At 74.8% G+C, this 113,462-nt stretch carries 99 protein-coding genes and 1 pseudogene (1 of these 100 running past the window's edge); 54 read left to right on the top strand and 46 right to left on the bottom strand.

Going from position 1 to position 113,462, the window contains the following annotated elements; all coding sequences use genetic code 11:
- From OZ948_11870 to OZ948_11850, 5 genes are all read left to right on the top strand, one after another.
- A protein-coding gene (locus tag OZ948_11870; GenBank protein ID MEB2345428.1) for an ABC transporter ATP-binding protein crosses the window boundary here: on the top strand, positions 1 to 862 show its 3' portion. 245 nt of this gene lie to the left of the window's left edge; only the last 862 of its 1,107 coding nucleotides appear in the window; its start codon lies off the left edge, out of view; the stop codon is at positions 860 to 862.
- A gap of 64 nt (positions 863 to 926) precedes the next feature.
- Complete coding sequence (locus OZ948_11865) at positions 927 to 1,826, top strand: zf-TFIIB domain-containing protein (GenBank protein ID MEB2345427.1); 900 nt, start codon at positions 927 to 929, stop codon at positions 1,824 to 1,826.
- A gap of 35 nt (positions 1,827 to 1,861) precedes the next feature.
- Positions 1,862 to 2,950 (top strand): SPFH domain-containing protein, encoded by a 1,089-nt coding sequence (locus tag OZ948_11860; protein ID MEB2345426.1) that lies wholly within the window; start codon positions 1,862 to 1,864, stop codon positions 2,948 to 2,950.
- Positions 2,951 to 3,082: 132 nt separating this feature from the next.
- Complete coding sequence (locus OZ948_11855; protein ID MEB2345425.1) at positions 3,083 to 3,862, top strand: enoyl-CoA hydratase-related protein; 780 nt, start codon at positions 3,083 to 3,085, stop codon at positions 3,860 to 3,862.
- A 22-nt stretch (positions 3,863 to 3,884) separates the two neighbouring features.
- Positions 3,885 to 5,018, top strand: a complete 1,134-nt coding sequence (locus OZ948_11850; GenBank protein MEB2345424.1) for a nitronate monooxygenase family protein — start codon at positions 3,885 to 3,887, stop codon at positions 5,016 to 5,018.
- A 245-nt stretch (positions 5,019 to 5,263) separates the two neighbouring features.
- On the opposite strand, the gene OZ948_11845 is transcribed toward OZ948_11850, so the two are convergent.
- A complete protein-coding gene (locus tag OZ948_11845) occupies positions 5,264 to 7,579 on the bottom strand; it encodes an acetate--CoA ligase family protein (GenBank protein ID MEB2345423.1) in 2,316 nt (771 codons plus the stop codon).
- 118 nt (positions 7,580 to 7,697) lie between these two features.
- Complete coding sequence (locus OZ948_11840) at positions 7,698 to 8,729, bottom strand: SUMF1/EgtB/PvdO family nonheme iron enzyme (GenBank protein MEB2345422.1); 1,032 nt, start codon at positions 8,727 to 8,729, stop codon at positions 7,698 to 7,700.
- 341 nt (positions 8,730 to 9,070) lie between these two features.
- Between OZ948_11840 and OZ948_11835 the strand changes: the two genes are divergently transcribed.
- The 4 genes from OZ948_11835 to OZ948_11820 are packed head-to-tail and all read left to right on the top strand — an operon-like array spanning position 9,071 to position 14,155.
- Positions 9,071 to 9,958: a TIGR03620 family F420-dependent LLM class oxidoreductase gene (locus OZ948_11835; protein ID MEB2345421.1), complete on the top strand. Its 888-nt coding sequence runs from the start codon at positions 9,071 to 9,073 to the stop codon at positions 9,956 to 9,958.
- Entirely contained in the window at positions 9,955 to 11,592 is a 1,638-nt protein-coding gene (locus OZ948_11830) for an FAD-binding oxidoreductase (protein MEB2345420.1), read from the top strand. Before OZ948_11835 ends, OZ948_11830 begins: the two co-directional genes overlap by 4 nt.
- Positions 11,593 to 11,603: 11 nt before the next feature.
- Positions 11,604 to 12,872: an LL-diaminopimelate aminotransferase gene (locus OZ948_11825; GenBank protein MEB2345419.1), complete on the top strand. Its 1,269-nt coding sequence runs from the start codon at positions 11,604 to 11,606 to the stop codon at positions 12,870 to 12,872.
- Positions 12,873 to 12,880: 8 nt separating this feature from the next.
- Entirely contained in the window at positions 12,881 to 14,155 is a 1,275-nt protein-coding gene (locus tag OZ948_11820; GenBank protein MEB2345418.1) for an adenylate/guanylate cyclase domain-containing protein, read from the top strand.
- Between the two features lie 16 nt (positions 14,156 to 14,171).
- Here the strand turns inward: OZ948_11820 and OZ948_11815 are convergent.
- The 3 genes and pseudogenes from OZ948_11815 to OZ948_11805 form a co-directional block, all read right to left on the bottom strand.
- Positions 14,172 to 14,516: pseudogene (locus OZ948_11815) on the bottom strand (DUF488 family protein).
- Between the two features lie 10 nt (positions 14,517 to 14,526).
- Positions 14,527 to 14,940, bottom strand: coding sequence for an antibiotic biosynthesis monooxygenase (locus OZ948_11810; GenBank protein MEB2345417.1), 414 nt, complete (start codon positions 14,938 to 14,940; stop codon positions 14,527 to 14,529).
- A gap of 3 nt (positions 14,941 to 14,943) precedes the next feature.
- Positions 14,944 to 15,378, bottom strand: a complete 435-nt coding sequence (locus tag OZ948_11805; GenBank protein MEB2345416.1) for an Rrf2 family transcriptional regulator — start codon at positions 15,376 to 15,378, stop codon at positions 14,944 to 14,946.
- A gap of 127 nt (positions 15,379 to 15,505) precedes the next feature.
- Between OZ948_11805 and OZ948_11800 the strand changes: the two genes are divergently transcribed.
- Genes OZ948_11800 through OZ948_11790 form a run of 3 tightly spaced genes read left to right on the top strand, consistent with a single transcriptional unit; the run spans position 15,506 to position 17,664 of the window.
- Positions 15,506 to 15,895 (top strand): hypothetical protein, encoded by a 390-nt coding sequence (locus OZ948_11800; GenBank protein MEB2345415.1) that lies wholly within the window; start codon positions 15,506 to 15,508, stop codon positions 15,893 to 15,895.
- Between the two features lie 28 nt (positions 15,896 to 15,923).
- Complete coding sequence (locus tag OZ948_11795) at positions 15,924 to 16,385, top strand: hemerythrin domain-containing protein (GenBank protein ID MEB2345414.1); 462 nt, start codon at positions 15,924 to 15,926, stop codon at positions 16,383 to 16,385.
- Between the two features lie 31 nt (positions 16,386 to 16,416).
- Positions 16,417 to 17,664 carry a putative sulfate exporter family transporter gene (locus tag OZ948_11790; GenBank protein MEB2345413.1) on the top strand — a complete coding sequence of 416 codons (1,248 nt, stop codon included), beginning with the start codon at positions 16,417 to 16,419 and terminating at the stop codon, positions 17,662 to 17,664.
- 52 nt (positions 17,665 to 17,716) lie between these two features.
- Here the strand turns inward: OZ948_11790 and OZ948_11785 are convergent, their stop codons facing one another.
- Both OZ948_11785 and OZ948_11780 read right to left on the bottom strand, forming a co-directional pair.
- Positions 17,717 to 18,187, bottom strand: a complete 471-nt coding sequence (locus tag OZ948_11785; protein MEB2345412.1) for a YbaK/EbsC family protein — start codon at positions 18,185 to 18,187, stop codon at positions 17,717 to 17,719.
- Between the two features lie 265 nt (positions 18,188 to 18,452).
- Positions 18,453 to 18,953 carry a hypothetical protein gene (locus tag OZ948_11780; GenBank protein MEB2345411.1) on the bottom strand — a complete coding sequence of 167 codons (501 nt, stop codon included), beginning with the start codon at positions 18,951 to 18,953 and terminating at the stop codon, positions 18,453 to 18,455.
- A gap of 169 nt (positions 18,954 to 19,122) precedes the next feature.
- On the opposite strand from OZ948_11780, the gene OZ948_11775 reads away from it, so the two are divergent.
- On the top strand, positions 19,123 to 21,750 hold the full coding sequence (locus OZ948_11775; protein MEB2345410.1) for a hypothetical protein: 2,628 nt from the start codon (positions 19,123 to 19,125) through the stop codon (positions 21,748 to 21,750).
- A gap of 84 nt (positions 21,751 to 21,834) precedes the next feature.
- Here OZ948_11775 and OZ948_11770 read toward each other — a convergent pair whose 3' ends face one another.
- Positions 21,835 to 23,265: an aldehyde dehydrogenase family protein gene (locus tag OZ948_11770; protein MEB2345409.1), complete on the bottom strand. Its 1,431-nt coding sequence runs from the start codon at positions 23,263 to 23,265 to the stop codon at positions 21,835 to 21,837.
- Positions 23,266 to 23,502: 237 nt separating this feature from the next.
- On the opposite strand from OZ948_11770, the gene OZ948_11765 reads away from it, so the two are divergent.
- Positions 23,503 to 24,186 carry a PEP-CTERM sorting domain-containing protein gene (locus OZ948_11765; GenBank protein MEB2345408.1) on the top strand — a complete coding sequence of 228 codons (684 nt, stop codon included), beginning with the start codon at positions 23,503 to 23,505 and terminating at the stop codon, positions 24,184 to 24,186.
- Here OZ948_11765 and OZ948_11760 read toward each other — a convergent pair.
- The gene (locus tag OZ948_11760; protein ID MEB2345407.1) at positions 24,089 to 25,138 is read right to left on the bottom strand and encodes a helix-turn-helix transcriptional regulator; all 1,050 of its coding nucleotides are present in this window, start codon (positions 25,136 to 25,138) and stop codon (positions 24,089 to 24,091) included. The two genes, OZ948_11765 and OZ948_11760, sit on opposite strands and share 98 nt — an antisense overlap.
- Positions 25,139 to 25,272: 134 nt before the next feature.
- A complete protein-coding gene (locus tag OZ948_11755; protein ID MEB2345406.1) occupies positions 25,273 to 25,899 on the bottom strand; it encodes a hypothetical protein in 627 nt (208 codons plus the stop codon).
- A gap of 49 nt (positions 25,900 to 25,948) precedes the next feature.
- Between OZ948_11755 and OZ948_11750 the strand changes: the two genes are divergently transcribed.
- Entirely contained in the window at positions 25,949 to 27,691 is a 1,743-nt protein-coding gene (locus tag OZ948_11750) for an ATP-binding protein (GenBank protein MEB2345405.1), read from the top strand.
- 6 nt (positions 27,692 to 27,697) lie between these two features.
- Here the strand turns inward: OZ948_11750 and OZ948_11745 are convergent, their stop codons facing one another.
- Entirely contained in the window at positions 27,698 to 28,627 is a 930-nt protein-coding gene (locus tag OZ948_11745) for a DMT family transporter (protein ID MEB2345404.1), read from the bottom strand.
- Between the two features lie 108 nt (positions 28,628 to 28,735).
- Between OZ948_11745 and OZ948_11740 the strand changes: the two genes are divergently transcribed.
- From OZ948_11740 to OZ948_11720, 5 genes are read left to right on the top strand one after another with little or no spacing between them, the layout of a single operon-like run.
- On the top strand, positions 28,736 to 30,241 hold the full coding sequence (locus tag OZ948_11740) for a PLP-dependent aminotransferase family protein (GenBank protein MEB2345403.1): 1,506 nt from the start codon (positions 28,736 to 28,738) through the stop codon (positions 30,239 to 30,241).
- Complete coding sequence (locus tag OZ948_11735; protein ID MEB2345402.1) at positions 30,238 to 30,693, top strand: hypothetical protein; 456 nt, start codon at positions 30,238 to 30,240, stop codon at positions 30,691 to 30,693. The genes OZ948_11740 and OZ948_11735 overlap by 4 nt, the downstream gene beginning before the upstream one ends.
- Complete coding sequence (locus OZ948_11730) at positions 30,690 to 31,256, top strand: carboxymuconolactone decarboxylase family protein (GenBank protein ID MEB2345401.1); 567 nt, start codon at positions 30,690 to 30,692, stop codon at positions 31,254 to 31,256. The genes OZ948_11735 and OZ948_11730 overlap by 4 nt, the downstream gene beginning before the upstream one ends.
- Before the next feature lie 55 nt (positions 31,257 to 31,311).
- Positions 31,312 to 32,223, top strand: a complete 912-nt coding sequence (locus tag OZ948_11725; GenBank protein MEB2345400.1) for an alpha/beta hydrolase — start codon at positions 31,312 to 31,314, stop codon at positions 32,221 to 32,223.
- A complete protein-coding gene (locus OZ948_11720) occupies positions 32,220 to 32,891 on the top strand; it encodes an alpha/beta hydrolase (protein MEB2345399.1) in 672 nt (223 codons plus the stop codon). Before OZ948_11725 ends, OZ948_11720 begins: the two co-directional genes overlap by 4 nt.
- Before the next feature lie 7 nt (positions 32,892 to 32,898).
- Here the strand turns inward: OZ948_11720 and OZ948_11715 are convergent, their stop codons facing one another.
- From OZ948_11715 to OZ948_11695, 5 genes are all read right to left on the bottom strand, one after another.
- Positions 32,899 to 33,240 (bottom strand): hypothetical protein, encoded by a 342-nt coding sequence (locus OZ948_11715; GenBank protein MEB2345398.1) that lies wholly within the window; start codon positions 33,238 to 33,240, stop codon positions 32,899 to 32,901.
- A complete protein-coding gene (locus OZ948_11710; GenBank protein ID MEB2345397.1) occupies positions 33,240 to 34,751 on the bottom strand; it encodes a CSLREA domain-containing protein in 1,512 nt (503 codons plus the stop codon). Before OZ948_11710 ends, OZ948_11715 begins: the two co-directional genes overlap by 1 nt.
- A gap of 14 nt (positions 34,752 to 34,765) precedes the next feature.
- A complete protein-coding gene (locus tag OZ948_11705; GenBank protein ID MEB2345396.1) occupies positions 34,766 to 35,173 on the bottom strand; it encodes a GFA family protein in 408 nt (135 codons plus the stop codon).
- Between the two features lie 159 nt (positions 35,174 to 35,332).
- A complete protein-coding gene (locus tag OZ948_11700; GenBank protein MEB2345395.1) occupies positions 35,333 to 36,028 on the bottom strand; it encodes a haloacid dehalogenase-like hydrolase in 696 nt (231 codons plus the stop codon).
- An 87-nt stretch (positions 36,029 to 36,115) separates the two neighbouring features.
- Complete coding sequence (locus OZ948_11695) at positions 36,116 to 36,595, bottom strand: isoprenylcysteine carboxylmethyltransferase family protein (GenBank protein ID MEB2345394.1); 480 nt, start codon at positions 36,593 to 36,595, stop codon at positions 36,116 to 36,118.
- A gap of 114 nt (positions 36,596 to 36,709) precedes the next feature.
- On the opposite strand from OZ948_11695, the gene OZ948_11690 reads away from it, so the two are divergent.
- Positions 36,710 to 37,264: a hypothetical protein gene (locus OZ948_11690; GenBank protein ID MEB2345393.1), complete on the top strand. Its 555-nt coding sequence runs from the start codon at positions 36,710 to 36,712 to the stop codon at positions 37,262 to 37,264.
- Positions 37,265 to 37,270: 6 nt separating this feature from the next.
- Here the strand turns inward: OZ948_11690 and OZ948_11685 are convergent, their stop codons facing one another.
- Positions 37,271 to 38,419, bottom strand: coding sequence for an acyl-CoA dehydrogenase family protein (locus tag OZ948_11685; GenBank protein ID MEB2345392.1), 1,149 nt, complete (start codon positions 38,417 to 38,419; stop codon positions 37,271 to 37,273).
- Between the two features lie 108 nt (positions 38,420 to 38,527).
- On the opposite strand from OZ948_11685, the gene OZ948_11680 reads away from it, so the two are divergent.
- Together OZ948_11680 and OZ948_11675 are read left to right on the top strand one after the other, a co-directional pair.
- Positions 38,528 to 39,394, top strand: coding sequence for a hypothetical protein (locus tag OZ948_11680; protein ID MEB2345391.1), 867 nt, complete (start codon positions 38,528 to 38,530; stop codon positions 39,392 to 39,394).
- Between the two features lie 130 nt (positions 39,395 to 39,524).
- Positions 39,525 to 39,800, top strand: coding sequence for a hypothetical protein (locus tag OZ948_11675; protein ID MEB2345390.1), 276 nt, complete (start codon positions 39,525 to 39,527; stop codon positions 39,798 to 39,800).
- Between the two features lie 21 nt (positions 39,801 to 39,821).
- On the opposite strand, the gene OZ948_11670 is transcribed toward OZ948_11675, so the two are convergent.
- From OZ948_11670 to OZ948_11655, 4 genes are all read right to left on the bottom strand, one after another.
- Complete coding sequence (locus OZ948_11670) at positions 39,822 to 40,172, bottom strand: hypothetical protein (protein ID MEB2345389.1); 351 nt, start codon at positions 40,170 to 40,172, stop codon at positions 39,822 to 39,824.
- On the bottom strand, positions 40,169 to 40,693 hold the full coding sequence (locus OZ948_11665) for a peroxiredoxin (protein ID MEB2345388.1): 525 nt from the start codon (positions 40,691 to 40,693) through the stop codon (positions 40,169 to 40,171). Before OZ948_11665 ends, OZ948_11670 begins: the two co-directional genes overlap by 4 nt.
- 143 nt (positions 40,694 to 40,836) lie before the next feature.
- Positions 40,837 to 42,075, bottom strand: a complete 1,239-nt coding sequence (locus tag OZ948_11660; protein MEB2345387.1) for an ATP-binding protein — start codon at positions 42,073 to 42,075, stop codon at positions 40,837 to 40,839.
- A 97-nt stretch (positions 42,076 to 42,172) separates the two neighbouring features.
- Complete coding sequence (locus OZ948_11655; GenBank protein MEB2345386.1) at positions 42,173 to 44,122, bottom strand: AMP-binding protein; 1,950 nt, start codon at positions 44,120 to 44,122, stop codon at positions 42,173 to 42,175.
- Positions 44,123 to 44,228: 106 nt separating this feature from the next.
- On the opposite strand from OZ948_11655, the gene OZ948_11650 reads away from it, so the two are divergent.
- The gene (locus tag OZ948_11650) at positions 44,229 to 44,741 is read left to right on the top strand and encodes a DUF1043 family protein (protein MEB2345385.1); all 513 of its coding nucleotides are present in this window, start codon (positions 44,229 to 44,231) and stop codon (positions 44,739 to 44,741) included.
- Positions 44,742 to 44,800: 59 nt separating this feature from the next.
- Here the strand turns inward: OZ948_11650 and OZ948_11645 are convergent, their stop codons facing one another.
- Positions 44,801 to 46,306, bottom strand: coding sequence for an alpha/beta hydrolase (locus tag OZ948_11645; protein MEB2345384.1), 1,506 nt, complete (start codon positions 46,304 to 46,306; stop codon positions 44,801 to 44,803).
- 75 nt (positions 46,307 to 46,381) lie between these two features.
- On the opposite strand from OZ948_11645, the gene OZ948_11640 reads away from it, so the two are divergent.
- The 6 genes from OZ948_11640 (at position 46,382) to OZ948_11615 (ending at position 55,100) form a co-directional block, all read left to right on the top strand.
- Entirely contained in the window at positions 46,382 to 48,796 is a 2,415-nt protein-coding gene (locus tag OZ948_11640) for a glycerol-3-phosphate 1-O-acyltransferase (GenBank protein ID MEB2345383.1), read from the top strand.
- A gap of 134 nt (positions 48,797 to 48,930) precedes the next feature.
- Complete coding sequence (locus OZ948_11635; GenBank protein ID MEB2345382.1) at positions 48,931 to 49,668, top strand: ABC transporter ATP-binding protein; 738 nt, start codon at positions 48,931 to 48,933, stop codon at positions 49,666 to 49,668.
- On the top strand, positions 49,665 to 50,429 hold the full coding sequence (locus tag OZ948_11630) for an ABC transporter permease (GenBank protein MEB2345381.1): 765 nt from the start codon (positions 49,665 to 49,667) through the stop codon (positions 50,427 to 50,429). The genes OZ948_11635 and OZ948_11630 overlap by 4 nt, the downstream gene beginning before the upstream one ends.
- Positions 50,426 to 51,397, top strand: a complete 972-nt coding sequence (locus OZ948_11625) for an ABC transporter substrate-binding protein (GenBank protein ID MEB2345380.1) — start codon at positions 50,426 to 50,428, stop codon at positions 51,395 to 51,397. Before OZ948_11630 ends, OZ948_11625 begins: the two co-directional genes overlap by 4 nt.
- 40 nt (positions 51,398 to 51,437) lie before the next feature.
- The gene (locus OZ948_11620) at positions 51,438 to 54,071 is read left to right on the top strand and encodes a M1 family metallopeptidase (GenBank protein MEB2345379.1); all 2,634 of its coding nucleotides are present in this window, start codon (positions 51,438 to 51,440) and stop codon (positions 54,069 to 54,071) included.
- A gap of 6 nt (positions 54,072 to 54,077) precedes the next feature.
- Positions 54,078 to 55,100 carry a zinc-binding dehydrogenase gene (locus OZ948_11615; protein ID MEB2345378.1) on the top strand — a complete coding sequence of 341 codons (1,023 nt, stop codon included), beginning with the start codon at positions 54,078 to 54,080 and terminating at the stop codon, positions 55,098 to 55,100.
- Positions 55,101 to 55,143: 43 nt separating this feature from the next.
- Here the strand turns inward: OZ948_11615 and OZ948_11610 are convergent, their stop codons facing one another.
- The 7 genes from OZ948_11610 to OZ948_11580 all read right to left on the bottom strand — a co-directional run bounded on the left by OZ948_11610 (position 55,144) and on the right by OZ948_11580 (position 67,490).
- Positions 55,144 to 56,397, bottom strand: a complete 1,254-nt coding sequence (locus OZ948_11610) for a thioredoxin domain-containing protein (protein ID MEB2345377.1) — start codon at positions 56,395 to 56,397, stop codon at positions 55,144 to 55,146.
- 68 nt (positions 56,398 to 56,465) lie between these two features.
- On the bottom strand, positions 56,466 to 58,991 hold the full coding sequence (locus OZ948_11605; GenBank protein MEB2345376.1) for a glycogen/starch/alpha-glucan phosphorylase: 2,526 nt from the start codon (positions 58,989 to 58,991) through the stop codon (positions 56,466 to 56,468).
- An 8-nt stretch (positions 58,992 to 58,999) separates the two neighbouring features.
- Positions 59,000 to 61,159: a 4-alpha-glucanotransferase gene (gene malQ, locus OZ948_11600; GenBank protein ID MEB2345375.1), complete on the bottom strand. Its 2,160-nt coding sequence runs from the start codon at positions 61,157 to 61,159 to the stop codon at positions 59,000 to 59,002.
- Complete coding sequence (gene glgX, locus OZ948_11595) at positions 61,156 to 63,270, bottom strand: glycogen debranching protein GlgX (protein ID MEB2345374.1); 2,115 nt, start codon at positions 63,268 to 63,270, stop codon at positions 61,156 to 61,158. Before glgX ends, malQ begins: the two co-directional genes overlap by 4 nt.
- Before the next feature lie 4 nt (positions 63,271 to 63,274).
- Positions 63,275 to 64,732, bottom strand: coding sequence for a glycogen/starch synthase (locus OZ948_11590; GenBank protein MEB2345373.1), 1,458 nt, complete (start codon positions 64,730 to 64,732; stop codon positions 63,275 to 63,277).
- Positions 64,732 to 65,988 carry a glucose-1-phosphate adenylyltransferase gene (gene glgC, locus OZ948_11585; protein MEB2345372.1) on the bottom strand — a complete coding sequence of 419 codons (1,257 nt, stop codon included), beginning with the start codon at positions 65,986 to 65,988 and terminating at the stop codon, positions 64,732 to 64,734. The genes OZ948_11590 and glgC overlap by 1 nt, the downstream gene beginning before the upstream one ends.
- Positions 65,989 to 66,071: 83 nt before the next feature.
- Entirely contained in the window at positions 66,072 to 67,490 is a 1,419-nt protein-coding gene (locus OZ948_11580; GenBank protein ID MEB2345371.1) for a wax ester/triacylglycerol synthase family O-acyltransferase, read from the bottom strand.
- 164 nt (positions 67,491 to 67,654) lie between these two features.
- On the opposite strand from OZ948_11580, the gene OZ948_11575 reads away from it, so the two are divergent.
- The 3 genes from OZ948_11575 to OZ948_11565 all read left to right on the top strand — a co-directional run bounded on the left by OZ948_11575 (position 67,655) and on the right by OZ948_11565 (position 70,463).
- On the top strand, positions 67,655 to 68,218 hold the full coding sequence (locus OZ948_11575) for a carboxypeptidase-like regulatory domain-containing protein (protein ID MEB2345370.1): 564 nt from the start codon (positions 67,655 to 67,657) through the stop codon (positions 68,216 to 68,218).
- Between the two features lie 66 nt (positions 68,219 to 68,284).
- Positions 68,285 to 69,247, top strand: coding sequence for a hypothetical protein (locus tag OZ948_11570; GenBank protein MEB2345369.1), 963 nt, complete (start codon positions 68,285 to 68,287; stop codon positions 69,245 to 69,247).
- 4 nt (positions 69,248 to 69,251) lie between these two features.
- A complete protein-coding gene (locus tag OZ948_11565; protein MEB2345368.1) occupies positions 69,252 to 70,463 on the top strand; it encodes a hypothetical protein in 1,212 nt (403 codons plus the stop codon).
- Between the two features lie 73 nt (positions 70,464 to 70,536).
- Here the strand turns inward: OZ948_11565 and OZ948_11560 are convergent, their stop codons facing one another.
- The 3 genes from OZ948_11560 to OZ948_11550 all read right to left on the bottom strand — a co-directional run bounded on the left by OZ948_11560 (position 70,537) and on the right by OZ948_11550 (position 78,422).
- Positions 70,537 to 73,395 (bottom strand): 2-oxoglutarate dehydrogenase E1 component, encoded by a 2,859-nt coding sequence (locus OZ948_11560; protein MEB2345367.1) that lies wholly within the window; start codon positions 73,393 to 73,395, stop codon positions 70,537 to 70,539.
- A 142-nt stretch (positions 73,396 to 73,537) separates the two neighbouring features.
- Positions 73,538 to 78,046 carry a protein kinase gene (locus tag OZ948_11555; GenBank protein MEB2345366.1) on the bottom strand — a complete coding sequence of 1,503 codons (4,509 nt, stop codon included), beginning with the start codon at positions 78,044 to 78,046 and terminating at the stop codon, positions 73,538 to 73,540.
- A gap of 46 nt (positions 78,047 to 78,092) precedes the next feature.
- Positions 78,093 to 78,422 carry a cupin domain-containing protein gene (locus tag OZ948_11550; protein MEB2345365.1) on the bottom strand — a complete coding sequence of 110 codons (330 nt, stop codon included), beginning with the start codon at positions 78,420 to 78,422 and terminating at the stop codon, positions 78,093 to 78,095.
- Positions 78,423 to 78,442: 20 nt separating this feature from the next.
- On the opposite strand from OZ948_11550, the gene OZ948_11545 reads away from it, so the two are divergent.
- Positions 78,443 to 78,832, top strand: a complete 390-nt coding sequence (locus tag OZ948_11545) for a rhodanese-like domain-containing protein (protein MEB2345364.1) — start codon at positions 78,443 to 78,445, stop codon at positions 78,830 to 78,832.
- Between the two features lie 113 nt (positions 78,833 to 78,945).
- Here OZ948_11545 and OZ948_11540 read toward each other — a convergent pair whose 3' ends face one another.
- A complete protein-coding gene (locus OZ948_11540; GenBank protein ID MEB2345363.1) occupies positions 78,946 to 80,190 on the bottom strand; it encodes a cytochrome P450 in 1,245 nt (414 codons plus the stop codon).
- Between the two features lie 57 nt (positions 80,191 to 80,247).
- Here OZ948_11540 and OZ948_11535 point away from each other — a divergent pair, with 57 nt between their 5' ends.
- Positions 80,248 to 81,528: a M14 family metallopeptidase gene (locus OZ948_11535; GenBank protein MEB2345362.1), complete on the top strand. Its 1,281-nt coding sequence runs from the start codon at positions 80,248 to 80,250 to the stop codon at positions 81,526 to 81,528.
- Between the two features lie 254 nt (positions 81,529 to 81,782).
- Complete coding sequence (locus OZ948_11530) at positions 81,783 to 82,352, top strand: hypothetical protein (GenBank protein MEB2345361.1); 570 nt, start codon at positions 81,783 to 81,785, stop codon at positions 82,350 to 82,352.
- 93 nt (positions 82,353 to 82,445) lie between these two features.
- On the opposite strand, the gene OZ948_11525 is transcribed toward OZ948_11530, so the two are convergent.
- Positions 82,446 to 82,679: a hypothetical protein gene (locus OZ948_11525; protein ID MEB2345360.1), complete on the bottom strand. Its 234-nt coding sequence runs from the start codon at positions 82,677 to 82,679 to the stop codon at positions 82,446 to 82,448.
- Complete coding sequence (locus OZ948_11520) at positions 82,667 to 83,629, bottom strand: alpha/beta hydrolase (protein ID MEB2345359.1); 963 nt, start codon at positions 83,627 to 83,629, stop codon at positions 82,667 to 82,669. The genes OZ948_11525 and OZ948_11520 overlap by 13 nt, the downstream gene beginning before the upstream one ends.
- Before the next feature lie 73 nt (positions 83,630 to 83,702).
- Between OZ948_11520 and OZ948_11515 the strand changes: the two genes are divergently transcribed.
- The 4 genes from OZ948_11515 to OZ948_11500 all read left to right on the top strand — a co-directional run bounded on the left by OZ948_11515 (position 83,703) and on the right by OZ948_11500 (position 87,900).
- Positions 83,703 to 84,335, top strand: coding sequence for a CoA pyrophosphatase (locus tag OZ948_11515; GenBank protein ID MEB2345358.1), 633 nt, complete (start codon positions 83,703 to 83,705; stop codon positions 84,333 to 84,335).
- A complete protein-coding gene (locus tag OZ948_11510) occupies positions 84,332 to 85,837 on the top strand; it encodes an acetyl-CoA acetyltransferase (GenBank protein MEB2345357.1) in 1,506 nt (501 codons plus the stop codon). Before OZ948_11515 ends, OZ948_11510 begins: the two co-directional genes overlap by 4 nt.
- Before the next feature lie 111 nt (positions 85,838 to 85,948).
- The gene (locus tag OZ948_11505; GenBank protein MEB2345356.1) at positions 85,949 to 87,046 is read left to right on the top strand and encodes a zinc-binding dehydrogenase; all 1,098 of its coding nucleotides are present in this window, start codon (positions 85,949 to 85,951) and stop codon (positions 87,044 to 87,046) included.
- Positions 87,043 to 87,900: a hotdog fold thioesterase gene (locus OZ948_11500; protein MEB2345355.1), complete on the top strand. Its 858-nt coding sequence runs from the start codon at positions 87,043 to 87,045 to the stop codon at positions 87,898 to 87,900. The genes OZ948_11505 and OZ948_11500 overlap by 4 nt, the downstream gene beginning before the upstream one ends.
- Positions 87,901 to 87,915: 15 nt before the next feature.
- On the opposite strand, the gene OZ948_11495 is transcribed toward OZ948_11500, so the two are convergent.
- Positions 87,916 to 88,350, bottom strand: coding sequence for a hypothetical protein (locus OZ948_11495; protein MEB2345354.1), 435 nt, complete (start codon positions 88,348 to 88,350; stop codon positions 87,916 to 87,918).
- A gap of 175 nt (positions 88,351 to 88,525) precedes the next feature.
- Between OZ948_11495 and OZ948_11490 the strand changes: the two genes are divergently transcribed.
- The 5 genes from OZ948_11490 (at position 88,526) to OZ948_11470 (ending at position 94,058) form a co-directional block, all read left to right on the top strand.
- Positions 88,526 to 89,614 carry an acyl-CoA dehydrogenase gene (locus OZ948_11490; protein ID MEB2345353.1) on the top strand — a complete coding sequence of 363 codons (1,089 nt, stop codon included), beginning with the start codon at positions 88,526 to 88,528 and terminating at the stop codon, positions 89,612 to 89,614.
- Positions 89,611 to 90,846: an acyl-CoA dehydrogenase family protein gene (locus tag OZ948_11485; protein ID MEB2345352.1), complete on the top strand. Its 1,236-nt coding sequence runs from the start codon at positions 89,611 to 89,613 to the stop codon at positions 90,844 to 90,846. Before OZ948_11490 ends, OZ948_11485 begins: the two co-directional genes overlap by 4 nt.
- Before the next feature lie 40 nt (positions 90,847 to 90,886).
- Entirely contained in the window at positions 90,887 to 91,744 is an 858-nt protein-coding gene (locus OZ948_11480; GenBank protein ID MEB2345351.1) for a methyltransferase domain-containing protein, read from the top strand.
- Entirely contained in the window at positions 91,741 to 92,751 is a 1,011-nt protein-coding gene (locus OZ948_11475; GenBank protein ID MEB2345350.1) for a glycosyltransferase, read from the top strand. Before OZ948_11480 ends, OZ948_11475 begins: the two co-directional genes overlap by 4 nt.
- Before the next feature lie 89 nt (positions 92,752 to 92,840).
- Positions 92,841 to 94,058: a hypothetical protein gene (locus OZ948_11470; GenBank protein ID MEB2345349.1), complete on the top strand. Its 1,218-nt coding sequence runs from the start codon at positions 92,841 to 92,843 to the stop codon at positions 94,056 to 94,058.
- A 5-nt stretch (positions 94,059 to 94,063) separates the two neighbouring features.
- Here OZ948_11470 and OZ948_11465 read toward each other — a convergent pair whose 3' ends face one another.
- From OZ948_11465 to OZ948_11445, 5 genes are read right to left on the bottom strand one after another with little or no spacing between them, the layout of a single operon-like run.
- On the bottom strand, positions 94,064 to 94,939 hold the full coding sequence (locus OZ948_11465; GenBank protein ID MEB2345348.1) for a VOC family protein: 876 nt from the start codon (positions 94,937 to 94,939) through the stop codon (positions 94,064 to 94,066).
- Between the two features lie 10 nt (positions 94,940 to 94,949).
- Positions 94,950 to 96,131, bottom strand: coding sequence for a M20 family metallopeptidase (locus tag OZ948_11460; protein ID MEB2345347.1), 1,182 nt, complete (start codon positions 96,129 to 96,131; stop codon positions 94,950 to 94,952).
- A 12-nt stretch (positions 96,132 to 96,143) separates the two neighbouring features.
- Positions 96,144 to 97,184 (bottom strand): CBS domain-containing protein, encoded by a 1,041-nt coding sequence (locus tag OZ948_11455; protein ID MEB2345346.1) that lies wholly within the window; start codon positions 97,182 to 97,184, stop codon positions 96,144 to 96,146.
- A complete protein-coding gene (locus tag OZ948_11450) occupies positions 97,181 to 97,861 on the bottom strand; it encodes an SCO family protein (GenBank protein MEB2345345.1) in 681 nt (226 codons plus the stop codon). The genes OZ948_11455 and OZ948_11450 overlap by 4 nt, the downstream gene beginning before the upstream one ends.
- Positions 97,858 to 99,162, bottom strand: coding sequence for a selenium-binding protein (locus OZ948_11445; GenBank protein ID MEB2345344.1), 1,305 nt, complete (start codon positions 99,160 to 99,162; stop codon positions 97,858 to 97,860). The genes OZ948_11450 and OZ948_11445 overlap by 4 nt, the downstream gene beginning before the upstream one ends.
- A 47-nt stretch (positions 99,163 to 99,209) precedes the next feature.
- Here OZ948_11445 and OZ948_11440 point away from each other — a divergent pair, with 47 nt between their 5' ends.
- Together OZ948_11440 and OZ948_11435 are read left to right on the top strand one after the other, a co-directional pair.
- On the top strand, positions 99,210 to 100,010 hold the full coding sequence (locus OZ948_11440) for an enoyl-CoA hydratase/isomerase family protein (protein ID MEB2345343.1): 801 nt from the start codon (positions 99,210 to 99,212) through the stop codon (positions 100,008 to 100,010).
- A 21-nt stretch (positions 100,011 to 100,031) separates the two neighbouring features.
- Positions 100,032 to 101,042: an LLM class F420-dependent oxidoreductase gene (locus OZ948_11435; GenBank protein MEB2345342.1), complete on the top strand. Its 1,011-nt coding sequence runs from the start codon at positions 100,032 to 100,034 to the stop codon at positions 101,040 to 101,042.
- 135 nt (positions 101,043 to 101,177) lie between these two features.
- Here the strand turns inward: OZ948_11435 and OZ948_11430 are convergent, their stop codons facing one another.
- Both OZ948_11430 and OZ948_11425 read right to left on the bottom strand, forming a co-directional pair.
- The gene (locus OZ948_11430) at positions 101,178 to 102,623 is read right to left on the bottom strand and encodes an alpha-L-fucosidase (GenBank protein MEB2345341.1); all 1,446 of its coding nucleotides are present in this window, start codon (positions 102,621 to 102,623) and stop codon (positions 101,178 to 101,180) included.
- Positions 102,624 to 102,658: 35 nt separating this feature from the next.
- Complete coding sequence (locus OZ948_11425; GenBank protein MEB2345340.1) at positions 102,659 to 103,096, bottom strand: nuclear transport factor 2 family protein; 438 nt, start codon at positions 103,094 to 103,096, stop codon at positions 102,659 to 102,661.
- A gap of 43 nt (positions 103,097 to 103,139) precedes the next feature.
- Here OZ948_11425 and OZ948_11420 point away from each other — a divergent pair, with 43 nt between their 5' ends.
- Both OZ948_11420 and OZ948_11415 read left to right on the top strand, forming a co-directional pair.
- Positions 103,140 to 104,246 carry a DUF1214 domain-containing protein gene (locus OZ948_11420; protein ID MEB2345339.1) on the top strand — a complete coding sequence of 369 codons (1,107 nt, stop codon included), beginning with the start codon at positions 103,140 to 103,142 and terminating at the stop codon, positions 104,244 to 104,246.
- Positions 104,243 to 104,791 carry a hypothetical protein gene (locus tag OZ948_11415; protein ID MEB2345338.1) on the top strand — a complete coding sequence of 183 codons (549 nt, stop codon included), beginning with the start codon at positions 104,243 to 104,245 and terminating at the stop codon, positions 104,789 to 104,791. Before OZ948_11420 ends, OZ948_11415 begins: the two co-directional genes overlap by 4 nt.
- Here OZ948_11415 and OZ948_11410 read toward each other — a convergent pair.
- Both OZ948_11410 and OZ948_11405 read right to left on the bottom strand, forming a co-directional pair.
- Positions 104,788 to 106,044 (bottom strand): MFS transporter, encoded by a 1,257-nt coding sequence (locus OZ948_11410; GenBank protein MEB2345337.1) that lies wholly within the window; start codon positions 106,042 to 106,044, stop codon positions 104,788 to 104,790. The two genes, OZ948_11415 and OZ948_11410, sit on opposite strands and share 4 nt — an antisense overlap.
- An 11-nt stretch (positions 106,045 to 106,055) precedes the next feature.
- Positions 106,056 to 107,231, bottom strand: a complete 1,176-nt coding sequence (locus tag OZ948_11405) for a sulfotransferase (protein MEB2345336.1) — start codon at positions 107,229 to 107,231, stop codon at positions 106,056 to 106,058.
- Positions 107,232 to 107,292: 61 nt separating this feature from the next.
- On the opposite strand from OZ948_11405, the gene OZ948_11400 reads away from it, so the two are divergent.
- Positions 107,293 to 107,907: a TetR/AcrR family transcriptional regulator gene (locus OZ948_11400; protein MEB2345335.1), complete on the top strand. Its 615-nt coding sequence runs from the start codon at positions 107,293 to 107,295 to the stop codon at positions 107,905 to 107,907.
- Here OZ948_11400 and OZ948_11395 read toward each other — a convergent pair.
- A complete protein-coding gene (locus OZ948_11395) occupies positions 107,904 to 109,517 on the bottom strand; it encodes a FadD3 family acyl-CoA ligase (GenBank protein MEB2345334.1) in 1,614 nt (537 codons plus the stop codon). The two genes, OZ948_11400 and OZ948_11395, sit on opposite strands and share 4 nt — an antisense overlap.
- A 77-nt stretch (positions 109,518 to 109,594) precedes the next feature.
- Between OZ948_11395 and OZ948_11390 the strand changes: the two genes are divergently transcribed.
- The 4 genes from OZ948_11390 to OZ948_11375 all read left to right on the top strand — a co-directional run bounded on the left by OZ948_11390 (position 109,595) and on the right by OZ948_11375 (position 112,953).
- Entirely contained in the window at positions 109,595 to 110,773 is a 1,179-nt protein-coding gene (locus OZ948_11390) for an acyl-CoA dehydrogenase family protein (protein MEB2345333.1), read from the top strand.
- Positions 110,770 to 111,543: an SDR family oxidoreductase gene (locus OZ948_11385; protein MEB2345332.1), complete on the top strand. Its 774-nt coding sequence runs from the start codon at positions 110,770 to 110,772 to the stop codon at positions 111,541 to 111,543. Before OZ948_11390 ends, OZ948_11385 begins: the two co-directional genes overlap by 4 nt.
- A 10-nt stretch (positions 111,544 to 111,553) precedes the next feature.
- Entirely contained in the window at positions 111,554 to 112,012 is a 459-nt protein-coding gene (locus OZ948_11380; GenBank protein ID MEB2345331.1) for a MaoC family dehydratase, read from the top strand.
- Positions 112,013 to 112,083: 71 nt separating this feature from the next.
- The gene (locus tag OZ948_11375) at positions 112,084 to 112,953 is read left to right on the top strand and encodes a TIGR03619 family F420-dependent LLM class oxidoreductase (protein MEB2345330.1); all 870 of its coding nucleotides are present in this window, start codon (positions 112,084 to 112,086) and stop codon (positions 112,951 to 112,953) included.
- The last annotated feature ends 509 nt before the right edge of the window (positions 112,954 to 113,462 follow it).

The raw sequence follows: 113,462 nt of genomic DNA, 5'->3' as shown, positions 1-113,462 counted from the left end.
CCACGTGAACACGGTCTTCCAGAGCTACGCGCTCTTCCCGCACCTCTCGGTCTCCGACAACGTGGCCTTCGGGCTGCGGGTCCGCTCGGTGCCCCGCGCCGAGCGGGAGCGCCGGGTGCGCGAGATGCTGGAGGTGGTGCGTCTCGGCGACCTCGCGAGCCGCCGGCCGAGCCAGCTCTCGGGCGGCCAGCGCCAGCGGGTCGCGCTCGCCCGCGCGCTCGTGAACGACCCGAGCGCCCTGCTGCTCGACGAGCCGCTCTCGGCGCTCGACCGCGAGCTGCGCCGGCAGATGCAGGCGGAGCTGGCGCGCATCCAGCGCGCGCTCGGAATCGCCTTCGTGCTCGTGACGCACGACCAGGAGGAGGCGCTCGCGCTGTCCGACCGCCTCGCGGTGATGCGCGCGGGACGGCTCGAGCAGGTCGGGACCCCGGAGGAGCTCTACGAGGCGCCGGCCTCCGCCTTCGTCGCCGGCTTCCTCGGCGGGGCCAACCTGATCCGGGTGACGGTCGAGAAGCCGGGGAGCGAGCGCGCGACGATCGTGCTCCCGGGCGCCGGCCGCTGCGAGGCGGCGACGGGCGGCCGCCCCTTCGAAGCGGGCAACGGGGCGCTGCTGATGCTCCGGCCCGAGCGCCTCGAGCTGGCCGCGCACGCGCCCGCGCCGGGCTTGCCGGGCCTGGCCGTCACCTGCACGGGCGTGGTCTTCCAGGGGCCGGTGCGGCGCTGCACGCTGCGCGACCCTGCCGGTGGAGAGCTGGTCGCCCACCTGCCGGCGTCGCAGCCCGCGCCGCCCCTCGCGCCCGGCGCCGCGCTGTGGGTCGGCTGGCGGCCGGAAGCGGCGCGCCTGCTCGCCGACGAGCCGTGAGCCGGTCAAGCAGCGCCCTCGGCGTGCCGATCCTCCCCCCGAGCCCCCCGCGGCCGGGAGATCCGTGCGCCTCGTCGCCTGCAAGAGCTGCCACGCCCAGTACGACGTCAGCGCCGTCGAGGAGCCGGTGCTCGCGTGCCGCTGCGGGCAGGCGGTCCGCAACGAGGCGCTGCCGGGGCAGGACGCGCGCATCCAGCGCTGCGGCGCCTGCGGCGCGATCCTGGCCGACGGCGCCGAGACCTGCGAGTACTGCCAGGCCGCGGTCGTCCGCGACGCGCGCTCGCTCTCGCTGATCTGCCCGGAGTGCTACGCGCGCAACACCGAGACGGCGCGCTTCTGCACCGGCTGCGGCGTCGCCTTCCTGCCCGAGCCGCTGCCCGAGGAGCAGGAGGACCCACCCCACTGCCCCACCTGCGAAGGCCAGGAGCCGATGGCGGTGCGCGGGGTGGGCGGCGTCTGGGTGCGCGAGTGCAGCAAGTGCAACGGCCTCTGGGTGCCCGGCGAGCGCCTCGACGCGCTGATCGCGCGCGCCGTCGACGCCGCCCGCGAGCGCGCCGCGACCGGCGCCGCGCCGGCCGCCCGGCCGCGCCGGGTGGCGGTGCACTTCGCCTACCGCTCGTGCCCGCGCTGCGGCCATCGCATGCAGCGCAAGAACTTCGGCAAGCGCTCGGGCGTGATCGTCGACTGGTGTGGCGCGCACGGCACCTGGCTCGACAAGGACGAGCTCGAGCAGATCGCGAGCTTCATCGCCGGCGGGGGGCTGCGCGAGGCGGGCACCGGCGCCGGCCTCTCGAGCCACGGCACGATGAGCTACGAGCAGGCGCGCGCGCTGGTGGCGGTGGAGAACGAGCTCGAGCGCGAGCGCCAGAAGGCCGAGCAGCGCGGCGTCTGGACCGGGCAGGTCTCGACCGCCGGCGGCAGCGTGGAGCTGCTGCTCGGCGTGCTGGGCAAGCTCTTCAAGTAGCGCGCGGGCGCACCGCGCGCGGGGAAGGAGACGACATGGGACTCTTCGAGAAGCTGCGGGCGGAGCTGATCGACATCGTCGAGTGGGTGGACGACAGCCGCCACACGCTCGTGTGGCGCTTCCCGCGCTACCACAACCAGATCAAGTACGGCGCCCAGCTGATCGTACGCCCCGGCCAGCAGGCCGTGTTCGTGCACCAGGGCAAGGTGGCCGACGTGTTCGGCCCCGGGCAGTTCCGGCTCGAGACGAAGAACCTGCCGGTCCTCTCCACGCTGGCCGGCTGGAAGTACGGCTTCGATTCGCCGTTCAAGGCCGAGGTCTACTTCGTCAGCACCCGCCAGATCGCGGACTGCAAGTGGGGAACCCCCAACCCCGTCCCGATCCGCGACCCCGACTTCGGGCCGATCCGGGTGCGCGCCTTCGGCACCTACACGCTGCGCGCGTCGGACCCGAAGCGGCTCCTCGAGGAGCTGGTGGGCACCGACGCGATCGTGGAAGCCGAGGAGATCGCCGTCCTGCTGCGTTCGATCGTCACCAACGCCTTCGCGGACCTCGTGGCCAACGCCGACCTCTCGGTCGTGGACCTGGCCGCGAACTACCGCGAGCTCTCCGAGAAGCTGCGCACGATGGTGCTCGAGCGGGTCGACGACGAGTACGGGCTCGACATCCCGCAGCTCTGGATCGTGAACGTCTCGGTGCCCGAGGAGGTGGAGAAGGCGCTCGACTCGCGCAGCTCGATGCGCGTGCTCGAGGACCTGGCCGCCTACCAGGCCTACCAGATCGGCGCCTCGATGCCGGCCGCGGCCGCGAACCCGGCCGGCGGCCTGGCGGGTGCGGGCCTGGGCGCCGGCATGGGCATGGCGGTGGCCGGCCGCATGATGCCGGGCCTGGTCCCGGGCGTCCTGCCCCAGGCGCCCCCGCCCCCGCCCCCGCCGCCGGCCTGGCACCTGGTGCAAGCGGGGCAGGCGACGGGGCCCTTCACGATCGAGCAGCTCGCGCGCTTCGCGGAGGCGGGCGCACTGCGCGCCGACACGCTCGTGTGGACGGCGGGCATGGCGGGCTGGTCGGCGGCCTCGCAGGTGCCGCAGCTCCAGCCGCTGCTCGGCGCGCCAGCGGTGCGCTGAGCCCGCGGCGGGACGCCGGGCGCGCGGGGGCGTCCGCGACGGCGGGAGCGATTGACGAAGGCTCGGCATCCGGGGTAACGTGAGGCGATCCGTATTACCAGTGCCGGCGCCTCCCGGCGAGCGAGCCCCCCGTTGAGCGACATCCTGCTCGAGCGAAGCGCGAGCGGCGTGGTCACGATCACGCTGAACCGGCCCCAAAGGAAGAACGCCTTCGGGCGGGGGATGTGGGACGAGCTGCGGCGGCTGCTCCAGGAGGTGGCGCACACCGCGAGCGATCGGGTGCTGGTGATCACCGGCGCGGGCAACTCGTTCTGCGCGGGAGCGGACCTGGGCGGCGTGGCCGCTCCCGGGCAGCCGGCCCACCCGCTCCACGCCATGGTCCCGGTGAACGCCGCCGCGATCGCGCTCCACGAGCTCGGCAAGCCCAGCATCGCCAAGGTGAACGGCGACGCGGTGGGCGCCGGCATGAACCTGGCGCTCGGCTGCGACCTCGTGGTCGCGGGCGAGAGCGCACGCTTCTCCGAGATCTTCGCGCGCCGCGGCCTCTCGCTCGACTTCGGCGGGAGCTGGCTCCTGCCGCGCCTGGTCGGCATGCACAAGGCCAAGGAGCTCGCGTTCTTCGCCGACATCCTCTCCGCGCGCGAGGCGGAGCGCATCGGCCTCGTGAACCGGGTGGTTCCCGACGCCCTGCTCGACGCCTTCGTCGCGGACTGGGCCGAGCGGCTGGCGAGCAGCGCGCCGCTCGCGCTCCAGCTCTCCAAGAAGCTGCTCTCGAATGCCTTCGCGCTCGGGCTCTCGGAGGCGCTCGACGCCGAGGCGGCCGCGCAGAGCGTGAACCTCGTGAGCGAGGACACCCAGGAGGGCGTGCGCGCCTTCCTCGAGAAGCGCCAGCCCACCTTCCGCGGGCGCTGAGCCCTGGAGGAGCAAGACGCCGATGCGCACGAAGCTCGCTGCGGAGCTCGGCCTCGAGTTTCCCATCTTCGCCTTCACCCACTGCCGCGACGTGGTGGCCGCGGTCAGCAACGCCGGGGGCCTCGGCGTGCTCGGCGTGGCCGGGCGCTCGCTCGAGGAGCTCGCGATCGAGCTCGAGTGGATCGAGAAGCAGGTGGGCGACCGGCCCTACGGCGTCGACCTGCTCCTGCCGGTGAAGTTCGTCGGCAGCCAGGAGGGCGGCTTCGACGTCGCGCAGCTCGACGCGCGGATCCCCGAGGCGCACCGCCGCTTCCTCGACGGGCTGCTCGAGAAGCACGGCGTGCCGCCGCTCCCGCCGGGCACGCCGGTGGGAGGCGAGCTCGGCGTCGGCTTCGAGCGGCAGCGCGACGTGCTCGACCTGTGCTTCCGCCACCGGATCCGCCTGATCGCGAGCGCCCTCGGCCCGCCGCCCGCGGACATGATCGAGCAGGCGCGCGCCAAGGGCGTGAAGGTGGCCGCGCTGGCCGGCACCGTGGAGCACGCGATGCGCCACGTCGAGGCCGGCGTCGACCTCGTGGTCGCGCAGGGCTACGAGGCCGGCGGGCACACCGGCGAGATCTCCACCCTGGTGCTGGTGCCCGAGGTCGTCGACGCGGTCGCGCCGGTGCCGGTGCTCGCCGCGGGCGGGATCGCCAACGGGCGCCAGCTGACTGCGGCCCTCGCGCTCGGCGCGCAGGGCGTGTGGACCGGCTCGGTCTGGCTCACCACCGAGGAGGCCGAGACGCACCCGGTGGTGAAGGAGAAGTTCCTGCGCGCCTCCTCGCGCGACACCGTGCGCTCGCGCTCCGTCACCGGCAAGCCCGCGCGCCAGCTCCGCACCGCCTGGACCGAGGCCTGGGACGATCCCGCGAACCCGACGCCGCCGCTGCCCATGCCGCTCCAGCCCCGGCTCGTGCGCGAGGCGCAGCTGCGCATCGCCCGCAGCGCGCACAAGTCGCCCGGCGCCGAGCAGCTCATCAACTACTTCGTGGGCCAGGTCGTCGGATCGATGAAGCACATCCGTCCCGCCCGCCGCGTGATCGAGGAGATGGCGCAGGAGTACGCCGACACGATGGAGCGGCTCGACGCCTGGGCCGAGGGCTCCGGCGAGGACTGAGAGCCTGTGAGGAAATCGGCTCGGTCGCATCGCCTGCGGCGGCAGGCCCTCTGCTGCGTTGCTCCTCCTCGTCCGATCTCGATTGGACTCGTCGTCGCGCCTTGCATCTGGCCTACCGGCGACGGCGCGCTGCTCGGTCGCCGATTCCTTCACAGGCTCCGAGCCCTGCGCGCCGCTTGCCGGAAGCCGGCGGCGGCCGGGGAGCCCGGCGATCGGGCGCAGCTCGCGGAGCGGAGCGGAGGCCCTCAGGCCCCCCGCTCTTCGGGGCTCCCCGCGCGGGTCCGCGGCTCCCGGCCGAGCGGCGCGCTGCCGGGGCCCTCCTCCGCCCCGGCCTCCCGCGCCGCGCGCTCCCGGTGCTCGCCCCAGGCCACGAGCGCGCGCAGCGCCGCGACCGCGCGGTGGGCGCTCGGGTAGCAGACACGGCCGCTCTCGCGCACCGCGAGCGGGCCGGCGTTGCCGTAGGCGCGGTCGCAGTGGACGAGCTCGGTGGCGGAGAGGACGGGCTTGCCGTGCCGCTCGCTCGCGTCGCGCGCGGCCTCGGCGAAGCGCCGCTCCTGGCGCTCGTGGTACTCGGCGATCCGCGCGAGCCCGTGTTCGGGCCAGAAGGGGCCCTGGCGGAACAGGTTCGCCGTGGCGGCCTGGATCCCGAGGCCGAGGTGGATCACGGCGTCCACCTCCGGGTGTGCGCACAGGAGGTCGAGCACCTGCGGCACCGTGTCGCGCGTCTCGCCGCCCGCGAGGTCGATCGGGTTGCTGCGGCTCCAGCGCGCCGGGACCATGCCGTCGATGGCCCGCCGCAGGTCGTCGGGGAGCGCCACGAGCTCGAGCCCGGCCGCGGCGCAGGCATCGGCCGTGAGCACGCCCCAGCCGCCGACGGTCGTGAACACGACCGTGCGCCGGCCGCGCGGGACCGGCTGCGTCGCGAGCGTCGCCGCCCACTCGAAGCCCTCCTCGACGGTCGGCGCGCGCAGGACCCCGAGCTGGCGGCACAGGCCGTCGAAGACGCGGTCGTCGCTCGCGAGCGAGCCGGTGTGCGAGAGCGCGGCCCGCTGGCCCTCGGCGGCGGCGCCGCCCTTCAGCACCACCAGCGGCTTGCGCGCGCCGAGCCGGCGCACGGCGTCGGCGAGGCGGCGCCCGTCGCCGACGCCCTCGAGGTAGGCCAGCACCACCTTCGTCTCGGGGTCCGCCGCGAAGTACTCGAGGTAGTCGGCGAGCCCGGTCTGGGCCGAGTTGCCGGCCGAGATCGCCTTCGCGACGCCGACCCCGGTCTGCACCGCGTAGTCGAGGAAGGCGGAGAGCAGGTTGCCGCTCTGGCTCACCACCGAGATCCCGCCGGGCGGCGGATAGGGCGCCACGATCTGCGCGCACATCGAGACCGGCGTCGAGACGACGCCCTGCCCGTTCGGGCCGGCCAGCACGATTCCGAGCTCGTCGGCGGTCGCGACCAGCTCGTCCTCGAGCGCGCGTCCCTCCGCGCCCGTCTCGCGGTAGCCGCCGCTCGCCACGAAGGCCGCCCGCACGCCCACCTTCGCGCACGCGCGCAGGAGCGCCACGTTGGCCGCCGCGGGGGTGCACACGAAGACGAGGTCGGCGCGCCCGGCCGGCACCTCGGCGACGTCGCGCAGCGAGGGCTCGCCCAGGATCTCCGCGCCTTCGCGGTTCACCGGGAAGAGCTCGCCGCGGTAGCCGAAGGCGCGCAGGTTGTGGAGCGTCACGAAGCCGAACTTGCCCGGATGCGTCGAGGCGCCCGCCACGACGATCCCGCGCGGGTGGAAGAGCGGGCGGAAGCGCTCCAGGAGATCGGCGTCGGAGAGCGGCTCGGGGGCGCCGCGCCGCCGGTCCTCGAGGCCAGCGGCCCGGCGCGCTGGCCGAGCTTCGGAAGCCGGGGCGGCGTGGAGCTCGACGAGCGCGTCGACGGCGATGGGCTTGCCGTCCGCGCGCACGATCAGGGGGTTCACGTCCACCGACGCGACGTCCGGCCGTTCGGCGGCGAGCCGCCCGAGGCCCACCAGCACCTCGGCGAGCGCGTCGAGATCGGCGGCCGGCTCGCCGCGGAAAGGCTTCGTCAGGAGGTGGCTCGCGCGCAGGCCGCAGGCCATGCGCCGCGCCTCGGCGTGGGTGAGCGGCGCCAGCGCGAACACCACGTCGCGCAGCGCCTCGGTCAGGATCCCGCCGAGGCCGAGCACCACGCAGGGCCCGAACTGCGGGTCGCGCACCAGCCCCGCGATCAGCTCGCGCCGCCCGCGCACCATCTCGGCGACCAGCAGCGCCACCTCGCCGTCCCCGGCGCGCCGCTTCGCCCACAGCTCGCCGGCGGCGCGCTCGACGGCGCCGGCGGACACGAGGTCGAGGCGCACGAGGTCGCGCTCGGTCTTGTGCGCGATCCCGTCGCCGCACAGCTTCACGACGACCGGGAGGCCGAGCGCCTGGGCGGCCGGCACCGCCGCAGCGGGATCGGGGACCAGGCGCTCGCGGGCGAAGGGGAGGCCGAAGGCCGCGAGCAGCTCCTTCGAATCGTGCTCGGAGAGCGTGCGGCGAGCGAGGTCGCGGGCGTCGGCCATGGCGGGCGCAGAAGCTAACGGCCGCGCCGGACGGGCGCCGCACCGGTCGCCTCCCGCGCGTGGATCGCTCCCAGGCCATCCCACGCAAGACCACGCAGGCTCGTCGCGGCGGCCGCCTCTACGGCGCTCGGCGCCGCCTGCGTGCGGCGGCGCCCGCGCCGAGCGCGAGGAGCGCGGCGAGCGCGGCACTCGTGCTCCCCGGCTCGGGCACCGAGACCGCGACGCGGAAGCCGAGCTCGTCGTCCGCGCTGTCGGGCGCCTCGGCGAGGGTTCCTGCCGAGGCGGCCAGGTTCGTCACGGGGAAGCCCCAGCTCCCGCCGCGCGCGCGCCGGAAGCCACCCCCATCCACGATCGTCTCGGTCCACTCGACCGCGTTGCCCCCCTGGTCGAAGGTCCCGTACGGGCTGCTCGCGCTCGCGTAGGCGCCGGCGTCGGTCAGGTAGTCGAACGAATCCACGAACTGTGTCGAGCCGGTGACGGCATAGCCGCCCGTGAGGTCGAAGAAGTTCGCCGAGCCCGCACCACCCGGCGGCGGGTCGGAGGACGGCGCCGCGTCGGAGCCCGTCGGGAAGTCGAAGTAGACCCCGCCCGGGCTGTGGTAGGCCGCCTTGTACCACTCGTTCTCGTTCGGCACGACGACGCCGGTCCCGGGCTTGCGCGTGATCGAGTTGGCCGCGAGGCCCCCGGGCGTGATCGCGTACGAGCCGTCCTCGGTCGTGGCGGGGCCCTGCGCGCCGGACGGCTGGCCGTTGTCGAGCCAGTTGGCGAAGCGCATGGCGTCGGGGAAGGAGACGAAGACGACCGGCTTGTTGCCGGCCCCCGGGCGGATCGCGTAGCTGTAGCTGCCGTCGCTCCCGCTGCGCGTGATGCCGCCGCGGCCGCTGCTGCCCATCGCCGGGTCGTAGAGCCCGTTCGGGTCGGAGGCCGCCACCGCGTTCAGGAACTCGGCGTACTGGGCGTTCGTCACCTCGGTCCGGGAGATCACGAACGTGTAGGGGACCGAGCCGCAGTCCGCCGCGCCGTCGCAGTTCACGGCGGCGTCGGGCGCGTTGCCTGGGTTGCCTACTGCGACCCAGTCGATCGTGACCGCCGGCGCGGGAGCAGCGAACCCCAGGAGCGCAAGGGGGAGCCAGGACGTTCGCAGCGACATCAGGATGCTCCTTGCGGGTCCGTGCCGGGATCGAGGACCGCGATGCCGGGGATGGGATGGAAGGCGCGGACGGCGTGCTCGCGCATCGGGGCCCGATGGGGGCGTCGTGCAGGCGATCACGCCCTCTCGACCCGCTCCGACAGCGGTCCGCCCCTGGCGCGCGGCCTCCCGCGTCCGCCGCGTGGCCAGCCGCGCTTCGATCGGGAGGGTCGCCTTCACGCCGGCGCAGGATACCGCCCGGCCGCCGCTGCGGCGACGCGATCCGCCGCACCGGGAGGTGGATCGCCGGCCCTCCTCGCCGACGATACCCTGGGCCGGCGCCGCCCGGGGAGGAGAGCGCGATGAGCGTGCTGGGACGCGTGGGGGTCTGGACCTGGGTCGACATGCTGCCGGCCCCGCAGGCCGCCGCCTTCGCGCGCGACCTCGAGACCTGGGGCTACACGGCCCTGTGGCTGCCCGAGGCGGTCGGGCGCGACCCCTTCGTCACGATCACCTGGATGGCGGCGCACGCGAAGCAGCTCGTCTTCGCGACCGGGATCGCCAACCTCTACGCGCGCGACGCGATGACGATGAAGGCGCTGGCCCAGACCACCGGCGAGCTGAGCGGCGGCCGCTTCGTGCTCGGCATCGGGGTGAGCCACGCGCACCTGGTGACGAAGGTGCGCGGCCACGCGTACGGCAAGCCGGTCACCACGATGCGCGGCTACCTCGACGCGATGGACCAGGCGCTCTACCGCGCCGTCCCCCCGCCGGCACCGGTGCCGATCCTGCTGGCGGCGCTGCGCCCGAAGATGCTGGCGCTCGCGGCCGAGCGGGCCCAGGGCGCACATCCCTACTTCGTGACGCCCGAGCACACCGCCCGCGCGCGCGCGATCCTCGGCAAGGACAGGATCCTCGCCCCCGAGCAGAAGGTGCTCCTGTGCACGGACCCGGCGAAGGCGCGCGCCGTGGCGCGCGCCAACATGGCGATCTACGCGGGTCTGCCCAACTACCAGAACAACCTGAAGTGGCTGGGCTTCGGCGACGCCGACTTCGCCGGGGGCGGCAGCGACCGGCTGGTCGACGCGATCGTGGCCTGGGGCGACGAGGACGCGCTCCGCCGGCGCGTGCAGGAGCACTTCGAGGCCGGCGCGGACCACGTGTGCATCCAGCCCCTGCACCCCGACGGGAAGCCGGAGCCGCACCGCGCGGTGCTGGAGCTGCTCGCGCCGGCGAAGGGAGGCTGGTGACCTCCCCCGCGCGCCGCCGCAAGTTCTGGGGCTGGGGCTACGAGGACGGCGGCCCCACGCCCGACCAGGAGCGCGGCATCGCGCGCTCGCTCGCCGAGCGCTTCGGCGCGGGCGAGCTGCTCGCGCCGCCGCGCGTCGAGGAGATCGCGCTGCGTGCGCCGCGCGTGAGGGCGCCGGGGCCGCTCGCCGCGCTCGTCTCCGACGCGCCCTACGACCGGCTCGCCCACACCTACGGCAAGAGCTACCGGGACATCGTGCGCGCGCTGCGCCGCGACTTCGCGCCGGCGCCCGACCTGGTCGCCTTCCCGCGCGACGAGAGCGACGTCGCGGCGCTGCTCGACTGGGCGAGTGGAGCGCGGGTTGCCGTGATCCCCTACGGCGGCGGCTCCTCGGTGGTGGGCGGCGTCGAGCCCGCCGTCGGGCCCGGGTACACGGCGACGCTCTCGCTCGACCTCGGGCGCCTCGACCGCGTCCTCGAGATCGACCGCGTCTCGCGTGCGGCCCGGATCCAGGGCGGCGTGCTCGGCCCCGCGCTCGAGGACCAGCTCCGGCCCCACGGGCTGACCCTCCGCCACTACCCCCAGTCCTTCGAGTTCTCGTCGCTCGGGGGCTGGATCGCGACCCGCTCGGGCGGCCACTACGCGACCCTCTACACCCACGTCGACGAGTTCGTGGAGTCGCTGCGCGTGGTGACGCCGGACGGCGTCGTGGCGAGCCGGCGGCTGCCGGGCTCGGGGGCGGGGCCCGACCCGAACCGGCTCTTCATCGGCTCGGAAGGGGCGCTCGGCGTCGTCACCGAGGCCTGGATGCGGCTCCAGGACCGCCCGCGCTTCCGCGCCTCGGCGGCGGCGCGCTTCCCGGGCGAGGACGGCTTCGCGCGCGGCGCCGGCGCGGTGCGCGCGCTCGCGCAGGCGGGCCTCCATCCCGCGAACTGCCGGCTCCTCGACCCGCGCGAGGCGGCGACCTCGGGCGCCGGCGACGGCACGGTCGCGGTCCTGCTCGTCGCCTTCGAGTCGGCCGACCACCCGCTCGAGGCCTGGATGGCGCGCGCGGTGGAGCTCGTGCGCGACGCCGGTGGCGTCCTGCCCGAAGGCGAGCCGCGCTTCGCCGCAAGCGGGGCCGCGGGCGCGCGCGAGGGTGCCGCCGGCGCCTGGCGCAGCGCCTTCCTGAACGCGCCCTACCTGCGCGACCTGCTGGCGCGCGCCTCGGTCGTCTCGGAGACCTTCGAGACCGCGATCCCGTGGGACCGCTTCGCGGCCTTCGACGCGGGGGTGCGCGAGGCTGTCGGGCGCGCGCTCGACGAGGTCTGCGGCGGCGGCACGATCGCCTGCCGCTTCACGCACGCCTACCCGGACGGCCCGGCGCCCTACTACACCGTGCTGGCACCGGGCCGGCGCGGCAGCGAGCTCGAGCAGTGGGACGCGATCAAGACCGCGGCCGGTGACGCCATCTCCCGGCAGGGCGGCACGATCACCCATCACCACGCGGTGGGCCGCGATCACCGGCCCTGGTACGACCGCGAGCGTCCCGACGGCTTCGCCCGCGCGCTCGCGGCCGCCAAGCGGGCGCTCGACCCGGCGGGCGTGCTGAATCCCGGGGTCCTGCTGCCTCCGCAGCCAGCTTCGCCCCGCTAGAGTCTCCCGCCATGGCACGCATCAACGAGCACTACCGCAAGCTCGCTGCCGGCTACCTGTTCCCCGAGATCGGCCGGCGCGTGAAGGCCTTCACCGACGCGCACCCCGAGGCGGGCATCATCCGGCTCGGGATCGGCGACGTGACGCTGCCCCTGGTGCCGGCCGTCGTCGAGGCCGCGCGGCGGGCGATCGAGGAGATGGGCACGGCCGCCGGCGTGCACGGCTACGCGCCCGACCAGGGCTACGACTTCCTGCTCGACGCGATCCGCGAGGGCGACTACGCGCCGCGCGGGGTGACCCTCGCGCGCGACGAGCTCTTCGTCTCCGACGGCTCCAAGCAGGACAGCGCGAACCTCCAGGAGCTCTTCGGCCAGGACTGCCGCCTGCTCGTGACCGATCCGGTGTACCCCGTCTACGTCGACAGCAACGTGATGGCCGGCCGTACCGGCCCGGCCGACGAGCGCGGCTACTACGGCGGCATCCGCTACCTGGCGGCGACCGAGGCCAACGGCTTCGTGCCGGACCCGCCGGCCGAGCCGGCCGACGTCGCCTACCTGTGCTCGCCCAACAACCCGACCGGCGCGGTGGCGGGCCGCGAGCAGCTCGCGCGCTGGGTGGCCTGGGCGCGCGCCCACGACGCGGTGCTGGTCTTCGACGCCGCCTACGACGCCTACATCCAGGACCCGCGGCTGCCGCGCTCGATCTACGAGATCGAGGGCGCGCGCGCCTGCGCGATCGAGATGCGCAGCTACAGCAAGCGCGCGGGCTTCACCGGGCTGCGCTGCGCCTACACCGTCGTGCCGCACGAGTGCACCGGCACGACGGCGGAGGGCACGCGCGTCCCGCTGCGCGAGCTGTGGGCACGGCGCCAGAGCACGAAGTTCAACGGGGTGCCCTATCCCGTGCAGCGCGCCGCCGAAGCGGTGCACGCACCCGAGGGCCGCAAGCAGACCGCCGAGCAGGTGGCCTACTACATGGAGAACGCGCGCCGGCTGCGCGAGGGGCTCGGGGGAGCCGGCTTCCGCGTCTTCGGCGGCGAGCACGCGCCCTACGTCTGGATGCGCGTGCCGGCCGGGAGGACCTCGTGGGGGTTCTTCGACGAGCTGCTCGCCCGCGCCCACGTGGTGGGCACGCCCGGCGCCGGCTTCGGCCCCTCCGGCGAGGGCTACCTGCGCCTCTCCGCCTTCAACGACCGCGCCCGCGTCGACGAAGCCATCGCCCGCATCCGCCGCGCGTTCGGGGACAGTCCCGGCGATTCGGCGATTCCCGGCGAGGTGTGATGACCACGGTGGAGAATCGCCGAATCGCCGGGACTGTCCCCGAACGCGCGCTGCCGGCGTCGTGGTACGAGGACACGGGGCGGCTCACGGCGCGTACCTGGCGCTTCGGCTTCTCGCTGCTGGTGGCCGGCTACGTCGCGTTCGCGCTCGGCGAGTGGCGCTCGCACCCCGCGGCGCAGCCGTGGCTCGCCGCGACGCTGGTGCTGATGCTCGGCGCCTTCGCCGGCGGCTGGCTCGCGATGGGCCGGCACCCGCGCCATCCGGCCAGCGCCTGGATCGCGCTCGCGACGCTGATGGCGTGGTGCGTGGCGAGCGCGCTCCACGACTGGCAGGCGCGGCCGGGCACGCTCCCGATCGCGACCTTCCTGCTGGTCGTGCTCGGCGCCGCGATCCTGATTCCCTGGGGTGCCGGCTTCCAGACCGCGCTCGGCCTCGCGGCGCTCGCCGCCTACGCGCTGGTGCTCGCGGCCGGCGGCCGCTACCCGGCGGCCTGGGACCAGGGCCTGCTCTCGCTCGGCGGCGGCGTCCTCGGCTCGAGCCTCGGCGCGGGCTGGATCGACCGCTACCGCCGCCGCATCGCCTTGCAGGAGGCGGCGCTTCGCGAACAGGCCGACGCGCTCGACCGCGCCAACCGCCTGATCAGCCGCTACGTGCCCGCCCAGGTGGCGAGCCGCATCCTGGCCGGCGACGACACCGTCGAGCGTCTCGACCGCCGCAAGCTCACCGTCTGTTTCTCCGACGTGGTCGACTTCTCCGCGCTCGCCGACCGCGTCGAGGCCGAGGAGTTCGCCCGTGTCCTGAACGAGTACCTCTCCGAGATGGCCGCGATCGCGGACGACCACGGCGGCACGGTCGACAAGTTCGTGGGCGACGCGATCGTGGTGCTGTTCGGCGCGCCCACCCGGCTCGGGGATCGCGAGCAGGCGCTCGCCGCCGTGCGCATGGCGCTCGCGATGCAGGAGCGCATGGGCGCGCTCCGGGCGCGCTGGCTACGCGAGGGGATCGAGGAGCCGTTCCAGATCCGGATCGGCGTCAACACGGGCGTGGCGAGCGTCGGGAACTTCGGCTCGCAGGGACGCATGGACTACACCGCGATCGGCCGGCAGGTGAACCTCGCCGCGCGCCTGCAGGCAGCCTGCGAGCCCGGAAAGGTGCTGATCAGCCACTCGACCTGGGCGCTCGTCGAGTCCGAGATCCCCTGCCTCGCGCGCGGCGCGATCCAGGTGAAGGGCGTGCACCATCCCGTGCGGGTGTACGAGGTGGGCGGCGGGAAGCCGGACTAGCCCCGCCGCGGCCCGCCCTCCTCTCGAGGTACGCGCGCAGCGCGACGGCCTGGTTGTGCTCCGTGTCCTTCGCGCTGTAGACCAGCGTGAGGCGGCGCTTGCGGGCGCGCGCCAGCAGTGCGTCCACCAGCTCCGGCTTGCCGTCGAGCTCGGCGAAGTAGCGCTCCTCGAAGCGCTCCCAGCGGGCCGGGTCGTGGCCGAACCACTGGCGCAGGCGGTTCGAGGGCGCGATCTCGCGCTGCCACTCGTCGAGCGCGAGCGCAGCCTTGGTGACCCCGCGCGGCCAGATGCGGTCCACCAGCACGCGCTGGCCGTCACCGCGCCCGGGCGGGTCGTAGGCGCGTCGGATCCGGACGTCCATGGCTCTCCTCCTAGGGCGACGAGGGGGCCAGCGCCGCGCCGCACTGCCGGCAGGTCGTGGGCCCCTGCTCCGACCAGCCGGGCCGGGCGGGGGTCCAGCGCCCGCACGCGGCGCACTTGCGCACGCGGTCGTGATCGGTGGCCAGCGCGAGCTCGCTGAACGATCCCTCGGTGCACCAGCGGCGGAAGCCCGGCATCAGGATGTCGCGATGGAACTCGTTCTCCACCCAGCGGCCGACGGCTTCGGCGTCGCTCCAGAAGGTCGTGAACAGGTAGCGCCGCTCGGCCGGCCGCTCCCAGACGCCGGCCTGGAGGCAGCCCGGCACCGCGCGCACCTCCGCGAGCGTACGCCCGAGGTGCCGTCGCATCTCGACGTCGCCCGCCTCGGAGCAGCGGAACTCGGCGAGCACGAGCAGCGTGGCCATCGCTCAGGAAGCCTCCAGCAGCCGCGCGAGCGGCGCGCGCCGCCGCGCGACCAGGTCCTCCAGCGTGTAGCCGTCGAGCACGCCCAGGAACGCGGCGAGCGCCTCGTCCAGCACCGGCTGCAGTCCGCACGCGGACATGATCGGGCAGTCGCCGCCCGGTTCGAAGCACTCGACGAGGGCCAGGCTGCCTTCGGTCACGCGCACCACCTCGCCGACCCCGATCTCCTCGGGCCGCCGCGCCAGCCGCAGCCCTCCGCCCCGGCCCCGGACGGTCTCGACGTAGCCACTCCGCCCGAGCTGGTGGACGACCTTGGTGAGATGCGCCTTCGAGATCCGATAGCTCCGCGCGATCTCCGCGATCGTCACCAGGCGCCCCGGTGCCAGCGCGAGGTAGATCAGGACGCGGAACGAATAGTCGCTGTAGCGGGTCATCTGCACGCGCGGACTTCCTGACTTGCCGGACCGCCTCGAAGATATATCATCGCCACATCTTTTCGAGCGAGGATCGCGTCGTGACCCGAGCCGCGGAGAGGGGGGCTGCGCGTAGGCCCGCCGGGAATCCCCCGTGAGCCGGCCCATCGAGCTCGACGCCGGCGTGCTGGCGTTCTTTCCGCTGCCGCAGCTCGCCACCGAGCTGCGCGAGCGCGAGGAGTACCAGCGCTCGGGCGTCTCGGCCGTGACGCTCGCCCGCGACGGACACGCCACGCTGGTGCTGGCCGCCCTGCGCAAGGGGGCTGCGATGCGCGACCATCGGGCGCCGTCGGCGGCGAGCGTGGTCGTGCTCTCGGGGCGCGTCGTCTTCGCGGCGAGCCGTGAGCCCGCCCGCACCGAGATCGGGCCCGGCGCGCTGGCCGCGTTCTCGCCCGACGTGGTCCACTCCCTCGAGGCGCTCGAGGACGCCACGTTCCTGATCACGATCGGCGGCCGCGAGCGCCCCCACCCCCACGGCTCCTGACCCGCGCCCGAACCGGAGAGAGACGATCATGACCGAAGCCGACGCTGCCGCCCCCGAGACCGTGACGGACCTGTTCGGCCGCGATCATCGCCGCCTGGACGCCCTGCTCGCCGACGCGAAGCGCGCGCTGGCGGCCGGCGAGCCCGCGCGCGCCACGCCGCTCTTCACCGCCTTCCGTGAGGGTCTCGAACGGCACATCGTGGCCGAGGAGGAGATCCTCTTCCCGGCCTTCGAGGAGCTGACCGGCGTCACCGCGGGCCCGACCCGGGTGATGTGCGCCGAGCACGTCGACATCCGCAAGCTCCTCGGGGAGATCGCCTCCCGCCTCGAGCAGGGCAGCGAGGGGGGCTACACGACGCCGCTGGCCTCCCTCACCGCCCTCCTCTACGCCCACAACGGCAAGGAGGAGAGGATCCTCTACCCGGCGACCGACCGGGCCGCGAGCAGCGCCGGCACCCTCGAGGCCCTGGTCGCGAAGATCGTGCTCTGAGCGCACCGCCCGCGCGGGGTACCCTCCGCGCATGACGACGTCGCCCTCACCGACCAACCCCTACGAGAATCCGGCGCTGGCGCGCTGGATCGACAGCTACGAGGGTCTGCCGGACTGGACCGATCCGGCCGAGACCCCGGCCGAGCGGGTGGCACGCTCGAGCGCGGGACGGCGCGCCAACGAGCTCTTCGCGCTGGCCGGCGCGACCCTGCCCGGGCTGGCGCTGACCGCGCTGATCGCGGCCGCGGCGTTCGCGGGCGCACGCGGCGTCGGCACCTCGTTGCTCGGCTTCGAGCGCAGCCCGGTGAGCCCGATCCTGGTCGCGATCCTGCTCGGCCTCGGGATCCGCAACACGATCGGCCTGCCGGGCGTCTACGAAGCCGGCGTGCGGCTCGGGCTCAAGCGCGTGCTGCGCGTCGGCGTCGCGCTGCTCGGCGTCCAGCTCAGCCTCGGTGCCGCGGGCGCGATCGGGCTCGTCGCGCTGCCGGTGGTCGCGGCCTGCATCGCCGCCGCCCTGGCGTTCGCCGCGTTCGTCGGCCGGCGTCTCGCGCTGCCGCCCCGGCTCGCGACGCTGATCGCGGTCGGCACCGCGATCTGCGGCAACACCGCGATCGTCGCGACCGCGCCGGTGATCGGCGCCGACGACGACGAGACCAGCTACGCGGTCGGCTGCATCACCGTCTTCGGCCTGCTGGCGCTGCTCGCCTACCCGTTCCTCTCGCACGCGCTCTTCGGGGGCGATGCCGCCCGTGCGGGCCTCTTCCTCGGCACCGCGATCCACGACACCGCGCAGGTGGCCGGCGCCGGCCTGCTCTACCTCCAGCAGTACGGCGAGCGGGCGGCGCTCGACACGGCCACCGTCACCAAGCTGGTCCGCAACCTGTGCATGCTCGTGGTGATCCCGGGCGTCGCCCTGCTCCACCAGCGCAGCGCCGCGCACGGGCCGGGCCGGCGGCTCGACTGGCACCAGGCGCTGCCCGGCTTCGTGTTCGTCTTCGTCGGGCTGACCGCGCTGCGCACGCTCGGCGACCTCGGCGAACGCCCGTTCGGCCTGCTCGCTCCCGAGACCTGGCACGCGGGCCTCGACGCCGCCGCCTGGCTGTCGAGCGCGTGCCTGACGGTCGCGATGGCGTCGGTCGGGCTCGGTACCCACCTGGCACGCCTGCGCAGCCTCGGCCTGCGCCCGCTCGCGGCGGGGCTCTGGATCGCGCTCGCGGTCGGTGCGGTCTCGTTCGCGGTGATCCGGCTGCTCGAGCCGCTGGTGGGGAGCTGGCTCTAGCGCGCGGCGCACGCCGTCCTGGCGAGGTCCGGCGCGGGCACGAGACCGTCCGCTAGAGCGGAACGCTGAAGCGCCCGTGCTTCGCGCCCGCCAGCAGGCGCACGAACTCGGCGCCTGCCATGCGCACCACGTCCTCGTGGTCGCCGGCCTCGAAGCAGACCTCGCGCAGCTCGGCGAGCGCGTCGTCGTACACGGTCGGGATCCGGTAGGGTGACCCGAGCGCCGGCAGCGCGCCCTGCTCGCAGTCGTGGAACAGCGGGGCCATCTCCCGCTCGCCTGCGAGCGTGAGCTCGCGGTGGAGCTGCTCCGACAGGCTGCGCAGGTCCACCCGGCACGAGGCGGGCACCAGCGCCATCACGTAGCCCTGCTCGTCCTCGAGCAGCACCGGCTTCGCGAGCGTCTCGAGCGGCAGCGCGGCCGCGCGCGCCGTCTCCGCGCTGCTCGCCGAGTGGGGATGCGGGATCAGCTCGTAGCGGACGCCTTGCGCATCGAGGTACCAGCGCAGGCGGGGGGCGATCGACATGCGGAGTCCTCCGGGCCCTCGGGTTTCGCGTAGCGGGCGGAGCGGAGGGGGCGCGCGGGACGCGGCAGCGGGGGCGCTGGCTTCGCCGGGCGGCAAGGGCCGGACGCGCCGGCGGATGGAGGGAGTCTGCCGCGCGTGGCTGCGATCAGCCAGCGGCCGCCGGGTCGCGAGGTGCGCGCCGGGGAAGCGTGGCCGGGGTGGGCTCACGGGCGCGCTCGGGCAGGAGCCCCGTCGTGCCGGCCCGCTCCGGGCGCTCCGGCCCGCCTCATCCGCGCGGCGCCCGCCACCGGGACGCCAGGGCGACGAGCGCGGGAACCGCCACGAGCACCCACGACCAGCTCAACGCGCTCCTCGCGAGCTGGATGAAGGGATTCCGGAGGAAGAACTCCGCGGCCACGGCATCATTGGCGTGGCGCGCCACCGCCAGCCCACCCACTGCGTAGGCGCCAGCGACCGCGAGCCCGCCCAGCGCCGCGTGCAGCCCGAACGCTGCCCCGGCGACGGACCAGACGCCCGCCGCGCCGCCCCCGAGCGCAAGCCCACCGAGCGCGAGACCCCCGATGCCGACGAGGCCCAGCGACAGGCCGCCGATTGCAACGCCTCCGACCGCAACGCCGCCGGCCGCGAACAAGGCGCCGAACGCGACGTCGCCGACCGCCACCCACGCACGGGCGACCCCGCGCCGATAGGAGCCCTCGACCAGCGAGCCCCCCTGGTACTCAAAGAGCGGGAGACCGAGCACGCGAACGCTCGAGGTGTACGCCAACGCCGACCTCCCTTCCCGTGCGCCCGAGGGATCGACGCCAAGCCGTGGCCGCGCCCGAACCTACCACGACGCGTGGCGGCCCCGGCCGCACCCCGCCGCGGGAGGGGAACCCCGGGTCGGGCCGGCTCCATGGTAGAATCGGCCGCTCTCCCGAGCCCGGAGCCTGCCGTTGCCCCCCTCCCGCCGCCCTGCCCCGGTCTCCCGCGTCCGCCTCCTCGCACTCGCGCTCGCGGTGCCGCTGCTGGGCGCCGGGAGCTGCGGTCCCCCGATCCATCTCCTCCTGCCGGCCCCTTCCGGCGTCATGCCGGTCGAGGTCGCCCTGTGGTCGTACCTGGACCCCGCCGACGTCCGGCTGGCGCTCGACGGCGCCGACGTGACCGGCTCCTTCACGGCCGGCGGCCCCGGCCTCGTCGGGTCGATCCCGGTCCCGGCGCCCGGCTCGCACCGGCTCTCGGTCCGCTGGCCACTGCCGTTCCCGATGATCGGCAGCCTCACCACCAGTCTGGTGTTCGACGCCCCGACCGCCGCGCCGGAGGTGCTCGCGATCGAGCCTGGCCCCGGCGCGGTGCCGAGCGGCGCGTGGCTCCGCTTCCGGCTTGCCGCAGCCGCCGAGCCCTCGGCCCTCACCGGCTTCGGCTTCGCGCTCGAGTGCGACGGCCAGCGCGTCGCGCGCAGCGCCCACGCGCTCGCCGACGGCTCGCTGATCCTGAATCCCACCCCGTCGCTGCCGCCGGGCAGCACGTGCCGCGCGACCTGGCGCGCCCAGGGCGGCGGCGTCGCCGAGGCCCTCTTCCCGGTCGCCCCGGCGGCTTCCGGGACCGCGGCGAGCGTGCTCTACGACCGGGCGGATCCACTCGCGCTCGCGCCCTTCCCCGACGACTTCTGGGTCGAGCCCGACGCCTCGCAGCCGAGCGGGAGGCGCGTCGCCCTTCCGATCCCGCCCTTCACGGACCCGGGGCAGCTCGCCGCCTTCACCGCGCTCGCGGGACTGGTCGGCCAGGCCGACGGCTGGAGCCGCCAGACCCCGATCGTGATCGGGCTCTCGCACCCGCTCGACGCCTCCTTCGTGCCCGCCGACCTGCCCGCCTCGCAGGATCCCTTCGCCCCGATCGCGCTCGTCGACGTGGACCCGGCGAGCCCCGACTACGGAGGGCGTGTCCCGTACCGGCTGCTCGTCCGCAGCGATCCGCGCCCGGGCGGCGGCCTCGACAACGCCGCGATCCTGTTCCCGGCCGTCGATCTGCGGGCGCAGGGCCGCTACGCGCTGGTGTTCACGCGCCGCGCCTTCGCGGCCGGCGAGCCGGGGCGCTCCTTCGAGCCGTCGGCGCTCTTCGCCGGCGTGCTGGCGGGCCCGCACGACGGCGAGCCCCTGGCGGTGACCCGCGTGCGGGCGGTGGTGAGCGACGCGCTCGACGTCGTGGCCGGGCTCGCCGACGTGCCGATCCCCGGCGAGGACGTCGCGCTCGCGCTCTCGATCTCGGTCCGCACCCATCCTTCCGTGTCGGATCTCGCCCACGTGAAGGAGCAGGCGCTGGCCGGGCCGCCCTCCCCGATCGTGATCCCGGACGTCGCGACGGATCCCTGTCCGACGCCGGGCAGCTTCTGCATCCGGCTGATCCCGGACCGCGCGCTCGAGGTGCGCGGCCGGGTGCGCCTGCCGGCCTATCGCGACGGGTCGGTGCAGTTCGTGCACGACCCGGCGACCGGCGAGCCGATCGCGAGCGGCTTCGCGGAGGCTCCCTTCGTGATGACGCTCCCCTTCGCGGCGCTCGACGGCCCCGTGGTTCCCGTGATGTATCAGCACGGCAACCCCGGCTCGCCGACCGAGCTGCTCGGCGCGAACAACGAGCAGCTCGACGATGCCGGCTTCGCCCTGCTCGGCTTCCAGGACACGCTCAACCGCGAGCTCAGCCCGTCGGGCACCAGCGACGAGCGGATCACGGCCCAGGTGCTCGCGATCTTCGCGAACCTGCTGATCACCCGGAAGATGCCCCAGTACTGGCTCCAGACCGGCGCCGACCAGATCCACTTCCTGCGTGCGATCCAGGGCCTCGGCGCGCTCGACCTGATCCACCGCGGCCCGGGCGGAGCTCCGGCGCTCGGGCCCGACGGCCAGCCCGAGATCGATCCCTCGACGATCCTCTACAAGGGCATCAGCGAGGGCGCGAACAACGCGCAGCGCTTCCTGCCCTTCGCGCCCGAGATCCTGGCCGCCGAGGCCACCGTCGGCGGCGCGCGGCTCGGCGAGACCCTGATCCACCAGTCCGCCGACCAGATCCTGGCCCAGATCACGGTCTTCCTGCCGCAGCTCGCCCCGCTCGACCTCTGGGTGGGGCTGTCGCTCTTCCAGGCCGGCTTCGACCCCCAGGACGGACACACCTATCTGCGTCATCTGTACCGCGAGCCGCTGCTGCCCTTCGCGGGCTCCGCCGACGTGACGCCGCCGAGCACGATCTGGACCGAGGGGATCGGCGACACGCTGGTGCCCAACAACGCCTCGCGCGCGATGGCGCGCGAGCTCGGGATCCCGCACGTGGGGCCGGTGCAGGCCACGGTGCCGGGGCTCGAGCAGGTGGCGGCGCCGCTCGCCGGCAACGTCGCGCCGGGGATCACCGCGGGGTACTTCCAGATCGACCCCGCGATCACGCCCGGCCCGAGCTGCCAGGACCGGGTCCCGCTCGAAGGGCACTACTGCCCGCAGTCGAGCGCCGAGGCGCGCGCACAGCGGCTCCACTTCCTGCTGACCGCGCTCGCCGGCACGGCCGAGATCGTCGATCCCTTCCCGAGCGCGGAGTGAGCACGGGCGCGGGGCGCCCGACGCGAACGCGGCGCCCGGCGGGCTCGCCGGACGCCGCGCGCGTCGCACCGGAGGAGTTCGGCTCTAGAGCGCCTCGACTCCCATCACGGCCTTCACCTCGAGAAAGTCCTCGAAGCCGAAGACGCCCCACTCGCGGCCGTTGCCGGACTGCTTGTAGCCGCCGAAGGGCGCCTGGAAGTCGGCGCCCGCGCCGTTCAGGTGCACGTTGCCCGTGCGCAGGCGCGCGGCGACGCGGCGCGCGCGGGCCGGGTCGCCGGAGGTGACGTAGCCCGACAGGCCGTAGGGCGTGTCGTTGGCGATGCGGATCGCCTCCTCCTCGTCGCCATAGGGCAGGATCGAGAGCACCGGGCCGAAGATCTCTTCGCGGGCGATCGTCATGTCGTTGCGCACGTCGGCGAAGACCGTGGGCTTCACGAAGTAGCCGCGGGCGAGGCCCTCGGGCCGGCCCGTGCCGCCGGCAACCAGCGTCGCGCCCTCGTCGATCCCCTTCTGGATCAGGCCCTGGATCTTGTTCCACTGCGCCTCGCTGACGACCGGGCCGAGCGTGATGCCGTCGGCCTGCGGATCGCCGACCTTCACGCCCGCGGCGACGGCCTTGGCGATCGCCACCGCCTCGGCCTGGCGCGCAGCAGGCACCAGCATGCGGGTCGGCGCGTTGCACGACTGCCCGGAGTTCAAGAAGCAGCCGGTGACGCCCCCGCCCACCGCCTTCGCGAAGTCGGCGTCGTCGAGGACGATGTTCGCGGACTTGCCGCCGAGCTCCTGGGCGACGCGCTTCACGGTGTCGGCCGCCGCCTTGGCGACCTGGATCCCGGCGCGCGTCGAGCCGGTGAAGGACATCATGTCGATCCCGGGGTGGGAGGACATCGCCTGGCCGACGGTCGGGCCGTCGCCGTTCACGAGGTTGAAGACGCCAGCGGGCGTGCCGGCCGCGTGCAGGATCTCGGCGATCAGGATCGCGTTGAGCGGCGCGATCTCGGTGGGCTTCAGCACCATCGTGCAGCCCGCGGCGAGCGCCGGGGCGACCTTGCACAGGATCTGGTTCACCGGCCAGTTCCAGGGCGTGATGAGCCCGCACACGCCGACCGGCTCGCGCCGGATCAGGGTCGTGCCGCGCAGCTCCTCGAAGGGGTAGTCCTTCAGCACCTCGATCATGGTGTTGAGGTGCATGATGCCGGTGGCGGCCTGCGCGGCGCGCGCCAGCCAGATCGGGGCGCCCATCTCGAGGCTGATCGTCTGGGCGAGCTCCTCGTAGCGCTTCTGGTACTCGGCGGCGATGCGCTGGAGCAGCGCGAGCCGCTCCTCCTTCGTGGTGCGCGACCAGCTCTCGAAGGCCTCGCGCGCCGCGGCGACGGCGAGGTCGACGTCCTTCGCGCCGCCCATCGCGATGCGCCCGACCACCTCCTCGGTGGCGGGATTCACGACGTCCAGGCTGCGCGGCTCGCTGGGGTCCACCCAGCGGCCGCCGATGTAGAACTGGAGGTGTTCCTTCACGACGGCTCCTTCGGGGTTCGGGGCGGGCGGGAGGAGCATAGCGGCACGAGCGGGGTCTTCGCTCTCCGCTGGAGGCGCGCGACGAGCGGCCCGGCCGTCTCGCGCGCGCTCGCCGGACGCTCGCTGCGCCGGAACGCCACACCCTACCGAAGTCGGGTACCGCACTCGAGGAAAACCGGCTCCACTGCGTGCCGCCCCCCGTCGCTTCCCCTTCCAACATGGGACGGCTCCAACGTCATGAACCTTCCCTTCCGCTGGACCTCGATCGGCATCCTGGGCGCGGCGCTGCTCGCCGGCCCCGCGTCCGCGCAGACCGTCCTCTTCTCCGAGGACTTCAGCGGCGTCGCGCCGGGAAGCCTGCCTGCGGGCTGGGTCAGCATCCCCGGCAACGACGTGATCGCTCTCGCCGACCATGCGCTCCCGGACGCATCCGGCAGCGCGCAGGCGCTGGCCCTGACCGTGCAGGCCAGCGGCGGGAACGTCACGCTCTCCTCCTCGATCGACTTCGCGGCCCATGCCGGTCAGGAGATCACGCTCTCCTTCGACCTCTACAACCAGCAGAGCGCGGGCGACGACACCTCGTTCCTCCTGGGCATCACCACTCCCTCCAGCCGGCTCGATCAGTCCGTCGCCACCTGGGTGTACGGCATCCAGGGTGTGGGGGCCCCCTACACGTCCCCCTATCCGACCCAGGGTGCCTGGACCACGATGAGCTTCGACCTGAGCGAGGTGCTGGCTGCCCATCCCGACGCGGACGGGATCGCCGTCTTCAACTGGAACGGCCGCGGCATCACCGGACCGGTCTACCTGACGAACCTCGAGGTCACGGCCGTCCCCGAGCCGTCCACGGGAGCGTCGCTGGCGGGGCTGGCGGGGCTGGCCCTGGTGGGCTGGCGACGCCGGCGGCGCGCGCGGGCCTGAGCGCGCCGCGCCGGGAGGCCGCGCGGGAGGCGGACGCCGCGCACCGGTCCGGATCGCGCAGCTCGGCTCCGCGGGTACGGGGCCGGCGCCGGTCCGGCGCGCCGCCCCGTTGGGTGCGGAAGCGGTGCAGGGCGGGCGCGAGCATGAGCTCGTCGCTCCGGGCGCGGCGGGTGGCCTCCAACCCGTAGCGCATCGCCGCGAGGCGGCTCTCCAGGCCGAGCTTGGCGAAGACGGACGCCACGTGATCCTTCACGGTCTGCAGGCCAAGGCCCAGGATCAGGGCGATCTCGCGGTTGCGCTTGCCCTCCACCAGCCAGAAGAAGACCTCGGTCTCGCGTGCGCTCAGGCCGAGGTCCGCGAAGAGCTCGATCTGCGGCTCACCGCAGGCCGCCCGCGCCCGCGCCAGCGCGCGCGCGGCGGACAGGTGCGGCTGGAGCAGGGCGAGGAGCGCGCGGTCGCGCTCCGTGAAATCGCTGCCCGCGGCGCGCTCGATGCTGAAGAACAGGGCGCTCGCACCGGCGGACGCCACCGGAACCGCCCCATGGTTGTCGAGGCCCATCGGCCGGTAGGCCTCGCAGAACATGGCGGAATCCCGGAACGCGGCCTTCGTGAAGTAGTCGCGCCGGAAGATCGGGCGCCCGCCCTGCTCCTCCAGGCGATAGTCCCAGAGCGGATAGCCGGAGCGGAGCCGGGCGAAGGCGTGGAGGGGCTCCGCGGCCGGGCGCTCCGGCGTCGAGAACACGATCTCGCAGGGTCCCGAGCGGCCGGGCTGCGCGCGCGAATAGGTGAAGAGCTCCCCGGGCACGAGCCGTGCGATCGCCGCGAACCCGCGGCCGACGAAGCCGGCCGGGTCGAGGCCGGGCGCGAAGAGCTCGCGCAGGGCGCCTTCCAGGGCCAGGAAATCGCTGCGGCTGACGCGGGCGCAGGAGCTCACGGCAGGGACGGAGGCCATCGCGGCGGGGGTCGGTGAGGAAGCCGAACGAGAAAGTCCGAACGAGAAAGTCCGAACGAGAAAGCCCGAACAAGACGCGCATCCACGTTTCGCAGTGGATTCGCAGAGACCGGATAGCCCGTGGCGCGGCATCGTCAAGAGCGCAGTGCACGGGGAAGGTCTCGCCGGGTGTCCGAGCCGGAGCCGCGCGGGTCCTGGAAGAAGCGCTCGACCTCCGCGGCGGGCAGCGCCGGGGCGAGCAGGAAGCCCTGCATCTCGTCGCAGCCGAAGCCGCGCAGCGCGTCGCGCTGGAGCTCGTGCTCGACCCCCTCGGCGATCACGGCGACCCTGGCCAAGTCCTGCGCGTCGGAGATGTCGGAGAGCAGGATCGTGAACTCGGCGCCGACCAGACGCGAGATCGCGCCCGAGAGGTCGCATCGTGCGGTCGTCGTCGACGACCAGCACCAGCGGCTGCTTGCGGCTGCCCGGGGGCCGCATCCGCTCCACTCCTGCCTGGCTGCCGTCCCACCGGCGGGCACTTCCCGGACCGGCCACCGGCGAACCCTCTTCGGGCGGAGCCAGCGGCGTCTCGAGGCGGCGGCCGCCCTCCACGGATGCGCAACCGGCGTGCAGAAGCTCTCGCTCCGGCTGGTCTTGGCCCGGGTGCGCCCGTCCAGCTCGTGGTCCCAGCGCACGCCGATCAGGTCCGTGAACACGGCCCAGCGTGCGATCCCGTCCGGATTCCCGGCTGTCCGTCGCGTGGCGGCCCCTCGGAGGCTCATCAAGCGAGCTGCCCGTTGGGTCGATTCGCCCCCAGGAGCAGCTGCGATCGTGAATCCCTGGTTCCTGGTGCCCCTGGCGTCGGGCCTCGCCTGCATGATCTGCGGGATCCTGGTCCTGCTGCGCGAGCCCGACGCCGCGACCCATCGCTGCACGGGCGCGCTGCTCCTGGGCGCCGCGTGGTGGGGCCTTTGCGAAGCGCTCTGGACGCTCGCGCCGGACCCCGAGACCGCGCTCGCGCTGGCGCGCCTGTCGGTGCCGGGCTGGGTCTTCGTCGGGCCGCTCGCGCTCCAGCTCTTCCTCGCCCACGGGCGTGCGCCGGCCTGGGTGCGCGGCGTGCTGCCGGTCGCGTGGGCGGGCTCGCTCGCGGCGCTCGGCATCGGCTGGACCACGCCGTGGCTCCTGCGCGGCGTGACACCGGTGCCCTGGGGCTGGGCGCTCGAGGTGGGCCCTGCCTTCGGGCTCTGGTTCGTCCTCGCGATCACGAGCGCCGGCGCCGGGCTGTTCTCCTCACTGCGGGCGCTGCGCAGGAACGCCTCCCCCGCTGCGGCCCGCCAGAGCCCCTGGCTCGTGGCGGCGGCCGGCACGCCGCTCCTCTTCGGCTCGACCACCGACGCCCTGCTGCCGCTGCTCGGCGTGCCGGTGCCACGCCTCGGTGTCGTCTCCTTCGGACTGCTCGGGGTGCTGGTCACCGCCACGATCCGGCGCTTCGGATGGTCGATCGTGACCCCCGGCTCGTTCGCCGGCCTCGTGCTCGACGCGCTGCCCGAGGGCGTGGCGCTCGTCGCCACCGACGGCCGCGTGCGGCTCGCCAACCCGACCCTCGCCGGGCTCGTCGGCCGGCCCGGTGACGCCCTGCTGGGCCTCCCGATCGCGGGGTTCCTGCCGGGCCTCGCGCTCGGCGGCCAGGCCGGCCTGCGCGAGCACGAGTGCGAGCTCGAGCGCGCCGGTGGCGAGCGCGTCCCGGTCGCGATCTCGACCTCGCCGCTGCGCGACAAGCGCGGCAGCGCCGCCGGCCTCGTGCTGGTGGTGCGCGACCTGCGCGAGGTCGTGACCTTGCGCACGCGGCTGCTCACCTCGGCGCGGCTCGCTGCCGTGGGCGACCTGGCAGCGGGGATCGCCCACGAGATCAACAACCCGCTCGCCTACATCAACGCCAACCTGCGGGCCCTGCGCGACCAGTGGCTGACGCTTGCCGAGGCCTGGCAGATGGAGCGCGAGAAGCCGCGCCTGGAGGACGTCTTCGAGGACGGGCTCGACATGCTCGACGAGTCGCTCGAAGGCGTCGACCGCACGGCCGCGATCGTGCGCGACGTGCGCGCCTTCTCGCACGCCGGCGCCGGCGCGCGGGAGCGGCTCGAGCCCCACGCGCTGGTCGAGCGCGCGCTGCGCGTCGCGGACCCGCACCTGCGCCGGCGCGCCACCGTCGTGCGCGAGCTCGGGCCGGTGCCCTGCGTCGAGGGCGTGCGCCGCGAGCTCGAGCAGGTGCTCCTGAACCTGGTCCTGAACGCGGCCCAGGCGCTCGCCGAGGAGGGCACGATCCGGGTCCGCACCGTCCTGCGCGGCGAGGAGGTGGTGATCTCGGTCGCCGACGACGGCTGCGGGATCGCGCCCGAGCTGCTCGAGCGGATCTTCGACCCCTTCTTCACGACCCGGCCGGCGGGCGAGGGCACCGGCCTCGGGCTCTCGATCTCGCACGAGATCGTGCGCCGCCACGGCGGGCGCATCGAGGTGCGCTCCGAGCCGGGGCGCGGCTCGGAGTTCCTGGTGCTGCTGCCGGCGGCTCCCGTCTGAAGGGACTCAGCGGAGGCGCCGGCCGCCGAGGGAGATCAGGAGCGAGCCCGCGACCACCGCCGCCGCGCCCGCCCAGCTCGCCGGCGAGAGGGACTCGGGCACCGCGCGGCCGGGCAGCCAGTGCGCGGCGAGAGCCGAGCAGGCGAGCGTCGCGAGCGGCGTGAGCGCCAGGACCGCGGAGACACGCGACGCCTCCCAGTGTTGGAGCGCAGCCGCGAACGCACCGTAGGCCACCAGCGTGTTGAGCGCGCAGAACGCGAGCAGCGCGGCGCCCGCCGCCGACACGCCGAGCAGCACCGCCGGCTTCGCCCACGGCCAGAAGAGGAGCGCGCAGCCGGCGTAGATACAGAGCATCACGCCCTGCGACGAGAGCGCCCGGAGGAGCTGCTTCTGCGCGAGGCCGTAGCCGGCCCAGGTCACCGCGGCCACGGCGATCCACGCCACTCCGGACAGGTAGCGCCCGAGCTCGCGCCCGAGGCTCGCGAGCTGGCTCGCGAAGAAGCCCGCGAGCCCCGCCACGATCGCCGCGAGCCCGAGCCCCTGCAGGCGCGTGAAGCGCTCGCCGAAGACGGCGACCCCGCCGAGCGCGAGCAGCAGCGGTCCGGCCTGGATCAGCACCTGGGCATTGGCGGGCGTCGTGTGCGCGAGTCCGAGCAGGAAGCCGACGTAGTTGCCGGCGAGCCCGGCCGTCGCCAGCGCCAGCAGCCAGCGCCCGCCCGCGTCGAGCGCGCCGAGCCGCGGCAGCTCTCCCCGCGCCGCGAGCCACGCTCCGAGCAGCAGCGCCGCCACGACGAAGCGGAACCAGATGAGCGTGAGCGCGTCGACGCTCCGCAGCACGGCCTCGAGCACCAGCGGCAGCACGCCCCAGAGCGCCATCGTCGTCGCCGCGAGGGCGAAGCCGAGGCCGGACCGGCCGCTGGCGCGATGGAGCTCCATGATCCCGGGGGCGGATAGCAGACCCGCCGCCCGACGCGCGGATTGGCCCTCTCGATTGGGGCCACATTGGACCCTGACGATCCAGATTGGCTCCCATATGCTGGCCCCGTGCTCGACCTCCCGTTCCGCCCCGATCCGCGCAGCGAGGCGCCCGTCTACCGGCAGCTCGCGGAGTACCTGCTCGGGCTGATCGACGCCGGGAGGCTGCGGCCGGGCGAGCGGCTGCCGGCCTCGCGCGAGCTCGCCGCGGCGCTCGGGCTCTCGCGCAACACCGTGAGCCGTGCGCTCGACGCGCTCGCCGCCGCGGGACTGCTCGACGCGCAGGTCGGTCGCGGCACCTTCGTGGAGCCGCGCGCGCGCCGGCTGCGCGACGCGGCCCAGGGCCGCCCCGCATCGGATCCCGGCCGCTCCCTCGCCTGGCCCGCCCTGCTCTCCGCACGCGCCCGCGGCCTGCGCCCGCCGGCCGACCTCGCCCGCGGCTTCGCGCCGGGCGCGCCGCGCTTCGACTTCCGCCCCGGCCGCGCCGACGCCGCTGCGCTGCCGATCGCCGCGCTCCAGGGCGCCTGGCAGCGCGCGCTCGGCCGCCTGCCCGAGCAGGTGAACGCGGTCGATCCCTTCGGGCACGCGCCGCTGCGGGCGGCGCTCGCGAGCGCCCTCGGCGCGCGCGGCATCGCATGCAGCCCCGACGAGATCCTCGTCACCGGCGGCGCCCAGCAGGCCTTCGACCTGATCGCGCGCGCGCTCGTCGAGCCGGGCGACGCCGTGGCGCTCGAGCAGCCGGGCTGGTTCGGCGCCGCACTCGCCTTCCGGGCGGCCGGCGCGGACCTGCTCGGGGTCTCCGTCGACGGGGAGGGGCTGCGGGTCGCCGAACTCGAGCGGCTGCTGCGCGTGCGCCGGCCGAAGCTCGTGGTGACGACGCCCGCCGTGCAGATGCCGACGGGGGTCACGCTCTCCGATGCGCGGCGCGAGGCGCTCCTCGCCCTCGCCGACCGCGCCCAGCTCCCGATCGTCGAGGACGACTTCGACGGCGAGCTGCGCCTCGCGGGCCCCGCGCGCCCCGCGCTGAAGACCCTCGACCGCGGCGGCCAGGTGCTCTACGTGGGCACCTTCTCGAAGGCGCTCTTCCCCGGCCTGCGCCTCGGCTACCTGGTGGCGCCCCGGCCGCTCCTCGGCCGGCTCGCGACCCTGCTCTTCGCGAGCACGCTCCAGGCGCCGCTCGTCGAGCAGCTGGCCGTGACCGAGCTGCTCGGGAGCGGGCTCCTCGAGCGGCACGTGCGGCGCGCGCGGCGGCGGCTCGGCGAGCGCCTGCGCGCGCTCCGCGACGCGCTGGCCGCGAGGCTTCCGGAGGCGCGCGTGTGCGAGCCGGCCGGCGGCACCTGCGTCTGGGTCGAGCTGCCTCCCGAGACGGACGTGGCCGCGCTCGCGGCTGCGTGCGGCGCGCGCGGCGTCGCGTTCGCGAGCGGCGCGTCGTGCCGGTTCGACGGCGACGGGGCGCCCGCGCTGCTCCTCTCCTTCGCCGCGCTCGACCCCGACGCGATCCGGGCCGGCGTCGGCGAGCTCGCCGCCGCGCTTCGCCCGCAGCTCCCGCCGCCCGCCCGCAGGAGGACCCGATGAGCCCCGCACGGCGCCCCGGCGCTCCGCCTGCGCAGGCCGTCCTCCGGCGCGATCCCTGGCCCTGGATCCTCGGCGCGCTCGCGCTCGTGACCGCCGCCAATGCGCTCTGGATGCTGGCCGCGCCGCTCCACTGGTATCACGAGCTGCCGGCCGACGTGCCCGCCACCGGCCCCTTCAACGAGCACTTCGTGCGCGACATCGGCTGCGCCCTCGCCGTGGTGGCGCTGGCCTTCGGCTGGGCTGCGCTGCGGCCGGCGGTGCGCGTGCCGCTGGTTTCGATCGCGAGCGCCTTCCTGGCCGCCCACGCCGCGCTGCACGCGTTCGACTCCTGGCGCGGCTACCTGCCGGCCGGCCACTGGCGCCACGACGTCGCCAGCGTGTACGTGCCCGCGGCCGCCGGCATCGTGATCACCATCGCCCTGCTCCGCGCCCGACCGAGGAGGACCCCGTGACCCGCCCGCGACTCGACCCGATCGAAGAGCCCCCCACCCTGCTCGCGCGCATCGCCACGATCCTGATGCGCCGCCAGCTCGGCAAGGTGATGACCCCGGCAAAGGTGATCTACAACCGCGTGCCCCGCATGTACAACCTCGCCTGGCAGCTCCTGCGGCTCCAGCGCGAGGGCCTCGAGCTCGCGCCCGAGCTGCGCCTGCTCGTGCAGGTGTGGGTCGCGATGCTGAACCGCTGCACCTTCTGCGTCGACATCGCCAAGGCGATGGCGGTGCAGGAGCGGATCCCGCTCGAGAAGTTCCACGCGCTGCCCGAGTGGCGCACGAGCCCGCTCTTCTCCGACCGCGAGCGGGCCGCGCTCGCCTACGCCGAGGAAGCGACCCGCCACAAGCAGGTCGACGACGCCACCTTCGCCACCCTGCGCAAGCACTTCCGCGAGCGGGAGATCGTCGAGATCACCTTCCTGAACGCCCTCGAGAACTTCTACAACCTGATGAACCTGCCGCTCGGGATCGAGGACGACGGACTGTGCGCGATCGCAGAGGAGCGCCGGCGCCGGAGCTGACCGCGGGCGCGGCGCCCGCTAGAGTGCCGCCCGCCGCGCCCGGGAGAGCCCCAGCTTGCCGACGACGCCCCCCTACCCCGGCGCACGCGCGCCCGACCGCCGCCGCGACGTGGACGCCGCCGGCCTGCGCATCGCGGTCTGGGAGTGGGGCGACGCGGCCGCGCCGCCGCTCCTGCTCGCGCACGGCGGCTTCGACTTCGCGCGCACCTTCGAGGTGTTCGCGCCGCTGCTCGCGGACGGCGGCTGGCGCGTGGTGTCGTGGGACCAGCGCGGCCACGGCGACTCCGAGCACGCGGCGCTCTACAACTGGGACGCCGACGCCCGCGATGCGCTCGCGGTCCTCGACACCATCGGCCGCGACCCGATCCCCTTCGTCGGCCACTCGAAGGGCGGCTCGGTGCTGATGCACCTGGCCGACGCCTGCCCGCACCGCGTCTCGCGGCTCGTGAACATCGACGGCCTTCCCTCCCGCCAGCGCGCACCCGACGTCGCGGAGCACGAGCGTTCGAAGCTGCTCGCCTCGGAGCTCGCCGGCTGGCTCGACCACCGGCGGCAGGCGGCCGGCAAGGAGCGCAAGCCGGCCGCCACGCTCGACGAGCTGGCGCGGCGCCGCGGGCGCATGAACCCGCGCCTGTCGATCGAGTGGCTGCGCCACCTGGCGGCGATCGGCGCGCGCCGCGATCCGGACGGCTTCCGCTGGAAGCTCGACCCCACCATGCGCTTCGGCGGCTTCGGCCCCTGGCGCCCGGAGTGGGCGCTCCAGCGCCTGCCCGCGATCGCGGTCCCGATGCTCGGCTTCCTCGCCTCGGTGTCGGAGCCGATGGGCTGGGACACGACCGAGGAGATCCTGGCGCCGCACCGCCCCGCGAACGCCGTCTTCCACACCGTTCCCGACACGGGCCACTTCCTCCACATCGAGCGCCCCCGCGAGATCGCGGAGCCGGTGCTGCGCTTCCTCGCATCGTGACGTCGCCGATCGAGCTTCGACACGCCAAGGTGACGCTCGCGCTGCACCCGTTGCGCGAGCCGCGCGCGGCGGGCGCACGCCCGCTCCTGCTCCTGCACGGCCGCGGCGAGCGCACCCTCGCGCGCCACGCCGGAGCCGCCGAAGCCTGGCCCGGCGCGATCCTCGGCCTCGACTTCACCGGCCACGGCGCCTCGACGCTCCCGCGCGGCGGCGGCTACACCGCCGAGATCCTGATGGCCGACGCCGACGCCGCGCTCGCCCACCTGGGGCCCGCGACGTTGCTCGGCCGCGGCCTCGGCGCCTACGTGGCGCTGCTGCTCGCGGGCGCACGTCCCGAGCGGGTGCGCGGCGCGATCCTGTGTGACGGCCCGGGCCTGGCCGGCGGCGGCCCGCGCCCCACCACGCCGAGCATCCCCTGGCCCGCCGAGCGCCTCGACGGCGGCGCACCCGACCCCTTCGCGCTGGTCGACCTGGCCCGCGACGTGCGGCCGCCCGACTACGCGACCAGCTTCGCGCGCCAGGCGAGCCAGCTCTCCGGCCTCGAGCGCCCGCTCTCGGTCTGCTCGCTCGAGCGCCCGGACTGGCTGCGCGCGGTCCTCGACGAGCCGGGCGTCGCCGACACCACGCTCGCCGAGGCGCTGGCACACTACGGGAACGGACTCCGCTAGCGCGGCGCTAGGGCTCGCGCGCGGGTGCGTCGAAGGCGGAGAAATCGGGCTTCGTCGCGAAGCGCACCGGCAGGCGCGCTTCGGCGATCGCCTGGACGACGGCCATCGCGCCCGGCGGCGGGTCGGCGCCCGGGTTCGGCCGGTAGTACCAGACCTCGCCCTTCGCAGCGGCGAGCGTGCGGAAGGCCTCGCGGAGCTCGGGCAGACTCACGGGACGGCCGTCGAGGCGGATCGCGCCCGCCTCGGAGAGCGCCACCTTCGCGACCGGCCGGCCCTGCGCGAGGCCGGCCGAGCCCGCCGAGAGCAACGCCACGGCGAGCAGCGCCGCGGCCGCGCGCGCGAAGCGCATCAGCCGGCGCGACCCGCGCGGCGGCGCAGCAGCTCGAGCGTGCCCACGGCGGCAAGCGATGCCGCCGCGGCGCCCGGCTCGGGCACGGTCTCGAAGGCGCCGACGTCGCAGGGCGAGCGGCGCGTGTAGCCGCGCTGGTCGCGCTGCGGGCAGGACGGGACGTAGCCAGCGCCGATCGCCGGGCTTCCCTCGAGCAGGGCGATCGTCTCGGTGGGACCGCCGTTGTCGGCGAGCGCGTCGGCGAGCCCGGGGTCGCCGACGCCCGACTGGTCGCCCGGCAGGCCGAGGCCGCAGGGGCTCGCGTCGTCACTGAGGTTGCCGCCGCCCACGCTGGCAATCCCGACCTGGCCGGACGGGCTCGCGCAGTTCGCCGACGCGCCGGCCCCGCCCGCGATCAGCGTGTTCGCGAGCTGCGCGGGATTCACCTGCGCCTCACCGTAGATCTGCGACCCGGTCGGCGCCGTGTTGTAGGCGATCGTCGAGGCGACGATAAAGGTGCCGTCGCTCGCGTCGTCGCCGGCCAGCAGCGCGTGCGCGACGCCGCCGCCGCGGCCGGTGCCGGCGATCTGGCCCAGCCCCTCTGCAAAGGAGGCCACGGCCTCGTTTCCGGTGACCGTCGAGTTCGTGAGGCGAAGCAGTCCGCCGGCGTTGTAGATCCCTCCGCCCACGCCTTCGAAAATCGAGAGGCCCGCCGGATCCCCCGCCAGGTTCCCGACGATCGTCGAGCGCTCCACCGTGAGCTCGGCCGCCGGGTTCGGGCGGCTCTGGTTGTCGATGTTCATGATGCCGCCGCCGGTCGAGAAGAGCGCGACGTTGTCGCGGATCGTGGACTCGACGACCGTCATCGTGGCCTGGATGTCGAGGAGCCCGCCGCCCTGGGCGCCCAGCGCCTCGGAGCCGGCGACGTTCCCGGCGATCTCGCAGCGCGTGATCGTCGCCATCGCCGGCGGGTTGGCGCTGGCGCCGCCGAGCGCGATGCCACCCCCCCCTCCGAGCGCGACGTTGCCGCTCACCCGACAGTCATGGATCGCGAGCGTGCCGCCGAGCACCACGATGCCGCCGCCCTGTGCGAACTCGCCGGCCCGGCCGCCCGTGATCGTGACATCGCCGAGGGTCAGATGGCCGCTTTGGGCGACGGCGAGCACGCGGTCGACGCTGGCGGCCTCCGGCGCGGGGCGCGCGTCGATGACCGTGGTGTCGCGGCCGGCGCCGGCAATCGTGAGCGTCCGCGACACGACCAGGTTGCCGTCGGCGCCCGTTCCGAGCCCGTTGCCGAAGCGCTCCGGGTCGCGCGGGATCGACAGCCGGTAGGTGCCGGGCGCGAGGTCGATGCGGTTGCTCGTGTCCTGTAGCTGGTTGGCCGCCAGGATCGCCTCGCGCAGCGAGCAGTCCGCGTCGCACTGGCCGTCGGCCGAGTCGGTCGTCTTGGTGACGGCGAACACCGCTGCGTCGCTCAGCGGCACGACGGCGAGTGAGGCCGCGACCAACAGCGCGAGGCGCCAGGCCGACATCCCGAGCGCCACGCTCAGCCCGGGGCGCGCTCGAAGGTCGCGACGCCCTCGGGCACGTGGTGGAAGCTCTGCTTGTCGATCGTGTAGATGACCATCTGGGGCGCGCCGTAGACGCCCGGGTCGTCGAGCGTGCCGACCTTCAGCAGCACGGCGCCGGGCACGCTCGGCGCCCGTCCCAGGATCTGGGTGCCGCACTCGCCGCAGAACTCGCGCGTGACGGGATTCGGGAGGTCCTTGCGGGTGAAGGCCTTGGGCACCCCCTTCGTGTACCGGAAGGTCGCTGCGGGCAGGCCGATCACCGCGTTCGGGTGTCCGCCCGAGAAGTACTGGCACTCCCGGCAGTGGCACTGGCCCTTGAAGAGCGGTGCGCCGCCAGCCTCGAAGCGCAGTGCCTTGCAGTAGCAGCCACCCTCGAAGGCCATGGATCCCTCCTCGTCGCGCGAGAGCCGGGCGCCGGCGGTCGCGGCTCCCTGACTCTCGCGTTCCCGGCGATGGCGTCAAGCGCCCGAGCCACCCGATCGCCTCGAACCCCGGGTCCCGGGGAGCGCCGGCGGGCCTGGCGACGGGCACGCGGCGAAGCGTCACCGCCAGCGCAGCACGCCCGGCGGGTGCTCCAGCTCGCGGGCCGCCTGCGCCAGGGTCCAGCGGGTGGGTTTCACGAGGAAGCCCTCGCCGGCGTGCCGCAGCAGCGGGAGGTCCGCCGCGCTGTCGGTGTAGACCCAGCGCCAGGGCGGCGGGAAGCCGCGGGCGCGCAGCATCGTCACCTTGCGCTCGCCGAAGCAGTGCTCGCGGGCGGTCATGCCGCCGCCCCAGGGACGCCAGCTCGAGCCGACGATCGCGAGGTCCTCGAGACCGAGCGCTTCGCAGATCGCGCGCGCCAGCTCCTCCAGGGCGCCGGTCGCGATCACGACGCGGTGCCCGGCGCGCTGGTGCTCGCGCAGCCGCGCGAGGCCCTCGCGGTGCGCGAGCGCCCCGGGGTCGCGTGCGAGGTGCGTCACGTGCTGGCGCAGCTTGCGGGTGAGGCGCTCGCCGTCGAGACCGAGCGTCGCGAGCCAGACCAGGGTCAGGGCGGGGATGCCGCGCGTGCGGCGCAGCGGCACGAGCGGCGCGAGCACCGGCGAGAGCCCGAGCGCAGCGGCGATCCGCCACCAGTCGCGCTGCAGGAGCCGCCGCGCGAACGCCGCGAACGAGTCGTGCCGGATCAGCGTGTGATCGAAGTCGAAGAGCGCGACCGGCGCGGGCGCTGAGACCGCGATCCCTCCCGCGGAGTCCTCCATGGCGCCTCAGTCACGGTCGGGCGCGCCGGGCGGGAACAGGGAGCGGAGGGTGGGCGTAGAGTGCGAGCGGCACCTCCGGGGCTCCTCTCACAGCCAGCGCCGGACGCGACGCTTGTAGCCAAGGTAGGCCTCGCCGAACTTGGCTTCGAGGTAGGCCTCCTCCGGGAGGATCGCGAGGCGCTGGAGCAGCCAGGCGACAAGCGGAACGAGCAGCAGGATCCACCCGTTCGCGAGCAGGATCGCGAAGCCGGCGCAGACCAGGACCATCTGCAGGTACATGGGGTTCCGGGTGAGGCGGAAGGGGCCCCGCTCGACGATCTCGGTCGTGGGCCTCCACGGGTTCTCGCTCTGTCCGCCGCGGCGGAAGAGCGACACCGACCAGGCGCCCAGGCCGGCGACCGCCCCCACCACGATCCCACCGCCGATCCAGTAGCACGCAGGCGCCGGCAGCACGGAGCCGAGGTCGAGGGGCCAGAGCCGGTCCAAGGCGACGCCTAGGAGGATCGCGAGCAAGGGCACCGCGGGGGGGAAGATCCGGACCGCGGCGGCATCTCGTCGTTCCCTCATGGCGTCGCCCTCCGAGCGGAAACCTCCAGCATAGAGCGGCCCCTCCGGGTTTCCGGTTTCCTTCCCGGCAGCGCGGGGGTAGGCTCGGGGGGTCGATGCCGGAAGGAGGCCGTCATGGTCCCGCGCTGCATCGCCCTCGGCCGTGCCGGGCTGCTCGCCGGTGCGCTGCTCCTGCCCGCGGAGGCCCTCGCGCAGGAGGCCGTCCCGCCCGTGGAGGACCCGTGGTCGGGCACCTATCGGGTGACCGGCCTCACGGTCGACCAGAAGAGCGGCGACACCCGACGCATCGAGGGCCACGTCGTCCTGACGCGCAGGGGCGGCCAGTGGATCGCGGCGGCGGAGCTGAACACGCAGTACCCGACCCTCGGCGGGCCCGTCCACACCGACGTGATCGGAAACGGCGACGGTGAGCTCCGGGGCGGGCGGCTCGTCGGCACGGCGCACACCCAGCTCGTGATCCAGACCGTGCCGGGCGTCGACACCGATTTCGCCTTCATCCCGCGCGTGGTCGGGCCACGGCTCGTCTCGGACTGGACGGCGCGCTTCGAGAGCGACGGCTCGCTCGCGATCGAGCTCAGCAACCGCGGCGAGGAGGGCGAGGAGTACGTGCCCACCAAGACGACGCTGCGGGGCAAGCGGGTCGAGATGCCGGCCGAGAAACGCGACTAGCCCGGCTCAGCCGAGCCCCAGCCGCCCCGCGATGATGCGCTTCATGATCTCGTTGGTGCCGGCGTAGATCGACTGCACGGCGGCGTCGGCGTAGTCCTGCGAGATCGGGACCTCGCGCATGAAGCCGTAGCCGCCGTGGAGCTGGAGGCACTCGGCGGCGAGCCGCTTCTGGAGGTCGGTGGTCCACCACTTGGCCATGCTGACCTCGGTGACGACGTCGTCACCACGCACGTGCGCGGCCAGCAGGCGGTCGACGAAGGCGGTGCCGATCTCCGTCTCCGTCGCGAGCTCCGCCAGCTTGAACTGGGTGTTCTGGAATGCGGCCAGCGGCTGGCCGAAGGCCTGGCGCTGCTTCACGTAGTCGAGGGTGTCGGCGAGCGCGCGCCGGCACGAGGCCATCGAAGAGACCGCGATGCTGAGCCGCTCCTGCTGGAGCGCCTGCATCAGCATCCGGAAGCCCTGCCCTTCCTCCCCGAGCAGGTTCGAGGCCGGGACGCGGCAGCGCTCGAAGAACAGCTCGCTCGTGTCCTGGCCCGGGAGGCCCAGCTTGTCGAGCTTGCGGCCCTTCGTGAAGCCGGGCGTGCCGGCCTCGACGAGCAGCAGCGAGATCCCGCGGCGCGCCGGTTGGGCGTCGGGGTCGGTCTTCGCCACCACCACGAAGAGGTCGCCGATCTGCCCGTGCGAGATGAAGGTCTTCGAGCCGTCGAGCACGTAGGCGTCGCCGTCGCGAATCGCGCGGGTCTGGACGTTCGCGAGGTCCGAGCCGGTGCCGGGCTCGGTCATCGCCACCGCCATCAGCACCTCGCCCGTGATGCAGCCCGGCAGCCAGCGCCGCTTCTGCTCGGCGCTCCCGAAGTCGCGCAGGTAGGGCACGCAGATGTCGGCATGGAGCGAGAACATCAGCGCGTGGGCGCGCAGCCACGCGAGCTCCTCCATGATGATCGCGTCGTAGAGGAAGTCCCCGCCCGCTCCGCCGTAGGCCTCGGGCTGGTTGCAGCCGAGGAAGCCCTCGGCGCCCATCCGCCGCCAGGTCTCGCGATCGGGCATGCCGGCCGCGTTCCAGCCCGCGATCTTCGGCTCGATCTCCTTCTGGGCGAAGCGCCGGAACTGCTCGCGGAAGAGCTCGTGCTCCTCGCTGAAGACTTCGCGCCGCATGGGGAGTCCTCCTGCCGGGGTCCGCGGAACGCAGGCTAGCGGAACGGCCCCCGCTCCGGCGTGCGGGACGCCCGCAGCCGCGAGGGCATCTGCTAGGGTGCCGGGCGCATGCAGCCGATCCGCGTCGATCGTGTCCAGCTCGTCGCCCTCGACCGCGCCGCCGCCGCCGCACGCTGGCGCCGGCTCTTCGACGCCGAGGTCGTACGGGAGGACCGGGTCGCCTTCCTGGCGGCCACGCGCACGGTGCTGCGGGTGGGCGAGAGCGAGCTCGAGCTGCTCGAGGCCGACGGTGTCGGCGCGGTGGCCCAGCACCAGGCCCGGGTCCGCAGCGCGGTGTTCGCGGTGGGCTTCGCGGTCGAGGACCCGGCGGCGGCAGCGGCCTCGCTCGAGGGCCGCGCCATCCACCACGTGATCGACAACGGCCAGATCCACCTGCGCGGCGAGTGGATCGGCGTGCCGGCGCTGCGCGTGGTGCTGACCCGCGACGAGCCGCGCCCGCCCGCCGGGCTCCTCGCGCGCGTCTACGAGGTGACCCACCTGATGCGCGGGCACGCGCGCGCCGCCGCGCGCCTCGCGAAGGTCTTCGACCTCGACCCGGGCGGCTTCGTGCCGATCCGCTCCCCGGAGTTCGGCTACGAGGGCACGCTCACGATGCTCCGGCCCGGCCGCCTCGACCGGATCGAGACGGTGACGCCCTTCGACGCGAAGCGGCCGATGGGGCGATTCTTCGCGCGCCAGGGCCCCAGCTTCTACATGTTCTACGCCGAGGCGCGCAACGCGGCTGCTGCCCGGGCGCGCCTGCTCGAGTGCGAGCCCGGTGCCTACACGGGCCCGCGCGGCGATCGCGAGCCCGACAACTTCTGGGTGCACCCGCGCGCCCTCGATGGCGCGCTGCTCGGCGTGTCCCGTGAGAGCTTCGCCTGGACCTGGTCGGGGCATCCCGAGCGCGTGCGGCCGGCGCGCGACGCTGCGTAGGGCGCGCCGCAGCGGGCGGCGCGCCGGCAGGACCGGGGTCGCACGCCGGGGAGGCGCGGCGGGATCCCGCCGCGCCGGGATTCAAGCCCCGGGCCGATCCGCCCGATCCGTGCGGGTGGGAGGATCGGCGATGGTCCGGATGCGCGCTCGACTGGCAGGGCTCCTGCGGCGCCGCAACGCGCCGCCCGCGCCGTCCTCCGATCCCGGCGCCGCCGCGCGCGAGGCCCGGATCGCGGCAGCGCACACCCGCGCCTGGGGAGCACGGCTCGCCGAGCGCGCCCGCAGCGAGGGTGCTCGCACGGCGATCGTGGCCGCCCTGCTCGCGACCGAGCAGGCGTCGGCGTGCCAGGAGGCGCGCGCCGGGGCCCTGCAGCGGAGCGGCGGACGGCCGCCGCTCCTCCACTAGTCCCCGGCGCGTTCCGCCCGCTCAGCCCGGTGGCGCTGCCCGCTCGAGCCGCGCGACGAGCCGCTCCACCCCGGAGCCGGCGAAGCGCTTCACGATCTCCCCGTTCACGTAGATCACGTTGAAGGGCAGCTCGTCGAGCTCCGCCAGCCACGGGTTCGCGCGCTTGAAGGACACGAGCCCCGGCTTGTCCAGCAGCACCTTGCCGAAGCGCACGTGGCGCCAGCGCTCGTCGCCCGCCAGCAGGCCTTGCAGCTCCTCGGTCCAGCTCGCGCACGCCGGGCAGTCGCTCTTGCCGATCATCAGCACCGCGACCGGAGCTGCGACGAAGGCCTCCCAGCTCGATCCGTCGATCGCTTCGAGCCGCTCGCTCATGCCGCGAAGCTGTCGCCCTTCTTCCAGTCGGCGCCGCACAGCCCGCCGCTCTGGAGGGCCTGCACCGTGCGCAGCGCCTCGGCGGGGCTGCGGCCGGCGGAGAGGTCGTTCACGACGACCGAGCGCACGATGCCCTTGTCGTCGACGATCACCGTCGCGCGATAGGCGATGCCCTGGTCGTCCTTGAGGACGCCGAACGCCTTCGACACCGCGTGGTTGGTGTCGGCGATCACCGGGTGCGTGATCTCCTGCGGGAAGATCTTGCGGTCGGCGAACCAGGCCTTGTGACTGAAGAACGAATCGGTGGAGACGCCGATCACCGCGATCTTGTCGTCGGAGAAGTCCTCGAGCAGGGACTGGAAGCCCTTGATCTCGGTGGGGCAGATGAAGGTGAAGTCGAGCGGGTACCAGTAGAGGACGTGCCACTTGCCCTTGTAGTCCTTGCTCGAGACCTGCTTCTCCTGGCCCTTCAGGTAGGCGGTGGCGGTCCAATCGGGCGTGGGCTTGCCGACCAGGGTCATCCCGGGTTCTCCTCGCGCCGGTTGGGGTCGTGCTTCCGGCGCCGGCGCAGTGCGCACGGAAGCGACGTGGAAGGAATGGGCACTCTACCTGTTCGATCGTCTTTTGTCCAGATCAAGACAGAGTCTTGATCTCCCCATTCCTTCTAGGCGTGAAGGATCGCCCTTTTGGGGAAATCATGGCGCACCCGATGCGGCCCCGGCGCGCCGCGGCCGAGGGCGCGCTCGATCCGCGGCAGGCAGAGCGACGGATCGCGCGAGGTGTCCACGACGAGATGCTGCTCGCGCGGCAGCTCCCGGAGCGGCTCCCAGCTCGCAAGCAGCCGTTCGCGCAGCGCCAGCCAGTCCCTCGCCGGGCGACCCTGCCCGCGCGCGCGCTCCTCGAGACGCCGGCGCGTGAGCGCGGCGTCGGCACGGCACTCCACGAAGAGGAACTTGGCACCGCGCTCGCCGGCCAGCGAGCGCAGCGCGTCGCGCTGCACGCGGCGCGCGAAGCAGGCGTCGACGACGACGGGGCGCCCCGACGCCAGGACCTCGGCGGCACGCTGTCGCATCTCGGCGTACGCCGCCTGCTGCGCCTCCGGCTCGAGGCCCGCGAGGCCCCCGGCGCGCGCGGCGTCCGCGGAGGCGACCGGGGCTCCGCACGAGGCCGAGATGCGCGCGGCGAGCGTGCTCTTCCCGCTCGCGATCCCGCCCGCGACCGCGACCACGAAGGGCTCCCGCGCCGGGGCTGCGAGCTCGGCCGGCGCCGCGAGCAGGCGCGCTGCCGCGGCACGCGCGGGATCAGCGCCCGCGGCGGCGGCAGCGAGGACGCGCTGGCTCGCCAGGAGCCCGGCGAGGGCGAGGTACGCGTCGAGCACGCGGTAGAGCGAGAAGTCGCCGGTCCGTCCGGCGTAGCCGCCGACGAGCCGGAGAGCGAGATCGGCGCGGCCGCGCGCGGCGAGCTCGAGGGCGAGGGTCGCCACGTCCTCGCAGGGATCGCCGGCCGCGCTCCTCGCGGGCGCTCCGAGCTCGGCGCGGCCGGCGGGATCGACGTGGATCTCCTCGCAGGCGAGCCGCCCGTGGAGCCGGCGGGGGGCGTCCCGGCGCGCGGCGAGCGCGGCGCCCGAGGCCTCGACCGCGGCCTCCAGCGCCCGCTCGCACGCCCCGGCCGCGGCGCCGAGCGAGGGTGCCAGCTCCGCCACGCTCGCGCGCGCGAGCGCGCCCCGCTCGGCGAGCGAGGACGCGGGAACGGGCGTGCAGCCCGCAGCCGCGTGGAGCGCCGCCAGCGCCTCGACGAGCCCCGCGAGCTGGGCGGACTCGACGCGCCCCTGGGCGACCCGCACGTCGAGCCGGTCTGCGATCCAGGGGGCGTGCGGCGCGGAGGGGTTCGCGTCGGAAGGCATGATCCTCTTCCCCTGCCACGGGGACGACGGCTCGCGCAGCCCGCGAGCCGACACGACCCGAGCTTCGCCGATGCTCGCGGCGTGACGAGGCGCGGGATTACGAACGCGTTGCATCACCCGCAGGGCCGCCGGCGTCCGCGTGCGGGCCGTCGTCCCGAGCGTAGCCGGCGCCGTGCAGCGCGGCGCGGATCTCGTCGAGCACCGCCGGGTCGTCGATCGTCGCGGGCGCGCTCCAGGGCCCGGCGTCGGCGATCCGCCGCATGGTGCCGCGCAGCACCTTGCCGGAGCGCGTCTTCGGCAGGCGCGGCACCACGAGCACCTGGCGCAGCGACGCCACCGGCCCGATCTCCCGGCGCACGGCCTCGACGAGCTCGCGCTCGACGTCGGCCGGCGGACGCCCGAGCGCCGTCGCCTTCAGGACCGCGAGCCCGAGCGGAAGCTGGCCCTTCAGCGCGTCGGCGACGCCGATCACTGCGCACTCCGCGACGTCGGGATGGCGCGCCAGCACCTCCTCCATCGCGCCGGTCGAGAGCCGGTGGCCGGCGACGTTGATCACGTCGTCGGTGCGGCCCATCACCCACAGGTAGCCGTCGGCGTCGAAGTAGCCGCCGTCGCCGGTGGCGTAGTGGCCCGGGAAGCGCTCGAGGTAGGAGCGCACGAAGCCGTCGTCGTCGTTCCAGAGCGTCGGGAGGCATCCGGGCGGGAGCGGGAGGCGCAGCGCGATGTGCCCGGCCGCGCCGGGCGGCAGCTCGGCGCCGGCGTCGTCGAGGACGCGCACGTCGAAGCCGGGCACGGGCTTGGTCGGCGAGCCCGGCTTCACGGGCAGCGGCGCGAGCCCGAGACAGTTCGCGGCGACCGGCCAGCCCGTCTCGGTCTGCCACCAGTGGTCGATCACCGGCACGCCGAGGATCCGGCCCGCCCACTCGACCGTGTCGGGGTCCGCGCGCTCGCCCGCGAGGAAGAGCGCCCGCAGCCGAGGCAGCGCCACGCGGTCGACGCGGGCGCCCTCGGGGTCCTCGCGCTTGATCGCGCGGATCGCCGTCGGCGCGGCGAAGAGCGTGTCGACGCCGTGCTGGGCCGCGACGCGCCAGAAGGCGCCGGCGTCGGGGGTGCCCACGGGCTTGCCTTCGAAGAGGATCGTGGTGCAGCCGAGCAGGAGCGGCGCGTAGACGATGTAGGAGTGCCCGACCACCCAGCCGACGTCGCTCGCCGCCCAGAAGGTCTCGCCCGGGCGCATGCCGTAGACGTGGCGGAGGCTCCAGGCGAGCGCGACGGCGTGGCCCCCGTGGTCGCGCACGACGCCCTTCGGCTTGCCCGTGGTGCCGCTCGTGTAGAGCACGTAGAGCGGGTCGGTGGCGGCGACCGGGACGCAGCCGGCCGGTGTCGCGCCGGCGACGAGCTCGCGCCAGTCGAGGTCGCGGCCCGGGCGCAGCGGCCAGCGGAGCTCCGGGCGCTGCAGCACCACCACGCGCGCGGGCGGAGACGCGGCGCGCTCGAGCGCGCCCTCGACGAGCGGCGCGTAGGCGAGCGTGCGCGAGGGCTCGAGCCCGCACGAGGCCGTCAGCAGGAGCTTCGGGCGCGCGTCGTCGATGCGGGCGGCGAGCTCGCGCGCGGCGAAGCCGCCGAACACCACCGAGTGGACCGCGCCGAGGCGGGCACAGGCGAGCATCGCCACCACCGCCTCGGGCACCATCGGCATGTAGACGAGCACGCGGTCGCCGCGGTGCACGCCGAGGCCGGCCAGCGCGCCCGCCAGGCGCGCGGTCTCGTCGAGCAGCTCCGCGTACGAGAGCACCCGCACGGCGCCGGTCATCGCGCTGTCCCAGACCAGAGCGGGCTGCGCGCCACGGCCGGCCGCCACGTGGCGGTCGAGGGCGTTGTGGCACGTGCTGGTGACGCCGCCCGGGAACCAGCGCACGAAGGGCGCGCGCGCGTCGTCGCGCACCCGTTCGAAGGGGTGGAACCACTCGATCGCCGCCGCCGCCTCGGCCCAGAAGCCGTCCGGATCCGCGAGCGAACGGGCGTGCAGCTCTTCCTGGCTTGCCATGACCCCTCCCGTCGAGGACCACGAGGGTAGACGGGCCGCGTCGGGATCTCCCCCGACGGGCGCGGGATGCTAGGATCGGCGCGTTCCACCGACGGGAGACGACGCCTTGGAAGCCCCCCTCTTCTCGGATCCGATCGCCCTCGGGATCGCCGCGATCGTCCTGATCGGCGCGTTCCTGGTCGGCCTCGCGATCGGCCGCCGCCGCTCGCGCGACGCCGTCGAGCGCGCCCGCGAGATGGAGGACCGCCTCCAGCTCGCCGAGGACGAGATGAACCGCTACCGGAACGAGGTCTCCGACCACTTCGGGCAGACCTCGAAGCTCCTGCGCGACCTGACGCTCCAGTACCGGAGCGTCTACGAGCACCTGGCCGAGGGCGCCCGCACGCTCTGCCCCGAGGCCGGCACGCTGCTGCCCGGCAGCCTCGCCGAGGCGGCGCTCCCCGCCGAGGCCTCCGAGCCTCCGCGTACGAACGGCGCCGCCGCGCCGGCCGCCGACGACGCGCAGCTCGACCTGCTCGAGCACACCGACACCTGGCACGAGGAGGCCGGCGCCGGGCGCGAAGCGCTCGAGCCGCTCCTCGACGAAGAGCTCGAGGCGGCGGAGCAGCGGCCGGCCTAGCGTCCCCAGCCGGCAGCGACGGCTCGAGACCTCGACGGCGAACCTCCGACGAAGGACGGCTAGCGGGCCGCCGCGACGAGCCCGCTCTCCCGCAGCGCGTCCTCGACGAAGCGGCGCACGGGGGCGTGCAGGCCGAAGGTGCAGTGGGCGCCCGGGTACCAGTGGATGGCCGGGCGCTCCCAGTGGCGCCAGAGGTCGCGCACGTGGTCGGGCGGCACGAGCTGGTCGGCGCTGCCGCCGAAGACGAAGCGCCGCTCGCGCGCGAGCTTCGGCTGCAGCACGAGCGGCGAGACGACCTTCTTGAGGTCGGTGGTCTCGCCGAGCCCGATGCCGGCCTCCTCGGCCCGGCGCAGCGAGTCGGCGGGACCGTGCTTCCACGAGAGCCGGGCGAAGTCGGTGGCCGGGATGCCGGCGATCCCGCACGCGAAGCCAGGCTCGAGCGAGCTGACGAGCGCCGTGCTGTAGCCGCCGAGCGAGAGGCCGTAGACGCCGACCGCCGCCGCACCCTGCGCGCGCACCCACGACACGATCCGGCGGACGTCCCAGGCGGTCTGCGCGAGCGCGTGCACGGTGTCGAGGAGTTCCCCCGAGAGGAAGCCGTCGCCCGACATGCGCCGGATCCGACGTGGCCCGTGGACCGGGAGCACCGGCATCACCAGGTTCAGGCCCAGCCGATCGTGCAGCCAGGCCGGGCGGAAGGCACCGAAGTCGACCAGCGGCGTGCCCATCTGGTAGCCGTGGATGCAGACGAGCCAGGGCCGGCCGCCGCCGTCGCCGCCGTGGCGCAGCACCCAGGCGTGCGCCGTCCGGCAGGGCGCGTAGGAGAGCCAGCGCTCGCGGCCGGGCTCGTCCGGGTGCGGCTCGTAGCCGCTGTCGAACGAGAGGTGCTCGAAGGCGACGCCGCGCGCCCGGCTGCGCTCGAGCGCGGGCTTCTCGAGCGCCGGAGGCTCGCGGTGATACGAGGCGGGGTCGGCCACCCAGCCGCGCTCCGCGAAGAGGGCGAGCGCCGCGCGCACCTCGGCGGCCACCCGCTCGCTGCTGCCGCGCAGCGCGCGTGCGGGCGCGGTCAGCGTCATCTGGCTCAGCACGGCGGAGTCCACCGCCACCTCGAGCGACGTGCGCAGGGTGTGCGGAGGCTGCGGGACGTCCTCCCAGGGCTCGAGGAGCCGCAGGCCGAGGTGGCCCACCGCCCAGGCCGAGGCGAAGGAGAGCGCGCCCAGCACGGCGGCGCCGCCGAGCCCGAGCCACAGGATCGCGAGCGGGGTCGTGACGAGGCCTGCCAGGGCGCCGAGCGCACCGAAGTGACGCTCGCGCGGGTCGCCCGGCCAGAGCAGGTTCGAGACGCCCGACGCCGTGAGCAGCAGGCCCGCCGGCGCCGAGCACAGGAGGGGAAGCGTGCCTGCGCCGGCGCCCCAGGCGAGCCAGAGCAGGCCCGCGGCGACGAGGACCCAGGCCTCCTGGCGCCAGAACGGACGCTCGCGGTCGATCGCGCGCACCGTGCGGCCGGCGGCCGCCTCCGCGGGGCTGGCGTTCTCCTGCTCGTGTCGCGCTTCGCGGGCGGCCATCGCGTCCCTCTCCCGTCGTCCCGCGCCGACGATAGCGCCCGGCCGCCGGCGTCGTCCTTGCGATAGGATGGCGGCGTGCCCGACCACGCTCTCGAAGGGGAAGCGCTCTGGCCCGCGGCGGGCGCCGCCGGCTCGGGGCGCCGCGTGGTGCTGCTGCTCGACGCCGCGACCCCGCTCGAGCGGCGCCTGCTCGAAGGCTGGATCGACCGCCATCGGCCGGCCGACACCGGCGGCGGCACGCCGGGGACGGACCTGCTCGCGCTGCCACCCTCGCGCCGGCGGCGCCGGGGGCGCCGGGGGCCGCCGGGCGGCCCCGATCCGCGCATGGAGGCGCTGCTCTCCGAGGGCGACGACCCGCTGCTCGCGCCGCTGCGCGTGATCTGGCTCGCGCCCGAGCGGCCGGACGGCGATCGCGCGGTCACCCTGCCCCAGCTCCTGACGAGCGGCGACCCGCACGACCCGGGACCGTGGCGGCAGCGCTGGATCCTCGCCCGCGCGCGCGAGCGCTGCCGGATCGTGGCCGGTGAGCCCGCGCCGCTCTCGGAGCTGCGCGAGCGCTGGCTCGCGGCGGGCGGCGCCGGGGCGGCCGAGACCAGCGGGCTGTGCGAGTTCGTGATCCGCCAGGCGCACCTCGCGCTCGAGCGCAGCGAGCGGCGGCTGCGCGGCGCCCGCTACAAGGTCCCACGCCTGGTCCACGAGGACATCCTCGCGCGCCCCGCCTTCCGGGGCGCGCTCGCGCGCCTGGCGCGCCAGCTCGGGCGCTCCGAGGACGCGGTCGCGCGCGAGGCGTCGCGCGACCTGCGCGAGATCGCCGCGGCCACGAGCCCGATCATGGTCGACCTCGCCGACCAGCTATTCCGCTTCGTCTACACGCGCGGCTACGACGCCGAGCTGCGCTACGACCGCGCCCGGCTCGAGGAGATCGCCGCCCTCTCGCAGCGCCACCCGGTGGTGTTCCTCCCGAGCCACCGCTCCAACCTCGACCACCCCGTCCTGCACGCGATGCTCTACGAGAACGGGCTCCCGCCGAACCACACCGCCGGCGGCATCAACATGAACTTCTTCCCGATCGGGCCGCTGGTGCGGCGCGCCGGGGTCTTCTTCATCCGCCGCTCCTTCAAGGACGACGAGGTCTACAAGCTGGTCCTGCGCTCCTACGTCGACTACCTGATCGAGAAGCGCTTCTCCCTCGAGTGGTACGTCGAGGGCGGGCGCTCGCGCTCCGGCAAGCTGCTGCCGCCCCGCTTCGGGCTGCTCGCCTACGTGGTGGACGCCTACCGCCGCGCGCGCAGCGACGACGTGTTCCTGATCCCGGTCTCGATCGCCTACGACCAGATCCAGGACGTCGGCGACTACGTGGCCGAGCAGCGCGGGGCCGCCAAGGAGCGCGAGGGCTTCGGCTGGTTCGTGCGGCTCGTGCGGCGCATCCAGCGCGAGGGCCGCATCCACATCCGCTTCGGCGAGCCGCTCTCGCTCGCCAAGGCGCTCGGCCCTCCCGACCCGGGCGCCGAGCCGAACCCCGACGAGGAGAGCCTGGCGCTCCAGAAGATCGCCTTCGACGTGTGCGTCCGGATCAACGACGCGACGCCGATCACCCCGGCCTCGCTGGTGACGCTGGCGCTGCTCGGCGTCGGCGACCAGGCGCTCACGGTCCCCGAGACGGTGCGCTCGCTCGAGCGGATCCTCGAGTACGTGGAGCGGCGCGAGCTGCCGGCCGTTGGCGACCTCGAGCTGCGCACGCCGGAGGGGGTGCGCTTCGCGCTCGAGGAGCTGGTGCGCACGGGCGTCGTCGAGCGCTTCGACGAGGGACCCGAGGCCGTCTACCGGATCGGCGCGGACAAGCACCTGGCCGCCGCCTACTACCGGAACACGGTGATCCACTTCTTCGTGACCAGCGCGATCGCGGAGCTCGCGCTCCTGCGCGCGGCCGAGGAGCACGCGGGCGATCGCCGCGCCCGCTTCTTCGACGAGGCGCTGGCGCTGCGCGACCTGCTCAAGTTCGAGTTCTTCTTCCCGGAGCGCGAGCGCTTCGTGGCCGACCTGCGCCGCGAGGTGGCCTTCCACGACGCCGACTGGGAGCGCCGTCTCGACGAGGGGCCCGAGGAGATCTTCGCGCTGGTGCGCCGCTTCCGGCCGCTGTCGTCGCACCGGGTGGCGCGGCCCTTCCTCGAGTCGTACCGGATCGTGGCCGACGCGCTCGAGCTGTGGGGTGTGGAGCGGCCGCTCGAGCGAGGCGAGTTCCTCTCGCGCTGCCTCGCGCTCGGCCGGCAGTACGTGCTGCGCCGGCGCATCCACTCCGCGGAGTCGGTCTCGAAGAGCTACTTCGAGACGGCCCTCAAGCTGGCCGACAACCGCCGGCTGCTGGCGCCGGACGCGCCGCTCCTGGCGGCGCGGCGCGCGGCCTTCGCCGCCGAGCTGGCCGGCGCCGTGCGGCGCATCGACGCGGTCGACGCGCTGGCCGCCGCGCGCCGCTCGGGCATCGTCGCCTGAGCGCTTTCTTGACGGCCCCGCGCGCGCTGGCTACCCCGGCGCCCATGCAGGGAGAGGACGGCCCGGGGCTCGCGGTGTCGCTTCGCGGCGTCCACCGGACCTTTCGCAGCGCGAGCGGCGATGCGGTCGAGGCCATGGCGGGCGTCGACCTCGAGGCCGCGCCCGGCGAGTTCGTCGCGCTGCTCGGACCGTCGGGCTGCGGCAAGTCGACACTGCTTCGGATCGTCGCAGGGCTCGATCGCCAGGACGCCGGCGTGGTGCAGGTCGGCGGGCACCCCCCTGCGCTGCGGCCCGGCAGCGAGCATCCCAAGCTCGCCTTCGTGTTCCAGGACGCACACCTGCTGCCCTGGCGCGACGTGCTCGGCAACGCCGCGCTGCCCCTCGAGCTGCTCGGCCGGCCCGCCGCCGAGTGCCGGGCCGCGGCCCGCGCAGCGATCGAGCAGGTGGGGCTCGCCGAGGCCGCCGGCCGGACGCCGGCCGAGCTCTCGGGGGGCATGCGCATGCGCGTGTCCCTGGCCCGCGCGCTGGTCACGCGCCCGCGCCTGCTGCTGCTCGACGAGCCCTTCGCCGCACTCGACGAGATCACGCGCCAGGACCTCGACGACCAGCTGCGCACGCTCTGGGCGGCCACCGGCACCACGGTGCTCTTCGTCACCCACTCGATCGGGGAAGCGGCCTTCCTGGCCGAGCGCGCGGTGGTCCTGACGCAGCGTCCGGCGCGGGTCGTGCTCGAGCACCGTATCGACCTGCCGCCCGAGCGCTCCGCGGCGCTGCGCGCGGACCCGCGCTTCGCTCGGGAGACGGGCGTGCTGCAGGACGCCCTGCGCCGGGGCAGCGAGGGGACCGATCCGCCGCCGAGCGCCCCGCGATGAGGCGCATCGGGGAGCGTTTCGGTCCGCCTCTCGCCACCTTCGTCGCGACGATGGCCGTGGCCGAGGTGGTGGTGCGCACGACGGGCGTGTCGCCGCTGCTCGTCCCGGCTCCCTCCGCGGTGGCGCGCGCGGCCTGGAGCCAGGGCGGAATCCTGTGGCCGGCGCTCGCCGCGACGACCGGGGCCGTCCTCGTGGGCCTGGCGACGAGCGCCGCCGTGGGCATCCTGGCCGCCGTGGCCCTCGCCACCTCGCGCTGGGTGGAGCGCGCCTTCTACCCCTACGCGATCTTCTTCCAGATCGTGCCGATCGTCGCGATCGCCCCGCTGCTCGTGATCTGGTTCGGCTACGGCCGCCGGGCCGTGATCGCGGCGGCCTTCATCGTCTCGGTCTTCCCGGTGATCGCGAACACGCTGGCGGGCCTGCGCTCGGTCGACCCCGCCTTGCGCGACCTCTTCCGGCTCTACGGCGCCGGGCGGCGCGCGCGGCTGCTCGCGCTCGAGCTGCCCTGGGCGCTGCCCGACGTGCTGACCGGCCTGCGCGTGGCCGCGGGGCTCGCCGTGATCGGCGCGATCGTGGGCGAGTTCGTGGGCGGTGGCGGGCTCGGCGTGGTGGTGCTCGAGGCGATGCGCCAGCAGCGCACCGACCTGGTGTTCGCCGCCGTGCTCCACGCCTCGCTGCTCGGGCTCGCGCTCTTCGCCGCCGTCAACGGGCTCGCCCATCTCCTCTTGCGGCGCTGGCACGTCTCGGAGGTCGTCTCGTGAAGCGTCCCGGATCCTGGCTGCTCGCCGCGTGCCTGCTCGCCGGCGCGGTCGCCTGCTCGGGCGGCGAGCCGGCGGATGGCGCGCTCTCGATCGCCCTCAACTGGAAGCCGGAGCCGGAGTTCGGCGGCCTCTACGAGGCGCGCCGCGCGGGCGCCTTCGCGCGGCGCGGCCTCGTCGTCGAGATCACCGGGGGGCCCGGTGCCCCGGTCGTGCAGATGGTCGCCTCCGGGCAGGTCGCCTACGGGATCGCCGCGGCCGACGAGGTGCTGATGGCCCGCGACCGCGGGACCGACATCGTGTCGGTGTACGCGACCTACCAGACCAACCCGCAGGGCATCATGGTACGCGCGAGCCGCGGTCTCGGATCGCTCGACGAGCTCTTCGACGGCGAGCCCGGAACGCTCGCCGTCGAGCCGGGGCTCTCCTACGTCCAGTGGTTCCGGAATCGCTACGACCTCTCGCGGTGGCGGATCGTTCCCTACACCTACAGCATCGCGCCCTTCCTCTCCGATCCGAAGCTCGCCCAGCAGGTCTTCGTCACCTCCGAGCCGATCGCGGTCCGGCGCGAGGGCGTCGAGCCGACGGTGTTCCTGATCGCCGATTCGGGCTTCGACCCCTACGCCGCGGTCGTGATCACGCGGGGGGACCGGGTGCGGGAGCGCCGCCGCGAGGTGGACGCCTTGGTCGCCGCCCTGCGCGAGGGCTGGCGCGGCTACCTCGACGACCCCGGGCCCACCAACGCGGAGATGGGTCAGCTCAACCGCGAGATGGACGCCGAGACCTTCCGCCTCGCTGCCGCGGCGCAGGCCCCGCTCGTCGAGACCGCCTTCACGCGCACGCACGGACTGGGGGCGATGTCGCTGGAGCGCTGGACGCAGCTCGGCAAGCAGCTCCGCGAGCTCGCGCTGATCGACAAGGAGCCGGTACCGCAGGCGTGCTTCGTGGTGCTCGAGGGCGGCGCGCGGTAGCGGAGCGCTGGCTATGATCCCGCCTCGCGAAGGAGGGGACGTGCCGAAGAGCAACGCGCCGAAGCGCAGGGCGGGCGCGAAGAGCACCGGGGCCGCGCATCGGCTCGATCCCGAGGTCCGCCCGAGCGCGTACCGGCTCGTCCTCGACGTGGACCCCACGCGCGGGCCGGCCTACCAGGGCGAGGTGGAGATCCGCGTCCGGCTCGGTGCCGCCCGCCGCCGGATCGAGCTGCACGCCGCGGAGCTCGGGATCGGGAGCGCCCGCGTCGAGAGCGCAAAGGGCTCGGCCGCCGCGCGCGTGCGGCTCGATCCGGCGCGGCAGACCGTGACGCTCGAGCTCGCGCGGCCGGTGGGTCCCGGCGAGGCGACGCTGCGGGTCGCCTTCTCGGGGCGCCTGCGCGGCGACCTGCGCGGGCTCTACGCCGCCTCCGCCGGCCCCCACCGCTACGCCTTCACGCAGCTCGAGGCCGCCGAGGCGCGCCGCTTCTTCCCCTGCTTCGACGAGCCCGCGATGAAGGCGCGCTTCACGCTCGTGGTAGAGACGCGCGCCGGGCTGGCGACCGTCTCGAACGCGCCGATCGCGCGCAGCGAGAAGCTCCCGGGCGGCCGCCAGCGCGTGCACTTCGCCGAGACCCCGAAGCTCTCGACCTACCTCGTGGCGCTCGGCGTGGGCGCGCTCGAGCGCTCGCGCGCGGTGAAGCTGGGACCGACCGAGATCCGTGTCTGGCACGTCCCCGGCAAGGGCGGGCTCGTCGGCTTCGCGCTCGAGGCGGCCCGCGCGACGCTGGCGCGGCTCGAGCGCTGGTTCGCCCTGCCCTATCCCTACGCGAAGCTCGACCTGGTGGCGGTGCCCGACTTCGAGGCCGGTGCCATGGAGAACGCGGGCGCCGTCTTCTTCCGCGAGAACCTGCTGCTGCTCGACGCGAAGAGCGCGACCCTCGCGGAGCAGAAGCGCGCCGCCGAGGTGATCTGCCACGAGCTCGCCCACATGTGGTACGGCGATCTCGTCACGATGGCCTGGTGGGACGACCTGTGGCTCAACGAGGCCTTCGCCACCTGGATGGCCTTCGCGATCGTCGACGACTGGAAGCCCGAGTGGAAGATGTGGCAGGACTTCCAGCACCACCGGGCGGCGGCGCTGCGCCTCGACGCGCTGGCGCACACCCACCCGATCCACACGGACGTGCGGACGCCCGCCGAGGCCACCGAGAACTTCGACCTGATCACCTACGAGAAGGGCGCCTCGGTGGTGCGCATGCTCGAGCGCTACCTCGGGCCGGCGACGTTCCGCAAGGGCGTGCGCGCCTACATCCGCCGCCACCGCGAGTCGAACGCCGTCGCCGCCGACCTGTGGCAGGCGCTCGCGCACGCTGCCGGCGAGCCCGTCGAGCCGATCGTGCGGGGCTGGATCGAGCAGGCGGGACTGCCGGTGCTGTCGCTTGCGACCGTGCGCCGCAACGGCCGGACGATCCTGCAACTGCGCCAGGAGCGCTTCCGCGCGCGACCGGCGTCCCGGAAGGCGGCATCCTCGAGAGCCGGCGCGAGCGCGGCGGGGCAGCGCTGGCCGATCCCCTGGGTGGGCCGGGTGGCGGGCGCGCGGGGCCGCCCGCGGCTCGTGCGCAAGCTCGTGCGCGCCGCCCGCGACCGCGTCGACCTCGGCCCCGGCACCCCCCGCTTCGTCCATGGCAACGCCGACGAGGGCGGCTTCTTCCGCCCGCTCCACGACGCCGCCGGCACCCGCGCGCTCGCCCGGCACCTGCCGGCCCTCTCCGCCGTCGAGCGCATGGGCCTCGTCGACCACCAGTGGGCGCTGGCCCGCGCGGGGCGCGCGCCGCTCGGCGACCTCCTCGCGCTGGTGGATCGGCTCGGCGACGAGCCCGAAGCCGACGTGCTGACCGCACTCCGCGGGCCGCTCGCCTTCCTCGAGGACCGCCTCGCACCGGCGCTCGGTGAGCGTGCCGTCGAGGCCTTCCGCGACCGGGTGGCCGAGCGCTTCGGCCCTGCGCTCGCCGAGATCGGCTGGGACCCGCCGCCGCGCGAGCCGGTCACGACGCGCGTGCGGCGCGGGGTGCTGGTGGGCCTGCTCGGCGACGTCGCCGCCTGGCCGCCGGTGCTGGCCACCGCAGCGAAGCGCTTCGACGCCTACCTGGCCCGCCGCGACGCGCTCGACCCGAACCTCGCCGATGCGGTGGTGGCGCTGGCGGCGCGGACCGGCGACGCCACGCGCTACGAGGCGATGTTCGCCGCCTTCGAGGCCGCCGCGACGCCCCAGGAGCGGCGGCGCTTCCTGCTGGCGCTGGCGGACTTCCGCGATCCGAGGCTCGTGCAGCGGAGCCTCGCGCTCTGCCTCACGCCGCGGATCCCCACCCAGGACGTCGCGATCGTGCTCGCGCGCCTGCTCGCGAACCCCGCGGCACGCGCCGCCGCCTGGGCCTTCACGAAGCAGCACTGGGCCCGGCTGCGCCGGCGCATGCCGCCGATGCTCGCGACGCGGCTCGTCGAGGCGACACCGGCGCTCGGCGCCCGCGCGCGCGCCGACGTGGCGCGCTTCTTCCGCGCGCATCCGCTGCCGGCCGGCGCGCGTGCCCTCGAGCAGGCGCTCGAGCGCTTCGAGCTCGACGCCGCCTTCTGCCGCCTGGCGCGGCGGGACCTCGCGCGCTGGCTGGAGGGCTAGGCGGGCATGCGCCAGGTCTGGATCCCGAAGGCCGGCCCGCCCGAGGTGCTGGAGCTCCGCGAGGCGCGCGATCCCCTGCCCGGCCCCGGCGAGGTGCGGATCCGGGTCGACGCCGCCGGCCTGAACTTCGCCGACGTGATGGGCCGGCTCGGGCTCTACCCGGACCTCCCGCCGATGCCGGTCGTGCCGGGCTACGAGGTGGCCGGCCGGATCGACGCGGTGGGCCCCGGCACCTTCCCCGACTGGGTCGGGCGCGACGTCCTCGCGATGACGCGCTTCGGCGGCTACGCGGACGTGGTGTGCGTCCCCGAGCGCCAGGCCTTCACGCGCCCGGAGGGCATGGGTGCCGACGCGGGCGCGGCGCTGCCGGTGAACTACCTGACCGCCTTCCAGCTCGTCGAGGTGATGGGGAGCCTGCGCGCGGGCGACACCGTCCTGATCCACTCCGCCGGCGGGGGCGTCGGGATCGCGGCGATCCAGCTCGCGCGCCGGATCGGCGCGCGCGTGATCGGCACCGCCTCGGCCGGCAAGCACGAGGCGCTGCGTGCGATGGGGGTCGAGCACTGCATCGACTACCGGAACGAGGATTTCGCCGCACGCGCGCGCGCGCTCACGGGCGGGCGCGGCGTCGAGCTGATCCTCGATGCGGTCGGCGCGACGTCGTTCCGCGACGGCTTCCGCGTGCTCGCGCCGACCGGCCGCCTCGGCATGTTCGGCCTCTCGGCCGCGGCGACCGACAAGCGCCGCCGGCCGCTCGCCGCGCTGCGGGCCGGCCTCGCGACGCTGCGGCTGCGCTGGGGACCGCTCGGGCTCATGAACGAGAACAAGGGCGTCTTCGGCGTGAACCTCGGCCACCTCTGGGAGGAGGGCGAGCGCGTGGCGGGCTGGATGGAGACCCTGCTCGGCTACTGGCGCGACGGCGCGATCCGCCCCGTCGTCGCCGAGCGCTTCCCCTTCGCTCGCGCCGCCGAGGCGCACCACTACGTGCAGGACCGCCGCAACCTCGGGAAGGTGCTGCTCGTGCCGTGACGCCCCGTGGCGCCACCGCCCGTGCGGCCGAGCCCGCGCCGGCTCAGGGCGCCTTCGGCGCGGGGGCCGCCGCGGGCGCGGGCGCGGGGGCGGACTCCGCCGCCGGCGCCGCGGGGGCGGGCCTTGCCACCGGGGCCGCAGGGGCGGGAGCCGGCCTCGGCGGCGCGGCGGCGGCCGGTGCGGGGAGCGCCGGGGCCGCGGCCGGCGGAGGCGGCGGGGGCACCGGCAGCCCGAGCCGCTCGAGCTCGCCGTCGATCACCGCGGCGAACTGCGCCAGGCTGCGACCGCCGGAGACCGGGAGGCCGTTGACGTAGAAGGCCGGCGTCCCGGCCACCCCGGCGGCCTTGCCCGCCGCCACGTCCGCGTCGACGTGGGCGGCGTGGCGCTTCTCGGCGAGGCAGGCGTCGAAGGCGGCCCGGTCGAGGCCGATCTGCGACGCGTAGCTCTCGAGCTGGGCCTTCTCGAGCTTGGGCGAGTTGCGGAAGAGCGCCTCGTGATACGTCCAGTACTGGCCCTGGTCGGCGGCGCACAGGGCCGCCTCCGCGGCGAGACGCGCCTGGGGGTGGAGGTTGTCGAGCGGGAACTGGCGGAACTCGACACGAACTTGCGTCGGGTAGCGTTCCAGCACTTGCGAGACGACGGCCTCCGCGCTCTTGCAGAAGGGGCACTGGTAGTCGCTGAACTCCACCACCGTGATCGGCGCATCGGCCGGGCCGCGCGCGGGTCCCTCACCGCCGATCTCGAAGCGCGGCGCCTCGAGCACGCTTTCGAAGCCGGTCGAGGCACGCAGGCTGGTCAGGTACTCCTCGACCGCCTTCTGGCGCGCCTGCTGCTCGAGCTGGCGGCGGATCGACGGCTGGAGCTGCGCGAAGTCACGGCCCGCGTAGCGATCCTTGTTCTGCTCGTAGAAGGCCTTCACCTCCTCGTCGCTCACGGCTGCTCGTTTGTCGAGCTCCTCGCGCAGCAGGGTGTCGCGGTCCTTCCCGGTCTGCGCCACCGCGGTCTCCATGGCCTGCTCGACGGCCATCTGCTCGAGCGCACGCTTGCGGACCTCGTAGAGCCGCGAGGGGTTGCGGTTGCCGGTGGCGTTCTCGAAGAGCTTCTCGCGGATCCACTCGTCGACGTCGCCCACCGTCACGTCGCGGCCCGCGAAGCGGCCGGCCAGCTCGTCCTCGCCGCCGGCGGCCTCCGGCGCCGGCGCGCCCGGGGCGGAACGCTCGGCCGGCGGGGAGCAGGCGGACGCCGCCAGCAGCACGAGTGCCGCGGCGAGCCGGAAGGAGTGGCGGGCGGAATGCATGGAACCTCCTGGGGTCCGGGGGCGCGGCATCATAGCAGCCCGCAAGCGAGCCGATCAGCCAGCCCGCCCTAGGGCACCGCTTCGAGACTCCAGATCCGTGCCGCGTATTCGCGAACGGCGCGGTCGGAGGAGAATCGGCCCACCCGGGCCACGTTCAGGATCGCACGCCGCGACCAGGCGTCGGCGTCCCGGAAGTCGTGGGCCACCCGTTCCTGCGCCTCCCGGTAGGACTCGAAATCCGCCAGCACGAAGTAGGGGTCGCCGTGGTCGAGCAGGTTCTCGAGGATCGGGCGGAAGACGCCGGGCTCGCCCCGCGAGAAGCGGTCGGCGCCGATCGCGTCGAGCACGCGGCGGATCGCCGCACTCGACTCGTAGCGCTCCCGAGGGTCGTATCCGCCGTGCATGCGCAGCTCCTCGACCTGCTCGGCGCGCAGGCCGAAGAGGTAGAAGTTGTCCGCACCGACCGCCTCGCGGATCTCGACGTTGGCGCCGTCCAGCGTGCCGATCGTGAGGGCGCCGTTGAGCGCGAGCTTCATGTTGCCGGTGCCGGAGGCCTCGAAACCCGCGGTCGAGATCTGCTCGGAGAGGTCTGCGGCGGGAATGATCTTCTCGGCCAGCGACACGCGGTAGTCGGGGACGAACGCCACCCGCAGCAGCCCCGCGGTGCGCGGGTCGTGGTTCACGACCTCCGCCAGGTTGCAGAGCAGGTGGATCACGAGCTTTGCCATCCAGTATTCGGGCGGGGCCTTGCCCGCGAACAGGCAGGCGCGCGGCGCCGCCGGCACGAGCCCGTCCTCGGCGATCTGGAGGTAGAGATGGATCCCGTGCAGCGCGGCCAGAAGCTGGCGCTTGTACTCGTGGATGCGCTTGACCTGGACGTCGAAGATCGCATCGGGGTCGAGGGCGGCGCCACCGCCGAGCGACACCTCGCGCGCCAGCCGCTCCTTGTTGGCGCGCTTCACGGCGCGGAACTCGGCACGGAAGCCCGGGTCGCCAGCCAGGGGCTCGAGCCCGGCGAGCCGGTCGAGGTCGGTGATCCAGTCGCACCCGAGGCGCGCGTCGATCGCGCGCGCCAGGCCGGGGTTCGCCTTGGCGAGCCAGCGCCGCGGCGTGACCCCGTTCGTGACGTTGCGGAACTTCTCGGGCCACAGCTCCGCGAAGTCGGGCAGGAGTCGCGTCCGCACCAGCTCCGAGTGCAGCGCCGAGACGCCGTTCACGGTGTGGCTTCCCACCACGGCCAGATGGGCCATGCGCACGTGCTTGGGTGCCGCCTCGTCGAAGATCGAGAGCCGCCGCATGCGCTCGACGTCGCCCGGCCAGCGCAGCTCCACCGCTGCCAGGTGGTGGGCGTTCAGGTCCTCGATGATCTGGAGATGGCGCGGCACCACGCGCGCCAGGAGCGGGCGCGGCCAGTGTTCGAGCGCCTCGGGCAGCAGCGTGTGGTTGGTGTAGGCGAAGCTGCCGCGGGTCAGCTCGACGGCGCGGTCGAAGCCCATGCCGTGCTCGTCCACCAGCAGCCGGATCCACTCGGCGATCGCCAGCGCGGGATGGGTGTCGTTGAGCTGGATCGCCACCTTGGCGGGCAGCGCGTCGAGGCTCGAGCGCGTCTCCAGGTACTGCGAGAGGACGTCGCGCAGCGAGCAGGCGACGAAGAAGTACTCCTGGAGCAGCCGCAGCTCCTTGCCCTGTTCGGTCGAATCGGAGGGATAGAGCAGCGCCGAGATGCGCTCGATCGAGAGCTTGCGCTCGAAGGCGCGCAGGTAGTCGCCGCGGTGGAAGATCTCGATGTCGAACTCGTCGGGTGAACGCGCCGAGAAGAGCCGCAGCCGGTTCACGGTGCGAGCGCCCCAGCCGGCCACCGGCATGTCGTAGGGAACGCCCACGATCACGCGCCAGTCGTGCCAATCGGCGGCACCGTGCGAGCGGCGCCGGGCGCGCCCGTAGACGGGCACCCAGCAGGCGCGCTCGGGACGCTCGATCTGCCAGGCAGCGCCCACGCGCCGCCACGGCTCCGGGTACTCGCGCTGCTGATTCCCCTCGATCGCCTGGCGGAACAACCCGTAGTCGTAGTTGATGCCGTAGCCGAAGCCCGGCAGGTCGAGGGTCGCGAGCGAGTCGAGGTAGCAGGCGGCGAGCCGGCCGAGGCCACCGTTGCCGAGCGCCGCATCGGGCTCCGCCTCGACGACCTCCTCCCAGTCGACGCCGAGGGCCTCGAGCGAGCGCTCGACGGTGTCGAGGAGCCCCAGGTTCAGCAGCGTATTGCCGAGCGCCCGCCCCATCAGGAACTCGACCGACAGGTAGTAGAGGCGCTTGGCGCCGGCGCCGGCGTAGCGGCGCTCGCTCTCGAACATGCGCTCGATCAGGGGCTCGCGCGCGGCGAGCGCGAGGGCCGCCACGAGATCGCGCGGAGCCGCCTCCTCCCAGCGCTTGCCGATCAGGTAGCGGACGTTGCGGTGGACGGCGGCGAGGAAGGCGCCGGTCCGCGCATCACGGCCGGCGATGCCTCCGGCAGGGACGCCCTCTGCGGGGGCGTCGCCTCCGGAGTCGTCACCTCCGGCGCGTACGTCTCCCCGGCCCGTATCCGGATGCCCCATGCTCGGCATCATAGCCCGCGCCGCGCGCGCAGCGCGCCGAGCTGCGCCGCAACCCGCGGATCCGCGCGCAGCTCCTCGAGCGAGCGAGCCATGCGCCGCGACCAGCTCCGGTGTCGCTCGACCGGGACGCCGGGCACGTTCACGGGCTCGCGCTCGCCCGCCAGGTCGTCGAGCGAGGCGGCCACCAGGACCGAGGGTGCCGCGGCGAGGAGTGCGTGTACGGCAGCGCACAGCTCGGCCTCCGGCGGCTCGCCCTCCCCTTCGAGCAGCCCTTCCTCGCGCAGGAGCGCGAGCAGGCCCGCATGCTCGCGCGCGCGCTCGACCAGCGCCGCCGCGAGCGCCTCGTCGTCCTCGATCTGGCCGGCGCGCCGGCGGATCCGGAGATCCACGCCGTCGCGATGGCCGGCGAGGGGCACGAGGTCGTGGGTCCCGATCGTCGCGAGCGCACGCACCGGCCAGGCCGAGACGGGGCGGAAGCGCGCGCCGTCCCGCTCGAACCAGGCGACCGCCGAGGACAGCACGTCCCACTCGGCGAGCCGTTCGCGGAACTCCGGCGGGACCGTGCCGAGATCCTCGGCGATCACGAGCGCACCCGCCCGCCGGCTCTCGAGCGCGAGCACGCCCAGCATCTCGCCGGCGTGGGCGCGCACGTACGCCCCCTCGCTCCCCGGCCGGCCTTCCGGGATCCAGAACAGCCTCGCCATGGCCATCGCGTGGTCGATGCGCAGCGCGCCGGCGTGGGCGAAGCCCGCCCGCAGGAGCCGGCTCCAAAGCCGGTAGCCGTCGGCGCGCAGGCGGTGGGGGTCGAGCGGCGGGAAGCCCCAGTCCTGGCCGCCGGGCGCGTAGTCGTCGGGCGGAGCGCCGACGGTGGCGCCTTGCGCGAAGAGATCCCGTGCCATCCAGGTGTCGGCCGAGCCCGGTGCCGAGCCGATCGCGAGATCCTGGTAGAGGCCGATCGCGAGCCCGGCCGCGCGCCCGCGCTCGGCGGCGGCCGCGAGCTGGCGGTCGAGCTCGAACTGGAGCCACGCATGGAAGGTGACCGCCTCGGCCTGCTCGCGGCGGAACGCGGCGACCGCCGGGCCGCGGGGATCGCGGAAGGGCTCCGGCCACGCACGCCAGTCGCTGGCGGGGGCACCCGGGGCCCCGAAGCGCTCCGCGAGCGCCTGGTGGGCGGCAAAGTCCTCGAGCGCCTCGCCCTCGTGCGCGCGCCAGGCGCCGAATGCGGCGGCTCGCGGTGTGGAGCCGGACGCCCGGAAGCAGGCGAAGAGCGGGCGCAGGAGCGCGAGCTTCGCGTCGAGCACCGCGCCGTAGTCGATCGTGTGGGCCGCGCGCAGGCGCGCGCGCTCGGCCTGGTACGCTGCGCGGCTCCGCACGGCACGCGCTGCGTCGCACGCCGCGAGCTCCGGCACCGCCTCGACGTCGAGGTAGAGCACGCTGCGATAGAGCCGGCTCACGGGGCTGTAGGGCGTGATCGCGAGCCCGCGCGCGGCGATCGCGTGCAGGGGGTTCACGCCGACGAAGGCGCCGCCCGCCTCGGCGCACCAGGCGAGCAGCGAGCCCAGGTCGCCGAGGTCGCCGAAGCCCTGGTTCGTCCGGCTGCGCAGCGTGTAGAGGTTGGCCCAGAGGCCGAAGGCGCCGCGCGCGCCGGGCCGCTCGTCGACGCCGCACGCCGTGCGCGGCGCCATCACGAAGCGCTGGCGCGCGCGCTGCGCGAAGCCGGCTCCCTGCACCTCGAGCTCGAGCTCGTGGTACCCCGGCGGCGGCGTACAGGGCAGCGGCAGGGTCACCCGGCCCGCCGCGTCCCGCCCGCTCGCCGGCGGCAGGCGCCCCTCGTTGACGTGGGCGGCCCCCCCCTCCTCGTGGAGCGTGAGCCGCCACGAGCCGGTGTCGATCCCGGGCGGGATCCGCAGCGGGACCGCCGGCGCCGAGCCAGCGTACTCGCGCCAGACCAGGACGGGCTCGAGCCAGCGTGCCCGCTCGTGGTCCTCGAGCGCTGCGAGCGCCGACGTGGCGGCCCGCTCGTCGGACGCGTCCACGCGCATCGCCGCGAGCAGCGCCTCGCGCGTCGCATCCGAGGTGACCCGCTCGCGACCCGTCAGGTCCCAGTACGAGGAGACGATGCCGAGCCGCTCCGCGAGCGCGCGCAGCGCCGGCCGGCCGGCGCTCACCCGCCCGCCCCGGCGGCCAGGAGGAGCAGTCCGTGCGCCGCGACCGGCAGCCGCTCGCCTGCGCGGAACGAGCGGCTCCCCTGCGCGCAGGCGCTGTCGAGCAGCTCGCACCAGACGCCCTCCCCTCCTGGATCCGGGAGCAAGAAGCCCTGCGTGCGCGGCCCGCCGTTGAGCAGGAGGAGCACGGTGCGGGCAGCCTGCGGGCGGCCGCGCTCGTCGGCGGGATCCGCCGACGCCGCGGGGATCAGGAGCCCGAGGGCGCGCCGGCTCGCATCGTGCCAGTCCGCCTCCTGCATGGGTCCGCCCTCCGGGCGCAGCCAGGCCACGTCGCCGGGGAGGCCGGGCACCGCCGCCTCGCCGCGGAAGAAGCGCCGGCGGCGGAACACGGCGTTGTCGCGGCGGAGCGCGAGCGCCGCGCGCGCGAAGGCGAGCATCTCGGCGTCGGCGCCCTCCCAGTCGATCCAGGTCCGCTCGTCGTCGATGCAGTAGGCGTTGTTGTTGCCGCCCTGGGTGCGGCCGAGCTCGTCGCCGTGCGAGATCATCGGGACGCCCTGGGCGAGCGCCAGGGTCGCGAACAGGTTGCGGCGCACCCGCGCGCGCAGCTTGCGCACCCGCAGCGAGGCGCTCTCGCCCTCGACGCCCCAGTTGGCGCTCTCGTCGTGACCGCCGTCGCGGTTGCCCTCCCCGTTGGCCTCGTTGTGCTTGCGCGCGTAGCTGACCAGGTCGCGCAGGGTCAGGCCGTCGTGGGCGGCGACGAAGTTGACGCTGGCCTGCGGCGGACGGCCGCCGGCGCCGAAGAAGTCGCTCGAGCCGGCGATCCGCGACGCCAGCTCGGGGAGCTGGCCGCCGTCGCCGCGCCAGAAGCGGCGGGTCGCGTCGCGGAAGCGGTCGTTCCACTCCGACCAGCCGACGGGGAAGCGACCGAGCTGCCAGCCGCCGGGCCCGAGGTCCCAGGGCTCGGCGATCAGCTTGACGCCGGCCAGCACCGGGTCCTGGCGCACGAACTCGAAGAAACGCCCGAAGGGCTCGAACTGGTGGCCGTCGCGCGCGAGCACGGTCGCGAGGTCGAAGCGGAAGCCGTCGACGTGCATCTCCTCGACCCAGTAGCGCAGGCTGTCGAGCACGAGCTGGAGCGCGCGCGGGCGGCCGGTGTCGAGGCTGTTCCCGCAGCCCGTGAAGTCGAGGTACTCGCCGGGCGCGTCGGGACGGTGCCGGTAGTAGCCCGCGTCGTCGAGCCCGCGCAGCGAGAGGGTGGGCCCGTCGGCCCCACCTTCCGGGGTGTGGTTGTAGACGACGTCGAGGATCACCTCGAGGCCCGCCCGGTGCAGGCGCTTCACCATCGTGCGGAACTCGGAGACCTGCTGGCCGAGCGCGCCGCTCGCGAAGCGCGGGTCGGGCGCGAAGAAGCCGAGCGTCATGTAGCCCCAGTAGTTCGGGAGCCCGAGTGCGGCCAGGTGCGCGTCGATCGCGTGGTGCTGCACCGGGAGCAGCTCGACGGCGGTGGCACCGAGCGCGAGCAGGTGCTCGACCACCGGCCCGGCGGCGAGCCCGAGGAAGCGCCCGCGCTGCTCGGCCGGCACGCCCGGATGGCACTGGGTCATGCCCTTCACGTGGCACTCGTAGAGGACGGTGCGGCTCCAGGGCGTGCCCGGCGGCGCGTCACCTTCCCAGTCGAAGCCGTCGTCGAGGAGCACGCCCTTCGGCATCCACCGGGCGGTGTCGCGAGGATCGGGCTCGGCGGGCGACCCGGGGCGCGTGCCGCGCAGCGCTTCGTCCCAGACGACGGGGCCCGAGAGGGCGCGGGCGTAGGGATCGACGAGCAGCTTGGCGGGGTTGCAGCGCTGCCCCGCCTCGGGCCGCCAGGGCCCGTGGGCGCGCAGGCCGTAGAGCTGCCCGGGGCGCAGGCCGAGCAGGCGCCCGTGCCAGACGTCGCCGCTGCGCTCGGGCAGCGCGACGCGTGCCGACTCGACGGCCGCGCCGGGGGTGTCGAAGAGGCACACCTCGATCCGCGTCGCCTGCGAGGACGCGACCGCGAAGTCGACGCCCGCGCCCTGCTCGTCGTGGCGGAAGCGGGCGCCGAGCGGCGCCGGTGCGCCCGGGAGGACGCGCATCCGCTCAGAGCCGCCGCCGGGCTTCGCGCGCGACCGCGGCGAGGAGCGTCTCGTACGCCGCGGCCGGCGCCCGCCACGAGACGTCGAGCGCGAGCAGCCGGCGTGCGACCTTGTCGGCGCCCTGCTCCTGGACCAGGAGCGCCGCGCGCTCGGCCGCGCCGGCGATCGCCGTCGGCGTGAGCGGCTCGAACAGGACGCCGCTCACCCCGTCCTCGATCGTGTCGGCGAGCCCGCCGACGCGATGCGCCACGGGCAGCGTCCCGTAGCGCTGCGCCACGAGCTGGACGAGCCCGCACGGCTCGAAGCGCGAGGGCACGAGCATGCCGTCGGCGCCCGCGTAGATCCGGCGGGCCAGGCCCTCGTCCCAGCCGATCACGACCGCCACCCGCGCCGGGAACCGGCCCGCTGCCGCGCGCAGCCGCTCGGCAAGGAGCGCGTCGCCGTCGCCGAGCAGCACCAGCGAGGCGCCCTGCTCGACGAGCCGGGGGATCGCGTCGGCGAGCACGTCCCAGCCCTTCTGCTCGGCCAGCCGCCCGATCGCGCCGAGCAGGCGCCCGGGTGCGGGTGTCGCCAGGCCGAGCGCGCCGAGCAGCGCCTCGCGGCAGGCGGCCTTCGGCTTCGGGTAGTGCGCGTCGTAGCGGGCCGCCAGCGCCGGGTCCGTCGCCGGATCGTGTCGCTCGACGTCGATCCCGTTCGCGATCCCGACCAGCCGCCGGGCCCGCCAGCGGTAGAGGCCCTCGAGCCCGCCGCCGAAGGCGGCGGTCTGGAGCTCCCCGGCGTGGGTGGGCGACACCGTGACGATGCGGTCGGCCCACACGAGACCGCCCTTCAGGAGGCACAGGTCGCCCCAGAACTCGAGCGCATCGGGATGGAAGAGCTCCGGCGGGAGGCCGGTCAGCGCCATCGCCGAGGCCGCGAAGCGTCCCTGGTAGGCGCTGTTGTGCACCACCTGCACGCAGCCGATCGCGCGGGCGGCGCCGAAGTCGTGGAGGGTGCGCAGGCAGGCGAGCGCGAGCGCCGCGTGCCAGTCGTGGGCCACCAGCACCTCGGGCGTCTCGGCGGCGGCCCGTTCCGCCACCGCGCGCGCAAAGGCGACGAAGCGCAGCGCCTCGCCGGCGCCGGCGGTCCCGTCGTAGAGGCGCGGCCGGTCGTAGAGGGCGGGCAGGTCGAGGAGCAGAACGCGCAGTGCGCCGAGCCGGCCCTCGAGCCAGCGTCCGGCGAGCGCGCCCGCGCCGCCGGGCACCGCGAGCCGCACCGCGCCCGCCTCCGTGAGCGGCGGGAGGGCCGGGCTCTCGAGCGCCCGGCGATGCGCCGGCAGGAGGCAGGTCAGCTCGTGCCCGCGTGCGGCGAGCGCCGCGGCCAGCCCGGCGACCGCCTCGCCGAGGCCGCCCGAGAGCGCGAGCGGCGCCAGCTCGGCGGCCGCGAAGTGCAGGCGCAGGCGGTGACCCTTCCTGGCCGGCATCACTCGACGTCGAACTCGTCGCGCTGGCCGAAGTCCTTGCGGGTCACCACGACGACGCCGCCCTCGCTCACCGTGAAGCGCGCGCGGTCGCGCTCGGCGTCGTAGCCGATCTCCTCGCCGGCCGGGACCGCGACGCCCTTGTCGACCACGCAGCGGCGCAGGCGCGCGCCGCGCCCGACGTCGACGTTCGGGAAGAGCACGCTCTCCGAGACGTGGCTGTAGCTGTTCACGCGCACGCGGTTGGAGACCACGGTGTTCTCGACGTAGCCACCCGACACGATCGAGCCCGTGCCGACGATCGAGTCCACGGCGGCACCGACGCGGTTGCGCGCCTCGTCCGCGAACACGAACTTGCAGGGCCCCCCGCCCGACTGCACTCCCCGGATCGGCCACAGCTCGTTGTAGAGGTTGAGGCGCGGCTCCACCGACACGAGATCCATGTTGGCCTCGAAGAACGCGTCGATGGTGCCGACGTCGCGCCAGTAGCCGCGGCTGCGCTCGCTCTCGCCGGGGCAGAGCTGGGAGGTGAAGTCGTAGGCTGCGACCTTGGCACGCCCGTAGACGCTGGTCAGGATGTCGCGCCCGAAATCGTGGGTGCTCTCGCTGCGCCCGGCGTTGCGGCGCAGCTCCTCGATCAGGCTGCGGGTGCGGAACACGTAGTTGCCCATCGACACCAGGGTGTGCTCGGGGTCACCGGGGATCGGCGGAGGGTCGGCGGGCTTCTCGACGAAGCCGCGCACCCAGCCCGAATCGTCGACCTCGATGCAGCCGAAGGCGCCAGCCGCCTCCGCGCGGGGCACCGAGAGCACGGCGACGGTGAGGTCGGCGCCTACCGCGCGGTGGTGCTCCGCCATCAGCCCGATGTCCATCTTGTAGACGTGGTCGGCGCCGAACACGAGCACGTCGGCCGGCCGCGACTCGCGCAGCAGGTCGAGGTTCTGCCAGATCGCGTCGGCGGTGCCGCGGAACCAGGTGGGGCCGATGTTCATCGCCGCGGGCACCGGCTCGATGAACTCGTCGACGACCGTCGAGGCCAGCGACCAGCCGCGCGCGAGGTGGCGCACGAGCGAGGTCGCGCGGTACTGGGTCAGCACCTTGATGCGCTGGAAGCCGCTGTTGACCAGGTTCGAGAGCACGAAGTCGATCAGCCGGTAGCGGCCGCCGAAGTGCATGGCGGGCTTGCTGCGCTCGCGGGTCAGCGGGTCGAGCCGGCGGCCTTCGCCGCCAGCGAGCACGAGCGCGAGCGTGTCTCGCATCGGGCCTCCCTCGGGTGGATAACGCGCGGTCCCGACGGAGCAAGGCGGCCAGCACCGTCCGCCGGACGACAGCCCGCTCCGCGCTAGTCGGCGGCGTCGGCCGCCTCGCCCAGCTCGCGGAAGGAGGCGTCGATCGCCACCACGAAGTCGTGCAGGTCCGGGAACTGCTCCCAGTCCGCGTTGAAGCCCCAGTACAGCCCGCCGCAGTAGCTGAACAGCGCGATGCCCAACCCCTGGCCCTCGAAGAGCGGCGCCATCGGGTAGGTCTCGAGCATGCGCGCCCCGAGCAGGTAGAGCGGGACCTGCGGGCCCGGCACGTTGGTCACGATCAGGTTCGAGAGCCGGTTCGCAAACGCCAGCCGCGCGGCCAGCGCCGCCAGCGTGGGGGCCGTCCACTCCGACACCGACGTCAGCACCTCGGCCCCGAGCGCCTGCTTCGACTCCTTCAGGTCCGCCGTGACCTCGTGCACCGCCGCCAGGCACTGCGCCGGGTCGCGCTCGGCGATCGGCAGGCGCGCCACGATCGAGGAGACGCGGTTGCCGAGCGCGCCGCGCTCCTCGGCGCTGCGCACCGACACCGGACAGAAGGCGCGGAAGTCCATCTCCCGCTGCCGGCGCAGCGGGATGCCGCGCTGCTCGAGGAAGCGCGAGGCCGCGCCGGCCACGGTCGCCAGCACGACGTCGTTCACGGTGCCACCCAGCCGGTCCTTGACCCGCTTCACCTCGGCGAGGTCGAAGCCCACCCAGTCGAAGCGCCGGTGTGGGCCGATCGGGCGGTTGAAGGGCGTATCGGCGGCCGGGGAGAGCGCCGCCGTCAGGGTCTGCGCGAGCCCGCCCGCGATCTCTCGCGCGCGCTCCCAGGTGACCTCGGGCTGGCGCAGCGCCGCGACCGTCGCGCCGGCCAGCGCGAAGGGCGTCGTGGCGCGCCGCCACGCGGCGTCGCGCAGCAGCGTGAGCCTGCCCGGCGGGGGGTTCGGGTACCAGTCGGGGCCGGGCTCGAACTCCTTGTCGGGCGTCGGTGACAGGAGCACCGCCAGCAGGTCCACGCCCGAGATGCCGTCGACCATGCAGTGGTGCGTCTTGCACACGAGCGCGAAGCGATCGTGCTCGAGCCCCTCGACGACCCACATCTCCCAGAGCGGCCGATCGCGGTCGAGCGGCTGGGACAGGACGCGCGCGCACAGGCGCTTGAGCTGGCGCTCGTCCCCCGGCGCGGGCAGCGCGGTGTGGCGCACGTGGTAGTGGACGTTGAAGCGGTCGTCGTCCACCCAGACCGGGTGGCTCTCGATCGGGATCCAGGCGAGGCGCTGGCGGTAGCGCGGGATCCGGTACAGGCGCGCCTCGACGTAGGCACGGATCGTGTCGATGTCGACGCCGCCCTGCGGCGTCGCCAGCGCCCCCCGCTCGAACAGGAAGGCGCCGGCCACGTGCATGTGCGTCGTGGGGCCTTCGAGGTCGAGGAAGCTGCGATCCTGGGCCGAGAGCCGGTCGTAGTGCGTCACCCTGCAACCCTTCGACCCACCCCCCGGACCTAGGATGGCGGACGTTCCGGACCCGGTCCACGCGCGGCCGGCCGGCCGCTGCACGGGGCATGCAGCACGCACAGCCGGGCCCGCGCGGCCCGGGGCGCGCGCACCGAACCTCCCTCCGGCGTATGATCGCCGCCGTGCAACGTGCACGAGCCGCGCCTTCGCGTCCCCGCTGCCAGCGTTCGCGCGGGGCGCAGGCGCTGGCGGTGGTGGCGCTCGCGTTCGCCGGCTGCGTGCCGGGAGGGGGCACGTGCCGGCTGCCGGCCGTCGAGGGGCGCGTGGCCGACGCCGGGACGGGAGCGCCGATCGCGGGGGCGACGGTGATCGAGTGGTGGCACGGGGCCGGCGTGGGCGGCGCGCCCCAGCCCACGCGGCACGCGCGCTTCGCGACCAGCGACGCCCGCGGGCGCTTCGCCTTCCCGGCGCAGTGGGCGCCCGACCCCCGCATGTGGGTGACCCGCGTCTACGCTCCCGCGTACGGCTTCGTGCACCCCGCCTACGGGTTCGTGCGCGGGCCCGGCGCGCACGACGCCGGCGGTGCCCTCGTGCTGCACGGCTCGCTCGCCGACGCGCCCGCGCGCCGCTCCGACCTCGAGGTGTTGTGCACCACGCCGCCCCGTGAAGCGTGGCAGCGCGAGCTGGCCCGGCGCGCCTGCCCTGCGCGCACCTCCGATCCCCCGGGTGCGACACGAAGCCGTTGATTCCGGTGCGTGGCCGCGCGTAGGATGGCCCCGCGGTGCAGGGGTGCACCGGAGGAGGGGAAGTCCATGGGCTGTGTTCGTCGCGGCATCCGGGGACCCGTGCGTCCCGAAGAGCGCCCGGACCCGAACGGGAAGGGGCTCGCCTGGCTGGCTCCCGCGTGCGCGGTGCTGGCGGTCACGATGGCGATGATCGCCGCCGGGCCCGCGCAGGCCGGCAAGGGGGGCGACAACGCGGGTACCTGCGTCAGCGCCTGTGGCGGCTACGGCGCGGGCGACAACGGCAACGGCTGCTGGTGCGACGCGGCCTGTGCGAGCCAGGGCGACTGCTGCGCCGACTACCAGCCCGTCTGCAACAACAACACCGGTTGCGTGGCGAACGCGAACCGCCGCTACATCCTGCACCTCGGGGGCATGTGCTCGCAGGGCTGGAACGACCGCTATGCCGCCGCCAGCGGCTATACCTCGATCGACGTGCGCGCCGTGCAGACCAACCACTCGGGGCTCTCCGACTCGAGCTACACGCTCGGCCGCTACCTCGACCAGTGCTGCACCGGCTCGAACGCCTGCTACGTGCTCAACTACAGCGGCGGCGACGCCGTCATGGGCCACCGCTTCGCCAACTCCTCGACCAACTGGAACGTGTTCTGGGTGGGCACGAGTGGCGGCGCGGGCGGCGGCAGCGAGCTGTCGGGAAACCTCCTGGCCGACGTCTTCGGCCCCTGCGACTACGCCGGCCACCTCGGCACCAGCGAGGTGCGCAACGCCTACAACCACAACGACACCAACGGCAAGACCGTCTACCACGTCGGGGGCTACGACGGCTGGTGGTACTCCTCGTGGCTGCTGCCGGGCGAGGACGACGGTGCGGTGGCCTTCCACTCGGCGGGCGCGCGGACCAGCACGGCGTCGACCAGCAACATGTGCTCGACGCCCAAGTGGACGAACCACGCGGCCGCCTGGACCTGCAGCGGCTACGACCTCGACCACTACGAGATGAAGACCAAGTTCATCACCAACATGGGGTGGTGAGGATTTGGGCGGACGCGAGGCAGGACGGACGCGCCGGCGCGCCGGCGCGCTCGTCCTGCTCGCAGCGCTGGCGACCGGCCTCGGCGTCTGGTCCTGGCGTTCGCGCACGCACGCACGCCTGAGCGCGCCGCTGGCCGTGTCGGCCGCCCCGCCGCCGCCCGCATCCGGTGCTGGCGCGACGGCACCGGGGCGGGCGAGAAGGCGCCCGGCCCCGGCGCCCGAGCCGCTCCCCGAGCCGATCCGCCGCTTCCTCGAGGCGACGCCCTATCCCGCGAGCTCCGGGCGCCTCACGCGCGCGCACGAGGACCTGCTCTTCCCGAACCGCCGTCACGAGCGCCCGCGTCCGATCCCGGACACCGCCGGCGCACCGCCCGGCGAGCAGGTGACCTGGCTCTTCACCGCCGACCACTGGGCCTACGTCGGCCCCGACACCGTGCACGCCTGGCTCGAGGTCCGGCAGGGGGAGGCGGCGGTGCCGGTCGAGGTCGTCGCGGCGAGCGCCGTGCGCGAGGGGCGGTCGGGCCCCGTCGGCGAGCCGTACCCCCTCGTGTTCCGTCCCGAAGGCGATCGGCTCGTGACGGAGCTCCCGCTCCACCGCTTCGCGGACCACCACGGGGCGATCCTGCTCACCGTGCGCTTCGCGTGGGCGCCCGGCCGCGAGCACGAGGACGCGCTGCGGATCTTCTCGACGCCCGCCGACCGCATCCCCGGCCGCTTCGCGAGCGTCCACGACAGCCTCTACGAGGGGAGCCTGCGCATCGGGGTCGGCATCGATCTCGACCAGGCCGGCTTCTACCGCTTCGACGCCAACGTCTACGGAGCCGACGGCGAGCCGCTGGCCTTCGCGAGCTTCAAGGGCGAGCTCGCGCCCGGCGCCCAGACCGTCCCGCTCGACGTCTACGGCAAGATCCTGCGCGACGCCGGCGTGCCGGGGCCCTACACGATCGGCGAGGTGCGCGGCTACCGCTTCCTCGACGGCCGCTTCCCGGACCGCGAGGAGCTGCTGCTGCTGCCCGGGCGCCACAAGACGAGGCGCTACCCGCTCGACGTGTTCACGAACGCATCCCACGTCGACGCCCACGAGCTCCACATGGTGGAGCTGATGCGCGAGGACCTGGCGCGCGGGGTCGCGGTCGTGGTCCCGCCCCGGCCCGGCGGGACGGAGGCGCCGCCCGCCGCGGCCCGGAGCGGGGCAGCCGCACCCGCGCAGCCCTGACGGCACGGACCGCGATCGGCGGTCACGCGGGCCCCCGCCCCCCGAAGTCCGCTGGTGGGGGTGCCCGCCCTCTTCAGGGCGCCGGCGAGACGTCGTCGCCGAAGGCCTGGGCGATGAGCGCCGACTGGCGCCGGCGGTGCACGCGCATCGAGCCGCCGGCCGGGGCGGCGTAGGCGAGGCGCCCGGCATAGCCGAGCGCGCGACCGGCCGGGAGCAGGGGCTCGATCCGCTCCTGCACGAAGCTCCACGCGCCCATGTTGCGCGGCTCCTCCTGCACCCAGGTGAAGTGCTCGGCGCTCGCGGCGAGGGGCGCCAGCGCGCCGGCCAGCGCCTCGGCGTCGAAGGGATAGAGCTGCTCGAGGCGCAGGATCGCGACGTCGCCCGGCTGGCCCTCGCCGAAGCGCTTGTCGCGCTCCTCGAGGAGCTCGTAGTAGATCTTGCCCGAGCAGAGCAGGACCCGGCGCACCTGCTCCGGGCGCGCGAGCGGGTCGGCGAGCACGGTCTGGAAGCGGCCGTCGGCGAGCGCGGCCGGCTTCGAGGTGGCACGCGGCGCGCGCAGCAGGCTCTTCGGCGTGAAGACGACCAGCGGCGCGCGGTAGTTGCGGCGCATCTGGCGGCGCAGCACGTGGAAGTACTGCGCGGGGGTGGTGCAGTTCACCACCTGCAGGTTGTCCTCGGCGCAGAGCTGGAGGTAGCGCTCGATGCGCCCGCTCGAGTGCTCGGGGCCCTGTCCTTCGTAGCCGTGGGGCAGCAGCAGGACGAGGCCGTTGATCCGGCCCCACTTGACCCCGGCCGACGCGACGAACTGGTCGATGATGACCTGGGCGCCGTTCGCGAAGTCCCCGAACTGCGCCTCCCAGAGCACCAGGGTCATCGGGTCGGTCGAGGCGTAGCCGTACTCGAAGCCGAGCACCGCCGCCTCGGAGAGCAGGCTGTCGTAGACCTCGAAGCGGCCCTGGCCGTTCGCGAGGTGCGCGAGCGGCGCGTACTCGGCTTCGCTGCTCTGGTCGACCAGCACGGCGTGGCGGTGGCTGAAGGTGCCGCGCGAGGAATCCTGCCCGGAGAGCCGCACCGCGTAGCCCTCGAGCAGCAGCGAGCCGAAGGCCAGCGCCTCGGCGAAGGCCCAGTCGAGCTCGGCGCCCTCGGCGATCGCCTTGCGCCGCTTCTCGAGGAAGGGCACGAGCTTGCGGTGCAGCTCGAAGCCGGGCGGCACCTCCGCGAGGCGCTCGCCGATCTGCTGGAGCCGCTCGATCGCGACACCGGTCTCGAGCGGCTCGCGCGGCGCCCGGCGCGAGAAGCCGGTCCACGGCCCGCCGGGCTCGTAGGGCTCGTCGGGCCCGGGCGGCCGCGTCTTGATCGTCTCGAGCGCGTGCAGGAGCTGCTCGTTCTCCTGCTTCTCCATGCGCTCGGCGTCCTCGCGCGTGATCACGCCGGCGGCGAGCAGCGACTCCTGGTAGAGGTGCCGGACCGGCTGCGTGCTGCGGATCTTCTCGTAGAGCAGCGGCTGGGTGAAGCTCGGCTCGTCGCCCTCGTTGTGGCCGTGGCGCCGGTAGCAGACCAGGTCGATCACCACGTCCTCGCCGAAACGCTGCCGGTACTCGAGCGCGAAGAGCGCCACGTGCACCACCGCCTCCGGGTCGTCGCCGTTCACGTGGAAGACGGGCGCCTGGAGCATCTTGGCGACGTCGGTGCAGTAGAGGGTCGAGCGCGTCTCGGCAGGCGTGGCGGTGAAGCCGATCTGGTTGTTCACCACCACGTGGATCGTGCCGCCGGTCGAGTAGCCCGCGAGCCGCGACAGGTTGAGCGTCTCGGCCACCACGCCCTGGCCGGCGAAGGCGGCGTCGCCGTGGATCAACAGGGGCACGATCGTGCGCCCGCGCCGATCGCCGATCGACGCCTGCTTGGCGCGCGCGCGCCCCTCGACGACGGGGTTCACCGCCTCGAGATGGGAGGGGTTGCCGGTGAGCGAGAGGTGGACGCGCTGGCCCGAGCGCGTGCGGCGGGTGTTCGAGAAGCCCTTGTGGTACTTGACGTCGCCCGAGCCGAAGGGCGCCGCCACGTTCTCGATGTCCTCGAACTCGCCGAAGATCGACTCGAGCGACTTGCCGAGCACGTTCGAGAGCACGTTGAGCCGCCCGCGGTGGGCCATGCCGAGCGTGAGCTCGCGCACGCCGTGGCCGGGCGCCGCCTCGACGACCGCGTCGAGCAGCGCGATCAGGGTCTCGGCGCCCTCCAGCGAGAAGCGCTTCTGGCCCAGGAACTTGGTGTGCAGGAAGCGCTCGAAGAGCTCCGCCTCGGCGAGCCGCTCGAGGATACGCAGCCGGTCGTCCTTCCCGAACAGGCTGCGGTTGCGGCTCTCCTCGAGCCGGCGCTGCACCCAGACCTTGCGCCCGGGGTCCTGGATGTGGGTGAACTCGACCCCGACCTTGCCGCAGTAGGTCTCGCGCAGGAGCGCCAGGATGTCGCGCAGCGGCTGCACCGGGCCGCCCGGCAGATCGCCGGCCAGGAACGGGCGATCGAGGTCGTCGTGGCCGAGCCCGTAGTGGCCGGGGTCGAGCTCGGGGAAGTACGAGTCCCGGCGGCCGCCGAGCGGGTCGATCTCCGCGATGCGATGGCCGCGCGCGCGATAGGCGTGGATCAGCCGCAGGACGCGCGCGTGCTTCTCGGCGGTGCGGCGGTCCAGGCGGGCACCTGCGGCCGACTCCTCGGCGTCGAAGACGGCGGCCCAGGCGGGGTCGACCGAGCCGGGATCGCCGGCCCAGCGCGCCTGGATCTCCTCGACCGCGGCGGCGTTCACCCCGAAGTCGGCGAGCGCGCCGGCGCTGCCCGCGTCGAAGCGGATCGGCTCGAGACGCGCGGGTTCGGGTGGGCGGTCTTCGGACTCGTACTGTGCGGAGTCGGCGGCGGCGGGCGCGGCGCCGGAGCGGTCCATGTTGGTCGGGATCCTCGCGAGGGGAAGGCAGCGACGGCTCACCGGGGAGCGAGCAGGTTACAGCAGCGTCATCGGCACTTCCACGGCGGTCCTGAGCCCGTTCCGCCCGCGCGGCGCCGTCGCCGGGTGGCCGGGGGACGGATCAGCCGGCGAGCTGCTTCGCGGCGCGCTGCAGGCGGGCCGCCACCTCGCCGGCCGAGCCGATCCGGTCCTCGGGCGCCTTCGCCATGAGCCCGTGGATCAGATCGACCAGCTCCGCCGGCGCCTCGGGGGCCTTCTCGCGGGGATCGGGCACGGGGCTCTCGCGATGGTGGCGCGCGATGTCGCCCTGCCGGAACGGCACCTCGCCCGCCAGCAGCTCGTAGAGCGTCACCCCGAAGGCGTAGAGGTCGGCGCGGTGGTCGACGTCGTGCCCGGCGGCCTGCTCGGGAGCCATGTAGTAGGGCGTGCCGCCCACCACGGTCGCGGCGCGGCGCACCTCCTCGGCCATCTTGGCGAGCCCGAAGTCCATGATCTTCACGACCTTGTCGCGCGTGAAGAACAGGTTCGAGGTCTTGATGTCGCGGTGGACGACCCCGTGCGCGTGGGCGTAGTCGAGGCCGACCGCCGCCTGGCTCCCGATCCGCGCCACGTCGCGCGGCGAGAGCTTCCCGCGCCGGGCCAGGATCTCGTGGAGCGGGAAGCCGTCGAGGAACTCCATGGTCAGGAAGTAGGCGTCGCCTTCCTGGTCGGCGTCGTAGAGCGTCACGATGTTGCGGTGGTTGAGCGCGGCGGCGGCGCGCGCCTCGCGCAGGAAGAGGCGCACCGCGGTCGGGTGGTTGCGCAGGTTGTCGGGCAGGCGCTTGAGCGCGACGATCCGGCCGAGCCGGCGGTCGCGCGCCTTGAACACGACGCCCATCCCGCCGCGGCCGATCTCGCCGAGCAGCTCGTAGCGGCTCTCGGCGGCCGCCGCGCCGCGCACGATCGTGCTGCGTGCCTCGGCGACCGTGCGCTCGCTCTCGAGCGCCTGGCGCAGCGAGTCGACGCGCGTGGCGGCCTCGGGCCAGTGGAAGTCGCGGGCACGCACGGACTCCCAGACGGTGATCGCCTCCGCGATGCGACCCGACCGCTCGAGCGCGTCGCCGTACTCGGCGAGCAGCTCGAGCGGTGCGGCCTCGGCGCCACCCACCGCGGTCACCGCCTCGTCGAGCTTCTGGGTCGCCAGCTCGGGCTCGCCGCGCTCCGCGAAGACCCTGGCGAGCATCCGGCACGCCTCGCCGTAGCCGGCGTCGCGCAGCTCCACCATCTGGAGGTTGCGGATCGCGCGGTCGGCGTCGCCCAGCTCGAGGGCACACTCGGCGGCATCGAGGTTGCGGGCGAGCTTCTCCGAGAGGTCGCAGCACTTCTCGGTGTTGGAGGCGGCCCGCCAGCAGTCGAGCGCGTCCTCGTAGCGGTAGAGCTCCTCGAAGAGACCGGCGGCACGCGCCGGGTCGCCGGCCGCGCGCCAGGCCTCGGCGGCCTTGGCGAGGTTGCCGGCCTGCTCGTAGAGCTCCGCGGCGCTGCGCGGGTCCGGGCCTTCCGACGCCAGCGCCGCAGCGTCCTCGAAGCGCCCGGCCTCCTGGAAGCTGCGCGCCGCCTGCTGGACGTCGCCCTGCGCCGCGAAGAGCTCGCCGCGCACGCGCGCGGCCGCCGTGGCCTGCCCCGCGCGCTCGAGCGCGTCGGCGGCGACCGCGAGCTGGCCCTGCAGGTACGGCTCCACCGCCTCGGCGCAGCCGCTGAAGAGCAGCGCCGTCTCGTCGTGGATCTCGATCACGAGGGCGGCCGGCGCGAAGCCCTCGATTCCGATCTCTCGCTCGAGCACCCGGTCGCCCGCGCCCACGAGGATCCGATGGCGGCCGGGTGCCAGCGGGAGCAGCGCCTGGCCGACGCGGGCGTAGCGAAGGCTCGCGGGCTGCCCGCGCAGCGCGACGAGGGCGCGCGGCACCGGTGCCTCGCCGTCGAGGATGGTCAGCTCGAGGGCGGCTTCCTTGGGCCGGAAGTCGAAGTCGAGCCGCGCCGTCTTCCCGCGCCCGACCTGGACCACCTGCTCTTCGAAGTAGTTGCCCACGACCGCTTCGCTGGCGGGGTCCTGGAGCAGTCCGTGGACCTGCACGTAGTAGCGGCGCGCCGGCAGGAGCTTGAAGTGCGTCTCGCGGCCGACCATGCGGCGCTGGTAGCGCCCCATCATGCGCATGCGGCGCAGGAAGCGCGCCTCGCTGCCCGCGCCGCCCTGGCGTCCCTTGCCGGCCGGCTCCGAGCGGCGCGAGAGCTTGATGCTGAAGAAGCCCTTGCCGAGCGAGGCGTACTGGATCCCCACCACGAGCCCGCCCCAGCCGCGCAGGAGCGGAAGCGCCGCGAGCGCCAGCGCGAGGGCGGCGACCGCGAGCGCGCTCGGATTCCACTGCGAGAGCTCGGCGGCGGCGCCCGGCACGCGCGCCTCGTTGCGGAAGCGGCGCACGGTCGGCTCGAGCTCGCCGATCCCCATGCGGAGCTCGATGCGCAGCGTGCCGCCCCCGGCGTCGGCGAAGCGCACCGTGGCGACGGCGTCGCTCGCGAGGGCCGCGTTCAGGCGCGCCACGGAGGCGGGGTCGCCGGCGCCGGCGCGCAGGGCCTGCTGGTCGGGTGCCTCCAGCTCGGCCGGGATCTCGCCCGGCGCGACCACCACGTATTGCTCCGCGAGCGCCGCTGCGAGCAGCCGCTCCACCGCGGCGCCGTCGATCCGGCGCGGCCGGAGCCAGCGCAGCCAGCCTTCACTCGCCGCGTCGTGCGCCGGCGCGAGCAGCGCCACCACCTCGATCGGGCGCTCGCGTCCGGCGAGCCGGGTCGGGAAGGTCGCCACCAGGTCGGCGACGGAGGCAGCCGTGCGGAGCGCGTCCTGTGCAGCGCCGTCCGCAGCCGCCGCGAGCGTGTCGGGCTCCGCAGCGAGCGCTCCGACCTGGCGCTCGGCGCGCGCGCGCAGCCGGGTCGCCGCCTCGGCGTTCCCGCGCTGCTCCTCGACGGCGGCCCGCTCCTCGAGGAGCGTGGCGTCGTCGGGCTCGAGGAGCGCGGCCTCGGCGAGGAGCGTTGCCGCCGCCTCGGTCTCGCCGCGTTCGGCGCGCAGCGCGGCGGCCTCGCGCAGGAGCGGTGCGCCGCGGCGGCGCGGGTCGCCTCCTTCGAGCGCGGCGAGCGCACCGTCGATGTCGCCCATCGAACGCAGCAGCCCGGCGAGCAGGACCCTCGACCCGGCGGCGCGGGGCTCGACGGCCACCGCCTCGCGGAGCAGCTCCACCGCGCGGCCCGACTCGTTCTCCTCGCGGGCGATCTCGGCGAGGCCAACCAGCACGGCCGGGCGCTCGGGCTCGAGCGCGCGGGCCTGCTCGAAGGCCTGCTTCGCCCCGGCCACGTCGCCCGCCCGGCGGCGCGCCGAGCCGAGCACCTCGAGGACCGATGCGTCGGCGCCCCCGAGCTCGACCGCGCGCTCGGCGGCGGTGCGCGCGCGCTCGGATTCGCCCATCGACGCGTGGAGCAGCGCGGATGCACGCTGGGCCGCGGGCTCGAGGGCGGGATCGGCTGCGCTCGCACGCTCCAGGTGCGCGGTGGCGAGCTCGTCGTCGAAGCGCGCCCCGGCGAGCTCGGCGACGCGCAGGTGGAGCTGGGCGAGCGCAGGCGCGTCGAGCCCGGGGAGCTCCGTGAGCTCGCCGAGGGCGCCCGGGTCGGCGTCGGGCGGCAGCGGGGTCGAGAGCAGGGCCGCCAGCTCGGCGCCACGCCCGAGCTGGAGCAGCGCGCGCAGGCGGCCCACCGCAGCGGTGCCGGAGGTGGGATCGAGCGCGAGCACCCGCTCGTGGAGCGAGAGCGCGCGCTCCCACTCGGAGATCTGCTCGGCGGACTCGGCCGCGGCCAGCACCAGGGCGGGATCCCGGGTCTCGGCAAGATGGGCGCGGAGCCAGAGGCGGGCGCGCTCGCCCTGGCCCCGGGCCACCGCGAGGCGCGCGCGTTCGCCGAGCGGCAGCGTCTCCGAGGCGCCGAGGGCCGCGATGCGCTCCTGGAGGGCGCGCGCCGTCGGCGTGAGGCGCGTGCCGAGCTCGAGCCACGCAGCGGCCGGCCGGCCCGCGCGCAGGTGGGCGAGCGCACGGCCGTAGCGATCGAGCTCGGTGATCCTGGGCAGATCCAGCGCGGGCGGCGCGAGCCCCTGCTGCGAAGCCAGCGCGCCGGTCGCCTCGGCGAGCGCCTCGCCGAGGCTCGCAAGCGGGGCCTCCGCGCGCGCCGATGCCTCGAGCGTCCCGGCCTGGAGGTCGACGAGCAGCAGCCGCACGCGCGCCTCCCCGCCGCGCACCTGGAGATCGAGCGTCCAGCCCCGCGCCGCGCCGTGCACGCCGGCGAGCGCAGCCATCGTGGCCGCGTCGGGAAGTGCCGCGCCGCGGCTCGCGTCGAGGCCATCCGCAGCGACGAACTCGGGCGACGACTCGATGCCCGCTTCGACGAGGCGCTGGCGCACCCACTCGGTAGCGCCGAGCGCGACCCACTCGTAGCGCGCGTCGGCGCGCGGCGGCAGGACGAGGGCGGGGCTGCGGACCGCGCGCGCAGCAGCCGGCGCGAGAAGCGTCGCCGCCACCGCAAGCGCGAGGAATGCCGGACGGGTCGTGCTGCTCGCCACGGCGCTCGGATCGGCGAGACCCGCGCCGTCATTGAGGATGGGGGAGCTAGGGGGGGCCGGGGGCGAGGACGGCGAGTACGATCAGCCTCTCGCCCCCTGAGTTCCGGATGCCGTGGGGAATCCCCTCCGGCGCTACCAGGATCTGACCGGCGCTCATGGGAACGCACCGACCCTCGAGCAGGAACTCCCCGGCGCCCGAGACCACCACGTAGAGCTTGTCCATTCCGGCGTGGGCGTGGAGTGCGTGCTCCTGGCCGGGCTCGAAGCAGTTGAGGCCGACCAGCAGGCGCTCGGAGCCGAACAGGGTGGCCTTGCCCATCCTGTCGGGCCGGAAGCTCGCGTGCTCCTCGGGCCGGATCGCGCTCGGATGCTCCACACCGCCGATATACTGCGCGCATGGCGCGCTCGCTAGCCGACTTCGTGCGCGAGGCGCTCGCCCACGTCGAGGAGGTGCGGCCCGAGGAGGTGCAGCGCCTGCTCGCGCTGCCCGACCGTGGCGGCATCGAGCTCCTCGACGTGCGCGAGCCCGACGAGTACGCCGCCGGCCACCTGCCCGGCGCGCGCTCCTACCCGCGCGGCTTCCTCGAGGTGCGCGCCGACCTCGAGCACTACAAGCGCGACCCCTGGCTCGCCGACCGCTCGCGCAGGCTCGTCCTCTACTGCGGCGGCGGCCACCGCAGCGCGCTGGCGGCGCACACGCTCCAGCAGATGGGCTTCACCGACGTCCGCTCGCTCGCCGAAGGCTGGACCGGCTGGACCGCCCGCAACCTCCCGATCGAGAGGTAACGGGGACAGTCCCGGCGATTCGGCGATTCCCGGCGATTCGGTGATTCGGGGACTGTCCCCGTTCCTCCCCGTTACCTCTCGCAGAATCGCCGAATCGCCGGGACTGTCCCCGTTCATCGCAGATGGACGGGGAGGCGCGCGGGGACGCGGAAGAGGGACGGTCCCCACTCCATGCGCTCGCTCGCGAGCGTGAGCCCGGGCGCCCGCGTGACGAGCGCGCCGAGCGCCTCCTGGGCCTCCATGCGGGCCAGGTGCGCGCCGAGGCACAGGTGGGTGCCACCGCCGAAGGCCAGGTGCTCGCGGGCGTTCGGGCGCGTCACGTCGAAGCGGTCGGGGTCCGGGAACACGGCGGGGTCGCGGTTGGCGCCCCACAGGAGGGCGAGCACCTCGGTGTCGGCGGGAATGCGGCGGCCGCCGAAGGCGGCGTCCTCGTGCAGCACGCGCACGGTGAGCCCGATCGGGCCGTCGTAGCGCAGGCACTCCTCGACGGCGTTCGGCACGAGGCCTGGGTTCGCGCGCACCCGCTCGCGCTCGGCCGGGTGGCGCGCGAAGGCCGCCGCGCCGTTGCCGATCAGGCCGATCGTGGTCTCGAAGCCGGCGATCAGGAGCCCGATCGACTGCACGATCAGCTCGCTCGGGCTGAGCCGGTCGCCTTCCTCCTCGGCGCGGATCAGGACCGAGAGCAGATCGTCGGTCAGGCGCTTGCGGCGCTCCTCGATCAGGGCCGTGAAGTAGCCGGCGAGGGCCAGCGCGGCCTGGCTCGCTCGCTCCCGCACCTCCGGCGGCGCCAGATCGCCGGCGAGGCCATGGGTCGCGTCGGCGGTCCAGACGGTGAAGCGGTCGCGATCCGACACCGGCACGCCGAGCAGCTCGCAGATGAGCGTCGCCGGCACCGGCAGCGCGAGGGTCGCGACCACGTCCATCTCGCCCGCCGCGAGCGCCGGGGCAAGCTGCTGCTCCACGATCGCGCGCACCCGTGGCCGCCAGCTCTCGACCGCGCGCGGCGTGAAGGCCTTCGAGACGAGCTTGCGCAGGCGCGTGTGGTTGGGCGGGTCCTGCTGGAGCATGAACTCCGCCGGCCCCTCGGCATCGTCGCGGCGCGGCAGCGTGCCGTCGCGCCGGCGCACCCCGCAGCGCGTCCCCCGCAGCAGGCGCACGCAGTCGTCGTAGCGGGCGAGCCGCCACGATCCGATGGGGGTCTCGTGGACGGGAGCCTCGGCGCGCAGGCGGTGGAGCGCCGGGTGCGGATCGTCGTAGAGCGGCGTCCCGCGCATCGTGCTCAGGTCGAATCCGTGCCAGGCCGGTGCGTCGGAAGGAGCCCGGGAGGTTTCGTGCCCGAGCTCGGCGGGACCCGTCATGTCGTCTCCTCGGCGCGCGCCGTGGGAGGATACACGCGATCGGTTAGGCTCGGCCGCGTGACGGCGGCGCTGCGCACCCGGAGCCCGACCCTGTTGCTGCTGGCGGCTCTGGCTGTGGGCTGTGCGGGGCTCGCCGCGGCCGGGGACCCGAGCCCGATGGAGATCGCCGCGCCGGCGCAGGCGCCGGCTGCGCTCGAGGCGGGAGCGGTCCTGCCGCCGGCCGCCGGGCCGGAGGTCGCGGCGGCCGCGGCGCCCGCGGGCCCACCCGCCGCTCCCGCATCCGCGGGCATCACGTGGGGCCCGCTCGACTTCCTCGGGGAGGCGATCCCCCCCGGCGAAGCACGGCGCCTGCGCTTCGAGAGCCTCGACGACTTCACGGCCGGCGTGGTCGCCCTGCGCGGCGTGGCCCCGGGGCCCACCGTGTGCGTGACCGCCGGCGTTCACGGCGACGAGCTCAACGGCATCGCAATCGCGCGCCGGCTCGGCGAGGAGACCGATCCGCGCGCGCTCGCCGGCACGCTCGTCGTGGTGCCGGTCGTGAACGCCTACGGCTTCCGCACCGGCTCGCGCTACCTGCCCGACCGCCGCGACCTCAACCGCTCCTTCCCCGGCCGGCCCGAGGGCAGCGCCGCCGCCCGCATCGCCCACCAGTTCTTCGAGCAGGTGGTGCGCGGCTGCGACGAGCTGGTCGATCTCCACACGGGCTCGCTGAACCGCGCCAACGTCCCCCAGATCCGCACCGACCTCGCCCAGGTGGACAACCTGCGGCTCGCCTGGGGGTTCGCGACCGAGCACGTGGTCCACAGCGTCCCCCAGCCCGGCACCCTGCGGCGCGCCGCCGACGACGCCGGCATCGCTGCCGTCCTCTACGAGGCCGGCGAGCCGGGCCGCATCGACCGGGCGCAGGTCGAGCAGGGCGTCGCGGCGATCCAGAGCGTGCTCGGCTCGCTCGGCATGCTCCAGGGAGCCGCCGCGCCGGAGGTCACCCAGCGCCTCTACGGACGCGCCCAATGGGTGCGCGCGGACGCTTCGGGGATCTACGTCCCGCTCGTCGCGCTCGGCGCCGAGGTGCAGCCGGGGCAGGTCCTCGCCGAGGTGAGCGATCCGTTCTCGAGCCGGCGCGACGCGATCGTCGCCCCCGTGACCGGGCGCGTGATCGGCATGGCGCTCGGGCAGGTCGTGATGCCGGGCTTCGCGCTCTTCCACATCGGCATCGAGGACGCGCCGATGCCGATCGCAGAACCGCGCGAGCCGGGCGTGCCGCCCGCGAACGGGGACGGCGCGGCCGGGAGCGACCCCGTCCGGCGACACGAGCTGGCGGAGGAGCGGCCCGAATAGAACGATCGGAGTCCTCCGGTCGAGGGCGCCGGGCGAGGCACCCGGTCCTCACGCCCGATCCCCACACCCGATCGACACTCCTGATCGACACTCCCAGTCCACGATCCCGATTGACACTCCCGGTGGGAGCCCGGAGACTGTCCGGAAAGGGGGTGTAAATGGGGGGATCTGCACGGGGGTGGCGATGGATCGCGCTCGGGCTCGGCGCGTGGCTGGCGTGCGCAGTGGGGGCGACAGCCCGAGCTGCCGAGCTGGTGACGGACGGCGGCTTCGACGACCCGACGCTCGCCGAATGGAACCTCCAGATCTTCGACACCTCGACCATCGGGGTCGATGCCGACGCGACCGGGGACGCCGGTTCGTGGTCACTGCTCCTGCGCAAGAAGCTCGGAGAGAACCCGAACTCGCTGCGTGTCACCCAGTGCATCGAAACCGTGCCAGGAACCCAGCTCGACCTGTCCGCCCGGCTCCGGATCCCGACGCAGTCGGCCGCGGGGGCGGCCTTCCTCTCGTTCCAGTGGTGGGAGGAGCCCGGCTGCGGTGGCTCCATCCTGGGCAATTACGACGCTCCTGTCTTCACGCCGCCGCCCGACACCTGGACGAGCCTCGGGCCGTTCTCTCCAGAGGTGCCCGCCGGGGCGGACTCGGTGCTCCTCTACGTGGGGGTCGTCGTAACCGTCGATCCCGGCTCGCCGGAGGTCTTCGAAGCGAGCTGGGACGACGTGAGCGTCGTCCCGGAGCCGGGAGGTGCCGGAGCGGCCGCGGCGCTCGGCGCGCTCGCACACCTGCTGCGGCGCCGCCGCCCGCGGCCCGCGCGAGGCTGAAAGCCGCCGCACGGGACCCATCGGCACCGGTACGCCCGCAGGCGCGCCCCTGCGCGTCCGGGTTTCCCGCCCGGACGGGCGGGCCGCCGCCGTTCACCGGCCTCCGAGCACCGACTGCGTCTCGAGCCGCTCGCGCAGCCCGATCACGCGCTGGAGCCACTCGAGCGCCTGCGCCTGCCCCTCGTCGAGCTCGACCTCCTCGTCCTCCCGGGGCGCAGCGCCCTCGGCGTCGAGCAGGTCGAAGTCGGACGCGACCGCTTCGCAGGCGGTGTCGAGCACCTCGAAGAGCAGGTCGAGCTCGTCGTCGCTGAGGGTCATGGTGCGCACGGGGAGCTCCTCTCGGCGCGGGCGGAAGCGGCGGCGGCGACCTCGCGCACCACCAGCTCCGGCCGTTCCATCGGGATCAGGTGGCCGGCCTCGGCGTCCACGAGGCGGGCGCCGGGCATGGCGGCGAAGACGCGCTCGAAGACGGCGCGCGGGAAGTCGCCGTGGCGCGCCCAGAGCACGGTCGCGGGCACGGGCGCGGCGCGCCGCGCGAGGTCGACGACGTCGAGGCCCAGGGCGGCGGCGGCGAAGATCGTGGCCTCGACCGCGCCCGGACAGGCGAGCTCGACCTGCCCGTCCGCGCGCTCGCGAAGCCCGTGCTCGACGTAGGCGTCGAGGGCGGCCGGCTGCCAGCGGCGGAAGAGCGAGCGGCCCGCGAAGTGGGCGCGTGCCTCGGCGCGGCTCGCCCACACCGATCGGCGTCGACGGGCACCTTCCACGAGGCGCGCACCGCGCTGGCCGCGTTCGGGGTCGGCGCTGGCCCACTCGGGCGTGGGGAGCACCGGGTCGACCAGCACGAGCCGCTCGAAGAGCGCGGGGCGGCGCGCGGCGGCGCCGAGCATCGCGGTGCCGCCGAAGGAGTGCCCGAGCCCGACCGCGATGCGCCCGCCGTGGGCGGGTGCGAGCGCCTCGGCGACGGCCAGCGCGTCGAGGGCGAACTCGTCCCAGCCGTAGGCGCCGGCGCCTACGGGCCGGCTCGAGCCGCCGTGGCCGCGCGCGTCCATCCCGATCACGCGAAAGGCGGGCGTGAGGGCCTGCGCCACGAGGGCGAGGGTTCCCGCGCAGAAGCCGTTCGCGTGGTGCATCAGGACGAGCGGCGCGTCCGCGGCGGCGGCCTCGTCCTGCCAGTCGAGGAGCGCGATGGTGACGCCCCGCCCGGGCAGCTCGAGCCGGCGCGCCACGGGGCCGCTCGTCGCGGCGGTGCGGCTGCGCGCGGGTTGGCTGCCCTGCATCGACCCTCTCCCGCGAGCGGCGCCGCCTCGCTCCGGCGAGGGTAACCGAGGGCGGGGCTATGATCCGCCCGCCATGGACCTCGAACCCGGCGGCTTCGGCGAGGCGCTGCGCGCGACGGCGGCCGCGCGCCTGCGCGCCTTCGAACGCGTGCCCGCCGCCCTCGACGGGCGGCGCGCCGCGGCCGTCGCGCTGACGCTGGTGCCGGACGCGGAGGGGCGGCCCTGCTGGGTGCTGACCCGGCGCGCGAACCGTCTCGCGCGCCACGCGGGGCAGTGGGCGCTGCCGGGCGGGCGCGTCGACCCGGGCGAGAGCGCGCAGGGTGCGGCGCTGCGCGAGCTCGCCGAGGAGGTGGGCCTCGACCTCCCGGACTCCGCCGTCCTGGGCCTCCTCGACGACTACCCGACCCGCTCCGGCTACGTGATCACGCCGGTCGTCGTCTGGGGCGGCGACGAGCCGGAGCTGCGCGCCGATCCGCGCGAGGTTGCCGAGGTGCACCGCATCCCGCTCGCCGCGCTCCTGCGGCCCGAGGTGCCGCGCCTGCGCCGCATCCCGGAGAGCGACCGGCCGGTGCTCTCGATCCCGCTCCCGGTCGCCGACGTCCACGCGCCGACGGCGGCGATCGTCTACCAGCTCCGCGAGGTGGTGATCCGCGGCGAGCCGACCCGCGTCGCCCACTTCGAACAGCCGGTGTTCGCGTGGCGTTGAACGAGGGGCGGGATCGCGATCCGGTCCTCGTCGGCGCCGCGCAGTGGAGCGAGCGGCGCGACGACCCGGCCGCGGCGGCCGGCCCCGTCGAGATCCTGGCCGCGGTGGCACGGCGCGCCGCCGACGACGCCGGCGCCGGCAAGGCCCTGCTCGAGGCGCTCGACACCGTGGCCGTCCCGAGCGTCACGGCCTGGCGCATGCGGGACGCCGCGGGCCTGCTGGTCGAGGCGCTCGGAATCGCCCCGGCGCGCCGCGTCGCCACCCCGATCGGCGGCAACACGCCCACGATGCTCGTGAACCGCTTCGCGCGCGAGATCGCCGGCGGGCGCTGCGAGGCCGTGCTGGTGGCGGGCTGCGACGTGTTCTTCTCCGTGCTGCAGGCGCGCAGGCGCGGGGTCCGGCTCGCCTGGCCGACCGGCGGGGACGGGCGCTCCGAGGCGGCCGGCGACGACGCCTCGCCGGTGCTCGAGGTCGAGCAGCGACACGGCATGGTGGCGCCGTCGAGCGTCTATCCCCTCTTCGAGAACGCCTGGCGGGCGCGCCGCGGCTGGAGCCTCGACGAGCACCGCCGGCGGCTCGGCGCGCTGCTCGCGCCGATGACCGAGGTGGCGGCCGCGAATCCCCATGCCTGGTTCCCGGTGCGGCGCAGCGCCGGCGAGATCGCGACGCCTGCGACCGCGAACCGGATGGTGGCCTTCCCGTACACGAAGTACATGAACGCGGTGCTCGAGGTGGACCAGGGAGCCGCGCTGATCCTGTGCTCGCGCGCGCGGGCGCGTGCGCTCGGGGTGCCAGAGGAGCGGCTCGTCCACTGGTGGGGAGGTGGCGACGCGAAGGAGGAGCCGTGGCCCGTCGCCCTGCGTCCCGACCTCTCGCGCTCGCCCGGGGTGGCGCGCGTCGGCGCTGCCGCGCTCGCCGAGGCGGGCCTCACGATCGGCGAGGTCGAGCACCTCGACCTCTACTCGTGCTTCCCGAGCGCCGTGCAGCTCGCGCGCGACGCCCTCGGCATCGCCGACGACGATCCGCGCCCCGTGACGCTGACGGGCGGGCTCCCCTACGCAGGCGGGCCGGGCAACGCCTACACGCTGCACGCCCTCGCGCGCGCCGCCGGGCGGCTGCGCGCGGCGCCCGGCACGCACGCTCTCGTCACCGGCGTCGGCTGGTACCTCTCGAAGCACTCGGCGGTCGTCCTCGGCGCGGCGCCGCGGCCGGACGCCGCGCCCGCGATCGGCTCGATCGCCGTCGCGCCCTCGACCTCGCTGCCGGTCGAGCTCGCGGAGGAGGCGGCCGAGGGCAGCGTCGAGACCTACACGGTCCTCTTCGACCGCGAGGGTGCGCCCGTGCGCGGGATCGTCCTGGCCAGGCTCGCCGACGGCCGCCGCGCAGTCGCCAACACCCCGCCGGACCGTACCCTGCTCGAGGCGCTGGCAGCCCGCGACCCGATCGGAACCCCGGGGCGCCTCCGCCCCGGCCAGCCCCTCCAGCTCTTCGAGCCGGATTGAAGCGGGGACAGTCCCGGCGATCCGGCGATTCTCTCGGACGGCGAGGGCAGCGGAGGGGTCCAGAATCGCCGGATCGCCGGGACTGTCCCCGCCACACAGCGAGGCATCGAGATGGCGCTGGCGATGGTGCAGGTGGGGGTGGAGCGGATCGAGGCGCGGGAGCTGCCGCTGCCGGCGGTGGGTGCCGACGATGCGCTGCTGCGGATCGAGGCGTGCGGCATCTGCGGAAGCGACGTCGAGCAGTTCCAGGGGGTCCTGAAGGTGCCGCTCCCGCTCGTGCCGGGGCACGAGCCGCTCGGGCGGATCGCGGCGATCGGGGAGCGCGCGGCGCGCCGCTGGGGCGTCGCCGAGGGCGACCGCGTCGCGGTCGAGACCATGCTCCCCTGCGGCGCCTGCGCCCGCTGTCGCGGCGGCGCCTACCACCTGTGCCCGCAGCGCCGGATCTACTCCTACGTGCCGCTCTCGGTCGCGCCCGGGCTGTGGGGCGCGTACGCCGAATACCTGTACCTGCCGCCGAACGCGATCGTGCACAAGGTGGACCCGACGCTGCCGCCCGAACTCGCGGTGCTCTTCAACCCGCTCGGCGCCGGCTTCCGCTGGGCGGTCGAGCTCCCGCGCACCCGGCCCGGCGACACCGTCCTCGTCCTGGGGCCCGGCCAGCGCGGCCTCGCGTCGGTGATCGCCTGCCGCGAGGCCGGCGCCGGGACGATCCTGGTGACCGGCCTCTCGCGCGACGCCCACAAGCTCGCGCTGGCCCGCGAGCTCGGCGCCGACCACACGATCGACGTCGAGCGCGAGGACCTGGTCGCACGCGTGCGCGAGCTCACCGGCGGGCGCGGCGCGGACGTGGTCGTCGAGGTGACGGCCTTCGCGGTCGAGCCGGTGCGCGACGCGATCGACTGCTGCGCGCCGGGCGGCACGGTGGTGCTGGCGGGTGTCAAGGGCATGAAGGCGGTACCCGACTTCGTCTCCGACAAGGTGGTGCTGAAGGAGATCACGCTGCGCGGGGCGATCGGGGTCACCTGGAGCTCCTACGAGCAGGCGATCCGGCTGATCGAGTCGCGCCGGCTCCCGCTCGAGCGCCTCCAGACCCACCGCTTCGCGCTGCGCGATGCCGAGCGCGCGCTGCGCACCCTCGCCGGCGAGGTGCCGGGCGAACAGGCCGTGCACTGTTGTCTCCTGCCGGACGCCGGAGGGGATCGGCGATGAGCGAAGCGGACGCCCGCCACTGGCTCGAGGGCTCTGCGTATGCGCACGCGCTCGGGGTCGAACCTCTCGTGGTGACACCGGGCCGCGTGCGCCTGCGGCTTCCCTTCGCGGCTGCCAACACGAACCCCGGCGGCGTGCTCCACGGCGGTGTCGCCGCCTCGCTGGTGGCCCTGGCCGGACAGGCGGTCGCGCGCGCCACGCTGGGCCCCGAGGCGGCGCCCTTCCACACCTGGGGTCTCGAGGTCGCCTACCTGGCCGCCGCCCGCGAAGAGGCGGTCGCGGTCGAGGCCGCGCGCCTGCGCGAGGGCAAGGAGCTGGTCTTCGTCGACGTCGCGGTGCGCGGCGCCGACGGGCGCCCGATCGCCCAGGGGCTCGTCGCGGCCCGCGGCCGCTTCGGCGCGCCGGCCGCCGCGCTGCCGGCCGCCAGCGGCGACGACGGGGCCGCCGACCCCGGCCCGCTCGGCCCCCACATCGAGAGGATCCCCTTCCTGGCCCGGCTCGGGATCCGCGTCGAGCACATGGCCGGCGGCCGCTCGCGGATCGTGCTGCCCTTCCGTCCCGAGCACACCGACGGCGGCGGTGGCGCAGGCTTCGCCGAGGGCGCCGTCCTCGCGCTGCTCGACACGACGGGAGCGATGGCGGCGTGGGCGGTGACGGGGCCGGGCCCGTACAAGGCGTCGACCCCGGCGCTCCAGGCCCGGTTCCTGTCGCCGCCGCCGGCCGAGACGCTGATCGCCCACGGCGACTGCACCCACCGCGACGGGAGCGCCTTCTCGTGCGACGTGGAGGTGTGTGGCGAGCGATCGCGCCGCGTGTGCGCGCGCGGAACGGTGCTCTACCGGATCCTGGCCTGAGGAGCGTGCAGCGGCCTACTCGACCGTGGCGTAGCGGTGCGCGGCGCTCGCCCGATCGAGGGGCTCGAGCCGGATCAGCACCGAGTCCGAGCTGTCCTGGAGCAGGCTCACCCACCAGTCGGCCCAGCCGTACTTCGCGCGCAGCAGCGTGCGGATCCGCTCGCGACCTTCGGGGCCGGGCTCGGGAAGCGCGCGATAACGAAGCGGCGCTCCGTCGCGCAGCAGCTCGACATCGGGGTGGGTGCGCAGGCTCTGGTACCAGGGCCGCTCGGGCGTAGCCGCCTCGATGAGCGCGGCGCCGTCCACGTCGGCGACCCAGACGCGTGTCTCCTCGAACGCGCCGGTCGGAGTGCGCGTGCGCAGCACCGCCACCTCGTTGCTCTCGAGGGCGAACCAGGTGATGGCGCCGAAGAGCGCGGCGGCGGTGAGCAGGGCGGCGAAGCCGCGCATCACGCGCTCCGCGCGCGGCAGCGGGCGCCCGAGGCGCCGGAGGGGGGGAGGGCCATGGGAGGAGGATCGCGGCTCGCCCGACGGCCAACAAGGCCCTGGCGCCATGCCGGCGTCATCCCGGAGGCGACGCGGGCCCCTCTCCCGCCCTACGGATGCCCCCTACCATGACCGCCCGATGATCGACTTCGATCTCGACCCCGCCCTCGAGCTGCTCCGCGAGACGGCGCGCCGCTTCGGGGCCGAGCGCCTGCGGCCGCGCGAACGCGAGTCCGAGGCGGCGCGCGCCGTCGGCGCGCCGAACCTGGCCGCAGCGGCCGAGATCGGTCTGGCAGCGGCTGCGTGGCCCGAGAGCCTCGGCGGCGCCGCCCTCGGAGCCCTGGGACGCGCCGTGGTGCTCGAGGAGCTGGCCGCTGCCGACCCGGGCGCCGCGCTCGCCCTGGATCCTCTGGGGCCGGCCGTTCACGCGCTCGCGGAGCTCGGGGGCGAGCCGGCGCTCCGGACCCACGCAGGGCCCCTCATCGGCCGGCCAGGCGCCCGGGCCTGGCTCGCCTGGAACGGTGACGGCCGGGTGACACTGCGCGGCGGCCGCGCCGACGGGCGCCTGCCCTGGGTCCCCGCGGACCGGCTCGATCTCCTGGTCCTCCTCGACCGCGACGCCGCCGCCGTGGTCGAGGCGGACGGCCTGCCCCTCGCGCCTCTGCGCGGCGCCGGTCTGCGCGCCGCCGGAGCCTCCGAGGTCGTGCTCGCCGGCGCGCCGGTGCGTGCCTGGTGGGTGCACCCGCGCGGCGCGCGGCGCGCGCTCGCGCGTGCGCGCCTCGACCTGGCGGCGCTGCTGGTCGGCGTCGCGCGCGCCGCCGCCGAGCTCTCGCGCGCGTACGCGCTGCAGCGGGTGGCCTTCGGCCGCCCGATCGCGCACCACCAGGCGCTCGCCTTCCTGATCGCCGACATGGCCAGCGCGGTCGACGGCGCGCGGCTGCTCGTGCACGACGCGGCGCTGCGGCTCGACGCGGAGGAGGACGCGGACGGCGCCTGTGCCGCGGCGTTCGTCGAGGCGGCCGAGCAGGCGCTCTTCGTGACCCCGAACGCGCTCCAGATCCTCGGCGGGCACGGCTTCGTGCAGGACTACCCGATCGAGAAGTGGATGCGCGAGGCGCGCGCCCTGAGCCTGCTCCACGGCGGTGTCGACGCGGCGCGCGAGGACGCGGGGCGTGCGCTCGTCGCGAGCGACGCACCGCTCGCGCTCGCCGGAACGGCGCCGCGATGAACCTCGCCCTCGAGGACGCCCTCTGCAATCGCCTCGCGCGGATCCGCGCCCTCGGCGCCGCGCGCATCCGTCCGGTCGGGCTCGAGGCCGACCGCGCCGGCGCGCCGCTGCCGCCCGATCATCCCTTCTTCGCGGAGCTGGTCCGGCTCGGCCTCGGGCGCACGCGCTGGCTCGGCGGCGAGGACCCCGACGACGCCGGCCCGACAACGACCGAGGCTCGGCGCGAGCGCAGCGAGCGCGACGAAGAGACCCGGGGCGAGCGTGGCTCGCCCTCCTTCACGGGCGTCGTGCTGGCCGAGGAGCTGGCCTACTGGGATCGCGGCGTGGCGGTGGCCTTCCCGGGCCCCGGGCTCGGGGAGCCGCCCATCCTCGCGATGGGCACGCCCGAGCAGAAGCAGCGCTTCCTCGGCCCCTTCCGCGCGCCGGACCGCCCGCGCTGGGGCTCGTTCGCGATGACCGAGCCGGGCGCGGGCTCCGACGTCGCCGCGATCCGCACCGCGTGCCGGCGCGACGGCGCCGACTGGGTGCTCGACGGCGACAAGTCCTTCGCCGCCAACGCGAGCCGCGCGGACTGGATCGTCGTCTTCGCCACCTGCGACCCTGCCCTCGGGCGGGCCGGCCATCGCGCCTTCGTCGTCGAGCGCGGCACGCCGGGGCTCGGCGACTTCCGGATCGAGCGCAAGATGGGCCTCGAGGCCTACGAGTCGACCTCGTTCACCCTGCGCGGCTGCCGCGTGCCGGCCGCGAACCTGCTGGGTGGCGAGGAGCGCCAGTCCGGGCGCGCCGGCTTCAAGGGCGCGATGCAGTCCTTCAACGCGACGCGCCCGATGATCGGCGCGATGGCGGTCGGCATCGGCCGCGCGGCGCTCGACGAGACGCTCGCCTTCGCGCGCAGCCACGACCGGCTCGGCGACCCGCGCGTGCGCGATCGGCTCGAGCGCTCGCGCCGCAAGCTCCAGGCCGCACGCCTGCTCTGCTGGCGCGCTGCCTGGCTCGCCGACCAGCAGCGCCCGAACGTGCTCGAGGCCTCGATGGCCAAGGCCGTGGCCCCCCAGGCCGCCTTCGAGGCCGCCGCGCTCGGCATGGAGCTGCTCGGCGAGGAGGGCGGGCGCGGCGATCACCTGATCGAGAAGCTCTTCCGCGACGTGAAGGCGATGGACATCGTCGAGGGGACCGGACAGATCCAGCGCGTGTTGATGGCGCGGCAGCTCGTCGGGCTGCCGCGGGACTGACGGGAGACGAGGCGAAGATGGCAAGAGGATGGCGGCGGAGGTGAGCGCGGGCGCGCGGCGCTCCACGTGCCCGCAACCGTACCTGGAAGGTGTCCTGCGCGCCGCCTTCGACGCCTGGCTGGGCGAGGCGGTGGCGCGCCACTCCCGCGCGCTCGAGCTCCGCGAGATCCGCAAGGGCGTGCAGGCGCTCTCCGCGCTCTACGTCGAGCGGCGGCCCGGCGTGGACCTGGCGGCGCGCGCGATCGAGGGCCGCGGCAAGCGCGCGGCGATCGCCACCTGCTACGCGCCGCTCCACTTCCTGACCGTGCACCACCTGCTCGCGGCGGGGGGTCCCACGCCGTTCGGGGCGGTGCGCCGGGTGCTGGACCTCGGCTGCGGCACGGGGGCGGCGGGGGCGGCGGCGGCGGCGACCCTCGCCGCCACCGGCGCGGCGCCGCCCGCCGTGCTCGCCCTCGACCGCTCGGGCTTCGCTCTCGGCGAGGCGCGCCGGACCTACGCCGCCTTCGGGCTCGCCGCGCGCACGCTTCGCGGCGTGCTCCCGGCGACGGCGCCGCGCGCCGGCGCGGGCGATCTCGTCGTGCTCGGCTGGGCCGTCAACGAGCTGGATCCGCTCGCGCGCGCGGGCCTGCTCGCCGGGCTGCGCCGCGTGCTCGCGGCCGGCGCGCAGCTCCTCCTCCTCGAGCCGCTCGCGGGCCCCGCCTCGCCCTGGTGGCGGGAATGGGCCGATGCCCTCGCCCCGCTTGGGGTCGAGGAGCCGCGCCACAAGCTGCGCGTCGTGCTCCCCGAGTGGATCGCGCGCCTCGACCGCGCCGCCGGCCTCGACCACCGCGTGCTCGGCGCGCGCGTGCTCGCCGGCCCGCTCCGCGGGAGGCCCGGCGCCCTGGATCCACCGCCGTGACGGCACCGCTCGTCTCGGTCCTGATCCCGGCGCGCGACGCCGCTGCGACCCTCGCGGCCTGCCTCGCGAGCGTGCGCCGCCAGAGCGAGCCGCGCTTCGAGTGCCTGGTCGTCGACGACGGCTCGACCGACGCGACCCGCGCCGTCGCCGAGCGCTTCGCCGCCGCCGACCCGCGCTTCCGCGTGCTCGCGACCGAGGCGCGCGGGATCGTGCCCGCCCTGCTCGCGGGCCTCGCCGCCTGTCGCGCGCCGCTCGTCGCCCGCCTCGACGCCGACGACTTGGCCCACCGCCGGCGCCTCGAGCTCCAGGCCGCGGCGCTCGCGGCCGACCGGACGCTGGCCGGCGTCGGCTGTCACGTCCGGGTGTTCCCGCGTGCGGGCCTGCGTCCGGGCCTGCGCGCCTACGAGGCCTGGCTGCGCACGATCCGCGACGCGCGCGCCGTGCGCGCCGAGCGCTTCGTCGAGTGCCCGCTGCCGCATCCGACCTGGATGCTGCGGCGCGAGGAGCTGGTCGCAGCGCCCTGGCGCGACGCCGGCGGGCCCGAGGACTACGACCTCCTCCTGCGCTGGCTCGAAGCTGGGCGGCGGATCGGGGTCGTGCCGAAGCGGCTCGTCGGCTGGCGCGACGGACCCGCGCGCCTGTGGCGCACGAGTCCGGCCTACACGCCCGCGCGCTTCGTCGCCTGCAAGGCGCGCTTCCTGGCGCGCGGTCCGCTCCGCGACGGCGCCGGGTACCTGCTCTGGGGGCACGGTGCCAGCGGGCGCGCGCTGCGCCGGGCGCTCGCCGCCGAGGGGCGGCAGCCCGCGGCGATCGTCGAGATCCACCCGCGCCGGATCGGGCGGCGGATCGGCGGCGCGCCGGTCGTGCGGCCGGAGGCGATCCCGGGGCTGCGGCGGGGGCTCCCGCTCGTGGCCGCGGTCTCCGGCGCCTTCGCGCGCGCGGAGATCCGCGCGAGCTGCCGGCGGCTCGGGCTGCGCGAGGACCTGGACTTCTGGTGCGCCGCCTGAGCGCCGGCCGGGCGTCTTCGCGCTCGACACGCACCCTCGCGCCGTGGTAACAGAGGCTCCCCCGCCCGTGAACCGACCCGGAGGCTCCCGTGCTGCACCGGCTGCGCCGCCCGTCCCTCCTGCTCGCCGTCCTGCTGCTCGCCCTGCCCGCCGGCGCGCGCGTTCCGCACCGCCCCGACGCGCTCGGCCCCTACGCAGTCGGCCACGACTCCTTCGAGGCCTACGACGCAGCGCGCAACCGCACGCTCCCGGTCCACGTCTGGTATCCGGTCGCACCCGGACGCGCCCAGGGCCCGCCGACGGTCTACAGCATCCTCTTCCTCGGACTCGAGTCCGAGGTCGCGATCGAGGACGCGCCGATCGCCCGCCGCGGGTTCTTCCCGCTCGTGGTCTTCTCCCACGGCAACGGCGGCATCGCGATCCAGTCCTACTTCCTGACCGAGGCGCTCGCGAGCCACGGCTTCGTGGTCGTGGCGCCCGACCACGTCGGCGACACCTTCCTGGACGCCTTCCTCGGCAACCTCGACGCGGAGGCGCTGCTCCAGTCGGCCCAGGACCGGCCGCGCGACGTGTCCTTCCTGATCGACTGGATGCTCGCGCGGAACCTCGACCGCAACGATCGCTTCCGCCACGCGCTGAACCCCTTCGCGATCGGCGTGACGGGGCACTCCTTCGGGGGCTTCACGGCGCTGGCCGTCGCCGCGGGCTTCGACGGCGACGCAGCGGACGACTTCGGCGTCGAGGTGCCCGAGGGCTTCGAGCCCTACCCGGCGGATCCCCGCGTGCGTGCGATCGTGCCGATCGCGCCCGCCTCGACCCCGCTCAGCGATCGCGAGCTCGAGCGCATCCGCGTACCGACCCTGCTGGTCGGCGGTACGCTCGACGAGACGACTCCCCTCGTGCCCGAGATCACCCGACCCTACGAGATCCTGCGCACGCGCGAGCTCTACCGGGCCGATCTGGTCGGCGCCGCGCACTTCTCGTTCACGAACGTGTGCGACGTGATCGAGCTGGTGGCGGAGGCGGGCTTCCCGCCCGATCTCGTCACCGACACGCTCGGGGGCGCCTACGAGGAGGGCTGTGCGCCCGACCTGATGCCGGTGGCCGAGGCGCACCGGCTCACCAACCTCGTCACGGTCTCGTTCCTGCGCCGCTTCCTGGCCGGCGATCTCCGCTACCAGCGGTACCTGGTCCCGGGCCGCCTCTGGGCCCGGGAGCCGGACCTCGACCTCTTCCGCCGGCCGCCGCGGGTCCCGTGGTGGCCGTGGATGCGATCGTCGCACCGCGCCGGCCCGCGCCGCTGGTAGCCCGCTCAGCCGCGGGGCGGCGGCTCGAGCAGCAGCGTCGCGACGCCATGGGTGGGGGCGCGCACGGTACACACCCGCGTGCCGGGCTTGCGCCCTGCGCGGACCTCCGAGACGTCGAAGCCGGTGTCGAGCAGGCGGGCGCGCGCGGCGGCGACGTCGGGAACGCGCCAGGAGAAGCCCCAGCAGGAGTCCTCGGGTCCGGGCGCCGGCGGCGGCTTCGCGGGCGCCGCCACCTCGATCGTGACGCCGCCCACGCGGAAGAAGAGCAGGCGCGCGCCGAAGCTCTCGAAGCAGCGGTCGAGGGCGAGGCGCAGGCCCAGCGCGTCGCGGTAGAAGGCGATCGCCGCCTCGGGCGCGTCGCTGCGCACCACCACGTGATCGAGGCCGGCCACCGCGGCCTCCGGCGCTCCGAGCGGCTGCGCCGGCGGCAGCAGCTCGGGCGGCGAGAGGTGCTCGATCGCGAAGACCAGGACCCCGCGTGCGGCGTCGCCGGGGAGCAGGACGTGGCGCCAGCGGCGCCAGGCGCCGCTCGGCTCGTCGCGCCCCACGCCCGGGACGGGATCGCTCGCGGCCAGGCCCCGCGCGCGCAGCGCGGCGGCGCAGACGTCCGCGTCGGGTGTCGTGAGCGCGAAGCCGAGCGGGCCCTCGCCGGCGGCGGCGAGCCGCGCACGGAGGAGCGCGCCGAGCGCGCCCGGACCGCTCGGCGCGAGCAGCTCGAGGTAGGTGTTGTCGAGCCGGAAGAGCGCGTTCGCGCTGCCCTGCCCCGGGTGCTCGCCACGCCACGACGGGGTGCGCCCGAGCAGGCGGGCGTAGGTCGGGGTCGCCGCGTCGACGTCGTGCACGAGCACGATCACGTGGTCGAGCGCCACGAGCTCGCTCATCGCGCCCTCCTCAGGAGGCAGCCGCGTCGAAGGCGGCCCGCGTGCGCGCGCGCAGGTCGGGATCGAGCCAGAAGTCGAGCGCCGTCATCGCGAGCGCCTTCGCGCCGTCGAGCGCAGCGCGCTCGCCGAGGGGGCTCGCCGCATGCTCGGCGAACTCGGCGGCGTGGATCGTGCAGTGCCAGGGCGCCGCGGCGATCATCGGGTGGATCGAGGGCACGCGGTGGCTCACGTTGCCCATGTCGGTGGTGCCCATCGCGCCGGCCGGGAGCTTGTCGAGCGGGAAGAAACGGCGGCCCAGGGCCTCGGCGTTGGCCTGGTAGCGCTCGGCGAGCGGCCAGCTCGTGCGCAGCTCGAGGTAGTCGGGATCCTGCCAGGCGAGCTCGAGGGTGGCGCCGGTGGCCTCGGCGCCGGCGCGGAAGCAGCCCTCGACGCGGCGCTTCAGCTCGGCCAGCTCGCCCGCGTTCGCCGCGCGCACGTAGAAGCGGCCGGCGGCGCGCTCCGGCACCACGTTCGGCGCCGTGCCGGCCTCGGTGAAGATGCCGTGGATGCGCTCGCTCGGGCGGATGTGCTGGCGCAGCTGCGCGATCGCCTGGTAGGCGCCCACCAGCGCGTCGAGCGCGTTCACGCCGCGCTCGGGCATCGCCGCGGCGTGCGCGGCGCGGCCGTGGTACACGACGTGGGCCTCCGCGAGCGCGAGCGAGGGCATCGTCGCGAGGTCGACGCCGGCCGGGTGCACCATCAGCGCCGCGTCGACACCCTCGAAGGCGCCCGCGCGCGCCAGGAGCTCCTTGCCGCCGCCGCGCTCCTCGGCCGGCGTGCCGAGCACCCGCAGCCGGCCCGGGAGACGCGTGCCGAGCGAGGCGAGCGCGAGCCCGGCGCCGAGCGCCGCCGTGGCGATCAGGTTGTGCCCGCAGGCATGGCCGATCCCGGGCAGCGCGTCGTACTCGGCGAGCAGGGCCACGACGGGGCCGTGCTCGCCGATCTGGCACTCGAAGGCGGTCTCGAGCCCGTAGACCGGCGCCTCGACGGGCAGGCCCGCGTCCTTCAGGACGCGCACCAGCAGCGCGGCCGCGCGATGCTCCTCGAAGGCCAGCTCCGGGTGCGCGTGGATCTCGTGCGCGACGGCGAGCAGCAGTGTGCGCCGCTCGTCGACGGCACGGCACGCGTCGCTCTTCAGGGCCTCCGGGTCCACGCGCGCCTCCCCTCAGATCGCCGCCTCGCGCCGCGGCGCGAAGAGCGACAGGGCCTCCCACATCGAGATCATCCGCACCACGCGGTCGGAGGCGTCCACCAGCGGCATGTGCCGGCAGCCCTCGATCGCCATCAGCTTGAAGAGGCCGCACAGGGTGTTGGTGTCGGAGACCGTCTTCACCTGCCCGGTCATCAGATTGGCGACGCGCAGGTCGCCCAGGTCCGCGAACGGGTCGCGCAGGCCGCGCACCAGGTCGCGCCGGGTGCAGATGCCCTGCGCGGCGCCGTCGCGCAGCGTCGTGAGGACGTAGCCGCGCCGGTCGACCCACATGCGCGCCACGGTCTCCTCGCCCGAGGCGTCGACCCGGATCACGCTCGGCCCGTGGCCCAGCGCCAGGCGCTCGCGGATCGTGCCGATCGTGAGGTCGAGCAGCGCGGCGACCAGGAAGCGCAGCTCGGCGGCCCGCCCCGGGTCGCGGAGGGCGTCGTCCGGGAAGTCGCCGTCGTAGATCCGGGTGAGGCTGCGCGCCATGTCCCGCACCGAGACCACGCGCTCGACGGCGCCGGCGTCGTCGAGGATCCAGAGGTAGCGGAAGCGCGTCCCGAAGCGGGTGGCGGCACAGATGCGGGCGAGCCCGGTCACCATGTCGAGCCCCGGCTTCGCGATGGCGAGCGCGTCGAGCGGCGTCATCACGTCGCCGACCCGCAGGCCGCCGAGCAGGTCCTGCCAGAGCACCAGCGCATCGCCGACGTCGGCCACGTGGGTGGCCAGCTCGCCGAGCCGCTGCGCCGTGACCCGCAGGAGGTCGTCCTCGGAGAGCACGCCGACCAGCCGCCCCTCGCGCACCACCCCGAGCGCGCCCACCTTGCGCCAGCCCATCCGGCTGGCCGCGACCAGGAGCAGGTCGTCCGGATCGGCGGTCTCGATGCGCCGGCTCGGGCGGGCGAGCGCGTCGCAGGGGACGTGGCGCAGCGCCTCCACCGCCGCGGCGAAGGGGCCGTAGAGGTCGCGGTGCGACTCGAGGGGCGCCGGGGCGAAGAGCGCGCTGCTCACGGCACCGCTCCGGCCGCGGCGCGCCGGCCTTCGAGCAGCACCGTGCGCGCATCGACGGCCAGGAGCTCGGCCGACAGGAAGCCGGCGCCGTAGATGTTGCGCACGGCGCCCCGGCCGTCGACGAGGAACACCTTCAGCAGGTGCCGCACGACGCCGCTCGCCCGGCCGCGCGGGTCGACGAGGGGCCGCGCGTCCTGTCCGAAGGCCGCGAGCACCGCCGCGATCGCCCGCTCGTCGGCGGCGGTGCGGAAGCGCCAGTCGCCGGCCGGGTGCAGGCGCTCGCGCAGGGCACGCATCACGGCGGGCGTGTCGCGTGCGGGGTCGAAGCTCACCGTGACGAGGCGCACGCGGCCCTCCAGCTCCGGGTCGGCGGCGACGGCGCGATCGAGCCGCTGGAGGGTCGCCAGGGCGCGCGGGCAGCCGCCGGCGTCGGCGCAGTGCGTGTACACGAAGGAGACGACCGCGACCTGGCCCGGCGCCAGGGCGAGGAGCGGAGCCGGAGCGCCGGTCTCGTCGAGCAGGGTCGCCTCCGGGACGTGCGTGATCGGCGGCAGCTCGTAGCTTCCCGGCGCCGGCAGCGCCGGCGCCGGCTCACCCCGGGCGACGGGGGGCGCATCGTGCGCGCCCGCGGCGGTGCAGGCCAGCAGCGAGGCGGCGAGCAGCGCGCGGGCCCTCATCCGCCGCTCCCGGCCGCCGCGACCCGCCCCCCGTAGAAGGCCGCCGAGCCGAAGTTCATGATGTGCGGGCGGCCGAGCTCCTCGGCCGTGAAGTCGATCGCGAAGCGCGGGCTGAGGCCCTTCCCGTCCCAGGCGTAGCCACGCAGGAACTGCTCGCCGTCCGCCCCCGTCTTGTCCCACTGCGAGAGCAGCGAGGACGTGAAGTACACGCGTTTCCCGTCCCACGACTGCGAGACCATGTTGACCTGCCGGCCGATCGTCTGCTCGTGCACGACCCGGGGCTTGCGCGGGTCGGAGACGTCGAAGACGCGCACCTTGCCGTCCGTGAAGGTCGACACGAAGAGGAAGCGGTCGTCGGCCGAGAGGCTGATGTCGACCGGCAGCGGTGTCTGCGCGGGATCGCCGATCGGCGCGAGGTCCACCGCCTCGAAGCTGCCGTCGTCCCCGAGGAAGATCCCCCACAGCCGGGACGTCAGCGCGGACGTGGTGAACGCATAGTGGTGATCGGGCTCGAGCGCCCAGCGGATCTCGAGCGGCGCGCCCGGCACCGCGAGCGTCTGGAGAGGCTTGCGGGTGTGTGCGTCCCACACCACGACGGTGTTGCCGAAGCGCTTCATCGCCCCGGCGTCGCCGAGCAGCTCGGACAGCGGTCGCATGTAGTTGTTGCGGCCCGTGAAGGACGAGGTGAGCATGCGGTTCAGGTTCGCGTTCACGCGCAGGTCGTAGCCGTACTCGGCGCCGGCCGGCATCCAGGTGGTGCGCACGTACTCACCCTGGTTCGAGTACTCGACGAGCGCGGTGCGCCCGGTTCCTTCGGAGTTCGAGAGCGCGCTGATCAGCATGCGGCCGGGCAGCGGATAGTGCGTGTGCGGGCCGACCACGCCGCCGCTCTTCTCGACGAAGTCGGCGATCCGCTTCACGAGCTTCGGCTTCGCCGGGTCGGAGGCCACGTCGAAGACGAAGATCTCGCTCGTGTCGAGGCCGCCGAGCCAGAGCTGGCGACGGTCGTCGGTGAAGCCGCCGTGGTGCGCCTCGTGGCGGCCCCCGACCGAGGTCGAGGCGATCACCTTCCCGTAGTCGGGCCGCGCCGGGTCCACCGCGACGGTCACGAGCTTGTCGGAGCCGTCCCCGAGCCCCTCGACCCCGAGCGTCCAGACGTAGAGGAAGTCCTCCTGCCCGACGATCTTCGGCAGGTAGGGCGACTGGCAGGGCTCGTCGGCGCGAGCCGGACCGGGGGAGGCGGGAAGGCCGGTCGCGAGCAGGGCGGCGAGCGCCAGGGCCGGCACGGTCGGTCGAGGCATGGGGGGCTCCTCGGCGGGTGCACCGCCCATGCTACCACTTGGCCCCCATGGACGGCGCACCGGTCCTCTGCGAGGCCGACGGCGGCGTGGCGACGATCACGCTGAACCGGCCGGCGAACCGCAACAGCATGACCCCGGACGTGATGGCGGCGTTCCGGGCGGCCGTCGCGGCCGCGGCGGCGGACCGCACCCTGCGCGCCGTGGTGATCACGGGCCGCGGCACGAGCTTCTGCGCGGGGGCCGACTTCCGCAGCGCCTCGCCGTTGCCCGGCGACGCTCCGGAGCCGGCGTCGCTCGCGCCCTACGAGCGCCTCTACGCCACCTACGAGCCCTTCCTCGACGTCTTCGACCTGCCGATGCCGGTGGTGGCCGCCATGAACGGACATGCCGTGGGCGGCGGCTTCGGCCTGGCCCTGGTCTGCGACCTGCGCGTCGCGAACCGCGAGGCGCGCTACGGCGCCAACTTCGCGCGCCTGGGCTTCCACTCGGGCATGGCGATCAGCCATCTCCTGCCGCGCATCGTCGGCGTGCCGCTCGCCGCCGACCTGCTCTTCACCGGCCGGCTCGTCTCGGGCGCCGAGGCCGCCGCCATCGGCCTCGTACACGAGGCGGTGGCGCCTGAGGAGGTGCTCGCGACGGCGCAGGCGAAGGCGCGCGCGATCGCCGCCTGCGCGCCCGAGGCGGTGCGGCTCATGAAGCGCTCGCTCTACCAGGGCGCCGGCTGGGATCCGCGCACGGCGGCGCGCGCGGAGGCCTTCGCGCAGGCCGCCACCATGGGCAGCGAGGACGCCCGCGAGGGCATCCGCGCGCTGCTCGAGAAGCGCGAGCCCCGGTTCACCGGGCGCTGAGGACCTGCGAGGGAGACCGCGATGAAGCTCGGCCTGCAGCTCGGCTACTGGATGACCCCGCCCGACCCCGGCGACAAGGCAGGGGTCGCGATCGCGCAGGAGGCCGAGCGGCTCGGCTTCGACTCGGTGTGGACCGCCGAGGCCTACGGCTCCGACTGCTTCTCGCCGCTGTGCTGGATCGGCGCGCACACCTCGCGCATCCGGCTCGGCACCGCGGTCATGCAGCTCTCCGCGCGCAGCCCCGCCTCGGCCGCGATGACCGCGATGACGATCGACCACCTCTCGGGCGGGCGGCTCGTCCTGGGCGTCGGCGTCTCGGGCCCGCAGGTCGTGGAGGGCTGGTACGGCCAGCCCTTCCCGCGCCCGCTCGAGCGCACCCGCGAGTGGGTGGAGCTCTTCCGCCGGATGATCGCGCGCCAGGAGCCCGTGGCCTTCCAGGGCCGCCACTACCAGCTCCCGATCGCGGGCGGCACCGGGCTCGGCAAGCCGCTCAAGCTGATCAACGCGCCGCTGCGCGACACGATCCCCGTGTACATCGGGGCCGAGGGGCCGAAGAACGTCGCGCAGACGCTCGAGATCGCGGACGGCTGGCTGCCGCTCTTCTTCTCGCCCTACCGGACGGAGCTCTACCGCGAGGCCCTCGCGAAGCGCAAGCCGGGCTTCGAGATCGCCTGCACGGTCACCACGATCGTGACCCCCGACGTCCGGGCGGGCCTCGGCTTCGTGAAGACCTCGCTCGGCTTCTACCTGGGCGGGATGGGAGCCCGGGAGAAGAACTTCCACCTCGACCTGGCGCGCCGGCTCGGCTGGGGGCCCGAGGCGGAGAAGGTGCAGGAGCTCTTCCTGGCCGGCCGCCGCGCGGAAGCCTTCGCGGCGGTGCCCGAGGAGATGGCGGACGAGATCTCGCTCGTGGGCCCGCCCGAGCGGATCCGCGAGCGCCTGCAGGTGTGGAGCGCGAGCCCGGTGACGACGCTCATGATCACGGCACGCGAGCCCGCCACGCTCCGGCTCTTCGCCGACGCGCTTCGCTGAGGCAGGGCGCGCGGCGGGTACGGTCTCCCGCGCCTCCGCGGCAGACCCGGCGCGCGGCCGAGTCGGAGCGGAGGCGGGCCCTTCCTCCCGCCCGCGCTCCCGCGCCGCACGACAGACCGATTCCTGGCAACCCTGTCAGGCCGGCCGGCACGCGAGCGCATGCGCGGCGCGGGCGGGTGCCTCTCGCGGCCAGGCAACGAGCAGGTCCGCGCCTTCGCGGCGGAAGCGCAGCGGGCCGTGACCGAGCAGCTCGACCCGTGCCGCCGGCGGCGCGAAGTCGCGCAGCCGCAGCTCCGCCCCCTCCGGCGTATCGAGGAGCGTCGCGTACACGGTGCCGCCCCGGGCCGTGAAGCGCAGCGCCACGCCGCAGGCGCTCGTGCCCTCCGCGCGCTGCCACGGGCGCGTGCCGTAGACGGCCTCGCCGCTCGCGGCGAGCCAGGCGCCGAGGGCCTCGAGGCGCCGGCGCTCGCGCGGGTGGATCTCGCCGTCGCGCGTGGGGCCCACGTTCAGGAGCAGGTTGCCGTTCTTCGCCACGACGTCGACGAAGCTCCGCACGAGCTCGTCGGGGTCGATGAGGTTCGCCTCGTCCTCCTGGTCGTTCATGCCGAAGCTGTGGCCGATGCCGCGGGTCGCCTCCCACTTCTTGCGGCTCGCCTCGGCCACGTGCGCGTACTCGGGCGTCCGGAAGTCGGCAACGGGCGGGAGCGGCGGGATCATCTGGTAGCCGGGCCGGCGGACGATGCGACGCAGCAACGCGTCGGCGGCGGCTCGCAGGGGCGGCTGGCGCAGGGCGCGCACGAGCCAGCGCGGCGCGGGCCCGAAGCGGTCGTTCACCACGCCCTCGCCGACGGCCGCGTAGTAGTCGGCGAGCAGGCGCCAGAGGCGGCCCGCGTGGGGCGGCCAGGCGATGTCGTTCCACAGCACGCTCGGGCGCAGCCGTTCGACGAGCTCGCGCACCTGGGCGTCGGCGTAGCGCTCGTAGGCGGGGTCGAGGGGGACGGCCGCGAGGCCGTCGGCGGCGGTGCGGATCGGACGCGGCTCGAAGCTCCAGTCGAGCCCCCCCGAGTAGTAGACGCCGAAGCGCAGGCCGCGCGCGCGCACGGCGGCGGCGAGCTCGCCCACCACGTCGCGCGGCGCGTGCCAGCCGGGGCGGCGCGGGTTGCGCACCGCGCTCGGCCACAGGCAGTAGCCGTCGTGGTGCTTGGTGACCTGGACGACGTAGCGCGCCCCGGCCGCCGCGAAGAGCGCCGCCCAGGGCGCCGGGTCCCAGCGCGCCAGCATCGCCTCGAAGGGCTCGCGGAAGCGCTCGTAGGGCGCGCCGCCGAAGACCGCCGCGTGATGGCGCGCGGCCGGGCTGCCCGGGATGCGCAGCGCGTTCTCGTACCACTCGGCATAGGGCGAGAGCGCCTGGAGCTCGTCGTAGCGGGTGCGCAGGAGCTCGGGGACCGTGCCCGCGCGGGGCGCGAAGGCGGGCACGCACGACAGCCCCCAGTGTACGAAGATCCCGAGCTTCGCGTCCTCGAACCAGGCGGGAACGGGGTGGCGCCGCAGCGCCGCGGGGTTCGGATCGAAGCTGGCCACGCGAGTCTCCGCAAACGACGCGGCGGTGCGCGCCCTCAGGCGGCGGGCGGCGCGATCGCCTTGAGGCGCGGCGGCTCCCAGAAGGCGCGCAGCGCCACCACCTTGCCCGACGCGTCCACGCGATAGGTGAAGACGCCGTTCACGACCATCGCCGCGCCGTTCGGCAGCACGGTCGTGATCGTCCCGACGTTCGCGACCTCGAGGCCACCCGCATAGGACTCGCGCATGTCGAAGAGCACCCGGTTCGGCCCGATCCAGCGCTCCCAGAACGCCTCGATCGCGGCGTGCCCGCGGTGGCCGCGGCCCTCGGGATCGAAGCCCGAGGGTCCGACCGGGTCCTCGACGATCGCGTCGGGCGCGAAGTTGTCGAGCCACGCCCGCTTGTCCTTGCGGTGCACCGCCTCCATCGAGCGCCGCGCCGCCCGCCGGGCCGGGTGCTCGCTCGCCGGATGCTCCTCCGCCGCCTCCGCCATCGCCTTCCCTCCTCGTGGTCGCGCCGCAGTATACTCGTGCGCCATGCCCGATCACGACGCCGACGCGCGCGTCCTCTCCGGCGAGGCCTGGCGCGACTTCTGCCGCGCCCTCGAGCGCGCGGGCGAGGCGATCCTGCGCCCCGGCTCGCCGCGCGACGCCTTCGATCGCGCCGAGGGCTTCCGCTACCTGAGCCGGCTGACGCGCGTCGCCCTCGAGTCCTACCTGGAGTTCGCCGACCCGCTCTTCCCGGTGCTGCGGCGCCCGGCGCACGAGACCGTGAAGATCGGCGCCGACAACCCGGACAACCACTACCAGAGCGCCGCGGTGAGCGGCGCGCACGCGTACCGCCTGGCCGGCACGCGCAACACGGTCCACTACCTGGGCTTCGGCACCTACGCCGGGGGCTACGGCTCCGCAGGCCGCCGCGGCCAGACCGGCTATCTCGATGCCCGCGAGCTGAAGCTGGGCCCCGGCGGGAGCTTCACGGTGACGCTCTCCTGCCAGCGTCCTGCCGACGGCGGCAACTGGCTGCCGATGGAGCCCGACAGCTCCTCGCTGATCGTGCGCCAGACCTTCCAGGACCGCGCGCACGAGCGCATCGCGGACCTGACGCTCGAGCGGATCGGCGCGCGCGGCGGGCCGGCCCCGCTCACGCCCGCCTTCCTCGACCGCGGCCTCCAGGCGGCCGCCGCCTACGTCCACGGCACCGCGTCGCTCTTCGCCGACTGGGCCGAGGGCTTCGCGAAGCGGCCGAACGAGCTGCCGCGCTTCGACCCGGCCGTCGCGGCCGCCGCCCACGGCGACCCGAACATCGTCTACTACCACGGCTACTGGGAGCTCGCGCCCGGCGAGGCGCTGCTCGTCGGCTTCACGCCGCCGCGCTGCGAGTACTGGAACTTCCAGCTCAACAACCACTGGATGGAGTCGCTCGACTACCGCTACCACCGGATCGCGGTGAACCATCACGGCGCCCGCCCCGAGCCCGACGGCTCGCTGCGGCTCGTGATCGCCGACCGCGACCCGGGCTTCGGCAACTGGCTCGACACCGCCGGCCACCGGCGCGGCACGATGTGCCTGCGCTGGGTCGGCGCCGCGACGCACCCGGATCCCGCGACGCGCGTGATCCGGCTCGAGGAGGGACGCGCGTGAAGACCGAGGACTGCGTGCTCTACAGCGGCGCCGCCGGGGGCGCCGAGGCGGCCTTCGGCGCGGCGGCCGAGCGCTACGGGATCGAGGAGGTGAACTTCACCTTCGAGGGCCACAACGACGCGCGCCAGCGCGGGATCCGCGTGCTCACCCACGAGGAGCTGCGGCGCGGCGACGTGAGCCTCGCCTACGTGAGCCGGCTCATGCACCGGAGCTACCCCGACACGCCGCTCTTCAAGAGGGTGCTCCAGACGATCTGGCACCAGGTCAACAGCGGCCAGGAGATCTACGTGGTCGGCAAGGTGCTGCCCGACGACACCGTGAAGGGCGGCACCGGCTGGGGAGCGGAGTTCGCGAAGCTGTGCAACAAGCCGCTCTTCGTCTTCGACCAGGAGCGCGACGGCTGGTTCGGGTGGTCGGGCGAGGGCTTCGACGCCGTGAAGGAGCCGGTGATCCGGCATCCGCACTTCTGCGGCACCGGCACCCGCTTCCTGGCCGAGAACGGCGCCGCCGCGGTGGACGCGCTCTTCGCGCGGACGTTCCGCTAGCCCGGGCGTCCGGCGGCGCGCCGGCTGGCGAGCCACCAGAGCAGCAGCAGGCCGGGCGCGGCGAGCAGCGTCGTCGAGGCGAAGAAGGCCGGCCAGCCGAGCTGGTCGGCGAGCCAGCCGCCGCCCGCCGAGAGGCCGGTCCGGCCGACCGCCATCAGCGAGGTGAGGAGCGCGTACTGCGTGGCGGCCGCGCCGGGGCTGCAGAGCGCGGACAGGAACGCCACGAAGGCGGAGGAGGCGAGCCCGCCCGCGAACTGGTCGGCGCTCACCGCCGTGACGAGGAGCGCCACGTCCTTGCCCGCCAGGGCGAGCGCCGCGAAGAGCAGGTTGGTGACGGCCTGCGCGATGCCGCCCCAGACGAGCGCCCGCAGGACGCCCAGGCGCGCCACCAGCCAGCCGCCCGCGAAGACGCCCGCGACGTTTGCCGCGAGGCCCGGCACCTGGCTCGCGCTCGCAACCTCGGTCCCCGTGAAGCCGAGGTCGACGTAGAAGGGGCTCGCCATCACGCCGGCGATCGCGTCGCCGAACTTGTAGAGCACCGCGAAGGCGACGATCGCCGCGAACTGCGGGCGGCGCGCGAGGTCGAGCAACGGCTCGAGGACCGAGCGGCGCAGGCGCTCCGCGATCGGCGTCCCGGCGGCGCGCCCGCGCGCCAGCGGGGGCTCGGGCCCGATCGCGACACCGAACGCCCCGAGCGCGAGCAGCGCCGCGAGCGCCGTGAACACCAGCGAGAAGGGCGCGTGGTCCGAGAGCGCGAGCGCGCCGGCGCCCGAGGCGAGGAGCCCCCCGCGGTAGCCCGCCTGGGTGGCGGCCGCACCGGCACCCTGCTCGCGCTCCGCGAGCACCTCCACGCGGTAGGCGTCGACCGCGACGTCCTGGGTGGCGGAGAGGAACGCGACCAGGAGCGCCCAGCGCGCCGTCGCGAAGGGATCGGCGCCCGGATCGGTGGCGCCGAGGCCCAGGAACGCCCCGGCGAGCGCGAGCTGGCTCACGATCACCCAGCTCCGCCGCTGCCCGAGCCGCGCGCCGAGCCACGGCAGGCGCAGCTCGTCCACCGCCGGCGCCCACAGGAACTTCAGCGCGTAGGGCAGCCCCACCAGCGCGAAGAGCCCGATCTGGGTCCGGTCGATCCCCTCGAGGCGCAGCCAGTACAGGAGCGTGCCCGCCGTGAGCGGCAGCGGGAGGCCGCTCGCGAAGCCCATCAGGCCGATCGCGAGCATGCGGCGGTCGAAGTAGAGAGAGCGCGCCCCCACCGCCGGGCAGTCTACCCGCGCGCGGGCTCCCGCGGCACCTGGAAGCGTTCGGTGTAGCGCGCGAAGCGCTCGGCGATCGCGCCTTCCGAGAGCCCGAAGGCCTCGGCCGTGTAGTGGTGGCCGCCGTGCTTGTGCTGGGGGTTGGTCTCGTGCCAGGCGCGCAGGCGGCGCTCGGCTTCGGGATCCCACGCAAAGCCGAAGTGCGCGTACATGCGCGCGATCGCGGCGACCGGGTCCGTCACGAGCTCCGCGAAGGAGAGATCGAAGAACTGCGCGGGGCTGCTGCGCGCGCGCACGGCCATCGCCTTCTCGATCATCCCGGCGTAGAGCTCGACCTGCCAGGCGCCGATCGCCTCCGGGTCCGCGCTGCCCTCGTAGAGGCGGCGCCAGCCGGTCACCAGCGAGCACACCGAGGGCAGCACCCGCGCCGGGTCGCGGTGGGTCTGCACGATGCAGGCGTCGGGGTAGGTCTCGAGCAGCACGTCGAGCTCGCGCAGGTGGGCGGGGTACTTGAGCACCCAGCGCCGCTCGGGCGAGGTCGAGCCGACCAGCTTCAGGACGTCGCGGTGGCGGGCGTAGGCCGGGCGCATGTCCTGGGCCTCGAAGTAGCGGGTGTAGCCCGGGATCGTCGCGTTCGAGTCGAAGGTGTGGTCGAGGAAGGACTGCACGAAGAGGTGGCGGCACTCCTCGGGGCCGCCGGCCTCCATCCAGTGGATCGCCCGCAGGTCGGGGTCGGTCTCGTAGACCCACTGGAGCACGCCGACGGCGGCCTGGTAGGCGGGCAGCGCCTCCCAGGTGGCCCGCGGCGGGCGCGGGCGCGGCGCCGCCGCGAGCCAGTACTCGAGCACCTGGTTCGCGGGGTCCTGGGCGAGCAGCCAGTGGAGCGCGGTCGTGCCGCTGCGCGGGAGCCCCAGGACGAAGAGCGGGCGGCGGATCTCGTGCCGCAGCAGGGAGGGATCGGCCTTCCAGGCCGCCTCGCAGGCGAGCCGCGCCGCGAGCGCGCCGCCGATCTCGCCCTGCACCATCGCGCGACCCGCCTCGGTCAGGCGCGACTCCTCGTCGTAGGCGCGCAGGAGGGTGCGGAAGTGGGTGCGCCAGGGGCCGGCGCCGAAGTCGTCGAGGCCGGTCGCGTCGCGCGCGGCCTCGAGCATCGCCTCCTCGGCGGCCTGCATGCCCTCGCGGGCCACGGTCGTCTCCTGGCGCGGGCCGGGGGTGTTCGAGAACGAGACGTACTGTATCGTAATCGCCGTGGCAGCGAATGCCCAGCACGGCGCCCCGAGCGGCTCGAACGCCGGACGGCCTCGCAGCGAGGAGGCCCACCAGGCGATCCTGCGAGCCACGCTCGAGCTGCTCGGCGAGGTCGGCTTCTCGGGGCTCACCGTCGAGGGGGTGGCCTCGCGCGCCGGCGTCGGGAAGGCCACGATCTACCGGCGCTGGCCTTCCAAGCTCCCGCTCGTCGTCGAGGCCTTCCACGAGCTGCCGCAGCTCGAGGACGCCGACACCGGCAACCTTGCCGAGGACCTGCGGGTCATGCTGCGCAGCTACCTGCACCTCTTCAACGAGACGCCGCTCGCGGCCGTGCTCCCGAGCCTCGCCGGCGAGCGCCGCCACAACGCCGAGCTCTCGGAGCTGCTCGACCCGGTCCTGCGCCAGCGGCGCCGCCCGCTGGCCGCGGCGCTCGAACGCGCCCAGAAGCGTGGCGAGCTGCCTGCGAGCCTCGACCTCGACCTGGCCGCCGACATGATCGTCGGCCCGATCGCGGTGCGGCTCTTCTTCACGGGCCGCAAGATCCAGCCGAAGCTCGTGGACCCGATGGTGGAGCTGGCGCTCGACGGGGTGCGGCGCTTCGGCGGCGGGCGCTAGCCGGCCGGCGCCCGGGATCCCCCGGCCCGCTCGCGCAGCACGTACTTCAGCACCTTGCCCGACGCGTTCACCGGCAGCTCGGCCACGATCTCGACCTGCCGCGGCGCCTTGTAGTTCGCCATGTTGGCGCGGCACCAGGCGATCACCTCCTCGGGCGTGAAGCTGCGGCCCGGCGCGGGCACGACCCAGGCACGGCCCACCTCGCCCATCCGCTCGTCCGGCACGCCCGCCACCGCCACCGCCGCGAACCAGCCGCTCCCGTACATCAGGTTCTCGATCTCGGCCGGGTAGCAGTTGAAGCCGCCCACGATGAACATGTCCTTGATCCGGTCCGTGATGCGCAGGTAGCCGCGCTCGTCCATCACCGCGACGTCGCCGGTGTGGAGCCAGCCGCCGGCGTCGATCGCCTTCGCGGTCTCCTCGGGCTCGTCGACGTAGCCCCGCATCACGTTGTAGCCGCGCACCACGACCTCGCCCGGCTGGCCGCGCGGCACCTCCTTGCCCTCGGCGTCGACGCAGCGCACCTCGATGCCGGGGATCGCGCGGCCGGAGCTGTGCGAGATCGTCTCGGCGTCGTCCTCGGGGCGGCAGATCGAGACCATGCCGCAGGACTCGGTGAGCCCGTAGGCGGTGAGCACGGTGCGGAAGTGCAGCTCCTCGCGCATGCGGCGGATCAGCTCGACCGGGACGGGGGCGGCGCCGGTGACGGCGACCCGCAGCGACGAGAGATCGGCCTGCGCGCGCTCCGGGTGGGCGAGGAGCGCCTGGTAGAGCGACGGCGGGCCGGGCAGCACCGAGATCCGCTCGCGCTCGAGGCGCCCGATCACCGCCGCGGGGTCGAAGACGGCATGGGGCAGCACGGTGGCGCCGCGCATCAGGCAGGCGAGCCAGCCCGCCTTGTAGCCGAAGGAGTGGAAGAAGGGGTTCACCACCAGGTAGCGGTCGCCGGCGCGCAGGCCGACCACGCCGCTCCAGACCGCCATCACGCGCAGGTTCTGCTCGTGCGCGGTCATGACGCCCTTCGGCTGGCCGGTGGTGCCGGAGGTGAAGAGCAGGTCCGAGAGATCGCCGGGGCCGACGGCCTCTGCGCGCGCGCGCGCCTCGGCCGCGGGCACGGCGTCGCCCGTCGCGAGGAACTCCGGCCACGGCTGCGCGCCCGCCGCCGGCTCGCGCAGCGCGACGATCCGCTCGAGGGCCGGCAGCTCCTCGCCGCGCAGGGCGGCCACGTAGTCCATGCCGAGGAAGGTCCCGCCCAGCGTGACCAGCAGGCGCGCCCGGCTCTTGCGCAGGACGAAGCCGGCCTCGCGCCCCTTGAGCCGGGTGCTGAGGGGGACGAGCACCCCCCCGGCGGCCTGGAGGCCGGCCGCCGCCACCACCCACTCCCACAGGTTGGGCGCCCAGACGGCGACCCGGTCGCCCGGCGCCACGCCGGCGGCGAGGAAGGCGCGCGCGGCCCGCAGCATCTCGTCCGCGAAGGCGGCGAAGCGGACCGAGATGGGGCCGTCCTCGAGGAAGACCGCGTCGCCGAAGCGATCGGCCGCCTCGAAGGCCAGGCCCGGGATCGTGCGGGCGGCGAAGGGCAGCGCGGCTTCGGCGGACGGGTCGCTCACCAGGGGCCTCCTTGCATACGAGACGCAGCGTATCATAATACCGTCGCGGGCGATCCTCCCGCTGGCCAGGAGCCCCCTTGCACCTCCGCTTCTCGGACGAGGACGAAGCCTTCCGCCGCGAGGTGCAGGCGTGGCTCGCCGCGAACCTGACGGGCGCGTTCGCCGCGCTGCGCGGCCGCGGCGGCCCGGGCGACGAGCACGCCTTCGTCGAGGAGCGGCGCGCCTGGGAGCGGCGGCTCGGCGCCGAGGGCTGGATCGGGATCGCCTGGCCGCGCGAGGCCGGCGGGCGCGGCCTGCCCCTGCTCCAGCAGGTGATCTGGCACGAGGAGTACGCGCGCGCCGGCGGGCCCGGCCGCCTCGGCCACATCGGCGAGGGGCTCCTCGCGCCGACCGTGATCGCCTTCGGCAGCGAGGAGCAGAAGCGCCGCTTCCTGCCGCCCATCGCGCGCGGCGAGGAGCTCTGGTGCCAGGGCTACTCGGAGCCCAACGCGGGCTCGGACCTCGCGAACGTGCAGACCCGCGCGCGGCGCGAGGGCGACGAGTGGGTGATCGACGGCCAGAAGGTCTGGACCTCGTGGGCGCAGTGGTCGGACTGGTGCTTCGTCGTGTGCCGCAGTGAGCCCGGCTCGCAGCGACACCACGGGCTGTCGTACCTGCTGGTGCCGATGCGGCAGCCCGGCGTCGAGATCCGCCCGATCGTGCAGATCACCGGCGACAGCGAGTTCAGCGAGGTGTTCTTCGACGGCGCGCGCACCGCGGCCGGGAACGTGGTCGGCCGGCCCGGCGAGGGCTGGAAGGTGGCGATGGGGACGCTCGCCTTCGAGCGCGGCGCCTCGACGCTCGGCCAGCAGCTCCAGTTCCAGAACGAGCTCGACCTGGTGATCGCCGCCGCGCGGCGCAACGGCGCCGACCGCGACCCGCTGCTCCGCCAGCGCCTCGCGCAGGCCTGGATGGGGCTCCAGATCCAGCGCTACAACGCCCTGCGCATGCTCTCGCGCGCCGAGCGCCCGGAGCTCGCGCGCGAGGCCATGATCACGAAGCTCTTCTGGGCGAGCTGGCACCGCCGGCTCGGCAAGCTCGCGATGGACGTGCTCGGCCCCGAGGCCGAGCACGCCGACGCGCCGCCCTACGAGCTCTCGCGCCTCCAGCGCCTGTTCCTCTTCAGCCGCTCCGACACGATCTACGCCGGCTCGAACCAGATCCAGCGCAACCTGATCGCGGAGCGCGCGCTCGGGCTGCCGCGGGAGGCGCGATGAGCGGGGCGCCCGTCCCGATCGCGGGGCTCCTCGCCGGCCGCAACGTCGTCGTCACCGCCGCGGCGGGCACCGGGATCGGCTACGCCGCCGCGCGCCGCTGCGCCGAGGCCGGCGCGCGGCTCCTGATCTCGGACCTGCACGAGCGGCGCCTCGGCGAGGCCGCCGAGCGGCTCGCCGCCGAGACCGGCACGCGCCCCGCCACCGCGCTCTGCGACGTCACGAAGCAGGAGCAGGTGGAGGCGCTGGCGGCGGCCGCCCTCGCCGAGCTCGGCAGCATCGACGTGCTCGTCAACAACGCGGGCCTCGGCGGCTACGCGAAGCTCGTCGAGATGAGCGACGAGCAGTGGGCGAAGGTGCTCGACGTGACCCTGACCGGCACGATGCGCGTGACGCGCGCCGTGCTCCCGCACATGCTCGCGCGCCGGCGCGGCGCGATCGTCAACAACGCCTCCGTGCTCGGCTGGCGCGCACAGGAGGGGCAGGCCCACTACGCGGCGGCCAAGGCCGGCGTGATGGCGCTCACCCGCTGCGTCGCGATGGAGGCGGCAGCCGCGGGCGTGCGCGTGAACGCCGTCGCGCCGAGCATCGCGATGCACGAGTTCCTGGCCAAGGTGACCCCACCGGGCCTGCTTGCCGAGCTCGAGCGGCGCGAGGCCTTCGGCCGCTCGGCGACCCCCGAGGAGGTCGCCAACGTGATCGTCTTCCTGGCCAGCGACCTCGCCTCCTACATGACCGGCGAGGTCGTCTCGGTCAGCAGCCAGCACCCCTGAGGAGCCCGTCATGCCCACCGTCTTCGAGAAGCCCGCGGACCTGGCGGCGGCGGTCGGCCGCCACCTCGGCTACAGCGACTGGCTCGTGATCGAGCAGGATCGCATCGACCGCTTCGCGGAAGCCACCGGCGACCACCAGTGGATCCACGTCGACCCCGAGCGCGCGCGCAGCGGGCCCTACGGGCGCACCATCGCGCACGGCTACCTGACCCAGTCGCTCGTGAACCACTTCCTGCCCCAGATCGTGCGCGTGGACGGCATCTCGAGGGGCGTCAACTACGGCGCCGACCGCCTGCGCTTCCCCGCGCCCGTCCCGGTCGGCTCGCGCATCCGCGCCGGCGCCGAGCTCCTCGAAGCCGCCCCCCAGAAGGACGGCTCGATCCAGGTCAAGTACCGCGTCACCGTCGAGATCCAGGGCAGCGACAAACCCGCCTGCGTCCTCGACACCATCGCCCGCTACTACGCCTGAGACAGCCGGGGACAGTCCCGGCGATCCGGCGATTCGGAGAGGGCGCCGGGGACCCACCCCGGGGAGGCACCATGAAGTTCTGGCAGGTGGTCTCGTTCAGCGAGCCCGAGCAGCTCCTCGACATCGCGCGCGGCGCGGAGGAGGCGGGCTTCCACGGCGTCCTCCTCTCCGATCACCTGTTCTTCCCGGGCCGGCTCGAGTCGAAGTACCCCTACTCGCCCGACGGCAAGCCCGCCTTCGACGGGACGACACCGTTCCCGGACGTCTTCACGACGATCGCCGCGATGGCGGCCGTCACGACGCGGCTCCACTTCTCGACCATGGTCTACATCCTGCCGCTCCGGCACCCGCTCGAGGTCGCCAAGCAGGTCGGCACGGCCGCCCGGCTCTCGGGCGGGCGCGTCGCGCTCGGCGCCGGCGCGGGCTGGATCCGCGAGGAGTACGACGCGCTCGGGATCGACTTCGCCGCGCGCGGCCGGCGCTTCGACGAGAGCATCGAGGTGCTGCGCAAGGCCTGGACCGGCGCGATGGTCGAGCATCGCGGCCGCTGCTTCGACCTCGGCACCTTCCAGATGAGCCCCGCCCCCACCGCGCCACCGCCGATCTGGATCGGCGGCACGAGCGAGGTCGCCCTGCGCCGGGCCGGGACGCTCGGCGACGGCTGGGTCGGCACCGGCCAGCACCCCGACGAGCTCCCGCAGCTCCTCGGCCGCCTCCGCGCCCACCGAGAGAAGGCGGGGCGCGGCCAGCTTCCCTTCGAGACCCTGGTGCCCCTCGTCGTCCCGCCCGAGCCTCCCCTGCTCCGCCGTCTCGAGGCCGAGCACGGCGTCACCTCCACCAGCGCCTGGCCCTTCACCTACACGATCGGCCCCCACTCCACGATCCAGCAGAAGCGCGACGCCATGCGAAGATACGCCGACGAGGTGATCGCCCGCGTGTAGCCCGGATCCGTCCGCCCGCGAGGAGCACAGCGCACGCACGCACCCCGCTCCTGCGCCGCGGACGAAGAGACGGGGAAGCCGACTCTCGAAGGGCGCGTTGCCTGCGATTTCACAGCCGTCCCAGCAAGCCGCCCATATCCTGCACGCCCCCACCGCCGAACCCCGGCCCCCTTGGCACCCCCGATCCCCCATCTCGGCGCCGCACCGCTGGAACCCGCGCCACCCCTCACCGCCCGAATGTATTATCCGCCCCGGCCATGCACCTCTCAGGGAACGGGGGGTGTGGGCCAATCATGCGTTAGGTGACCACCCACTCACCCAACCAGACCAAAGGAGATCCCTGTTCATGAAGACAACACTACTAAAGGCCCTTGCGTGCGCGATGGCAGTGCTCGCGTCGTTCCCATTGGCGTCTGCCCGCGCTGCGGACGTCACGCTCGCCGAAGCCAACGCCATCGCCGAGGAAGGCTTCGTTTACGGCCTGCCGATCGTGATGATCTATCAGATCA

It is taken from the genome of Deltaproteobacteria bacterium (assembly GCA_035063765.1).
In the GTDB taxonomy this organism is placed as follows: domain Bacteria; phylum Myxococcota_A; class UBA9160; order UBA9160; family PR03; genus CAADGG01.
The sequence above is the reverse complement of the archived record's forward strand: the minus strand, read 5'-3'. Positions and strand labels throughout refer to the sequence as shown.

Coding starts and splice junctions, on each gene's coding strand:
- OZ948_11860 (MEB2345426.1), top strand. CDS start 1,862: ATGGGACTCTTCGAGAAGCTGCGGGCGGAGCTGATCGACATCGTCGAG.
- OZ948_11850 (MEB2345424.1), top strand. CDS start 3,885: ATGCGCACGAAGCTCGCTGCGGAGCTCGGCCTCGAGTTTCCCATCTTC.
- OZ948_11845 (MEB2345423.1), bottom strand. CDS start 7,579: ATGGCCGACGCCCGCGACCTCGCTCGCCGCACGCTCTCCGAGCACGAT.
- OZ948_11840 (MEB2345422.1), bottom strand. CDS start 8,729: ATGTCGCTGCGAACGTCCTGGCTCCCCCTTGCGCTCCTGGGGTTCGCT.
- OZ948_11835 (MEB2345421.1), top strand. CDS start 9,071: ATGAGCGTGCTGGGACGCGTGGGGGTCTGGACCTGGGTCGACATGCTG.
- OZ948_11825 (MEB2345419.1), top strand. CDS start 11,604: ATGGCACGCATCAACGAGCACTACCGCAAGCTCGCTGCCGGCTACCTG.
- OZ948_11810 (MEB2345417.1), bottom strand. CDS start 14,940: ATGGCCACGCTGCTCGTGCTCGCCGAGTTCCGCTGCTCCGAGGCGGGC.
- OZ948_11795 (MEB2345414.1), top strand. CDS start 15,924: ATGACCGAAGCCGACGCTGCCGCCCCCGAGACCGTGACGGACCTGTTC.
- OZ948_11790 (MEB2345413.1), top strand. CDS start 16,417: ATGACGACGTCGCCCTCACCGACCAACCCCTACGAGAATCCGGCGCTG.
- OZ948_11785 (MEB2345412.1), bottom strand. CDS start 18,187: ATGTCGATCGCCCCCCGCCTGCGCTGGTACCTCGATGCGCAAGGCGTC.
- OZ948_11765 (MEB2345408.1), top strand. CDS start 23,503: ATGAACCTTCCCTTCCGCTGGACCTCGATCGGCATCCTGGGCGCGGCG.
- OZ948_11760 (MEB2345407.1), bottom strand. CDS start 25,138: ATGGCCTCCGTCCCTGCCGTGAGCTCCTGCGCCCGCGTCAGCCGCAGC.
- OZ948_11755 (MEB2345406.1), bottom strand. CDS start 25,899: ATGAGCCTCCGAGGGGCCGCCACGCGACGGACAGCCGGGAATCCGGAC.
- OZ948_11745 (MEB2345404.1), bottom strand. CDS start 28,627: ATGGAGCTCCATCGCGCCAGCGGCCGGTCCGGCCTCGGCTTCGCCCTC.
- OZ948_11735 (MEB2345402.1), top strand. CDS start 30,238: ATGAGCCCCGCACGGCGCCCCGGCGCTCCGCCTGCGCAGGCCGTCCTC.
- OZ948_11715 (MEB2345398.1), bottom strand. CDS start 33,240: ATGCGCTTCGCGCGCGCGGCCGCGGCGCTGCTCGCCGTGGCGTTGCTC.
- OZ948_11710 (MEB2345397.1), bottom strand. CDS start 34,751: ATGTCGGCCTGGCGCCTCGCGCTGTTGGTCGCGGCCTCACTCGCCGTC.
- OZ948_11705 (MEB2345396.1), bottom strand. CDS start 35,173: ATGGCCTTCGAGGGTGGCTGCTACTGCAAGGCACTGCGCTTCGAGGCT.
- OZ948_11700 (MEB2345395.1), bottom strand. CDS start 36,028: ATGGAGGACTCCGCGGGAGGGATCGCGGTCTCAGCGCCCGCGCCGGTC.
- OZ948_11695 (MEB2345394.1), bottom strand. CDS start 36,595: ATGAGGGAACGACGAGATGCCGCCGCGGTCCGGATCTTCCCCCCCGCG.
- OZ948_11690 (MEB2345393.1), top strand. CDS start 36,710: ATGGTCCCGCGCTGCATCGCCCTCGGCCGTGCCGGGCTGCTCGCCGGT.
- OZ948_11685 (MEB2345392.1), bottom strand. CDS start 38,419: ATGCGGCGCGAAGTCTTCAGCGAGGAGCACGAGCTCTTCCGCGAGCAG.
- OZ948_11680 (MEB2345391.1), top strand. CDS start 38,528: ATGCAGCCGATCCGCGTCGATCGTGTCCAGCTCGTCGCCCTCGACCGC.
- OZ948_11675 (MEB2345390.1), top strand. CDS start 39,525: ATGGTCCGGATGCGCGCTCGACTGGCAGGGCTCCTGCGGCGCCGCAAC.
- OZ948_11670 (MEB2345389.1), bottom strand. CDS start 40,172: ATGAGCGAGCGGCTCGAAGCGATCGACGGATCGAGCTGGGAGGCCTTC.
- OZ948_11665 (MEB2345388.1), bottom strand. CDS start 40,693: ATGACCCTGGTCGGCAAGCCCACGCCCGATTGGACCGCCACCGCCTAC.
- OZ948_11660 (MEB2345387.1), bottom strand. CDS start 42,075: ATGCCTTCCGACGCGAACCCCTCCGCGCCGCACGCCCCCTGGATCGCA.
- OZ948_11655 (MEB2345386.1), bottom strand. CDS start 44,122: ATGGCAAGCCAGGAAGAGCTGCACGCCCGTTCGCTCGCGGATCCGGAC.
- OZ948_11645 (MEB2345384.1), bottom strand. CDS start 46,306: ATGGCCGCCCGCGAAGCGCGACACGAGCAGGAGAACGCCAGCCCCGCG.
- OZ948_11635 (MEB2345382.1), top strand. CDS start 48,931: ATGGCGGGCGTCGACCTCGAGGCCGCGCCCGGCGAGTTCGTCGCGCTG.
- OZ948_11630 (MEB2345381.1), top strand. CDS start 49,665: ATGAGGCGCATCGGGGAGCGTTTCGGTCCGCCTCTCGCCACCTTCGTC.
- OZ948_11615 (MEB2345378.1), top strand. CDS start 54,078: ATGCGCCAGGTCTGGATCCCGAAGGCCGGCCCGCCCGAGGTGCTGGAG.
- OZ948_11610 (MEB2345377.1), bottom strand. CDS start 56,397: ATGCATTCCGCCCGCCACTCCTTCCGGCTCGCCGCGGCACTCGTGCTG.
- OZ948_11605 (MEB2345376.1), bottom strand. CDS start 58,991: ATGGGGCATCCGGATACGGGCCGGGGAGACGTACGCGCCGGAGGTGAC.
- glgX (MEB2345374.1), bottom strand. CDS start 63,270: ATGCGCGTCCTCCCGGGCGCACCGGCGCCGCTCGGCGCCCGCTTCCGC.
- OZ948_11590 (MEB2345373.1), bottom strand. CDS start 64,732: ATGCCGGCCAGGAAGGGTCACCGCCTGCGCCTGCACTTCGCGGCCGCC.
- glgC (MEB2345372.1), bottom strand. CDS start 65,988: ATGCGAGACACGCTCGCGCTCGTGCTCGCTGGCGGCGAAGGCCGCCGG.
- OZ948_11570 (MEB2345369.1), top strand. CDS start 68,285: ATGGGCTGTGTTCGTCGCGGCATCCGGGGACCCGTGCGTCCCGAAGAG.
- OZ948_11560 (MEB2345367.1), bottom strand. CDS start 73,395: ATGGACCGCTCCGGCGCCGCGCCCGCCGCCGCCGACTCCGCACAGTAC.
- OZ948_11545 (MEB2345364.1), top strand. CDS start 78,443: ATGGCGCGCTCGCTAGCCGACTTCGTGCGCGAGGCGCTCGCCCACGTC.
- OZ948_11540 (MEB2345363.1), bottom strand. CDS start 80,190: ATGACGGGTCCCGCCGAGCTCGGGCACGAAACCTCCCGGGCTCCTTCC.
- OZ948_11520 (MEB2345359.1), bottom strand. CDS start 83,629: ATGCAGGGCAGCCAACCCGCGCGCAGCCGCACCGCCGCGACGAGCGGC.
- OZ948_11515 (MEB2345358.1), top strand. CDS start 83,703: ATGGACCTCGAACCCGGCGGCTTCGGCGAGGCGCTGCGCGCGACGGCG.
- OZ948_11505 (MEB2345356.1), top strand. CDS start 85,949: ATGGCGCTGGCGATGGTGCAGGTGGGGGTGGAGCGGATCGAGGCGCGG.
- OZ948_11500 (MEB2345355.1), top strand. CDS start 87,043: ATGAGCGAAGCGGACGCCCGCCACTGGCTCGAGGGCTCTGCGTATGCG.
- OZ948_11495 (MEB2345354.1), bottom strand. CDS start 88,350: ATGCGCGGCTTCGCCGCCCTGCTCACCGCCGCCGCGCTCTTCGGCGCC.
- OZ948_11490 (MEB2345353.1), top strand. CDS start 88,526: ATGATCGACTTCGATCTCGACCCCGCCCTCGAGCTGCTCCGCGAGACG.
- OZ948_11485 (MEB2345352.1), top strand. CDS start 89,611: ATGAACCTCGCCCTCGAGGACGCCCTCTGCAATCGCCTCGCGCGGATC.
- OZ948_11465 (MEB2345348.1), bottom strand. CDS start 94,939: ATGAGCGAGCTCGTGGCGCTCGACCACGTGATCGTGCTCGTGCACGAC.
- OZ948_11450 (MEB2345345.1), bottom strand. CDS start 97,861: ATGAGGGCCCGCGCGCTGCTCGCCGCCTCGCTGCTGGCCTGCACCGCC.
- OZ948_11445 (MEB2345344.1), bottom strand. CDS start 99,162: ATGCCTCGACCGACCGTGCCGGCCCTGGCGCTCGCCGCCCTGCTCGCG.
- OZ948_11440 (MEB2345343.1), top strand. CDS start 99,210: ATGGACGGCGCACCGGTCCTCTGCGAGGCCGACGGCGGCGTGGCGACG.
- OZ948_11435 (MEB2345342.1), top strand. CDS start 100,032: ATGAAGCTCGGCCTGCAGCTCGGCTACTGGATGACCCCGCCCGACCCC.
- OZ948_11425 (MEB2345340.1), bottom strand. CDS start 103,096: ATGGCGGAGGCGGCGGAGGAGCATCCGGCGAGCGAGCACCCGGCCCGG.
- OZ948_11420 (MEB2345339.1), top strand. CDS start 103,140: ATGCCCGATCACGACGCCGACGCGCGCGTCCTCTCCGGCGAGGCCTGG.
- OZ948_11385 (MEB2345332.1), top strand. CDS start 110,770: ATGAGCGGGGCGCCCGTCCCGATCGCGGGGCTCCTCGCCGGCCGCAAC.
- OZ948_11380 (MEB2345331.1), top strand. CDS start 111,554: ATGCCCACCGTCTTCGAGAAGCCCGCGGACCTGGCGGCGGCGGTCGGC.
- OZ948_11375 (MEB2345330.1), top strand. CDS start 112,084: ATGAAGTTCTGGCAGGTGGTCTCGTTCAGCGAGCCCGAGCAGCTCCTC.